The following is a 115,343-nucleotide window of genomic DNA, read 5'->3' as shown; positions in this document are numbered from 1 at the left end:
TTACATCTGAAAGGTTGGCAGAAACACTTAGATTAAGTTCCCCAAAAGTCTTTCTGTATCCAGCACTTAAATCCCAACCATTATTTCTTACTTTACCAGCATTTTGATAAGGCTCAATTAGGCCTGCAATGCGAGGAACAGGTATTTGAAGAAGAATATCATCTGTATTCCTTACATAATAATCACCTGTAAAATCAAAGTTTCCTATACTTGCGTCAAAACCAAAATTAACCATTCTTGTAGTCTCCCAGGTGATATTTCTATTTCCTGAATAAAGCAAGGCTGCCCCTAAGGCTGGAACATTATCTCCAAAAACGTAATTTTGTCCCATTGTAACCGTTGATGCAAAAGGGTAAGTACCAATTTGTTGGTTACCCAAGGCCCCCCATGATCCTCTAATTTTCAATTCATTAATCCAAGTGGCAGTGGAAAGAAATTCCTCTTCTGATAATCTCCATCCAAAACTAAAAGACGGGAAATATCCATATTTATTATTCCCCAGAAACCGTGAAGATCCGTCAACCCTTAGGTTAGCTTCAAACAAATACCTATTATCAAAATTATAGTTTATTCTCCCAAAATAGGATTGTAAAGACCACTCCGAGGCAGAACCTGTTGCTTGTTGATTTGCTATCGAACCAGCATTTAGCACATCATAATTCTCTAGAGGGAATTGATCTCTAAAACCAGTAAGCCAATCATTTCTATAATCTATAGCCTCCGTCCCTGCAAGAATTTCTATAGAATGGTTTCCAAAATCTTTATTATAGTTGATTAAAGCCCGGTAATTATTACTTATAGACCTTGTAAACTGTTCATTTAAAGATGCTCTATATGGACTGGGATTTATGATGGTACCATCAGGAAAAAATAAGTCCACATGTTTACTGAAATTTTTAACATGGCGGTAATTTACATTGGGAGCTGCTTGCAGATTTATGTTAAGGTTTTTGAATGGTTGCCAATCCAATTTTAAATTTGCCATTAACTCATGGCGTTTGTCAGAATTATAACCTCCATCTTCCATCGAGGCCCAACCATTGCTTCCATCCCATCCTACTCCCCATGATCCATTTTCATTTAATCCTGGAATATTATGGGGATACCTTGCCAGCCAATGCCAATTTTGCGGAGGCTCATTTCTATCATCATTTCTAGCCAATAAATCTATTCCAACTTTTAAATTGTCTCGAACCTTAATATCCGTGTTTAACCGGATATTTAACCTTTCAAATTTTGAATCCATTAAACCATTTTGATTCTGGTAGGAAACAGACCCTAGAATGCTAATTTTCTCACCGCCTCCGTTAATTCCTAAATAGTGATTTTGCTGAAGGGCTTTGTCTCTTAGCATAACTTCATGCCAATTTGTTTCTGGATAGGCATCGGATGGTGCGTTTTCTCGGTAAGCATCTATGTATTCTTGCTGAAAAGCAGGATTTCTCCCCACATTTTCAAAAGCTTGATTGATCATCACCATATGATCATAGCCACTCACTTTTTCGATCAAAGCTGTTGGTTGTTGCCATCCTATGCTATTCCTATAGTTTATTGAAAACTCGCCCGCTTTTCCTCTCTTTGTGGTTACTAAGATGACTCCATTTGCAGCTCGCGAACCATATATTGCCGCAGATGCTGCATCCTTTAAAATTGAAATTGACTCAATTTCATTAACATCAATATCGTTTAAACTCATAGGTACACCATCAATTAATACAAGAGGATTAGAATTTCCTAAAGTACCTATTCCACGAATTCGGATAGTTCCACCATCAGCTCCGGGCTTCCCCGATCTTTGGGTTACTGTCACCCCTGGTGCCAAACCTTGCAAGGCGGTTGAAGCTTGGCCAACTGGTCTGGAAATAATATCATCAGAATCAATAGCATCCACCGCCCCTGTTAAGTTCACCTTCTTTTGGGTTCCATATCCAACAACCACCACTTCTTCTAATGAAGTGTCATCAAGCTCCATTTTAATCTCAAATTGAGATTGATTAGTAACCTTAATCCTCTTAGTACTATACCCAATGAATGAAATTACCAAAACAGCCCCTTCCTCCACTTCCATAGAAAAATTACCCTCTATATCTGAAACCGTACCAGAGGTGGTATTTTCCAAAGTAATAGTTGCTCCAGGTAATGGTTCCCCATTTTCATCGGTAACTTTTCCAGAAATATCGATTTCGGAAGGCCTTTCAATTTTAAGCCTATAGTAGGTTGAGTTTTCTAGACTACCTGCTTTTCGAACATGGATATTTTGATTCACCTGTTTGAAGTACAAGCCTGTTTGTCTACCTAGATCAGTCAATAAAGAATAGACACTTTTGGTGTTATCTCCAATACTGCTAACCCTTGGAATTTCTTTTAACTCAAAATCAGTGTGTACAAAGTTGAATCCGGTTTTATTCTCAATAGAGGAAAAGACCTTTTCAATTTTGCTGTTCTCAAAAGATAGGGTAATCATTACTTCTTCAATGTCCTTCACTTGAGCATTGCCATTCCAGGCAAATAGAAAACTCATAGAAAGGAGCTGTATCAGAAAAGCGTAAGTAAATAATTTAGTCATGCGTATGACATATAAGAGTACAAGATTTTTCATATCTTTACTTTGTTTGTTTTAAAACTATACAGAATGGTTTTTGATGAACATTCCGGAAAATTCCTGCAAAGAATATCCGGAGATTACTAGTCTAAGGATGTTGACGCATCCTTAGGCTTACTTTTATTCTAAAATTTTATCATAAATTGTTCTTTAACTTAAAATGTTATTGTTACATTTTCATTGTCAATTATATATTCAAACCTGGTAGAAAACCTTAACCCTTCCAATACGTTTTCTAGGGTTTCATCTTGAAATTTACCCGATAGTAATATTTGGTGTGTGGGTCTGTTTTTTATTTGTATTTGAACTCCATACCAGTTTTCAAGAACTCTAATGGCTTCAAATAATGGCGTTTTCTGAAAAATGATTCGTTTCATCGTCCAGCCAATAACCTCCTCCTTATCAAATCTGGACTTCACAAAATTGTCATTTTCTAAATCTATTTTTAAGGCTTCTCCGGGTAATAGCGTGATGGTTTTCGCTATCAAATTATCCTTATCAACGACTACCTTTCCAGTGATAAGAGAAACATCAACAGTTTCACCTTGATATGCACTTACATTAAAACTAGTTCCTAAAGCAGTGGTAGAGGTTTCTTGAGTACAGACAATAAAAGGTCTTAAAGAATCTTGGGTCACATTAAAAAATGCTTCTCCTGTCAAATACAACTCTCTCCTATTTTTTTCAAAGTTTTTAAGGTATCTCAATTTACTTCCGGAATTTAAAACAACCTGCGAACCATCGCTTAATGTAAGATGAGATTTAACTCCCGGGACAGTAGTATGCTCTTCATACATCGCTAAGGCCACATTATTTTCAGGTACCGGTAAATCGGTAAAGTACCAACTGAAAAAAGCACCAAAGGAAATAGCGAAAATCAATACGCAAGCAACACGTAAATTAAAATAATCAACAAATTTTGCTCTGGGTGATGGTTCTTCGATTGCTTTTTCTAAAGTGCTAATAGAGTGAATGGGGATTACTCTCTGATCTTTTGCTTCGGATTTAACTTCAGTTTTTCTTGACAAGCGCAAATCAAAATCCTTACGCATTTTCTCAAATTCAGAATCAGAAAGCCGAGGTTGGTTTTTGGCATTTAGTTGCAGGATGATTTCTCTAGCTCGCTTGGCATCCTTGTATTTCATAGGATTATTTTCCAATAGACTTTCCCAATGCAAGTTTGATTCTGCATTGGGTTGCATAACCCATTTTTTAAATGAAGGGTCTAAAACAAAATCCTCTATGGTGTAATTCGAAATCTGCATTATAAATTAAATTCACCTACATAAGTCTAGGCTTAAAAAATCTATCCATATTCAAGGGTGTTTTTTTGAAAAAATACAGAAAACAAAAAATATAATCTTACAAATTGTTAAATTAACAATAAATTGAACGAATAAATACTAAATACTCAAAAAATAGGGTAAGTAAATAAGTGAAACCCACGCTACTATGTTTAAACTTTTCTTTAGGTTAGCTATAGCTTTCCAGGCCAAGGTATAAACCGACTGAACATTGATGCCCATAATTATAGAGGTATCTTCATAGGAATGATTTTCATAATACAATAGATGAATTACTTCACGTTGCCGAGATGAAAGAACCTTTATGGACTTCATTAAGGCTAAATTCTTGCTTTCCTTAACATTATTAATATCCTTGTCAGCTTCAGTTTCACTGTATAATCGATCTTCTAATTCAAGGTTAAAAAACATACCGCTTTTTTTCTTTACCTACTTCTTTGTGAATTTTATTACTAAGACACTTAAAAAGATATAGCTTAACATTATCCGTTGTTTTGACAGTATTTCGGTATTCCCAGATTTTAAAAAACACCTCTTGAATACAATCTTTCACCAAACTTCGGTCACTTTTAATAGACATACCTAGTCGAAAAAGTTCTTGGGTATATTTAAGATACAAGGCTTCTAAACCTGCTCTTTCTCCCCTTTTAATTTGTTTCCAATATTCTATATCATCAACTTCCTGAACAGAAGTTCTATATAATTTTTCTTCGTACATTTTGGATATTATGGGTTTATTCATCCCAAATTAGGTATTATTCACCTAATTAAAAATAAAAGCATTGTCTTTTGACGATTTTCCTTCTCTAAATTCTACGAAAAGTCAATGCATCCCCTTAATATCTTTTAATTGAAGATCTATCAGAAAAATTTTACATGGTTAAATCCGATCTGTTCAGCTAGACTTTTGAAATCAAATTCACTTCATATTTAATACTACTCCATGTTGCATTTAATATAAAAAATTGTTTTGTTGAAAACATACACCTAATGCCCCTCCCCGTATAGGGCTTATTAGTTGCTTCAACCAAGGCTTCCAGCAATTCCGATTCACTATAATTCTCTAACATCATTTCCGGATTATGGATTAATTTCACAGGTTTGTATTTAACAAGCTGTGATGGGCCAGCATGTACTTGTAAGGCTATAAATCCTTCTAGTTCTCCATCGGGTTCCTGGTAAGCGACAGATAGGGTACCATTGATGGCAGTCCAGATATTATTACCAACGGCCAGAATTTCATAAGTATTCCAATCGTTCTTTTTAACAGCTTCTTCACCTTTTCCTTCCCAATGTAATTTTTGCCTACCACTTTCATGGTATAACCTTCCCCACACGCCTTCACCTATATCAGCCTGATAGCCTAAAGCTTCTTCTCCCATTTTTTGAGACCGAAATTGAATGCCGGCATTGGTGGTATTTGGCACCATTTTCACCTGAACTTTCAAATAAAAATCCTTTACTTTTTCTTTGTGCCAAATGAATTGATTGTGTACAATTGAATCTTTACCTTCTCCTCCAACTATAGCCCCATCTGATACTGACCAATAACTCATATCAGCTGAACTCCAATTGTTAAGGTCTTGTCCATTAAATAAGACAACTTCCTCCTGTGGGCTCTTTTTGCTACAAGCACTCAAGAAAACCGTACCTAAAACAAATACTACTAGTCCTATGTATTGAAGGGGGAATTTTATCATAATTATTAATTAGTTAAACGCATATTTTCCTGAATGAAAAGCCAGCCCATACTTCTATAAGTAGGCGATCATCGTAAAAGATGAGATTTTCAATCTGAAGATACATTAAAATCACCAAAATACTGTCAATTGCCTACCAAACGTAACCAAAGTCGATTTTAAATTCCGTGGACCAATAAAAATGACCATAAAAATCTAATTAAGGTTTAACCCGAAATATAGCTACTATCCATTTTTGGGAAGGGTAAAATAAAAAGTTGACCCTTTACCCTTCTCACTTTCTACTCCTATATTTCCAGCATGCTTTACCACAAATTCTTTACATAAAATCAATCCAAGCCCGGTCCCTCTTTCATTATTTGTGTCAGGAGTTGATACGCTTGAATCGATCCTAAATAATTTCTCAAGTCTGTCAGCGGCTATTCCAATGCCTTGATCTTTTATAGAGACATGAATGTTTTCTGGATTCTCCTTTACTGTTATGAGAATTTCCTTATTCTCCTTTGTAAACTTAATGGCATTAGACAATAGATTCCTAATGACAGTACTGATCATTTGCTTATCAGCAAAAACAGTTAATTTTTCAGGTAATGAAGTTTTAATGCTAATTAATTTTTGACTTGCGTTCCCGGCCAAAAGCATCTTGTTTTCCTCTATCAATTCTACAATTTCAAAGTTTTCTGGATTAAACTCCATCCGACCGGTTTGAGAACGTGCCCAATTCAACAGGTTTACCAATAAATTCATCGCTTTTTCTGTCGATTCACTTATATAGGTCCCATATTCTTCTATTCCTTCGTAATCTTTTTCTTTTATTTGATCAATAAGCAATTGGCTTAAGCCCATTATTGCATTAAAAGGGTTTTTAAGGTCATGCGCAATAATTGAAAAAAATTTGTCTTTCTGAGCATTAAGTTCACGTAGCTTCTCCTCGCTTTTACGTAATGCCTCTTCGGCATTGTATCGTTCTGTAATGTCCTGAGTAACGCCAAACCATCTTATATCTCCATTTTCATAGCCTATAGGAATAGATTCAATCCTAAACCAACGTTCATCATTTTTAATATTAAATCGACCTTCCCAAACAAAGGGTCTGCGATCACGAGCAGCTTCCATATTTGCTAATAGAAAATCTTCTATATCATCTTTGTGTATTTTATTATTAACAGTAGTTATATCGGTCATGTCCTCATCAGGCCTAACATCATGAATATCTCGCCATCGATCACTGACATACTCAAATTCCATATGGCCATTAGACCTTATCCAAAATATATAGACACCCACCGACACCATTGCCACCAGGGTATCAAAGCGTTCTAAACTACTTTTGAGGGCCTCCTCAGCGAGTTTACGTTCTGTAATATTTCGCGTCCGGCAATACATCTCTAATTGCCCTGTTACTCTATTCTTGACAAACCTACTTGTCAACTCCACCCAAACTTTAGAACCATCTTTGCGTAATAATTCAACCTCAACATGGTAATTATTGTCTTTATCAGAGCTGTTTATCTTGAAATTGTCTTTCGCTTTATCAACTTGTTTATGGATAATTTTTAAGGTTTTGCGAGTTGTTACAAGTTCAATAGATCCTGACAGTATTTCTTCGGATGTATAACCAAGAAGTTGAATTATCGAAGGACTCACATAATCAATTAACATTGATTCGGTATCAATGCTCCATACAACTTCTTTCATGTTTTCGGTAAGCGTATGGTACTTCCCCTTTTTTTCAAGAAGCTCAATTTCAGCTATTTTACGTTGAGTGATTTCCCGTGAAATTCCCATATAACCGATTTGATCACCTTGCTCATTGAAGTAGGCATTAATAACTATTTCCACCCATATTATATGCCCATTCTTATGGTTTTGTTTAACTTCAACAGTAACAGGTTGGTAACTCTTTTGCTTCACTTCATCCCTCAAGTCCGCTATTGCATCAAAAAATCTTCCTGAGAATCAAGGGATATTGTGTCTTGAATTTTTTCCTTCATTGCCTCTTCAGGCAGTAGTCCTCGTAGTTTGCTTATTGATGGACTGATATAAGTATAGCGATAGTTTTTATCTAAGGTCCAAATGACATCCGGGCTATTCTGCACCATCAAACGAAAGCTATTTTCCCTTAAACACTTTTCCTCAGGTATTTGGTTGTTCTTTTCTTTTTCCAAAGAAAGTCTTAAAACATCATTTGTCTTCTCTAATTTCTGAAGCTCCTTTATAAGTTCTTCTTTACTTTTTCCTTTATAATTCAAAGTGATGCTTTTTATTTATGACGTATTGCTTTCTCATTAATTTGGCTATTTTAAAATATATACCCTTCACGTCTTGCTATTTAATTGTCTTCTAGCTATTCTGACCTTGTTCAGTGGACTTTTTAATTATAAGAAATTCAAGCTACGTGGGAATATCAATAGGTAGTAGCCATAAGATTATTTGAGAAATAATTTGAAGCATAAACTTTTTTCAAAGGGGACCAGTCGTTAGCAGGCACCCCTGAAAACACAAAATTATACTATTTTTTGAAATTTATCTATGACGAGAATCAGTTATAACTAAAAATATTGGTTAAAATCTGTAAATGCAAATTCGAAGATTAGAATGGTAGAAAATACGCATTCAAATCACTTTTTACATCATCTGATTGGCCCAAACAAAAACAACTTTTATCGTTTTCAAAACGAATACAAATATTGGCTAAGTCATCTTAAAGCAACAATGGCAAGACCATCTCTTAGAAAAGCCATGAAAAACAATTCTTCTGTGGATATGAATTAATATTAATAAATAAACTTATAGACACTATTTTACACAATAATTTATTAGGCATTCCGAATAAAAACTAATCACAACTAAATTAGACGGTTTGGGTTGATTTATTTATCTTCGTATCCCATCCACCAAAAACCTTTCACTATGCGATTGTTATGTATTGGAATTGCCATTGCCTTTTTCTTCAGCTCTTGCAGCAAGAATACCAAAAAGGAAATTGAATTCCCAGAGCAGCTTAGCTTTTCCCTAGACACCGTTTATGTGGATCCCGGAGATGAAATTCTTTATTTACAAGACAAGCTGTTCCTTTCGGACCTTTCTGCAGACAAGAGTTACCTCATCAATTTTAACCGTAAAGATGTAATAGCAGAACGTATCAACCTAGATGAATTAAAGCTTGAAAAATTGATCCCCTTTGAGAAGGAAGGACCAAACGGCACCCCTGCTTATTTTTCAAGGTTCAGCCTAAACCATGAGGAACAGTTACTGATATGGTCGTATCAATTTTATTCTATTTTTGATCAAAATGCTAAAAAGTAAAAGACCTTGAACTTGAAAAAATAGCTGCAGATTATCTGGCAGGTTCAGATTTCTATCCAAGTATGTTGTTTGAGGATCCTAAGCAACCTGATAGGCTATTGGGCGTATTTATATCATGGAAAGACAGGACCTATTTTATTTTAGACTTTGATCTGAATGGCAAGAAATTTAAAAAAACTGACTTGCCGGAGATGGATAAACTTCAGGAATACAATACAGATATTGTAATGGATGGGCAGGCCATGGGAAGCTATGGAGTGGCCGTACATACCATAGCTAAAAATGGTAATATAATACTTACGAACAATTCTTTTAATGAGGCGGTAATTTATGATACAAACAAAGACAGTACCTATGTAAAAAGCTGGGATACTCCACTTTTAGGAAGTAGAAAAAATTATACCCCTCCGAAACAGGTTGAATATTCTTCGGGTCAAAGAGAAGAAGTAGTTAGAGAGTCAATGAAGGAATTTAATTACGGAAATTTGGTTTGGGATGAAGCCCAAAATCGATTTTACCGATTCTCCATTAAGCAACAATTCGGCGAAGATAAGGACGAATATGGCCAATACATTGCCACCGGAACGGATGTTTACCTGGATATTTTTGATGAAAACCTGAATATACTGGCCGAATCCTTGGTACCTCAACTGGATGCTCCACCAAAAAAGCACTTTGTCAAAGATGGAAAGATCTGGATATTTGAAAACATAGATGATGAAATGGCCTTTCTTCAGTTAACCCTAGAGTAGAAGCCTAACGCATGATACAGAAATTGACTGATCGGAGTCGAGTTCAACGGATTAAGTTGGTCATGGGGGATGGTATTGCAAATTAAAATAATCAGGACCTACGGCATTGCTCCTTGTCCAAAACTTCTTAAATTATAAGTTAATGACAGCATAAAAAACTGTTGAAGGACTTGAGTTCGCTCATTCTCAATATAGACATCTGTAACATTTCTATTAATGCTTGTATTTTGATTGAGTAGGTCAAATACCGTTACCTTCAATTCAAACTTTTGATTAGGTGGAAACCTATACCCTAAATCCGCATTCATCAACCAAACGGATTGGTCAAATTCCTCACCCAATCCGGTATACCATTGATTATTGACATTGGTACTTACAAAAAACCCCCAAGCAAAATTCCAATATAAATCCAGTCGTGTACTTAGGGTATAGTAATTATTGTTCTGGTTTTCTTGCAAACTACTTCTTACAATATTGTAATTCCCTCTTGTTGAAATATTGAAATCTATATCTTCCCCCAGATTGCTACTTATTCCAACCCCGGGACCTATCCCTAGGTTTTTATTGTAATTGGTTTGTCCATTAATTAAACCAGGTTGGTTGCTATAGTTTACCCTACCGCTCAGCTCGAGGTTACTTTTCATAAAATTGAGCGGAAATCCGAAGGAAAAATAACTCCTTAAGTCCCAGTATTTATCTAAATTTTCGGGTCTACTTAATTGGCCACCTTGCCTCAGCAAAACATCCCCTTGAATGAGTGTATCTTGTGATGCGATATAAGTTGCATTTCCCAAATAGTTTGAACGCACCGACCCGCCCATATACATAAAGAAGGATTTTGAAGTTTCAGGGTCAACATTTCTAATCCTGGTATACAATCTATGTTCATATTCTTGCTCCAAATCAGGATTTCCCATTGATATTTGAATAGGGTTACTGTTGTCGATTACATCTTGCAATTGGCTTACAGATGGTGCATCGGTGTCTCCCCTATAATACAGTCTTATATTCGTATTTTCATTCAAATCATACATAAAGACCATTCTAGGGACAAAATTCTTAAAGGTGCGATTGGTGTTTTGGAATCCCGGAAACAGGCGATCACTATCTAATATTGAAACTTGATAATCAAACGATGAATAGATTCTGATTTTATCCTTGTTGTAACTGTATCCTAAACCTACTTCATGTTGTAAATAGGAGTTTTCGAATTTATTGGTCAAGGTGGAATCTACCTCAAATAACTGGGACTCCATTTCTCTTTGGGATACCTCCCGATTGGTTGTACCAAGGTCATTTCCTAGTTCGTATTCCAACCTAAGTTGGGAATTCTCACCTATTGGTTCCGTGTATTCAATTTCAAACTCATAGTTAAATGAATTGGCATTATTTAAAGAGTTTTGTATAAGACTATCTGTATTTGAAGTTTGAAAATCACGATTTACAGAAACCAATCTAGCGTCACTTTGAGATTCACTTAACCGAGTATCAAATTGAGCCGATAAAGTTCTCCCTTTTTTATTGAATTTATAACGATAAATAAAATCACTTAAAAAACTAAAAGATTCATTTTTCGAATTGGTATTGTTTTGTGTCTCATTAATTGGAGTGTTTGAATTGAATAGGTTTTCAGCACTTAACCTACTTATAGATGTCCCTTTTTCATACCTTAACCTAGGCCGCCAAATGATGGCATGCTTTTCTGATATATCATAATCCAGCCTTAGGTCTAACCGGTGGTTTTGATTATAGTTTTCATCATTTCTTCCTTCATCGTATAATTGGAGACTATCACTGGATAAAATATATTCCCGAGAGGAATTTCGGTTTAAATAATTAGTGCTCTCATTAAAAAAGTAACTCCCTGTTAATTTCGCCTTCCCTTCATCAAATTTATCAGTAAAATTAATTCCTATCGCATTGGTATTGGTAACACCAGGTCTTTCACCTGTCGTTAAAGGATTACTTTCGCCTCTCCTACGCCCTCCACCTCTTTGTTCTCCACTTCCGAAAGCACCTGTAAGATCGTCCGCAGAAAAGTTTTGCTGATTGATATTATTGCTTAGTCCCAAAAGGGTAAGTCGCTGTGCCCCATTAAAGAAATTAACACTACCCCCAACCAAATAATTGTCATCCGTTCCATATCCGGCAAACATCCTTCCGAATTCGCCGCCTCGTTTTTCTTTCTTGGTGATAATATTGATGGTTTTGATTGTTTCCCCGTCGTCAAAGCCTGTTAATTGTGCCTGAACGCTAATTTGATCCAAAAACTCGATTCTATCTATTATTTCTACAGGTAGGTTTTGCATGGCCATGGCAGGGTCATCTCCGAAGAAAGGTTCACCATCCACCAATACTTGGCCTACCGTTTCTCCCTGCACCTCTATGGTGTTTCCTTGCATGACCACTCCCGGCATTTTACGAATCAATTCACCGGCACTTGCCTGTGACCTGGTCTTAAATGCACTAGCGTTAAAGGACAAGGTATCCCCTTTCATCTCACCAGTCATGGTAGCTGCTTCTACCTCATAAGTTTCCAATAAACTACCTTCTTCAACCATCTCAAATGTCCCTAAATCACTACCTGATGGAGTAGCTATTGCCTTTTCAAAAGCTTCAAATCCAATAAAGCTGATCGTCAATATAAAGGATGGTAACTTGGGTTTGGCAAATTGAAATTGGCCTTTTTCATCAGTGAAAGTATTGGCTAAAGTGTCCCCTGCTGAATTTTTCACGAAAACATAAGCACCAGGTAATGTTTCACTCGTCTCTTTATTCTCCACTATCCCCCTAAGGATACTTTGTGATTTTAAATTTCCGTATACGAAGAAAAGAATAAAAATAAATAATACAATTTTATTCATAATAACTTAGAATTAGTTGTAATAATCTAAATTTAAATCTAAAGGCTGGTATACAAATATACAAAAATCAACAAATTTTTTAGTTAATTTTATATAAATGGAATTGTAATTGATTAAACGGAAAATGATCCTTTTAAGGTTAAAATTTCCCTTAATATCAATAGTTAATTTTGAATTTTAAAGAACACACCATTCCAAACCATCGTTTAAATGAAGCGGAATTCTACCCTAGTTTCAGAATAATTATCGGTTATCAATCGGAAATAGAATTGCAAATTCCATTGGATAAAACGTGTAATTGCAAAACACACCTAAAAGGAGATTGGAAACATTAGCAGTAAAGTAACGATGCCTAATCGGAGATCGGAACCGATGAAAAAAAGAAACGGTGGCTGAGTGGAGTCGAAGCCTTAGTTTCCATATGCTGATTGATTAACTATAAATATAGAATTACAATTTATCTCAAGTTAAGGACTTTCGCTTTCAGAAAGGGAACCAAACTAGAGGAAAAGGATAATTTAACAACAAAAAAACACTGTATATACAATTTCCTCATAAATACCAGTACAAAAACAAACGTGTTATTTCAATTTCTTTGTATTTATGTAAAATTGTCATTTAATTCAATATTGATTTACACTGACACCAGCAAATATGCAAAGAAGGGATTTGATAAAAAAGCTAGCGCTTTTGCCATTAATGGGAAACCTGGGATTTAAGGAAACACAATTGCCTCCAAATCTGAATAAAGCTCAAAAAAATCGTTTAATCATCGATACCCACGTAGAAACCTGGAATTTTGATGAGCGATTCCCCTTTAAGCATCCTGAAAATCCTAACTTAAAAGTATCTATAGAGGCACCTATAGAAAATCAGATCAAACAAATGGCGGACTTCGGGCTTCGCTATGGTGTATTGATCAATCCACGTTACTATGGATGGGACAATTCCTATATGGCCAACTGCCTAAAAACCTATCCAAACCATTTTGTAGCGCATGGTTTACTTAATCCCGAAGATCCTAAAATTGTAGAAAATTTAAAATATTGGGTAAAGGAACATGGGTTTCAGGGAATGCGGTTTAGTCCCATTTATGACCCAAAATCAACATGGCTGAATTCACCTGAACATTATCCTTTATGGAAAGAAGCAGAAAAGTTGGGTGTGGTGTTCAATTATTACATTCTCCCCCATCAAATGCCAATGTTGGAAGACATGGCGGAAAGATTTCCTGGGGTAAAAATCGTAGTTGATCATGCTGGAAAACCAGACTTGAAAGCTGCGAACTGTTGGGAAGAGTTTAGGAAGATGTTCGCATTGAAACGATTCCCTCAGGTTTGGATAAGCAATTCTGAACCCTATGAAATGTCTGAAATCAAAAAGTACCCTTATAAGGATACCTTACCCTTTTACAAGGCCATCTATGAAGAATTCGGTCCAGAACAACTTATTTGGGGCACAGGTTATCCTTTTCCGAGGTGGGAATTGCCCATGGACAAGGAACTGGAATTTGTAGACAAATACTGCTCATTTTATACGGAACATGACAAAGACTTATTAATGGGAAAAAATGCACTTAAAATTTGGAATTTCCCCAACAGCGCTTGATACCAAGAATACAGGTTAGCAATCACTGATAATTATCCCAAAATAAGCGAAGCCAATGGCAAGGACTAAACAAATCCGAACCTTTTTCTGAACCTAACTAATATCTCGGCTTCATAATGCTAAGCAATTTCACTTTAATAATGGTAAATTATACATTGTCACCATTCATTAGGAATTTTTAAGTACCCCCTATTAATTTTCTCTCCAAGCATCCCTAATACTTATTGAGAGAGAAAATTTATTAAAGAATCTAAATTTAAAATTAAACGAGATGGAGTCTGATTTTATCTTAAAAAGCAACTATCATTTCTTTATCGGAATAAATCACACCTAATAGTTACCTTTTCCCTATTTTTCAGCCAATTTGTATTTTATTTAAATAAGTTTATTCAAGGTGGTCTAACTTTGGATTTTGAAAAAGAATCATTAGTTTTAACTAAAAATTATTACACATACCTAAATTTTATTTCATGATCAATTTTAACAAAATTTTTTATTTTCCCATTTTAATTCTTTTGTCTATAGTCTTCTTGGCTGGATGCGGAGAAGATGAGGAACCTTCAGGATGTAATAGCTTAAACTGGACTGCTGATCTTAATGATGAATTGACTGCCTTATCAACGGCAATTTCCAATTTTGGTCAAGAACCAAACGAAGCAAATTGTAACAGTTACCGACAAGCGCTTCTAGCATATGTAAATGCCTTACGCCCTTATGGCAACTGTCAAGGTTTGACTGGTCAGAACAGGGTAGAATGGCAAAAATTAATTGATGAGTACGAGGAAGATTTAAATGAAATGGATTGTTCAGATTTGTAACCTCGTAGATTAAATAGATTGAAAGTTTTCTGATGCTGGAATTGCTTTCAATCTGGCTTAGAAGTTATCATTTTCAATTGGATTGAAAATGATAACTTCTTTTGATCTTTTCATTATATAATTATTTCAAATCTTGTAAAAGACAAGCTCTCCAAGCCAATTGTTTGATAACATTTTTTTATTTGGTTCGAGTAGGATTACCAAACACATCTAGTAATGCATACTTCCAAATTTTGATATAAAACTAAACCGCGTCCTATTACCAAGGATGTTTGTATGTCTTCAAACCATATTATACAATATTATTGAAGAAGGTGTGTAAGTATGAATTGCCTATCCAAAACCCTCTGTCCCTTCACACACAAAAACTTCACCACAAAGAGTCCAATCCTCTTCATGGTGAAGTTTCATACCATTAAAAAGCGACTAATTCAGCAAATATTAAAGACTGAAAAGCAACACCTATTTCAAATCGTTAAACAAATCCAACAATTGAGCAATGATCTTGTCTGAGGCTACTTCCTCTACCCTATTGGTGGACAACCAAGTTTCGTAACCTCCCAGTTTATGTTGTTCTGGGGTGGGTAAGTAACCATAGAGGCCATTGGCCAAACCAATGGTAAAATGATCATCTAAGGGACTTCTTTCTTTTAGTTCGAGTCCTATTTCAACAAAGGTTTCGAAGGGTATGGCGCCAATGCCTAAGTCTCCAATTTTAAATGCTTGAATAATTACATCAATATCATCCGGGAAAGTTTCCATCTGCTTAATCCGCTTGGCATAGGTTTTTTCAAGTCTATGCCTGCCTTCTACAGTTTCGGGCCTGGCATTCACTTCCTCTACAAACTTGGCCAATTCTGGACTTGGCCTTCGAACTTTTAGGTTCAATTGCGCTTGTTTGGCATCCAAAGGCACCCAATCCAAATAGTTTATATCATGGTATCCTTTCATCACTGCCTTGGCCACATCATCTGCCACCAACTTCATTTTTTCATAAGGAGGGCGGCTTACCCTAGGGCCGCGGAAATTGATATTGTTTATATCTCCGGAAGTACCATTGGACATCATGGCAACAAACCCCGGATTCTGTCGGTCTGCGCCAAGTAATTCCTGAATCTTGTCAGCAAACATACCAAAATAATCTGCTGACACATGGCCTGTAGGAACACCTCCTACATAATGCAAGGAGTAATTGGCAAAGAGCGCCAAAGGCCGACCGTCTGTTGCTTGTATAGAAAGGTAAGAAACCTCAGGGTCCGTAGGACCAGCCGGTTCCAATAGGTTTGGGTTACCCACTCCAGGGTTCATCACGGCAATGTCATTCCCTCCCAATGGATTTGGGGTTGGTGTACCCGGCTTCATCTTCCAACGTCTGTTGAATACATGTTGTGGTACATCCACAGATCCCCAGCCTATCCTTGCCGGCTCAAGGTTACCCAGGGCAATTTGTACACCATCCGAGATTCTGGAAGCCATAAAGGATTGGTAATCATCTAATGGTTCATCAGGGTGCCATTCTCTGCCTTTTTCCCCCACACCTCTAGCACTTGTAGCAGAATGGGTATGGGTAGATGCTATCAGAATATGTGAAGCCGGAATACCTGTGGCTTCCTCAATCCGCTGCTTAGCTACATCAAACACTTTTTGGTCAACGCCAACATTGTCTACAGTAACCATTACCAATTTATTCTCTCCATCATCCATAACTATACTTCGGGCAAATAACTCATCATGGATGTAATCAGCAGGGGAGAATTCCATCCCCCAATGATTGGCCCACCTAATTTTGGGGTTATGTTACTTTTGTATGCTCCTGCCATAAAGGACTTATCTCCTTGAGCGTGGACAGGATTGAAAATCAAATAGCTTAGGAATACCAAACAAATGGCAAATCCATAGAGACCTATGTCCTTACTTCGTAACATACACTCTTTTGATAAAATCTTCTTCATAACTTTAAAATATTTAAGATGGGTCAATTTGTTTATAGGCTTCCAAAACAGCCAAATCGCCAGCTTTTCCTGGCATGCTAGAACTATGTTCAAGGCCTAAAAGCCCCGGTAACCTTTGTCCCAGATATGTTGCAATAAATTTTTGTAATTGATTTCACCTGACATGGGTTCAAAACGACCAGGTGTGTCACCTATCTGAAAATAGGCAATTTGATCCCAGGCATAATCAATGCTAGGTATTAAATTCCCTTCCTGGATCTGCACATGGTACACGTCACAAAGTAATTTTACACTAGGACTATCCACAGCCTTGGCCATGGCATAAGCCTGAGGAAGTGAATGCAAAAACATGCCGGGGTGGTTGATTTTGTGGTTCATTGTTTCCATTACCATCACCAATCCATGGGGTTCGTAGATTTCGGCAACCCGCTTCAAAAGCTCCCTGGCATTGGCCAATTGAAAGTCCCAGGGTAATCTTGGATCAGCCATTCCAAGTACATTGTGAATAAATTTGGTGTTCATCCGCTTGGCAACTTCCACAGAAGCCCTCACTTCCTTAAGCACATTGTCTCTGATGTTTTCATCTCGTCCAGCAAAGGTTACCTGCTTGAAATCCATGGTCCCTACAAACTGCCCGAAATCCATCCCCAATTTTTGGAGCATGTTACTGATCTTGTTTTGTTCTTCCAATGGACGTCTTTGCAAAAAGGTGCATTCCCATGCGTGAAACCCATTGTCATGGCCCCACCTTATCTGGTCTTCCGGCAACTTTCCGGCCACATCGGCAAACAGCCCAAAATCGGGTGAAAATTTCATATTAAAAGGGCTGGCCTTTGCTTCAGCTTCTCTACCTAATGGCAAACTAAGCCCCGCAAAAGTAGCAGCACCTGCAACAAGGCTATTCTTAAAAAAAGTTCTCCGTTTCATAGTATTGGTTTATTTTGGGTTTAAATCAAGGAGTCAGGTTGCCAAAATACTTGACAGCATGGGTGACATCTCCAAGATTATCCTCCATTTTATGTTCACATTCAGCATAGACTTCCCCATCAAATCGCTGCCTTTGAAGCTCTTGAACCACGCCTTCAAAGTCAATCACTCCTTTACCTACCATCACATCCTTAGCGGATTGTTTGGAAGCATCAAGGTCCTTAAGGTGAATGCTGATCAAATGGCCTTCCAGCTTTTTAAGGCTTTCTACAGCATCAAGACCACTTCTAGTCCAATGTCCCAAATCCCCACAGGCCCCGAAATTCGGATGGTTCTTGATGGCGGATAGGACTGAATCCGGATGCCAGTAAATACTTCCGGCCTCCCTTGAATGCTGGTGCAAGGCTATTTTGATCTTATACTCTCCGGCAAGTTTATCTACCATGTCCCAATGCTCTCTTTTAGGTTCAGCTACCAGGTATTCAATTTTCAAGGATTTAGCCAACTCAAAAGCTTTTTCCCAACCTTCTTTGTCTTGTGCTTTGCCCACATACATGGATTTCATTTTCAACCCATTCTGCTTCAAAAGTTTTCTAACTTTTTTCGCATCTGAAGGTACCAGTTCATTCATGAATTTATCACCAAAATCTGAACCTAACTTGTGAAAATCAAAGCCTTCCACAAATTTTACTCCCGCAGTTTTTGCCTTTTCCAATGTGGTTGGAAAAGGAAACCTATTGAAGGAATACAAGGCCACGCCGATGTTCCAGTCACTTTTTCTAACTGACCATTCCTGTGCAGGATTTTTCACCATGCTTGCCAAACCAAGCAACAGTACTGGCAAAGCCATAAACACCCAATATTTTTTTAACATAGTCTTCTATTTTACTAATGATGTATAAATTTTCTCTTTATTCTGAATTTCTAATAAAGGCCATCAGGTCAGCGATTTTTTGCTGGTCGAGCTGTTCAGCCAAGCCTGGCATCAACGACAGTTGCATTCCTTTTATGTATTTTATGTCCTGCCTGTTTATGGTTTTTTCTACACCTGGGGAAATCCTTAGACTTATAGCCGCTGAAGTTTCATTCATAATCATTCCCTGTATGGTTTCTCCATCTTTAAGCATCACTTCCCATAAATCAAAGCCTGGAGCGATAGATAAATTGGGATCCAGAATATTGGCCATAAGGTCTTTTGGATGCCAGTTGTGCAATGTTCCAAGATCAGGTCCAAAAGCCACTCCACTTTTTCCTCTAAATTGGTGGCAAAGGGCACAATTTTCTATGTACACTGATTTTCCGGCAATAGGATCTCCATTTATTTCCAAAGCCTTCTGGTACCGCTTATTGATTTCCTCTCCTTCATCCTTAGTCAATAGTTCTCTTGCAAAATTACGCGTGGCTTCATCACCATTGTTCATAAGCCTTACCCTCATTTTCCAGCCAATCGCTGCTGTGGGAATTTCACCATCTTTTAGCGCCTCAAGCAATAATTTGACCCGCTCGGATTCGCTCATAAAGGTTCCCAATGCAACATCCCTTATTTCAGGAGTCAGGGAATTCCATTTGGCAAGAACATATTCAGGCACTTCTGTTCCTTTAATATTCCCCAAGGCTTGCATGGCTGCGATTTGCAATACAATCGGTTCAGTAGTAGCAATCATTCCTTTTAACTGTCCGGCATAAGGGCTTACATTTCCCTCTGGTAAGAACCTTAAGACTTCTGCTCTTCGGCTCTCAGGAATAGACTGATCAGTAGCTATAGCCATGGCTTTGTCCATGCTGGCTTGAAGCAAGTTCTCGTCCTTGAAATCCAAGGTTTTGATCAAGTTCAAAGCAGATTTTCTAAGCTTAGCATCCGGGTGCTCAAAAAAGGCCAGTACAATTTTATCCAGATAATTTGTCAAAATCTCCTCATTCTCTTCATTTCGTTTGACACCATCGGCTATACCATCCAGCACTGCGGCTTCCCATCCATTATTTCCTGATAAGTTCAGGGCTTTTTGCAGCAATTTTTCTGCTTCTCCATCATTTTCATTTGCAGTAATCATGGCGGTTAATCGCCTAATCAGACTACCATAAGCAGGTTGATCCTTGTCAAAACGGCTGAGCACTGTGCGAAGCAAAGGCATGTTTTGAGAGGAAGATGCCGACAGGGCTGCTATCTGAACCCATTCATCTGACAAGTCCTGAAACAGCAATTCTTCAGCAACTTTCGTCGCTTCAGGGGTATCTATAAATCCTAAGGTACAGAGTAGTTGAAACCTTACTCTGGCATTGGGGTCTGTTTTTAATTTTAATAATTCGGTAATTAAATCATTGGATTCACTGAGGTGCATTTCAGCAAGCTTGATGGCATTTTCCCTAACACCTTCTTCAGGATCATTTAGGGCATCGATGATAAGCTCAGTACTTAGGCCTTTCAAACCCTCTAAAGTCCACAAAGCATGCAATCGTCCTTCGGCCGAATCTTGATTTTTGGCCATCTTTTCCAAATCAGGAATTACCTCCTGACTTTGGGCGGTAACCAAGAGTCTTTGCGCATTGTTTCTCCACCAATTGTTTTTACTGGCAAGATGTTGAACCCATTCCTGAGGACTTTCATTGCCGAATGTTAAACCTGAAGTCCAATCTGCTTTTCCAGTCCCCTCGGGGGTAATTCTAAAAATTCTCCCCATCCCTACTCCATCAGAAAGCCCACCAGCAGCAACAGCTTCATCAGACATCCACTCGGGATGCTCAATAATTCTACGGTAATAATCTAACACATACAATGCACCATCAGGGCCTACATACATGTTTACTGGTCTGGACCAAGAATCTTTTGAGGCCAAAAATTCTTTGTTATCTCTCAACCTTTCGGCAACGAAAGTAGCCCCTTTCTCCTTCAAAATATCCACATGCACCAAGTTACTCACGGATTCAGCCACAAAAACTGCCTTGTCAAATGGGGCTGGAAACGCACCGCCAAGATAGGCCGTAATACCACTGGAAGATGTCGTCAGCCCTACTGGGGTAAAAAGCTGACGATCTGGGTTAGTGGTTATTTGAAAGACTTCTGTTTCCTTTCCATGATCCGAGATGGATTCACTTGCGTTGGAAACGAGTAAGCCTGGGTTTCGGGAAAGGTAAGGTGCGGCAATGACTTCGTGGTAAATATGGTTTTGATTGTGTGTCAATAAATACCTCCCCCAACGGTCAAAGGTATGGCCGAACTGGGAACGTGTGGAAGCCAACTCTGCCACCTGAATATCAGGTTTAAATCTAACAGAATGACCATTGGCATTTTTAGGTAGTTCTGTACCTTCAGGCATGTTGGGAAAAACAATGGCAGAACCTTTGTCACCAAACTCAGCCTCGTACTTTCTTGTACCAATATGCCCCAAGTGAGATAAATGGATCCAATTGTCTATTCCATAAACAGGATTGTTGACATTTACATGTGGATTGGACAAGGAGAATCCGGTCATTATGGTTTCCCGAACATCAGCCACCCCGTCCCCATCGGTATCTTCCAAGTACAAAACATCTGGAGCATCTGTTACCAAAACTCCCTTTTTCCATCTCAAAATACCATTTGGCAATACCAAGTTGTCCGCGAAGATTGTTCGCTGGTCCATTACCCCATCTTCATCTGTATCGGACAACAATGCGATCCTTCCGGTACCACTTTTATCAATGGGGTATCCTGGCATTTCCACCACGTACATTCTCCCAAATTCATCAATTTCCATGTCCACGGGATCCATTACCATGGGTTCATTGGCTATTATCTCCATTTGAAAACCAGGTGCAAGCTCAAAGGAAGCAATAGCATCCTCAGGAGCAATGAATCCATCTGAAGCCGAATTGACCCCATTCTCTCCACAACCAGGCAGGCAGCAGACAGCGGAAAGGCATAAAAAAGTAAGAGTATTACTAAATATTGTTTTTTTCATTATTTATTAGGATAAAAGCTCCATTGGCTAGGGTTTGTAGATGGATAGACTTATAATTTTTTCTTTAGGCGAACTTCCTCTTTTTCCTCCCAAAAACTATCTATAATTTCGATGGTACGATCAACTAAAAGTTGCCCGCCCTCAGCACCAACTACATTACTTTGACAAACTGCACTATAGCCTCCACCTGCAATGGCCTTTTCGGTAGGTAAATAGGTGCCCGGGCCAGCCAGCTGTATGACAAAGGTTTGAATGGCTTTGCTTCTGGCTTGAATGCGGATACCATAATCGGTAAACAATTCAAATTGATTGGTAGCGATGGCGGCATCTCCAATTCTTAGAACATGAATCTCTGATGCATAGGTCGCTTCAGGATTTTTCTGCTGTGCTTTGTACCTTTTTAAGACATCTCCAAACCATGTCATCTTTGCATAAAGCAATGGCTTTTTACTAGGATCTGCTGCAATTTGATCCTGACAATCTTTGACTACTTTCTCCGATTCAATGTATTCTTCTTTGGTGATGATTCGCATAGGAAGTTCCAGGTTTTCAGTTTTATGAAAAAAGGCAACATTACTATGACGGTCGTTTTTAACGATTTCATAGGTATTTTCCACTGCCCTGATAATGCGTTCAGCGATGTCATCCATACGGGTCTTTTGAGAAAGCATCTCCATTCTTGCCAAACCGGCTTTTCGGTACATACTATGTGGCGATTGGTCTCCTGCAGCGCCTATCCAACCCAATACACTTACCTCATTTCCAAAGCGGGCTTTTAGTTTTTCTCTTACTGGATGCCAATAATCTGCATTGACAGTAGTTTTATGCTCAAACTCCTGTGCAGGACAGGCTACATCTACACTCATTGCCAACAACTCATCCGCATCGTTCCAGAAGAACAAAGCATTCATGTCATGGTCTTCATAACCTTCAAGGTTTTGAAATTCCTCTTTGTTGGTATTCCCATACATTACACTGGTACCGTCTTTGTAAACCGTTCGTCGATTGTAACCTACCGCTGTACGTTCCATTCCCCAGGTTACGCTTCCTTTGCTACGATTTTCCCAAGCTTCAACAATGCCATCTGCTACATTTCTTACAAATAAAGCCCTATAATCCTTCACATTGGTCACTCCTTGTTCCGGTATGGGATAGATAAAGGAAGATTCTTCCAAATCGTCTTCCAAAACCGGTGCAGTATGGGTATGAGTTGCGCTTACGATGATTTTATTAACATTAAAACCAGGAATTCGTTTGGCTACCTCATCCCTAAGCTCCTGGCGCAAACGGGCAGAAATATACACCAGGTCACAGGAAACAAAAACTGCGGTATCCAATCCAGCCTGACCATCTCTTGATTCAATGGCCACTATACCTGCATACAAAGGGGTGTCCGCCGTTTCTGCAATTCTCATATGAAACTGTCCCATAAGTGCCACGGGTAACTCAGGGCTAATGTCTGCTGTAGCTGCTCCCAGATACAGATCATTGGCTTGTAATGGCCCATTCAACCAAAAGGCCATGACCAGTAACACACATAATCTCACCATAATATTATTGTTTAACTATTTAACTTATTTGTTCCACAATTTATCAATCACCTCCACGGTCCTGTCTACCAATACCTGTCCTCCTTCGGGGCCTACTATATTGCTATGATTGATTGCACTATAAGCCCCACCGTTTACGGCACGCTGTGTGGGTAAGTAAGAACCCCAATCTGAGCTTCCGGCAAGCTGTATCACGAAAGTTTGCAAAGCTTTGCTTCTGGCAATCATTCGAATGCCAAAATCCGAAAACAGCTCGAATTCATTGGTACAGATGGCGATGTCTCCCAACCTGATTACATGAAGGTCCATTGGGTACAATTGTTTTGGATTTTCCAATTGCTTCTCGTAGCGTTTCACCGTTCTTTCCTGCCAGTTCATCATGCGGTAAAGAGCATCCGCTGCCTTGGGATCCTCGGCTATTTGTTCGTTTGCATTTTTGACAAAAGCTTTGGCTTCCAAATAGTTTTTTCAGTGACCCAACGCTCAGGCAATGGCAATTCCTCTACATGATGTTCAAACAAGGGTGCTGAATGTCTTTCTTCTTCTACTGCGTCAAAAGATTCATCTACTGCCAGAATTATTCTTCGAGCCAATTCTTCTGTTCTACTTAGGTTTCTAAGGTTTCGCATCCTGTCATCGGCATCTTTTCTGTACCTCATATGGGGCGTAATGTCACCTGCAGCAGCGGCCCATCCCAATACATTCAAATCCTTTCCGTATTTTTCCTTAAGGCCTTCTCGTACCGGATGCCAGTAATCTGCATTGACAGCATAGCGGCCTTCCACTTCCTGAGAAGGACTTGCTACCCCTACAACCATGGATACTAGCTTACCCTTTTCATCCCAAAAAATAATGTATTGACATTGTGGTCCTCTGAACCTTCAAAACTTCTAAATTCAGGTAAATTGGTTTTACTACTCATGCCGGAAGTACCATCGGAATAAACAATTCGTCTATTATAACCTGCCACAGCATAGCCCATTCCCCAAGCCACAGATCCTGGAGCCCTACCGTTCCAAGCTTCAACAATAGCAGTACTTACTTTATCCACAAAGAATTTGCGATAATCCTTGACCTGGGTAACCCCTGTTTTAGGAATCAAATATTCCCCCTCTAGTGCTAAAACAGGTGCTGTGTGCGTATGGGTAGCATTGAGGAAAATTTTGTTTTCGTCTATTTCCGGCAATTGCTTTTTCACCCTTTGCCTCACAAGTAAAACCAAATCAGTAGGGATATACAGGGCATCACATGAAACGATGATGGCAAGATCTCCTGAGCTTCCTCTGGTCTCCATTACCAATACTGTTGCTGCCAAAGGGGTTTCCGCTACTTCAGCAATCCTAAGATGGAATTGACCTGTAACGGCAACAGGCAATTCTGGTGTAATGTCTACCGTTCTAGCCCCTATATATAGTTGTGAGGCCACAACAGGAGCAACTAGAAAAAGGTTAAGCAAGTGACTGTTGTAATTTTATTAAAAATTTTCTTTACCATTTTACTGCAATTCAAATTTGAAGCTTATAAATACCAATCATTTTCCAGATTAATCCGGCCAAAGCTTATTGATCATTGCTACAGACCAGTTCACCAAAATCTGTCCTCCTTCAGGACCTACTTCGTTGCTCTCCACAATTGCAGAATAATGACCACCACGAACGGCTTCTTTGGTCGGTAGGTAATTACCTGGCCCCACCAATTGAAGCACAAAGGTCTGCATGGCATTGCTTCTTGCTTTCATTTGAATACCATATTCAGTAAATAGTTCAAATGGATTGGTACATACCACAACATCACCAATTCGCAAAGCATGAAGCTCTACCGGATACATAGGTTGTGGATTTGATTTCTGAATTTCATAACGGTCTACTACTTTACTGTACCAGACAATTCTACGGCTGAATATTTGAGCGCTCTCAGGATCTTTCATGTCCTCGGCCCTCATTTTTAGCGCATGTTTGTATTCTGTTTCGGTCACCAAGCGCATTGGAAGCTCAATATTGTTCACCTCATGCTTCATAACAGGAGCATCATGCTTGTCAATCTTTACCGTTTCATAAGTTTCACCTACTGCACGTATAATTCTTCCTGCGATCTCATTTAGGTGGTATTCATTTCTGAAATTTACATCACCAGAATGTTCAGCAAAATCAGGACTCTTTTTTCATTGCGCAAAGCGATCATCCTCCACTCTGCAAATTCATCATATCTAGGTCTAGGCGTTTGGTCACCTGCGGCACCTATCCATCCTGCCACTACCAATTGCTGGCCATATTTTTCCTTAAGGCCTTTTCGAACAGGATGCCAGTAGTCGGCATTTACTGTAGACCTATTTTCCACTATTTGCGCCGGACTTGGTACATTGATACAAGTCGCTACAAATTCACCTTTTTGGTTCCAAAAAACAAAGATTGAATGGCCTGATCTTCAAAGCCTTCGACTTTAATGAAATTTGCTTCATATGTACGCCCATACATTTTAGCTGTACCATCTTCATATACGGCTCTTCTATTGTAGGCTACTTTTGCATGACTAATGCCCCAAGAAACACTACCTCTTTCACGCTTATTGTAAGCAGTAACAATGGTTTTAGCCACCTTATCTGATACAAATTTCAAATAATCCTTTACCTGTGTAACTCCTTCAGGAATATTGTATCGATTGTCTCTCACAACGCCTCCAGTGTGGGTATGGGTGGCGTTTATTATAATTTTTTGGTATCTAAACCAGGCAGGCTTTTTTTCACCTGATTTTGGATCATTTCTTTTAATTCTGTGGGTATGGTTACCATATCACAGGATACCAATACTGTCGTGGTCCCCCCTTTGATTCCAAAACAATAACATTTGCTGTCAATGGTGTTTCAGCAACTTTTGCAATACGGACTGTCATCTGACCATCTACAGCTACAGGTAGCTTCGGGGTAATGTCAACAGTGGCTGCACCGACGTACAAATCCTGACCAAAAACGCTATTTGGTAGTAACTGGAAAGCAGTAAAAACTGTGAAGAATGAGATGGCTAAAAATAGGTTTTTCTTAAATTTTGAAACTCGAAAATCGTTATGCGTTTGTTTTTCCATAATGATAAATTAATGATTTATTTTATTTATCAGGTCCGTTTTTATATGAAGCCGTAGTTTATATCCATGGCTGAAACTTTTCTGATTAAAGTGGTAAGGATAAGCTTACCACATGGTATTAATAATCGACAGCGTTTCAGCTACCAATTCATCCCCTCCTTTAGGGCCTATAAGTGTGCTCGCCGGAACAGCACCATAAGCACCTCCTTCGATGGAACGCTTGGTGGGTAAATAAGAACCTGATCCTGTTAGTTGTACAATAAAAGTTTGAATGGCTGGGCTCTGAGCCTTCATTTGCATCCCATAATCAAGGTATAACTCAAATGGATTTGTAGCAAAAACAGCATCACCAATCCTTACTACATGAACTTCTATGGGCATTTTAGGCTGGACTTTTTCCAATTCATACCTTTCAGACACCACCAAACCTCTTCTGAGTTTGCTGTAACTAATGGTAATGTCTTTGTACCATCTTGGGGTTTTTATTATGGATGGATTGTCCCGCAGCTCAGCTTTTAATTTTTCATATTCTGCCTGCCAGGTTTTAGCCTCCTTAGTGGCCTCCGCTACATCCTCTTTGCTAAGGAGACGTCTGGAAAGTGGCACCAATTTCATTTCATGTTTGAACTCAGGGGACCATTCTATATTGGCCTTCATGACTGGAAATAGATCGATGACTTCATCAGCTATTCGCTTGGCAATTTGCTTGCGTTGACCAAGACTTCCTCTGCCTGTCCCCTCTTCATCATAGCCTAGGAGATGTTGCATCCGTTCTTCGGCCTTGGAGCCGACCATTACATGAGGAGATTGGTCACCTGCTGCACTGGCTTGTGCCAAAACATATACTGATTTACCTAAACTTTTTCTTAAAGCCACTTTGGTGTCATGCCAAAAGTCTGCTGACAATTTGTAAGAATGTTCACTTACTTGTGAAGGTGAGGCTATATTGATAATAACACCGGTCAATTGCTTATTCATATCCCAGAAATACATCAGGTTTAAGCTATGGTCTTCATGTCCTTCTATATGACTAAATTCAGGTGAATTGGTATTGCCATACATCCTAGATTTGCCATGTTTGAGGGCCTGAAGTCTATTTAATCCCACAACAGCATGTCCAAGTCCAAGGCTCATTCCTCCGGGTTTCCTATTTTCCCAAGCACTAATTACTCCATCAGCTATTTTGTCTGCTGCAAAGGGTATATAATTTGCAGGGGACATTGCTGGCTTGCCATCTGTCATGTGTTCCAAGCTTACCCCATAAATGTCTTCTACAGCAGCTGTAGATGCTACGTAGGGTGCCGCATGGGTATGGGTAGCATTAACAATTATTTGTTCAGGCCTAATAGCAGGAATTGCTTTGATAACCCTGTTTCTTATTTCATCCCGTAAATTGGCTGTAGTCCTCATTCCATCACTTATCCCTACCAAGTCACAACTTATCCAAATGGTTTTCTCAGCATTCGCGCCTTCCCCTGACTCAATCGCCAGGATGGTAGCTGTAACAGGATCCATTACCCCTTCGGAAAGTCTGGCATAAAATTGCCCTGCTACTAGTACAGGCATATCAGGTGTTATATCCGCAGAGGCCCAGCCTATCTTAAGGGCATTACTTTTTCCTGACTGGGAAAACCCATTAAAGGGAATAATTAGTGATAAGAGGAGGATGAGAAATGGTTGTTTTAACCTAATCATATTTTGCTAAATTGAATTTAAATAACAATGAAGCATTAACTTAAAAACCATTGCCTCACTGATTTACTAATTTAATTTAAATTAACCCCTACTAAGTCCCAACCTAGATTTTGATTGAGCAGTGGGTTTAGAGAAAGCTTCTATAAAAATAGCCTAGAAAAACCCATGCCATTGTTGCAGGTAAACCTTCCTCTATAAATGTAATAATTTCATTTATACCCACTTTGCTTTCTAGGATTTTAAGCCAAGAAATTCAAGTTTTTGCACTTATTATTACCAGTAAAACAATTATACAAGTCTAATAAAAATAAATTGGCTATTTTGTACGATTAACATTCAATAGATATGGGATAACCCTATAATAAACCTAATCTATTGAGTTATTAGTATCAATTAACAAACAATAATTTTTGCCCATCAAACGAATGAACACCATCACAAAATCATCAGCCCTAGGACTACTATTTACCGCACTATTGTTTTCACAACTTATCAGTTGCACGCAAAATAAAGAACAAACCTCAATCGAAGATTATCCGGATCCGGCAATTAATCCCGACTGCAATTTAATGTTAACCGGCGATTGGTTTGGGCATCCGCATGACATTGATTTTGATAATCTTCCAAAATCCCCTCCCAACATGCTGTAGTAAGTGATGTAACTTACGGAAATGAGCATAATAGTTTTGATGAGGCGAAAGGCAGTGGAGGGGTTAATCAGCATTCTTATCTTACATTTTACGATAACAAATACTGGCTAATGTGGAGTGATGGACCGGGGGTTGAGGACCGAGTTGGTCAGGTAGTAAAATACGCTACCAGTCCTGATGGGCTTAACTGGACCGAACCAGATTTCCTTACGCATTACCCTGAAGGTTCCGGTCCCGAATCAACCCATTACAATACCCGGACCGAAAAAGGAATGCGTTGGATATCACGTGGCTTCTGGATAAGGGACGGAGAACTTCTCGCATTAGCTTCCCTAGACGAAGCGGCTGGTTTTTTTGGTCCAAGTTTGGAATTAAGGGCTTTTAATTGGAACAAAACTTCCAATTCTTGGGAAGAAAAGGGACTTGTTTATAAAAATGCAATTAATAATTTTCCGCCAAAACTGCTCCCATCCGGAGATTGGCTGATGTCTAGAAGAGCATATGATTATAAGGAAAGTGGCATTGAATTTCTGCTCGGCGGGACAAAAAACTTTGACCAATGGGAATCTTATCCGGTAATGGGCTCCACCGCAGATATGGACCCTGAAGAACCTTATTGGTGGGTTTTGCCTGACGGAAAAAACCTGATGGCACTTTTAGAGACAATAGAAAAAGCGGCTACCTCTACAGGGCATTTTCTATAGACAATGGAAGGACTTGGAGCAATCCAGTTCGAACTAACTTCCCTGATGCCCGATCAAAATTTAATGGTTTAAGGTTAAGTGATGGCAGGTATGTATTGGTATCCAACCCACACCCCAAAAGAAGAGATCCACTTGCCTTGTCCATTAGTGAGGATGGAATGGTATTTACAAAAATGGGTTACCTCACCGGTGGGCGTCATATTGATTACCCCCATGTAATTGAGCATAAAGGACACTTGCTTGTTGCATTTGCGGGATCGGCTAAGCAAAAAATCGAAGTATTAAAGATCAAAATATCAGATTTGGACAAACTGGAAATGCCTACTTTAAAATAGCAAATTAAAAATTGGCACCCCCCTATTAATTTAAAAATAGGTTATCCAAAACTCCTAAATAATGAAAAGAAGAAACTTTATAAGAATAAGTGCATTAGGTACCCTAATTACAGGAAGTGGGTTGTCTGCTTCTTGTATGGGTAAGATAGCAGACTCTAATCTAGAGGATATAACTGATATTGCAGTGGTGGGTGGTACTCCTGCAGGAATAATGGCTGCAATTGCTGCGGCAAGAATGGGCTCTAAAGTAATCCTTACCGAATACCATTCCCACTTAGGTGGCATGACCACAAGTGGATTAGGCAAAAGTGATATAGAAAATAAAGAAGCCATAGCTGGACTTTTTAAGGAATTTACAGAAAAAGTTCTGCAATACTATATTGATAAATATGGAGAAAATTCCAATAACATCAAGCTTTGCAAGGAAGGCTATTATTATGAACCGTCAGTTGCCGAACTTGTATTCAACCAAATGATAGCTGCGGAGAAGAATATAAAGCTCTTGTTCAATTATCAATTGGAAGAGGCTGAATTAGAATCCGGGAAAATCACCAAGCTTGGATTTAAAGATAGAAAAACCGGTGAGAACAAATTCCTTAAAGCTGAAGCATTTGTAGATGCCACTTACGAAGGGGATGTTTTTGCACTTGCAGGGGCAGCTTATCGCTTGGGAAGGGAAGGAAAAGAGGAATTTAATGAAGCACATGCCGGCCATATATTCTTTGATTTCAATGAAAAAGCATTTTTAGAAGGAGGTAGTGGTAAAGAAGATAGCAGGTTGCCTGCCTATACTTATCGGCTTTGCATGACAGATGACCCGGAAAACAGCTATGTACTTACTGATCCTCCTCATGGCTATGACAGAAGCAATTATGTAGCTTATTTCAAGGATTTAGAGGAAGGGAGACTAAGTGCTCCCAAGGTATTCAAAGAAGGACATGGATATTATGCAGACCACTTTGATACAATGGTCCGGGTCTTTTCTTTCACCGAAATACCAAATCGAAAGTATGATGTCAACATCAATCCAAGACCATTGGGATTCCCATTTGTGGGAGAAAATTACGTTTATCCTGAATCCGACTGGGCTGCTCGAGAAAGAATATTCCAGAGGCATAGAGAACTGACCCTAGGCTTGATTTACTTTGTTCAGAATGATCCGGAAATTCCGGAAGAACAAAGAAATCTTGCCAAAAAATACCACCTACCCAAGGATGAATTTACGGACAATGAACACTTCCCTTGGCAATTGTATATCCGTGAGGCCAGGCGACTAAAAGGAAAATATACCCTCACAGAAAATGATGTCACCCTAAATGGGGATGCTCAAAGAACAACAGTTTTTGAAGACACCATTATTACAGGTGAATTTCCAATAGATAGCTTTCCTGTTTCCAAGGTTCCATCAAAGGACAATAAAGTATTGGAAGGCTATATTGGGATGTATGAAATATCTCCTTACCAGATTCCCTACAGGATTCTGGTTCCTGAAAAAGTCCTGGGATTGATTGTTCCGGTGGCGGCATCCACTACCCATGTAGCATATTCTACCGTAAGAATGGAACCTTTATGGATGGGAATTGGTCAGGTAGCAGGTATCGCTGCCCACCTATCCAGAAAATTGCAGGTAGAAATTAAGGATGTACCTGTGCTACAACTCCAGGACATTTTAATTAAGAACCATCAAATCCTAACTTACTTTAAGGACATAGACAGGGCTGATAAAGCTTTTGACGCGGTACAGTTTTGGGGTACCAAAGGATTTTTAATTCCTATTTGGCCAGAACAAAGGAAAAACTATCCTACCAAGACTATAACCTATGGCTAAGTATTCTACGAAACATGCCCAATATGCCAAAAGATCTTTCTGCCGGCAAACCGAGCAAGTCTGTTGAAACCGTATCAATTTCTACCATTAAGAAACTTACTCAATCACTCAATAAATCAGGGGACTTAAATCTAAACGCAGACTCTTGGTTGTATAACAAAAGGGAAAAGGAATCCGAAGTACTTCGAGGGAAGCCTGCCTGGCCATGTATCAATTGTATCAGAATACTAGTTTGACTTAGAAAGTCACCTACTAATTAACTCCATCAAGTAATTCAATTTTCCTTATTTTATTAAGTACTGCCTCAATAGAAGTCAGCGTTCATTTATAGGTTTACTTGATGAACGCTTAATTTCCTAAGCCCTGAAATTCGTTCTAATATTCAAGTCGGGCTTTTTTATTTTTCACCGAAGCTCCGATAACGTTTCCGTTACTATTTTTAGAATATTCTTTCATTATTTCTCTTGTATTGACTATATAGTAAAGAGATTACTGCATATACAGAAATTTCATTGAAAGAAGGAATCCTCTTTACCATTCCAATTTTTACAACTTATTTTGACCACAAAAGATCTTGAAAAATGAAAAATAACCGCAGAGAATTTATCAAAGTTGCCGGTATGGCTGGTGCTGGCATTGTTGTAGGCGCCAGCAGGTCTCAAGCTGAAACCCAAAAGAAGCAGTTACACAAGCAGTCTTTTAACATGCATGGTTATGCTGCACCAAAATTGGACAGGGTACGGATGGGTTTTATTGGAGTTGGAAGCCGGGGTTCAGGAACATTAAACCGTTTTGCAAGTATAGCAAACGTGGATATAATCGCTTTATGTGATATTCTACCTGGAAACATTGATAAAGCACTTAAAACGATAGAAGGTTTTGGGCATCATCCTGAAACCTATACAGATGGAGAAGAAGCTTACAAAGCCCTTTGTGACCGTAATGACATAGACTTGATTTACATTGCAACTCCATGGAAGTTTCATGCTCCCATAGCAGTCTATGCCATGGAAAGAGACAAGCATGTTTATACTGAATTGCCTGTAGGTATTTCGCTTGAGGAATGCTGGCAGGTGGTAGAAACTTCAGAAAGGACAAAAAAGCATTGCTTTATGGGATGTGGCTCATGTCACGACGGCATGGCAGCTACCGTTTTAAACATGGCAAGAGATGGCTTTTTTGGCGAATTGATTCATGGAGAGGGTAATTATGTTCATGACAGGGTAAATGGCCCAGACAGGTGGGAAAGAGATGAAGACAATTGGTTCGGCTACCGACCTTGGCGCTTAAAAGAAAATGTAGGCAGGAATGGCAATCTTTACCCGCAACATGGTCTGGGACCAGCTGCTCAGATGATGGATCTCAATTACGGAGATCAAATGGAATATTTGGTTTCCATTTCCAGTGGTGATTTTACCATGGCTCCTAAAATGAAAAAGCTGGCTGAAAAAGACCCTTATTTCGAACCTTATGATGGGCTTAAATTCCGTGGGAACATGAATACTACCCTGATACGTACTTTTAAAGGGAGAACCATCATGTTGCAACACGACATAAGCTCGCCTAGACCTGGTTCCAGATTCCAACTGATCAGTGGCTCCAAAGGCATCTATGAAGCCCGCCCACCTAGAATTGCGATTAGTGAGGATTATATGGAAGAAAGTGAATTTAAAGCACTTGTAGAGAAATACACACCAAAGATGACGAAAACCTTCCAGGAGAAAGTTTCACAAGCTGGAGGAATCAAGGGAAGCAGATCTTACGAAAGAGTAACGGCCAGTGATTGGCGATTGATTGATTGTCTTAGAAATGGATTGCCTTTGGAAATGGATGTGTATGATGCAGCATTGTGGACAGCAGTAACTCCTTTGAGTGAACAATCAGTGGCCCAACAAGGAAAGACGATGAAGGTTCCTGACTTTACCTCAGGTGCTTGGAAAACAAATAAAAGAGGAATGGACATTGATTTAAAAGAAGGTGGTACAACCAATTTAATCTAAGGGCCGGAAGGAAATGTTTCATGTATATTAAAGGTAATTTCCCTGAACGGCAAATGGGATTTATGAAGCCTAGGTGCCAAGAAATAAAATCCTCGAAGAGGTTATTAACAGAACGTCTGTTAAGAAAATTCATAAGTTCCCTATGAAACCTGGCATTTTTTATGAATAGTGACAAAAAAATAAAGATTTCATTTTGGATTAAGCAACAGAAGTATTGGGTCCAACCCTATATAAAAAGGAATTAACACACTAATTATTAACTAATTCCAGCCAATCTTCATCTAAAATTACCACAGGCCAATCACCAATGGGTATATTTTGTAAGGATAATACTTTACCATTTCTAATGTAATTGTCTTCATCGAGGGAATAAACGGTTCCATCCATAAGGTTGAGGAAAACCGGTTTTATTATTTTGGTATGTGTTATGGTAAAGCTCACAAATTGTGTATCCATACTATCTTCAGGTTTCACTCCCCCTATCCATAAGGTGATGGCTGCCCCCTTTACACCTTTCTTAGTGTAAGAAAAAACCATCAAATCCTTAATTTCTTTTTCAACTTCAGCTTCTTCGATTTTACTAATTTTTCCTGAAAAAACACTCACCGTATTTTGGAAGGCTTTATAGGATAATTTGGGTCTTTCTATACTTCCATCCGGGGCCACTTTCAGGAGGCCTTTAGAATTGAGTCCTGCAAAATGGTCTCCCTTGGCATACTGCATGTCTGAAATCTGAAATATACTGGTAACATCTACACCGTGGCCCATGTCACCAAGCATCCTTCTCAGGACCCATTTGGCTTGAGAAGTTTCAGACCAGTCATATTTGGTCATCGCCCCAACAGATTGGCCTTTGGGAGTACTTGGCGCACCGTTTTCCCCTTGCCAAAGTTCAATTTCTGGATTAAAGGAGTTGACAATTTTTCTTAATTTAGCCACTGCCGAATAGGATCTCTCCGGCACCGAATTGTAACCATGAAAAGAAAGCACATCAAATTGATCCAATTTGTTTTTGGACTTTAAAATATCCAGAATTGACTTTACATATTCGGTCCTACTCAACCCTGCAAGGCCTAGGGCAATAATTTTGGCATCTGGTTGGATGCTTTTTATGATATCTCCAGTACGAACATGAAAAGCTGCAAACTCCTCAGCGGTCATCTTTTTACTTATATCCGGCTCATTCCAAATTTCCCATTCCTTGACCTTCTCTTTATACCGATTTACCATGGCTTCTACCCACTGATCCCAAGCTTCCAATGCCTCTTCTGAGGTAGGAATGCCCCCAGCTAAAGCCGCCTCTCCACCACCTGGATAAATGGGATTACCATAGGAAACCTGCAGCCAGGGTTGAACATCTTGTGACAATGCATCATCAATTATCTTATCCAACCATTCAAAATCATAAACCCCTTTCACCTGTTCAGATTTTGCCCATCCGCCTTGCAGACGGATACGCTTAGCTCCCGAAGGACCAAGGTATTCTTTATACGCATGGTAATCTGCATAATCCCGATCCAGGGTTTCACCTCCTATAGACCACCTGGAAGATTCTATTTCACTGGCAGAATAGGTTTTTAACTTTCCCAGAATTTCAAAAGAATAACTATCTTGAGTCAATCCTTCTTCGCAACTTAACCAGGAAAAAATAAGGCTAATAACAAATATTTTAAGGTATCTCATGGTCATTGTTTATTGATGTATCACTTTATATTTATGGTCTTTATTTATTATTTCAAAATTAAATTAGAATAAGACATTAATAATTCAATAGATAATTCCGATTTTTCCTGAACTTCTAAACTAGCTAGAACATATATTATTCTTGTTTCATATTTCTATTGATAAGTTCATGAATAAATGCCAGTTTTTTGCTAACTGGGGTTGAAATGACAAAAGGATAGGTATCCGGAAGTCCCATACTTCTATTAAGGCTATTCAAAGCCAAAGTCAAAGAAGTCCATTGATTGAGGAGTTGTGAAAAATCAACATAACCATAGGCATCCACGGTAAATTGGGTGGAAACAATATCAGGAATCCCTGTTAATTTGGGGTTAATAGCCAATCCAAATGCATAAGCCGTCTCTAAAGTATCCACTATATGCAGGTAATGCGCCCATGATTCTGCCCAATCTTCCCATGGGTGTGCACTGGCATAAGAAGAAATAAAATTCTCCTGCCAATTTTCAGGAGGGCCATTGCGGTAGTGAGATTCCAAGGCCTCCGGATAAGATCTCCTTTCGTCCCCAAAAGAGAACGGAATCTTTCCAACCAATCCGATTCCGCGATCAATACCTCCCAATAATAATGACCGATTTCATGTCTGAAATGTCCCAAAACGGTCCTGTAGACTTCGTCCATTTGTTTTCTAGCCATGGCGCGCTCTACATCATCAGCCTCTGCTATGTTCATGGTAATAATACCGGAAGCATGACCTGTCAACACATTTTCTTGCTGTTGGCTGGCTTTAAACTCAAAGCCCAATCCTTTCCCTGAAGATTCTTCCCACGGAAAAAGGGAGATTCCAACGCAATAAAGCATATACCAGCCTGTGTTTGGCTTGTTCGATTTTTATCCACCTTTTCTTATAAGCAGGATTAACCAAATCCGGTATAACCCTATTTAGCGAACAAGCCCTGCAAAAACGATCTTTTGAGGCATACGGAACCAACCAGTTGCAAGCGTCTAGCTTATTGTTTTCGCAAAAGCGAAAGGCAACTTTGTCTTCATCTTTTGTTATAAAATGGCCATTGGATTCTTGGAGAGCCAGCAGGTCCATACCAATAGGGTCAAAACCCAATGAGGACTGACAATGGCTACAATGGGTATTTTCAAAAAAGTCAGCTGCCGGCAATGGCCACATTTGAAAAGTTTCATGGTTATCTTTTTAGGCAATGTAACGAAATTCGGCGATATAAAAACAACACAAGAATTTCGAATTCAATTATAAAAATTTAGAGATACATACCATTAATTATTGTCAAAAAACCATCAAAATGGATGATGGCTTAAGACTAAAAAAAGATCATAAATCTTCAATTTAAACTTTATCTGGGACCACATAAGGTTCCCTATATATCCTAGAAAGCATGGTATCAGCTTCCGAGTCATTGGCAAATCGCTCATAATCTCCCATAAACTTTAGTTCACGTTTTACCCGGTAAGAAATATTGGCCAACAATGGCAAGGCTGTAGAGTAAAATCCTTCATGCATGTCACATTGTAGCATTTTATGGTCACCGGAACGAATGGTCTCAATAAAATTGGAATAAAGTGTGGCAGTTTGTTCTCCATTCGCTTTAGAACTAGCAAATGGTTGTGTTTCCCGATGATGGAAGGCCCTCCAGGAGTTACCGCTGATTTCTAACCACCCATCCTCACCATAAAACAAGTTGCCGACTTCTTGGCCACCACTTCCTTCATGGTTGGTATATCTACCACGAGCTTCATATTCTAACATGGTTCCGTCAGCATATTTAAATAGCCCAGTTTGAATATTGGGCGTTTCTTGAGCTGATTTATCATGCCCATAAGTGTTTACATCCCCATAAACTCTGGTACCCGGAGTACAATTTTCAGGTAGACAATCATCTAAGTTAAAACCATAGATACCTCCCATGGAATAAATGGTTTCAGGATGTTCGTTTTTCTGAAGTCCCCATCGGGCAATATCTAATTGATGTGTTCCAGTATTTCCTGAGTCACCATTTCCCGTATCCCAGTACCAATGCCAATTGTAATGACTTCTTTTATCATTGTATGGGCGGTAAAGTGCAGGACCCAGCCACTGGTCATAATGAAAACCTTCAGGCGGCCTGCTATTTTCAGCAGTACCGTATGAATTTCGTAATTTAAAAGTAAGTGCCCTGGCCATATAAACTTTACCAATTCCACCCTCATGCAAAAACTGTATGGCTTCCCTTACGTTATTGTAAGACCGGTTTGTTAGTCCTACCTGCACTGTTAAGCCGGTTTTCTGAGCGGCCTGAATCATCTTCCTTCCCTCCCAGATATTATGAGAAGCCGGTTTTTCTACATACACATGCTTGCCTGCCTGCATCGCCCAGATGGAAGCCAAAGCATGCCAGTGATTAGGTGTAGCAATAGAAACAGCATCTATTTCCTCATTATCTAACACTTTACGCAGATCCCATTCCAATTTGGGCTTCACCCCTGTCTTTTCACTCACAATTTTGCTTTGGCATCAAATAAGTTTTCATCGGTATCACAAAGTACATTTAGCGTTACATTATGGCTATCTTTAATATTGCAGTAATTGTCTATATGAACAGTCCCTTGATTTCTTATACCGATTTGGGCTAAGTGAATCCGATCATTTGAACCTATAATGGATCCATAACTTTTTGCGCTAAAGGCCATTGCTCCTATAGTAACCCCGGCTGAACCTAAGGCTGTTTTCTTTATAAACTCTCTTCGTTTTGTCATATTGAATTAAAATGAGGTTTGGGTGAACAGAATAATAGCCATAAATAATAATTAATTGAAACAAAATGCGATTTTTTTGCATCCTTTTCATACTAATTAAGAGAGAAACCAGAAGTACCACCTGCTAAAATTGTCCAGAAAAAATGCATATTACCTGAATTTAGTTTACCGAGGGTTTGGCCTAATTTTTTTTCCTAAAGGTTATAATTGAAAATAAAACATTAATTATTTTTTTCTCAATAAAACAATGCTTTCTATTGAATTATTTTTTATACTTTTAGCCTCTTCTGCAAATTGACATTTAATCAATAGATTACGCTCAAGTACAAGCCAATAACCTTTAATATCAATTAACATGCATATAACCTTAATTAATCTAACTCCCAAAATTTTTAGTAAAAGGTCTTTGGGTGGAATTTTCATTTGCCTTTCTCTCCTGAATACAAGTTGTAAAGAAGAAGTCCAAGAAGAACCTTTTTCACTCAATGAAAAATATTACTCAGAAGACACTCAACTTTATTTACCGGATGATTTGGAGGCAAGTTTATGGGCTGAATCACCCCTATTTTTCAACCCAACCAATATGGATGTTGACGCCAAAGGAAGAATTTGGGTTACGGAAGCACTTAATTATCGTTTGTTTCGCAATGATCCCAATAAATTCAAGCACCAGGAAGAAGGAGACAGGGTGATGATTCTTGAGGATAAAGACGGAGATGGAAAAGCTGAAAGCTCAAAAGTTTTTGTACAGGACAAAGATTTAACTGCTCCTTTGGGCATATCCGTAATAGGCAACAAAGTCATTGTTTCTAGTGGGCCTTCCGTAATCATCTATACTGACGAAGACGGTGATGATAAACCGGACAATAAAGAGATATTCTTAACAGGTTTTGGAGGGTATGATCATGACCATGGCTTACACGCCATGATGGCAGGTCCCGATGGGAAATATTATTTTAATGCAGGAAATGCAGGACCCCATATAGTCACTGATAAAAGCGGATGGACACTCCGTTCAGGAAGTTTATACAATGGTGGATCTCCTCATATGATTGACAATGAGCCGGGAATGGTCAGTGACGATGGTAAAGTCTGGGTTGGGGGTATTGCCATGAGCATCAACCCTGATGGTACAGGCTTGAAAGTATTGGGTCATAATTTCAGAAATTCTTATGAATTGGCCCTTGATAGCTATGGCAATATGTGGCAAAATGACAATGATGATGATGGCAACAAAGGTGTGCGTGTATCCTGGTTAATGGAGGGCGGCAATATGGGCTATTTCAATACAGATGGCTCGAGAAAGTGGCAGGCTGACAGACGACCGGGCCAATCCATACCCATGGCACATTGGCATCAAGATGACCCCGGTGTAATTCCATTTGGAGACAATACCGGCTCAGGTTCACCTACAGGAATCACCTTTTATGAGAGTGATTTGATGGGAGAGAAATACCGAGGCACCTTACTGGCAAGTGAAGCTGGAAGAAACGTAATTTTGGCTTACAAACCTGAAGCTAAAGGAGCTGGTTTTGAATTAAATAGGCACAACTTAATTACTAGCTTGCCCGAAGAAGAAGTAGAAGATGCAAAAAGCCGAGCGACCGATGAAGACAAAACCAAATGGTTTAGGCCTAGTGATGTAGTCGTAGGAACTGATGGTGCCATCTATGTGGCCGATTGGTACGATGGCATGGTAGGTGGACATCGGATGATCGATAGTACCGGTTATGGTAGAATTTATCGAATTACTCCCAAAGGTAAAAAATTAAGCCGTCCGGAGATTGACTTATCTACTACTCAAGGACAGATAGCGGCTTTAAAGAATCCCGCCATCAATATTCGGAATGCGGGTTTTGGTTTACTTGCTGCTCAAGGTGCTCAGGCTGTACCTGCAGTAAAAGAAGTGCTTAAGGATAAAAACCCTTACCACCAAGCAAGGGCCATTTGGCTACTTTCTAAAATGGGCGAGGAAGGGGTTCAAATTGTTGAGGAGCAGTTAGAGGCTAGTAACCCTAATATAAGATTAACGGCTTTCAGGGCTTTGAGACAGGTTAATTCTGATATTCTACCTTTTGCAAATAAATTAAGTAAAGATCCCTCAGCAGCCGTGCGAAGGGAAGTGGCAGTGGCCATGAGGGATATGCCTTTAAACCAAGTCCAAGATATATTAATTGAACTGGCCTCCCGTCATGATGGTGATGACAGGTTTTATGTCGAGGCACTAGGTTTAGCTATGGATAGTAAAGAAGAAGAGATCTATCCTACGCTTCAGGAAGAAATAGGCGCAGAAGCACTTGACTGGAACCCAGGATTTGAAGACCTCACATGGCGGCTGCACCCCAGGCAGGCAGTCAATGGCCTGAAAGAAAGAGCTATATCCGAACAATTAACTGAAGCTCAACGAAAAAAGCGGTTACAGCCCTTGGCTTTATCAATGACCAAAGTGCTGTAAACGCCATGCAAGAAATTGCAGCTTCAGATATAGCGGACGTGAAAGATCAGGCATTATGGTGGTTAAGGTATAGAAGAAACAATGAATGGAATGGATTTGAGATGGAGATTCCTGAATTAAAAGCCAACCTAAGCCCGGATATCCAAAAGGAGATGTTGGCGAATAAATCCATCCTAACAAAAAATAATAGCGCTGAATCTGACAAAATAAAAGCAGCCCAAGCCATGGCGAAAGATAAAACCGGTGGCATGATGTTGATTGGTTTGGCAGAAAAAGAAGCGCTTTCAGAAGAATTGAAAACCGAAATTAGTAAGGTTATTTTCCAAAACCCTGAACAAGCCATACGCGTATTGGCGGGAGATTATTTCAGTAAGCCAGGCACATCAAATGCTATAACGCTAGAGGATATCAGTGCCATTGAAGGAGATGTAACCAAAGGAAAGCAAGTTTTCCTAGGCAAATGTGCAACCTGTCATCAGGTGGGTGAAGAAGGCCGTAACATTGGCCCGAATTTAAGCATGATTGGAGCGAAGCTTGATCAGAATGGCTTGTTTGATGCCATAAGCAATCCTAGTGCAGGGGTTGCCTTTGGTTATGAAATGTGGCTGATCAGCCTAAAAGATGGGACAGTTGCTTATGGATTCCTCCAAGCAGATGGGCCAATTGTTGTTTTGGAAGGACTACAAAATGAAGTATACAATATTCCAGCAGAGGATATTGCTGCGAGAAAGAGATTTGCAACCAGTATTATGCCCAAGCCTACTGATTTGGCCTTGAATGAAACCGATATTTCAAACCTTACCGCCTATTTGCAAGGATTAAAATAGCATGGTTAGCACAGTATAAAAATAGTAATCGCCAATCATTATCCTTTATATTGAAACAAGGAAATGATTGGCGATTTTATTTTAACTCGAAATATTGTTTTAGAAGGGCTGTTTCCCTTAAAATTTGAAATAAATCTATAATTAAAACCCATATTTTTCTAAGCATTCTTTACTCCATTGAGTCATCATAGAAAGCTCTTAAAAAGGCTTAATTATCATTTCAGTTTCACCTTTTTACTTTTCATTGTTTGCGGTAACATGGATACATTTCCATCTCGATCACTGATATATAAACGAGACTCAGAGGATTGTCTACCGTGCCCATCTGCCCAAATGGCATAAAAATCAGGATGAGCGTTGACCGGTCTCCTTGCATAAGTATGATTATAAGGGCTAACATTGGTCATTTGCTTTACCATCTCCCACGATTTACCTTGATCATTGCTTTGCCAAAGTGCAATTTCTCCTCCCGGGTTATAGGGCTGTGGCCCTACTTCGGTAGGTGCGATTAAACGCCAGCTACCTTTTTCGTCAATATAAAGCGAACCCATATCATAATTATTATCAGAAGTTGTAATGTCATTGATTTCCCAATCCGTTCCATTCCATCGGGCAGTTCTCCATGTTCTAGGACCATTTTGAGGACCGGCTTCAAAACCTTTGGAAGTAATGAAAAGAATTACAGGCCTATTTTCATTGTCATAGGTAATATCCTTCATATAGACATTTAGGTCTTCATCGTAATAATCGTAGACCAATCCTGCATTTTCAATGGAAGTCAAAGGTAAAGACAAGCTAGTCCCATCGGCTGCTCTCCAGGTTTCACCAAAATCAGGGGATTCAACATAATAAAGGTTGGTTCGCCAGTTTAATCCATTCTTTTCTTTGGTATCCGGATGAAAATTAAAAGCTGAGCCTACGACATTATTTCCGACAGCACTGATTTGATAATGTCCTTTTTTAATCGCTGCAATGCGTTTCCATTCAGACCAGTTCTTTCCATCTGGACTTGTCATAAAGCAAATCGTTCTATCTGCTGGATAATTGTACCTAGTAAAAAAGCTTACAAAACCCTTATCCGGCACATTCCAAGTCTGCATATAGGAAAAGTTATCCAAAGGTACTTTTTTGCCATTGTCCAATTTATTAGCCTCTACCACTTCAAATGATTTTATATCATACGGTTTCCGGCTTCTGTGAACATAGGAAGGCCTAGACGTACCATGAGAGGTAGAGAACAAATAAATATATCCATCCTTATCTATAGAAATTATGGGATTATCATGCGCATCTATGGTATTCTTATCCAAGACTAACGTTGGTTTGGGTATTTCCCCGGTTTCATGATCATAGTAAGAAACCATATGGTGCAAAGTAGAATTCTCAGCATCTGTTCCTCCATAACAAAAGAAAGTTTTATTTACTTCTTTTCTATAAATCGCAATAGGGTTGTGTTTGGCGGTATAAGTAGCCAATCCGCCACTATATTTAAATTTATATTCGTTATCTAGGGGCTGATTCATGTACCAAATCCCATTGTAGCCGTTCACCTTTTTATTAACCAATACACCTTCATGCCTTTGTAGGTCAGGATGTAATTTGGCATTTTCTTCTTTGGACTTTTTATCTTTTGACTGGTCTTGCCTTTGCACCGAACATCGGACAAATAATATGGAGATAAAAATCAAGAGGACAATTTTAGTTTTTTTCATGTATTCTTTTCTATTAGATAATAATATTTTATAAAAGTTTAGCTTGATTAGTAGGTCATTGTTTGGCCCACCAAACAGGAATTTCATAGATAGTTTGATCATTTATTTCAGATGGCGTATTGGGGTTTCTATTGACCTCAGAAGGTGGATAAGGCAACCTAAGTGGTGTACCTTGAGGGTCATTCATTTGAGGAATCCCGGTTCTCCTGAAATCATTGTACGCTTCTATGGATTGAAACATCCAAAAAGAAATATTTTTCTGGCCAATTATATGGTTTAGGCTCAAATTATTTGCACCGGGAAAAACAGAGCCTTGGCTTAAATATTCTTCAATTTCATCTTCAGAAATTCCGGACCTTCTACAAGCTGATTCAACAGCTTCTTGGTAAGCGACATAAGCTTCTTCATTCAATCCTAACCTCAACTTTGCCTCCGCCTCCAAAAATTTCATCTCATCATAAGTAATTAGGGGCTGTGGAGACTCGTCATATAATACTGTTTCTGTTGATGGTGCTGAATAAACGGAGTGAGTTTGATCCGACTGGGCTTGGCCTGTTGGTGCGCCAACAAATTCTCCATTAATTCGTGTGAACCATCTGTTTGCTCTAGGGTCTGTATATCCCGAATCATTAAAACCATTGACTAAATCAAGAAAGGTTTGGCTGATCGCGTAGGTTTGTTCTGATTTCTGCCATCCGGCCCATGGATTATCATTGGTATTTCCAGAAAGGTAGCCATCAAAAATCATCCCTTCATCTTCTGATTCAAAAGTACCTGCCAGCGCATCTAAAACATTTTGAGCTGAAGCTTCCGGCTGAATATTGCTCAATCTATTGTAAAAACGTGCTTTTAGCCCATAGGCAGCTTTTTTCCACATTTCTGTATCCCCTTCATAAATTAGGTCAAACCTAGAAATGTCTCCTATGGATTCCTTATCCAAGTCAACTATGGCTTCATCCAGTAAGTTTTGCAAAAAAGCATATATGGTCTCCTGATTATCAAATGTAGGTGAACGATTTTCGCTTCCTTTATTTGCTTCAGAATGGGGCATTTCCCCAAAAAAATCTGTTCCAACACTCAAAGTATAAGCGTACAGAACTTTGGCGATACCTACAGCATGAAACTGACCTTCTTCATTCCCTCCTACTGAGCCTTTCTCTATAATGGTATTAAGGTCTTTTAAGGTATAATAAGTACTGCCCCAAACATTATCATTAACATTAAAAGGCATTCTTGGATTGAGGTGTACATTGGTCGTATGCTCCACAAAAAACAGGCATACTCTCCCCCACCATCTCCTGCCACACCGTGAACGGTGCTGACTGTTACCTGGGGCAATAAAAGGCTTATGGGAACATCTGTTGAGGCATTGGGATTCTTATTGATCTCATCCAAGATGTCTTCACTGCAGGAAATCAACAGTCCTGATAATAATGCAATGAATAATAGATTAATATATTTCATAATTATTTCTTATTTTGGGTTTAAAAATCTACTCTTATACCACCGCCAAAACTCTTGGTTTGTGGATAGGAATTGTAAGATTCAGCCTCATTGGTATTGAACATTTCTGGGTCGAAATGAGGCATGGCTGCGCTCAACAGTAAATTCCTACCAACGAAGAAAACTGAGGCCTTACGAATAAATGTATTTTGCAACCAACCAGTGGGAAATCTATAATCCAATCGTAATTCTCTGAGTCGCACAAAAGTGGCATCATAGACATTGGCTTCACTTATCGGATCATCATTCACCCTGTAAAAATCAAATCCTTTCTGAATGGTAATGTTATTATCCCCTTCTACTACAAGATTACCTTGGTCATAGTACCCCATTTTTCCGGGAAAGATTTGATCTGCTTCCCTATTTTCAGTTTCACTAAGGATTCCATAAAGTTTTCCTAACCTATTGTAACCGGAGGAAACTTTGCCCCCTTTTCTCCAATCAATTTGAGCCGAAATAGAGAAGTTTTTAAAATTAAAGCTATTAAGGAAACTCATGTCAAAATCAGGTTGGGCACTGCCTAAAATCACCTGACTGGTGGTCCTTAAAGGCATTCCATAGCGTGTGTTGATATTTCCGTTGGAAAGTGTTGGTCTACTGTCAACAACAATCTCTCCACTGGCAGGATCTCTTGCATAGCCAAAGCCTCTGAGGGAGGGATATTCTTCTCCTTCTACAGCCACAGATTGCACCCTGAATCCACCTAATTCTAGTTGGTCAATCCCTTCTGCCAAACTTACCACCCTGTTGGTATAAGTCGTAAAATTAGTAGTAAGGTTCCAAGAGAAATTTTGTGTGGAAATAGGCGTCAAATTAAGCATGATTTCGTGACCTTTTACACTCATTTCACCGGCATTCCTCAACTCACTGGTATAGCCTGTAGATATAGCAATTGGTACCCTATAAATTTGGCCGTCAGACTTGGAATCATAATAGGTATAATCCAATCCTACCCTATCATTAAAAAACCGTAAATCAACTCCTATTTCAAAAGTTCTTGTGTTTTCAGGTTTTAAATCTGAGCTATTTAAAGCATTACTTAATGTAAATGCATTCATACCTTGGTAAGGAAAAGTAAAACCACCTACGGCTGCTCCCGGTACAAATAGTGTGGAAGTTGAAAATATTGGACCTGCTTGACCAACTTCTGCTACACTAGCCCTAAATTTTCCGAATGTCAGGATATTTTCAGGTAATGATAAAAACTCCGTAAATACTACCCCTGTACCTATAGAAGGATAGAAAAATGAGCGGTTTCCTCTAGGCATATTTGAAACAATATCATTTCTACCGGTAGCATTTAGAAATATTGAATTTAGCCATGAAACTGAAAGATTTCCATAAAAACCAACCACCCTACTTCTAGACAAGTACTCATTGGTTGTTTGAACAGCTGTATTAGAAATATGGTGAAAACCACCAATTACCAAATCTGATCCATTACTTGAAATCGAATTTCCTCTAATATCATAAACCTCATTCCCAAGCATAAAGTCCATATTAAAATCGCTCCCAAAACTCTTGCTGATATTGAGGTTCAAATTGGAATTGATTTGTCTCTGATTCACCATACTGTTACTAATACTTCCCCCACTTGGTGGATCAGTTCTCCCACTACCAGAGCCTTTCTCTATTACGTTTTTATTTTGAGTAGTATACTCATCCAATCCTATCCTGTAGTTAACTGACAACCAATCGAATGGCGTATAATCAAAACTAAGATTACCAAAAGTCCTTGAGGTTCTATTCTCAGAATAATTATTTTCCATGGCCCAATAAAAATTATCATGTTGCCCCCTAAAATTTATCTGTTGGAATGGATCTCCCGGTACATGAGTAGGCTTTCCTTTTAAGTTGTAGGAAGAGGGTATGGCAAAAGTGCCCCACCAAGGTAATTCCGTACCTTCAATCAGGTTATTAGAATAATTAATGGAAGTATTAACTTTTAATTTATCAGTCAAATTATAACCACCTGCGACTTTAATATTCATTCTTTGCATGCCTGTATTTTTCAAAATACCATCTTGGTTGGCCATGCCTACATTGATTGCATAATTCCCTTTATCCAGCGCATTGGAAATGGATAGGTTTGTGTTAGAGGTCCCTCCTGTCCTAAAAGATCTCCTACATTGTCATACACAGCAGCTTCTTCCAATTCTCCCAATTGATTGGTATAAACACCCATTTCATCAATTCTTGGTCCCCAAGAGAATGCGGAATAGGGAAGAAATACACCCCTTTCCCCCTGTCCGTAAGTGGTCTGAATGTCTGGTACTCTTGATAATTGGTCAAAATTGTAATTACTTTCCAAAGTAACTGTAGGCTTGCCCCCGAGCACCCCTTCTCCTTTCTTCGTCTCTATAACTACAACTCCATTTGAAGCCCTTAACCCATACAAGGCAGCTGCTGTTGGACCCTTCAGCACATTCATGGACTTGATATCATTCGGGTTAAGATCTATGGTACGACCACCACTTGAAATAGGCATTCCGTCTACTACATATAACGGCTCATTGTTTCCTACAAAAGATCGACTTCCTCTAATATTAATTTTTGAAGTACTACCAGGTGCACCGGAACTTTGTTTCACTATTACCCCTGCAATCTTACCTTGAATACTATTGACCAAATTGGTATTTCCTACCGCTGACAGTTTGTCCCCTTCTAGTTCTTGAACAGCATAACTTAGTGATTTCTTTTCTTTCTTTATACCAAATGCAGTCACCACAACCTCTTCCAGCGAACTGGCATCCTGGATCATTTGTACATCAATTACACTGGAATTTCCGATTGTTTTACGCTGACTTTCAAAGCCAACAAATGAATAAACCAGTACATTTCCTTCTTCTGCATCCAAAGTATAATTACCATCAAAATCAGTAACAGTACCCACACTAGTTCCTTCAATAATAATGGTCACACCCGGCAAAGGCAATCCTTGATCGTCTGTCACTCTACCTGTTATTTCTATAAACAAATTAGAGACAACTACTTTCTGTTGATTACTACTTCTTTTTGACTTTTGGACATGAATATTTTGATTAACCTGCTTAAAGTCTAAACCTGTTTGATTGGAAATCTTTACCAGCAAGTTATAAATGCTTTGGTTTGACTGGGCAATAAACAGTTCCGGAAGATTTTTTATTTCTTTGTTAAGGTAGACAAAGTTAAATTCTGAAACCTCCTCTATTTTAGAAAATGCCTCCTTTACAGAAACCCCTTCCAGGGGTATTTGCACTTTGACTTCTTCAATACTTTTCACTTGCCTCTTTACCTCTCTTGCCAGCAGTAGCCCTGAAGACATACATAGGATAAGAAAGATAAAGGCAAATACTTTAATCATGCGAACATCATGCCTTTGTAAATAATTTTTCATACAATTTTGGGTTTTTGTTAATTTATTAATTGAATAATTCAGGTGATAAAAACATTAGCAAATTTGATAATGAGTTTTTTCTTTGCCTTGGAGAGAAACCCCTTTTACCAAATCACTTTTATTATCTCACCTATTATTGTCATTGACTTTTGAATTCAATTGTTACCGTCTCTCCAATTATACTGTAATCGATTTGAAGGGTATGCTTCAAGCCTTCCATTACATTTTTAAGGGTTTCATCTTGAAATTTCCCGGAAATATTCAGGTTTTCTTGGGGCATATTATAAAGCTCAAATGATACACCATACCAGTTTTCTAAAACTCTAATCGCTTCAGAAAAAGCTGTATTATCAAAAACAATTAACTTTCTAGTCCATCCTAATACTTCATCTTCATCAAAAGCTATTTTGCTAACTCTACCATTTTCATGAGGAATGTTTAAAACTTCCCTTTCCTTTAACATTATGCTGTCTACTCCTATTCCGGGAATTCCAATAGCTACCTTACCTGTGACCAAGGCCACTTTTACATCTTCATTTTCAAAAGCTTTAATATTAAAAGAAGTCCCAATGGCAGTGGTACTAACCTCAGCAGCAGTAACTGTTAAAGGTTTTTCAGGATTGGGGTACACATCAAAAAATGCCTCTCCTTCTAAATAAATTTCTCTTCTTTTTTGATCTACATTATCATTATAAGTCAATATGCTACCTGAATTAAGAATGACTTTTGTTCCATCTTGTAGAGTGATCCTTGACTTTATGCCGGGAGGGGCTTGATAGGTTTTGACAGACGCCGTTGTAGACCCCTCAGTATCCATATTGGGCTGTAGATCATTTAATAAGAGATACCCTACACCTAGCAATAACAACAAAATCACGGCAACTCTAAGATAGCTTGTGAAAACATGTGAAATTGGTGTTGATTTACTATTTTGCTCTTGAACTGATTGAGGTAAAGGTTTATTTGGGCTTATTCTTTTTTCCTTAAAACCCAAAGTTGTTTCAAAAGTATGGCTATCAATGAATTTCCACATCTCATCAAATTCTGCAGACTGAAGCGGATCCTGATCTAATAACAGATCGCGGATAATATTTTTTGCCTCTTCCACATCCTTTGCTAAAATTTGGTCTTTAGAGAGTGAATTTCTCCAAATTCTATCAGACGCTAAATTGGAAGCCAAGACCCATTTTCTGAACTCTTCATTCAAAATTAAGTCTATTACATTTTCATTTAAATTATTCATCATGGTGCATTTTCATAGACATGTGTCAGAAATTGCCCAATTCTATCCTTCCGGAGGAAAAATTTTATTTTTTTCTACTTGATTTGAAAATTTAAAAAATGAAGTTCAGGGAGGATAAGGCAATAGGATTGCCTGAGTTTTCCTAGGGAGTTGTGCAGTCAAAAGTAAATCATGCTGTTGGATGTTTTACTACATCATCCCTGTGATGAAATCGAAAACTGCAATTAAGTTACTGATTATGAATTGATTTTAGCAGGAAACTGATTGTACATTTCTGGATAAATGAAGATTTATTTAGCCAACAAAAAAAACAATAAAAAGACCATTAATTTGCGAAGGTTATTTATTGCTTTCCAGGTTAAGGTGTATACCGACTGAACATTAATTCCCATAATTTTAGCAATTTGCTTATGAGGAATATTTTCTAGAAACACATAAATAACTACTTGTCTTTGCCTTAAGGGCAGTAATTTTAAAGCTGATTGTAACTTGGAATTGGATTTTTCTTCAGTGAATTCAATATTGCTTTCTGGACCAGGCATCTGAGATTCTAATCCATCTGGATGCATCAGCTGCTCAACCTCCCTTCTTTTCACTCTGGCTTTAATTTCTTTTCTGATCTTATTTGAAAGCACCTTAAAAATATAATTTTTGACATGGTCAACCTTTCTGCTATTTTCTCGATATTTCCATAAGTCAATAAATAGGTCCTGAATACAATCCTTTACAAGTTCTCTGTCTGCATTTATCTTTAATCCATAAGCCATTAATTCATAAGCATAAAGACTGAACATACCCTCCAATCCTGACTTATCACCTTCCATAATCAGCTCCCAATATCGATCCTCTTTGGATCGATCCAAAGTCTCTATATACTTTTTAGATTCGATCATTTTGAAGGTTATTTCACTAAATATTCATAATCACCTAATTTAATCTATTTCCATCAAAATAAAATTACAAATACCTTATAATTACACCCTTATTTGGCCCATACTTTATTTAGTAAAATTGCTGCTGTATCTACAATTTTATATCCGGCTTCGGGTTCCAAACGAGTCCAGCTTATGGGGGAGCCGGAATACCCCCACCAAGTAAACCATAGATGGTAGGACAATAACCGTTGTATCCATCTGTCATGCCCACCACAATTGTACTCTTACCCGGGCTCCTTCTTTTAATGTCAAGACCAAATTGACTAAACAACTCACAAGGTTGAGTTACCATGGCAAGCCCTCCAATCCTTAGGGCATGAACAGGCAAAATATCAAAGGGATTTTCCCCAAAAGTTTCTTGAAGATGTACCGATCCAAAAGCCATGATCATTTCCATTCCTCGAATAGGTTCACCTTCGTCAATCCGCTTTAGAATTGCCTGGGACTTTACAAGTGTGCCGGTGTCAGGCAACCTAACTTTTACTTTTAAATCATGATACTCATGTGCCAGTTTAGGGTTTGTTTCATAAGTTATGCTTTCATATAGTCGCATGGTCTCCTTTACCAACAGCTTAGTAATTCTAGCCATTTTCTCTTCATCAGATTCAGCCTTTTTATCCAGCATATTTTCCATACTTATATCCCCTTGCGCACCATTAAGAAACAGCACGGGAAGGTCATCACTGAATTGTTCTCTGAAGGTCTTTCTCACTTCCCCGGGGAAATCCGAAGAAAATACCCCATCGGCATAAAAAATGGTGGGATGGGTGGTATTATGGTAAAGGATTGACAAAAGATTTCCCTTAAGGTCTGCAGCAAACATGGCCAAATGCTGAGGATCATCAGGCCCTTCCAAACCTGCAAAATCTGTTCTGCTTGCATCCCCGTGCATGGAATGAGTACCATCTGCCCAAGTTAGGCGACGATTGTAACCTATCTGCGCCTCACCTTCAGCCCAACCGATTTTTCCAGGTACTGCGTTTTTAACAGCTTCTTTGGCCAATGATACCATCCTTGGTACCAAGCTTTCCATATAAGCTGTATCCAAGGGCATCAAATAGTTAGTTTTCACCAGAGAGGGACCTCCATGGGTATGGGTAGATGAAATTAATATATCTCTGGGCATAATCCCCGTAGCCACGCCCATGGCTTCCCGTAACCTTACATTCAACCCCGCTTCCATACCAACCAAATCACAACTGACCAATAGCATTTGAAACCTTCCTTTGGAAATGTAAAGTCCATTGGCTTCTAAGTCATCTCTAACCTTAGTGGCTTTTTTGGGTACTCCGGCTCCCTGGACCCAGCTGTTTAATTCAGGGGTAATTACTGTCGATGCTGCCCCAATTTTTAAAATTTCCGATTGGCCAAGGCCGGAAAGCGGATATATTAAAATTATGGCCCAAAGGACTTGAATTAATGGCTTCAATTTAAACATTTTAATATTTTCTTAGGTTACTTCTCATTTCTTCTAAAATCTCTTGATAGGATGGTTGATTGATGATATTATTCAACTCATAAGGGTCTTTTTTCAAATCATACAATTCATCCATATTTTGAAGATCGGTATATTGGATGTATTTATACTGAGTGGACCGAATGCCTTTATATCCCATATTGACCATCCTTGGCCAAACCTTATCCGAATAATATTCCATATAAAATGATATCCTCCAGTTATCCGGTTCTTCTCCATTAATTAAAGGTTTCAAAGACCTTCCATCCATCAAACTATCCTTTTCAACCCCTGCAAAATCAAGTAATGTGGGAGCCAAATCGATATTCAAAGCCATTTGATCTACTTCGAATCCTTTTTCTGTGAGTGGAGGATACCTGAAGATTAACGGAATTCGTAAGGATTCTTCATATGCCAATCGCCTTTCTTCATTTAAACCATGCTCTCCATAAAAATAGCCATGATCTCCGGTGAATACCACAATGGTATTATTGTCCAGTTTTTGTCTTTTGAGCAAATCAAGGATTTCACCCAGGCCTTCATCAATGGCCATTAACATTTCTGCTCGGCTTCTTATCACTTCCTCCTTGGTCGCTGTGGCTTTGCCTAATTTCGGCAAACCATCTATTTCCCGCATCAATGCAGGCTTATCTTGAGGAGTAATGAAGGCATTTGGTCGTCGATTAAAAATAGCATCTTTGTATTTACCCTTATGCCGCTTGGCAGGGACAAAACCACCTTCTCCAATATTGGTGACCTTGCCTGAGGCATCTTGATGAAGATTAGGATGTAAGCCCTTATGGGAAAGGTATAATAAAAAAGGTTTATTGCGCTTTTCATTTATAAATTCAAGTGCATAGGCTGTTAAAATATCAGTAACATATCCTTCTCGATGTGTTTCTGATCCGTTCACATTAAAATCCGGGTCAATTGCTTTTCCTTGTCCTTTTAGTGCCACCCATTGATCAAATCCGGGTCTGGGAGTATTGTCATTGCCCATATGCCATTTTCCTATAAAGGCGGTTTCATAACCCTTCTGCTGTAATTTGGCCGGAAATGTCTTCAATTGATGGCTTAAGGTGCTTCTATCCGTATTGTCAATGATTCCGTGGGAAAAGGCATATTTTCCTGTTAAAAAACTTGCCCTACTTGGCGAGCATAAAGGTGTGGTGGCGAAGGCATTCTTAAATAAAACAGCATTTGTGGCCAACCTGTCAATGTTTGGCGTTTGGATATAATTATGACCTCCAAGGCCAAATTCATCCCAACGTAGGTCATCAACCAATACAAACACAATATTGGGAGCAGACTTGCTAAGAACAGATACATTATTCTTTTCGCCTTTACATCCTAATAATACCACTATTAGAGTTATGAATACTGCCATTCTATTACATTGCACAATAATATTTAATAGGTACATTTTTTTATCGTTTAAGGTAGGGCAATATTGTCTCTGGTGGCTTTATGATGTTTTAACATTCTGCTCATTTCAGAAATGATTTCTTGTTTTTCTTGATCCGCTACAATATTTTGGTTTTCGTTTGGGTCGATCGTTAAATCAAATAACATATTGGCTTTGACTTGCCCTGCTTTATTATAAAATTCCGTATAGGAATGGGTTTTAGTAATCACTGTTTCTCCTCCCAAATTGGACCTGCTATACAAAGCCACTTTTCCTACAAAGTTTCCACCGTTAAGCAGACTTGCGAAGCTTTTGCCTTGCACATGAAAAGGTGCTTTAATACTTGCCAATTCACATAAAGTAGGGAAAATATCCACCGTTTCTACCAGAGATTCATGTTTCACACCAACAGATTCACCGGGAATTTTAAATATTAAGGGTATTTGTAAAGAGGTGCTAAAATTGGAATGCTTGCACCACAGCCCATGTTCCCCCAACTGCCAGCCATGGTCTCCCCACAACACCACTATAGTCTCCTCTTCCAAGCCAAGATTTTCCATTGCATCCAACACCCTGCCAATTTGAGCATCTACATAGCTTATACTAGCATAGTAGCCATGAATCAGCTTTTTTGAAAGGTTTACCGATAATGGTCCATTTACAGGAATATTGGAATAGGCCCGAAGTTCACTGTATTCATGAAGCGATTCTTTTGGCGCCTCTTGAGGTGGGTAAAAATTATCAGGCAATTGAATCTCGGCTGTATCATATAGTTCCCAATATCTTTGGGGAGCATTAAATGGTAAGTGAGGTTTTTAAATCCAACTGCTAAAAAGAATGCATCTCCGTTGGCTTTAAATTGTTGTAATTTTTCCACTGCTTTAGTAGCAATTTTTCCATCTTGATAGATCTCATCTGAAATCCTAGGGTTTTCAAATGCAGGGCCTCTTTTGGGTAGATTTTGATTATTTCTTGGTTCTGAATTGAACTGCCTATTTTCATTGCGCTTTTTGAAAATTTCAATGCTTTCTTCCGATTGGTAATCCCATTCAGTTGTTGTCAGTGCAGGTCTCCAGATTTCATCCCAACTTCCTTTACCATCATCAAAATTATTAAAAACCTTTCCTAGAGAGACTGTAGTGTAATGGTTATTTTTAAAATGCATGGGCAGGCTTACAATTCCAGGGACATCCTTATCTAGCGAACAATTCCATCCATTAAACCGATTAGGACTACCATACAAACCGGATAATAATATGGCCCTACTGGGACCACACACAGGATAGTTAACATATGCTCTCTTAAATACTTGCCCCATTCTTGCCAACCTATCAATATTGGGAGATTTAATATGAGATTGCCCATAGCACGCCAACTCTGGCCGTAGATCATCCACCATAATGAACAGAATATTAGGCTTCTTTAAAGTATTTTTTGTCAGCTGACCATAGCTATGGAATGTTTGGCTAACAATCATAAAAAACACAATAAATTTTCTCAACATAAAGTCAAATGTTAATTCAATTCAACAGCTCAACAGCTAGGTAAACTCTATTACAAATAATTATTCCGCTATGTAGTAAGACAGTCAATTTTGTAAAAAAACCATTAAACTTACTTTTTCCACCTTATAAATTATCATAATCACCCAATAAATCCAAATGAAATTTTATGAACCGAAAATAGGATAGTTGAATGACATTGATTTTTTAAAAAAATGCTTATCCAGTCATTTTTTAATTAAATACCACTTATCTAAAAATGCCTCGATTAGGTAAGAACAGTTGCTACCCTATGTGCTTTCTTGGCATAATTAAGTAGGAGAGGTTAAACCGAAATTCTCAAAAGACAATCTATTATGTACTGAAATCGATTCGAAATCAGCTACTTCGTTGCTGTTTACAATTTCACTATAGAGGGATTTTGCTAAAATCTCCAATCAGGCATATTTCTTTTGCGATAGTAACACTTACCTTAACCACAGAACAGGCTTCACCCCTGACTATTGTCAGAGTGGAGAAAAACTATTGTATCATCCGGATTAAAAAAACGAATGAATTAAAAAATAATGGCCAATATTAATTTCAAAGAAATCAATATTGGCCAGTCTTAAAAGGTGTTATCTATAAACTATTATACCACCCTGCTGACAGATTCCCACAGGTCAGCATTGTTACCCAACTCTTCTTTAAGAGGAAGAGTAATGTCATTCAAATGACTAATCATATCAGGCGTCAGTTTTACCTCCATTGTCTTTAAGTTTTTCTTTACCTGGTCAGCATTTCTACCGCCCACAATGGGAGCAGCCACACCCTTTTGAGCCAAAAGCCATGCAAGGCTAAGGTTTCCCATTGAGACATCATTTTCATCGGCAAATTTTTTAATTTCCTTCAATGTTTGAAAGGTCAATGCTTCACATCCTTCATCTTGATGCCTTGCTTGCGGTCTATCTTTTGTAAAGTGTCTTGTTCTTGCCCTATCATCGGGAACTTCAGCGGCAGAGGCAAATTTTCCGGTAAGTAAGCCTTGCATAATGGGTGAGTAACATAAGATCGGTACATTATCACTGACGCATTGAGGTAGGATGCTAAACTCAATGGCCCTGAAAATTAAATTATAGGCCATTTGATTGCTACTGATCGTAAAGCCGGAGTCTTTGCAAGTATCCAAACTTTGATTTCCGAAATTTGACACACCATATGCCCTAATTTTCCCATCATCTTTTAGCTTTTGAAGGGCGCCAAGAGTGTCTACCAGAGGTATTTCAGGATTTGGCCAATGCAATTGGTAAAGGTCAATATAATCTGTTTTAAGATTCTTCAACCCTTTTTCACAGGCTTTAATAACGTTTTCTGGAAGAAAGTCCTGAGGACCTACCTTAGAAGCAATAATGATATCTTGTCTTTTATCACCCAGTGCTTCAGCCAAAAGATTTTCAGATGCTCCATTTCCATAAGCTTCCGCTGTATCAAATGTAGAAATTCCATTGTCAAATGCTTCACGCATCGCATCCAAAGAGTCTTTCTTGTCTTGATGCCCCCAGTTAAAACCTCCTACTACTGCCCAACATCCAAAAATCAATCTTGAAATTTCAAAATCTGCATGAGGCAACTTATAATTTTCCATAATTATTATTAATTTTTATATTAATAGTTTGTTGATTATTCAGTTTTGACATTCGTCAAAGTTATATTTTCCTATAAACCTTCTGATAAGACAAAATCTCTATCATAGACCAACTTTAAAAGAAGAATCAATGATCTGAATTTTGGAATCAGCCAACCGATAGTTGTATCAAATTCTTAATTGTCTACAAGAGATAGGTTACTCAAAAACCCAGCAATAAAAGCTCCTTGCTTGGCTCTGGTCTCCTCTCCAAAATGAACATGATCTTTAAAAAGGTTATCCCCAAGATTTAAAGTAAATTGATGTAGGTCTATAATCGGAACATTCCAAGATTTAAATATTTCATCGGCAACCTCATTGTACTTTGCCACATCGGCAGCATACCTATAGAACGTTTGCTGTTTGGAATTGTGCATAGTATCGTCTACCGGAGTGGTTCTCACCCAAACCATTTTTATTCCTTTTTTAGCCACCAAATCATAAATTTGTTCAAGGTTTTGTTTGTAAGCTTCTAAACCTACCTGCTTTTTTCCGGATTGCGCATCAGTCTTAATGTCATGAAGACCGCAGTTGATTAACAATACATCAGGCCGAAAATCCGGAGCTTTAAGTTTGTTTTGCAGATAGGCCAAAACCCTATCAGAATCACCCCCATTGGCGTATTTAGGTTTTTCAGTACTTTCAGGATTTGAAGGCTCTTCTCTTTTTCTATCATAAGCATAAACTCCCTCCAAGTATTGTTCCAAATATGGACCATATTGCATAGAAATGCTATCTCCAACTACAAATAACTTAGGTTCAGAAAAATTGGCCCAAAAAGTTGAAAAAAACCAATTGCCAATATTAATAAAGTTTTATTCACCAGTATCATGCGCTTTAAGGTTTGGTTTATTTTCAAAACCCACAGATATGCATTTGCAAACAGGGTTTTGCTCTCTGGCAAAATTCATCCCCTGACGCCACCATTTCTTCATTTGGTAAGGGTCAAAAATAAGAGAATTCTCTGTCAGTTGAGCCGGAGGGTAATAAAAGTTTAATTTTACTTCACGGTTTCCACTTAATAATTGGCCTATTTTTATATCATCGCTACTGATCTGATCTAGCATAAAATCAAAGGCCCTAGTGGTAAGCTCCAAGGCATTTCGCACAGGCCTTTTCAAGGCTCTCCCTGCTTTTGCTTTCAAAACGATTACATCGACTTCGGTGGCTCCCCTATAAATGGCTTCCGAAATTGGCACCAAGTCTGCAAACCCTCCATCGGCATATTCACTACCATCCTTTTCCAAAAGACTCATAAAGGGAACAATATTGGAAGAAGCCCAAATCCATTGACAGAAATCAATATATGAGCAATCTTTCAACCTTTTATACTCAACAGTATTTGTACTCAGGTTAGAGACTGTGACATATACTTCAGCTGTATTGTTCTTCATCCTTTCAAAGTCTGAAGGAGTAATTATCTTTTTAATCAACTTAAAAAGATTTTTGCTTTCACCAAATGTCTTCTTGCCCCTCAAAAACATTTTTATTATCCCAAAGTGATTGATGCGGGTTTTGTAAACACCTCTATCTTTGTAAACTATAAACGGATTCGAACTAAATATTGAATCTTGAGTAACTGTGGTATAAATCGCCCTGATTTTTTCGATCTCATCAATGGAGAGCAATGGTACCAGCAAACTTCCGGTGGAAGTGCCGACAAATATATCATAGTTGAAATTACATTCTCTTATCAGGTATTCTGCAATTCCTCCTCCAAAGGCACCTTTGCTTCCTCCTCCTGAAATAACCAATGCTCTTTTATTTTGCATTCCTTAAAGCTTGAAATGAATCAATTGACAAATTTAACCTGAATATCTTCCAATAGAATTTCAGACAATAGCTTAAGTTCTCCATTTTTAAACAATTCAGATAAGTCTTCCACGGATAGAGACTCGTCTTCGGGTTTATAGTTCTCATAATCTTGTAAAATCAAACCTGAAATTTCATGGGTATTAATTGCTTTTCTAAACCTGAGACCTCCCCCATCAGTGTGGTAAGAATAGGCCAAATAATCCACCAAATGAGTTTCTTTATTGATCCAATACAAAAATTCATCTTCAAAATCTTCTCCACCACCCTCTTTTTCAAAGGTAACTTTTATTACATTATATTCCTTACCCTCTATGGTTTCAGCCCCCATTGATTTTTTGATGACAGCTGCATCATTTAGGCCATAGGGCAGAAATGCAAAATAAGCTACAGAGTTTACAGAATTGGTGTAGGCAATCTTTTCCTCTTCAGGCAAAGCAACCTTTTGGCCGTTCACTTCTCTACTAAAACCTTCCTTATTTAAAACATCTACAGTTTTCTTACCCTCATCGTTAAAAGAACGCGAATAACTATAAGAATTAGGTGACTTAAAGATCTTGTATTGCCTTTCTCTAAAGGTAAAGCTAATTTCTGCACTTTGGTACAAGTCCCCTCCATGGGCCTTTATTGATTGATTGATAATCGTTTCAGCCTCATTCGGTGCTTTGCATGCTGCTACAATAACTATTAAAAACAATAGATACCATTCCTTTTTTATCGGATTTGAACTCATTCTTATCATCCTCCCAAATAAACCTAATATTAATCTTTTACCTGCAAATTTCATAACTATTCTCCGTTTTAGCCCCAAAGTATTCGCTGTCAATGCTAAAAATTACCCCCTTTAACTTGCCATAAACTACTCTAATGGAAAGTTCTAGAAAGGCCAAAAAGCAATGATTAAAAATAAATTACTTTAAAACAACTCTCTAAAAACCACCCAATAACAAGTAAACAAAGGCTAAGCGGCTCCACCTTTGCCAATCTTTAATGTTTTGACCTACTTAGACCAATAAAAAGAAACGTAGAGCCGAATGTAAGGTTGTTCAAAATACCATTGAATTATTATCATTGCTTGTTCATTGAGTAGAGATAGCATTCATGCAATAATCATGCACCGGCACACTTTTTTAAGCCTACGGATTTATTGTAGAATATTGAAAGCGGATATCGATCCCTTAATTGTTCCTCCTTTAGGAACTGGTAATTTTAAGCATGATAGAATCATTTTTAAGCTTAGTTACTTAGAAACAAAAAAATACGTAAATATTTTACGTATTTTTACTTATTTTTAAAAACATGTATTACCTTAGCATTCAATTAGCACTGGAAATGTTGAGTAAATCATTGCAAGTAGAGTTGCATAAATTAAAACAGACAAAACAAAAAAACCTATTCAAATCACTATTATTCAAACACTTAAAATAAAATAATTTCAATTAGTAGAGCTATTCTTGAGAATCAATTAACACAACCGTACAATTACGTAATTATTCCATGGATTAATTTTCAAAGACCACAAATTGAAATTGTGTATCCGGAACCTTAACAATAAAAGAAAGTCATTAACGAACAGCTATTCTAAACTCAATTAGGATTCCAAAATTCTCATTATTAGAGATTGAAGTTTTCACTCGTATCCGAGCACTGGGAAAAAGCCTAACAAATTTATTTTCTTCTAAATACAAAAGCTATGAAACCACTTATCAACAAAGCGACCTCTATCAACCTATTTGATTTCAAGTCTCCACAGATGCGTGCCTTCCATCTTTCTTGGTTTGCATTCTTTCTATGTTTTTTCGGTTGGTTTGGAATTGCTCCATTAATGGCCATCGTGAGAGACGAATTGAATTTATCTAAATCTCAAATAGGCAACATCATTATTGCTTCAGTCTCTATCACAGTATTAGGAAGGTTATTTATCGGTTGGTTAGTAGATCGAATAGGACCTAGGATTACCTATACCTACCTTTTGCTCATTGGATCCATACCGGTAATACTTATTGGATTGAGTAACAGCTATGAAAGCTTTCTATTGTTTCGATTGGCAATAGGTGTGATTGGAGCTTCTTTTGTAATCACTCAATACCATACCTCAGTAATGTTTGCACCGAATGTAGTAGGCACAGCCAATGCTACCTCTGCAGGATGGGGAAATATGGGTGGTGGAGTCACACAAATGGTCATGCCATTAATCTTTGGTTTTTTTGTATCCTTAGGCTTTTTGGAAAGCAGCGCTTGGAGATATGCCATGATGGTACCTGGGTTTGCAATGATACTTACAGCATTTGCCTATTACAAATGGACAACGGATTTTCCTGAAGGAAACATTAAAGACCTTAAAAAGAGTAATCCGGATTTTAAAATTAAGAATAAAAGTAGCCAGAAAGGGGCATTGAAAGAAGCGCTGTCAGACAAAAGAGTATGGGCCTTGTTTTTAATTTATGGGGCCTGCTTCGGTATTGAACTTACCATAAACAATATTGCTGCAATTTACTACCATGATTTCTTTGATTTAAACCTGAAAACTGCAGGATTAATTGCTGGTTTGTTTGGTTTGATGAATTTATTTGCAAGGTCTTTGGGAGGCTTTTTTGGAGATAAGGCAGGCATAAAATGGGGATTAAGAGGACGTGTAGCATTCTTGGGAATCGTTCTATTAATAGAGGGAATAGCCTTAGTAGTTTTTTCTCAAATGACAATTTTGCCGTTGGCTATAGGATCCATGGTAGTATTCAGCCTTTTTGTGCAAATGGCAGAAGGAGCAACCTTTTCTGTGGTACCTTTCATTAACAAAAAGGCAATAGGAATGGTCTCAGGAATTGTAGGAGCAGGAGGAAATGTAGGTGCAGTGATGGCTGGATTTTTATTTAAAATGGAAGGCTTAAGTTATAGTCAGGCATTGTCTATTATGGGGATTGCTGTAACAGCCGTAAGTGCTTGTTCACTAATAATCAGATTTTCTAATGTTGATGAAAGCGTCGCAAAAGAGGAATTGGATAAGTCCTTGGAACACAAAGCAGCACTTCAGGCAGAAATGGTACGAAGTTGAGTTTTGACAGAATAGAAATGTCCTTACTTCAAAAATCTTCATTAATTAAATGCTTAATGTCAACCACTTGTTTTGGTCCTTTCTAAAGTATTTTAAAATTAAAGGACCAGCCCTAGAATAAAAAGCAAAATTCAATCGCCATCTATGTCAACTCAGGAAGAATTAAGTTATAAAAGTACCTGCTCCTATTGTGGTGTAGGTTGTGGGCTCATTGTAAAAAAAGATAAGAAAGGTCAAATCAGCCTTAAAGGAGACCCGGATAATCCTGTAAACAAGGGCATGCTTTGTTCAAAGGGAATGAATTTAAACTATGTTGTAGCAGATGATTCTGACCGTTTATTACAGCCTCAGATGCGTTGGGGAAAATCCCACCCTTTGGAAAAAGTTGAATGGGACACAGCATTGGAACGGGCAAGTGCCGTTTTTAAATCCATCATTGCCAAGCATGGCCCGGACGCTGTCGCCTTCTACGTTTCCGGTCAATGTTTAACTGAAGAATATTACCTTGTCAATAAGCTTACCAAGGGTTTTTGAAAACCAACAATATTGACACCAACTCTCGCCTTTGCATGAGTTCTGCAGTTATGGGTTACATTAAAACACTTGGAGAAGATAGCGTACCCATCTCCTATGAGGACATTGAATTGGCAGACTGTTTTTTGTGGCAGGTGCTAACCCTGCTTGGTGCCATCCCATTCTATGGAGAAGAATTGAGCAACATAAAGAAGAAAACCCTGAGGTAAAAATTATTGTCGCAGATCCACGTGCCACCCAAAGTTGCTCTATCGCTGACCTCCACCTTCAACTCAACCCGGGAACGGATGAAATACTTTTCTTGGCCATTGGTAGGTGCATTATTGAACAAGGTGACATAGACCTATCGTTTATTAAAAACCACACGGATGGATTTGATGCCTATAGGGATCAGGTAATGACAACTACTTTAAAAGAGGCTTCAGAAATTTGTGGGGTGTCTATAGAAGAAATAAAACTGGCTGCCTCTTATATTGGAAATGCCAAGGCATTCCTTTCCCTTTGGACCATGGGCCTTAATCAAAGTGCCGATGGAGTGAATAAAAACCTCGCATTGATCGACCTGAATTTAATCACAGGCAATATTGGAAAACCTGGAGCGGGCCCATTTAGTTTGACAGGGCAACCCAATGCAATGGGTGGACGGGAAGTAGGTGGCATGGCTACTTTGTTGGCTTGTCATCGCAATTTAAACAATCCTGAACACCGAAAGGAGGTGGCTGACTTTTGGGGTGTGGATAAAATTTCACCCAATCCTGGAAAAACTGCTACACAAATATTTGAAGGCCTAGAAGATGGTTCGATAAAAGCAATATGGGTTATTTGTACCAACCCGTTGGTAAGTATGCCTGAAGCTAGAAAAGTAGAAAATGCCCTTAAAAAAGCTAGATTTGTGGTTGTTCAGGATATTTCTAACAAGAATGAAACCATACCATATGCTGACCTTGTACTTCCTGCTGCAGGCTGGGGAGAGAAGGAAGGTACCATGACCAATTCGGAAAGACGAATAAGTCACCTCAGCCAATTTAAATCCCCTCCTGGAGAAGCACTTCCCGATGCCGAAATCTTGATTCAGTTTGCCAAAAAAATGAAGTTTTCAGGTTTCGAGTTCAACAATATGGCAGAAGTTTATGCCGAATATTGCCAGTTGACCAAAAACACTAATATTGATATTTCCGGTTTAGATTATGACTATCTAAAACACCAAGGCACCGTGCAATGGCCATTTTTAAATAAGACCCAGGGAGGCACTAAGCGCTTATTTACAGACCGTAAATTTTATACACCAAATAACCGCGCGCAAATTTTAACGTCCGGACTCAAAAACAGTTATGAAAAAACCACTCCTGAATTCCCATTAATTTTAACCACAGGAAGGATTCGAGACCAATGGCACACCATGACAAGAACCGGGAAAGTCAACAAATTAAACAGCCATATCCCCAGTCCTTTTCTAGAAATTCACCCCGATGATGCAAAAGTACGGGGGTAAAGGAAGGGGACACCGTATTGGTATCCGGTCTTAGAGGTGAAGTTAGGGTGCATGCACAAATAACCGACAAGATTAAAAAAGGTATGGTCTTTATCCCCATGCATTGGGGTAAAATATTAGGAAATGATTTTGCCAGAGCCAATAATTTAACCGGGAACTCATTGGATCCGGTTTCCAAGCAACCCGATTTTAAATATTCGGTAGTACAGGTGGCCTTGTATAAAACTGTGAAACAAAAAATAGTGATAATAGGGGCCGGGGCAGCTGCCTATCGCTTCATTAATACTTATAGGGAATTCAATCAGAAGGACGAAATCCATGTATTCTCTAAAGAAAAGCATCCATTTTACAACAGGGTCCTACTCCCTGATTATGTAAATGCTCATAAAAATTGGAATGATTTGTTAAAATTCAAATCCCCTGCCGCCATGGACAAGCTTAACATTAAACTGTATGTGGAAAATGGCATAGAATCCATTGACAGATCCAACAAAACAGTCACAGATGAAAAAGGTAAAGTTCATCATTACGGAACCCTAATATTGGCTACCGGTAGCAGGGCTTTCGTACCACCGGACGCCCCTATGCACCTGCCAGGGGTATTTACCATGCGAAATAGAAAAGATGCAGACGACCTTAAAAAATACTTAAACTATAAAGGCCATGTACTTATTGCAGGAGGAGGTTTGTTGGGTTTGGAACTGGCCGCGGCACTTAGAGAAATTGACATGCAAGTGACCATTGTCCAATTGGGTTCACGCTTAATGGAAAGGCAATTGGATCCTATGGCAAGTTCACTATTAAGAGAAAGACTGGAAGAAATGGGCGTTCAGTTGTTTATGAACAATCAATTATCTTTGCTAGAGTCACATGGTGACAATAAAAATATTACTGCAAACCTCAAAAGTGGGCAGAGTATCGCTTGCAATGCGATAGTATATGCCATCGGAACTCGGCCAAATATAGAGCTGGGTAAATCGGCAGGACTAATTTGTGGTAGAGGAATTAAAGTAAACGACTACCTACAGACCAGTGACCCTGATATTTTTGCCATGGGAGAAATTGCTGAACACAAAGGGAAGCTCAATGGGATAACAGCCGCTGCGGAATCTCAAGCAGATACCGCTTCCAGATTCATTAACGGCGATTTACTCAGTACCTATAAAGGAAGTGTTCCAATGAACATTTTGAAATTTGCAGACCTTGACCTCTGCTCCATAGGCATACCTGAGAAACCTGCCAATGCAGAGGGTTACGAGGAAATTCTTTTAATAGATACGGCTCAAACTTTTTATAAAAAATGCATTGTTTTCAAAGATCGACTGGTGGGGGCAATCTTAATGGGAGATAAATCTGAATTTGCTGAATTCAAAAAATTAATTGAAGAAAAAACTGAATTGTCCAGTAAAAGGCAGGAACTTCTAAGAGGAAGTTCCACCAAAGAAGAAGTCATCGGGGAAGTGGTTTGCTCATGTGGTCAAGTTGGTAAGGGAAATATTACAAAAGCCATCCAATCGGGATGCAAAGAATTTAGGGCACTTTGCCAGCAAACCGGTGCTGGCTTGGGATGTGGAAGCTGCAAACCTGAGGTCAAAGAAATCTTAGATGAAGCACGAATGGCTACCATTCAAGTATAAACGATTATGGCCCTACAATTCGGTATATAGGTAGAAAAAAATTACCTTCATCATTGATTGAAAGCCGAAAACTTACAGATAAGTTAAACTATAAAGAGAAAACAGTTATCAGCTTCACATCTCTGGTCCTATACTACCGGGATCAAATGAATATCACACCATATTAAATTGTTCAGGGACCAAAATGAACACTTCTATGGTCAAAAAACTTAAACCAAAATGCAAAAAGCAGACTTAGTCAGAGTATTTGTCAAAGGAGGAATCATCTCTCCGGGTGATTTTTTAAAAATGATCCAAACAGTCCAGGCTCTCGGTACCAGCTATATTCACTTAGGTTCCCGTCAGGATGTATTATTCCCTTTGGAAAACAAAAACCTTAAATCCCTTAACCAAACGTTTAACTCGATCGACACTCCTTATGACACTGACGGAGAAGAGTATCACAATATTGTCTCCTCCTATCCGGCAGTGGATGTAATGCCTACTACCCATTGGCTTGCCTCACATACCTACCACTATGTATTAGACACTTTTGATTACAAACCCAAGCTAAAAATAAACATTACGGATCCTGTTCAAAGTCTTGTGCCACTTTTTACCGGCAATATAAACTTTGTGGCCTCACCTATTGAAAATTATTGGTATTTGTATTTAAATTTCTCCAAGGTCGATACCAAACCATGGTGTGCTCCCGAGTTAATTTATGGCTATGACCTAGCAAAAGTGGCCAAAGAAATAGAAGCTTTAGCTCCTTTTGAAGGGAACTTGAAATATGAGGAAATCTATCAGAAGGTCATGAGTAATGCTCAACCGGACCTACAAAAGATGGAGCAGGAATTGGATTATCCTGAAGGGACCACTCCCTATTATGAAGGCATGAATAGGATTGTTGGTGGCAAGTATTGGCTGGGCCTTTACTGGAGAAACAATAAATTTTCAATAGCCTTTTTAATCGCCCTTTGTCAACTATGCATCAAAACCAATATTGGAAAAATATGTTTAACACCTTGGAAATCTCTGATTGTAAAAGGAATAGCTGAAAAAGACAGGCTCAGTTGGGAAAAATTACTAGGTAAATATGGTATAAACATAAGACACAGCTCCATTGAGTTAAACTGGCACGTACCGGTACTTGATGAGGAAGCCCTTGAACAAAAAATTACCTCGTCCGTGCCTTAGACAAGCAGGACATAAGTACTTATGGGCTCAGCTTTTCCATTAAGACAAAGCCCATGTCCTTGTTTACAACCGTGGCCATAGAAAAAGCTATAAAAGAAAAAGAAAATGACCCGGACACATTTAATATCCTTTATTCAAAAAAGTTCAATCCAAATCTTTCTGAATACCTTTACTTTGTAAAACAGGTTCCTCTAGAAACCCTTCCTCCTTTATTAATTGAACTTAGTTATAAATATTATGACCAACTAGAACTGCAAAAAACGCAAGAATATACGGACCCTAAAGCTTCAGAAGTAAAGAAAATAAATAAAAAATACCAATGTAAAAACTGCCTTTCTGTCTTCGATGAAAAATACGGGGACCCGGAATCAGATATCGAGCCCTATACCTCTTTTATTAAATTACCGGATAATTATACTTGTCCAATATGTGACAGCCCCAAATCTGCATTCAAGTTTATTAACAGCTAAAATTACTATTAGCCGATTTATCCTTACTTTCCGTAAGGCAGGAATTAGGAACAAAGGACTAAATCCATCCCATGTTATAATATAGTTCTATTATTTTATTGTGGCCCCCAACATTAGGTAATCCCATTTGTCATAAGGGCTGGAATCGCAGAAAAATCTGGCTATTTGGAGATTTTAGCCTAGCATAGCTCTGGTCAGATCCATAGTAGCAATGAATTAACTGATTTTAAAGTCAGTTCGGTCCACAATAGTAGGGCTAACCATTGATCAGGTAAAACATTGCATATCAGTCCAACCGTTGAAAATCTAAACCATAGTCCATCAACTGTGATGCACCATTTTATTTCATTCAACCAGCCTCATTTCTTGAACAAGCTTTTCCTTGAGTTTCCTTTCTTCCACCACTTTTCCTATTACAATTACTGCGGGAGCCTTTAAACGGGCCGTTTCTTGTAAGGGAAGTATGCTTTTTAAATCTCCGGATAAAAACCGCTCTTCTGCTTTACTTCCATTTTGGATCAAACAAATGGGTTCATCACTGCCTCGGTATTCAGCAAAAAGTTTTACAATCTCAGTAAGTTTCTTCATTCCCATTAATATAATTACTGTGGCAGAAGATTGAGCAGCAAGGTATAGATCATTTGCCGTACCATGGTCTTTTAACGTCCCTGTTACAACCCAAAAACTTTCATTGACTCTTCTTTTTGTAAGGGGACTCCAGCAAGGCCTGGGACGGCCATGGCACTGCTGATCCCGGGAATATAAGTTGTTTCAATCCCGTGTTTCTCAGCATATTCAAGTTCTTCATGTCCACGCCCAAATACATAAGGATCTCCTCCTTTGAGTCTTACCACATGACTTCCGGTTTTTGCCCAGTTGACGATCATGCTATTTATTTCTTCTTGCTTGTAAGAATGTTTGCCGGCTCTTTTTCCTACAAAGATCTTTAAGCTGCTTTCCGGAGCATGATCCAATAAAGCCTCATTGGCCAAGGCGTCATACAAAACCACATCTGCACTTTCTAATGCCTTTATGGCTTTTAAGGTGATCAATTCAGGATCTCCCGGTCCTGCTCCCACTATGGATAATCTGGCTAAGCTCATATTCATTCAGTTATATTACTTATTTACTAAAACAAATTTAAGTAATTTTTTACGTATTTATACGTATTTTAAAAATTTACTTTTAACTTAGCACTTGATTTAAATGAAATACGAATAAGAAACTACTTAGAAAGGCAATCTTCCACCGTTAAAAAAACCAGTATGACAAAGATAGTAGTAATCGGAAATGGCATGGTAGGATATAAGTTTTGTGAAAAACTTATTCAAGCTGATCCTGAAAAGGCTTTTAAAATCACTGTTTTTGGGGAAGAGCATTGGCCTGCCTATGACAGGGTTCATTTAAGTGATTATTTCACTGGATCCACTGCTGAAGATCTATTGTTGGCCCCTTCATCCTGGTATGAAGAAAATCACATCCTTTTACGAAGAAATGAACTAATAGTAGAGATCAATAGGCAAGAAAAGAAAGTAATCAGTCATTTAGGGACAGAGGTCTCTTATGACAAATTAATTCTTGCCACGGGATCAGGGGCAATGGTCCCTCCTATTAAAGGGGTGGAGAAAAAAGGAGTTTTTGTATACCGAACCTTAGAAGACCTTGAGGCCATCATAGATTATGGCAAAAATGTCAAAAAAGCAGCAGTTATTGGGGGAGGACTTTTGGGACTTGAAGCAGCCAAGGCCGTAAGGGACATGGGTTTAGAAACGCATGTAGTAGAATTTGCTCCCCGTTTAATGCCGAGGCAACTGGATGAAGCAGGTGCTTCCCTACTCAAGTCAAAGCTTGAAGATTTAGGTATTAGTATTCATCTTAACAAAAATACCCGACAGATCAAGGGAAACGGGAAATTATCAGGATTAGATTTTACAGATGGTTCGGAACTGCCTATAGAGATGTTGGTTATTTCTGCAGGAATTAAACCACGTGACGAATTGGCAAAAACCTGTGGCCTCTCTTATGCGGAACGCGGAGGAGTGATAGTGAATGAATACCTCCAAACAGTTGAAGACAAGGATATTTTTGCTATAGGTGAGGTGGCTTCGATACAAAACATGATCTATGGGCTTGTTGCTCCAGGTTACGAGATGGCTACTCAAGTTGTCAATCAGCTTACCGAAAAAAGGTCAAGCCTTTTCTGGGCTATGATATGTCTACCAAACTTAAACTCATAGGCATTGATGTAGCCAGTTTTGGTGATCCTTTTGGGACAAATGAACCTTCCACTCCAATTGTATACCAAAATAAAATTTCAGGTGAATATAAAAGAATCAATATTTCTTTGGATGGCAAACGCTTGCTAGGCGGAATATTGGTAGGTGAGGCGTCTGGCTACGGCATGCTCTTACAGATGACCCAAAATAGTATGCCATTACCCCCTAATCCTGAAGACCTCATTCTCGGTTCACGAGGAGGAAAAGAATCATCGGGTGCCGGTGTAAGCGACCTTCCATCTGAAGCCCAAATTTGTTCATGTGAAAATGTCACCAAAGGATCACTATGTAAAATTATTGAAGAAGAAGGCCTTACAAAATTAGATGAAATAAAAGCGTGCACCAAAGCCGGAACAGGCTGCGGGGGCTGTATTCCAATGGTAAATGATCTTTTGAAGAGCCAATTAAAAGCCATGGGGAAACAGGTGAAAAACACGCTTTGTGAGCATTTTGAATATTCCCGACAGGAACTTTTGGACCTAGTAAAAATTAAGGAAATCAAATCTTATGAAGAGCTTTTGGATCAATTAGGAACAGGTGATGGCTGTGAAACCTGTAAACCTGCTGTGGCCTCTATCCTTGCAAGTACTTGGAATGAACTCATTACAAAGCAGGACACCATACAGGACACCAATGACCGGTTTTTGGCCAATATTCAAAAAGGAGGAACCTATTCTGTGGTGCCAAGGGTTCCCGGTGGAGAAATTACTCCTGATAAATTAATGGTTATCGCTCAGGTGGCTAAAAAATATGGGCTTTATACAAAAATCACCGGTGGTCAACGCATTGACATGTTTGGTGCGAGGGTAGATCAACTTCCGGATATTTGGGAAGAGTTAATTGATGCTGGATTTGAAAGTGGTCATGCCTATGGTAAATCACTGAGAACAGTAAAAAGTTGCGTAGGCTCTACTTGGTGTCGATATGGCGTTCAAGATGCTGTCTCCTTTGCTATTGAGGTGGAAGAAAGGTACCGAGGCCTGCGCTCTCCCCATAAATTAAAAGGAGCCGTTTCAGGTTGCATCAGGGAATGTGCTGAAGCCCAAAGCAAGGATTTTGGTATTATAGCTACAGAAAAAGGATGGAACCTTTATGTAGGAGGCAATGGGGGTTCCAAGCCTCAGCATGCAAAACTCTTAATCAATGATGTGGATAGCGCTACTTGTTTAAAATACATAGACCGTTACCTGATGTTTTATATCCGAACAGCAGATCCTCTGACCAGAACATCAACTTGGTTAAACAAACTAGAAGGCGGTATAGATTACCTAAGGGAAGTTGTTGTAAACGACTCACTCAATATAGGAGAGGAACTTGAGAGAGAAATGGCTTTTAAAATTGAAACCTATGCTTGTGAGTGGAAAGAAGTGGTTAACAATCCAATACTTAGGGCAAAATTCCAACATTTTGTAAACGACGACCAAGGGGATCCCCAAGTAGCTTTCAATGAAGTTCGAGGACAAAAAGCACCTACAAACTGGTGATTAATCACAAATTGAAACCTAATTTCTTCCAAAATCTAATTTCTTAAAAATGACAACGACAACATTACTGGAAAAGTATAAAACTACAGATCATACCCAAATCACCACTTGGTTTAAGGCAGCACCTGTTTCTGCCTTTCCTGAAAATGGTGGTGCTTGTGTGAAATACAAAGACCTTCAAATTGCCATATACAAGTTTAGTAGGCGCGACGAATGGTATGCCTGTCAAAACCTTTGTCCTCACAAAATGCAAATGGCATTGTCTAGAGGAATGATAGGATCGGAAGGCAATGAACCGAAAGTCGCTTGCCCCTTCCACAAAAAAACATTTTCTCTTCAAACCGGAAAAAACTTAAATGGAGACTATTGTGATATTGCAACCTATCCCGTAAAAGTTGAAAATGGATATGTTTATATCGGGTTTACCGAATAATAAATTATTTGGACCACCATCACTTTAAGCCTACAACTTCGTTTGAACCAAACCAAGTAAAAATACGGAATAGATTTAACGAACAGCATTGGTCTATCATAAATCATTTTCGGTGTACTTGGTTGATTCTGTCATCCAGATAACCTTTTATTTCTTTCTTATATTGGATGGGAATTTTAAGTGGTTTTACTTACTTTTAAGCAGCCAAACCACTTATGGAAAGTCAGGATGCATCCAAAAAACCAAAATTTAAGAAGCTAGGTAAGTATTACCTTGTGGCATTGAGTGCAATTGCCCTTAGTATCATTCTGAGCCAAATATTGGTTCAGAAGTTTATCAGTGAGCAGGAAAATGATTCACGGATCGTTAACCTTTCAGGTAGGCAGAGGATGCTTAGCCAAAAAATCAGTAAGTGTGCGCTCTTATTGACCGACCCCTCGTCCTTTTCAAATGACCTAAAAACAGTTAAGGAATTAGAAGAGGCTTTGAAGGAATGGAAAGCTGTTCACTTCACCCTCCAATCAGGTATAGATTCACTAGGTGTAAAGACGCAAAACAGTCCTGAAGTCAAAGAATTATTTAACCGAATCAACCCTGATTTTAACACCATTGTAGTTGCCACAAAAGAGATCCTTCAATTATTAAAAAAGAATATTGGCAGTCCAAAAGGGCAAATATTAAAGAATACAGAGGTAATTATTTCACATGAAGCCTCATTCCTTAGAGGGATGGATGAAATTGTATTTCAGTATGACAAAGAGGCAAGTGTAAGGGTTTTGAACCTGAAAAACATTGAAGGACTTTTGTTAATCCTGTCTTTGGCTGTCATTTTTTTGAGATATTCTTTGTTTTTATACCTTCCGCCAAAACCATTCGAAAAACTTTCGAGCAACAAGACAAATCTCAAAGAAAATCAAAAAAGCTTACCCTAGAACTTAGTACATTATATACTTCATTGGAACAAGCCTATCAGGATCTTTTAGAAGTGGAAGTGGCTGTAGAAGATTTTACCTTATATGCAAAATGTGAAGTTAATGGAGAATTTATAGACTTTTCGGAAAAATTTATTTCCATCATGGAGTTTGAAGAAGAACGCCCTACAAATATCTTTAGTTGGATGCAGGACCAAGGATATGGTGAAGATTATTTGAAAAACATACAAAAAATGATCTTAAACAATAAGCCTTGGACGGGTGAAATAAGGGTGGTCAATGCTGTTGGTGACTTTGTTTGGCTCAAAATAAATTTAATCCCTACTCAGAATGAACATGGTATTCCAAATCAAGTACTGATGATTAGTACTGACAAAACTGAGAAAAAAGAAGCTGAGACCATTTCCAGAGAAATAAATAAAGAAAAAATTGAAAAAAAGGTAAAGGAGCAACAGTTTCGTTCAGCCCTTATCTTGGAAGGCCAAGAGGAAGAACGCAAGAGAATCTCCAGAGATATGCATGATGGTATTGGACAAATGCTTTCAGCCATGAAGTTTAATTTGGAAGCCATTCACTCTGTCAAAATAAATGCGGAAAAGGAAAAATTAAAAACCGTAAAAGATTTACTCAAAGATGTTATCAGAGAAGTAAGAAGGATTTCATTTAACCTGACTCCCAGCGTCTTGTCTGATTATGGTATCGTACCTGTTCTTAGCAAGTTTGCTCGTGAGATCACCAAAATATCTGACCTTAAAGTGGTTTTCGAAAATAAAACCGGGTTTCTGACTCGATTGGAAGGAAAAATAGAAAACAACATTTACCGCATTTGTCAAGAGGCTGTAAATAATGCCATCAAGTATTCGGAGGCCAGCGAGGTGAAAATTACCCTTACCCATAATTCACAATATTTGAACTTAGAAATTGCAGACAATGGAAAAGGTTTTGATATTGATAAATTGGAAGAAAAAGGACACTTTTCAACTTCGGGTCATGGAATTTTTAATATCAGAGAGCGGGCCAATTTCATCAATGGTGACTGTGAAATTCAGTCAAATGAAGGTATAGGAACTACCATCAGCATAAATATCCCTTTAGAATAAACAATATAAACCTAAAAATGGAAAAAATAAAAGTTGTTTTAGCAGATGACCATGTGGTGGTCAGGAGCGGAATCAAAAACCTTCTGGAAAATGAAGGAGAAATTACAGTTGTAGGTGAAGCTTCAAATGGAAAAGAAGCCATAGTGGCTGTTGAGAAATTAAATCCCGACATGCTAATCATAGATATTCGAATGCCTGAAATGAATGGTTTGGAGGCAACAAGAGAACTTAATAAAAACCCTGATGCCATCAAAATTCTAATTTTATCTATGCATGACGACGAAGACTATATTCTTCAAGCCATAGAATGTGGTGCCTCAGGATACCTATTAAAAGACACTAGTAAGGAAGAATTCTTGAAAGCCATAAAAACCATCAATCAAGGTGGAAAGTATTTTAGTGGAGACATTAGCCAAGTATTGGTGAATAATTACTTAAATATAAATACTAAAAAAACCAATCCGGAGAAACCCATAGCCAACGATTATGACATCACCAAAAGGGAAAAACAAATCCTTAAAATGATTGCCAATGGCATTGGTAATAAAGAAATTGCAGCTCAACTTGGAAAGAGTATTCGAACCATAGAAACCCATCGTTTCAATATCATGAAAAAATTGAAAGTAAATAATGTAGTGGAGTTGCTTAAAAAAATTGATGATGAACCCGGATTAAAAGCCCATATTGAAGATTAAAACCCGAAATATGCTTTCCGATTGTAACACTGCCCTTAAACAAGGTATAGGCTATCAAAAATCCTTCTTAATCCGGGTAAAGCATCCGGATTCATTGTATGAATTCCTTTATAATATAACCATTCATTAATGTTATTGATTAAGAAACGGCAATTCCCTTCTCTTTAAAAATATATGATAAATTAAATAGGACAATAAAAGCAAATACTCCAAAGCCAAGATCAGGTAGTTTTCATGGTAACTCGCATCTGCATAGGCATGATAAGACAAAAATACTAATCCACTCCATGCTACAAAGATATAATTTGAAGTAAAAAGACTTAGTCCTAAAGCAGGGATAAGGTACCAGGGATGCACGGTCGTTTGGAGCAACAGAAAAACCAAATACATCCAAACCATTTTATTCGCCAAACCACCCGCGTTGATTTCCTTATTGGTGACACCAATGACCAATAAGCTGAGTGTTGCTAGAATGTTAAGACTTGGACCTAATGTCCCAATAGGATTATAATCAATAAAAAACCAAGAAAACCATCTCAGCAAATAATACAATGAAGCATTGAATTCGAAACTACTTTGGTAAAGCCGAAAACTGGTATAAAAATTTTCAATATGACCACTTGTGAGCAATGGAGCAAAAAACAAGAGTAATAAAATGATCGTCATTAGGGAAAATTTCACAAAGCTCCTTTTCTTCCAAGCATTAATCCAAATGGGGGCTGTAAGTAATGGGCTCAATTTGATTCCTACAGCCATACTCCAACCTAAAGCCGTATTTTTCTCATCCTTTTGGCAATAAAAGTACAAAGTCATTAGTAAACCTGTCAAAACCATGCCTTCAAAGTGAAGGTTTCCTGTGAGTTCTATTATAACCAATGGATTGAAAGCATACCAAGCCAATTTGTAAGCAGGTAATTTCAAGCGGAATAAAATTTCTTTTATAAACCATAAATTGATCAACTCAAATAAAAGTAATATACTTCTTAAAGAAATAATATTCAGAAAAATGTCCTCTCCAGCCCATGTGGCCATCCAAAAAATAACTGATGCAAAGGGGGTATACCGAGTAATAATTGGGGAATTCATTTTATCCAACAATATTTCCCAGTAGACATTCTTCTCTAACATTCCATTTGTAAACCAATCTCCGGGCAATGCAGCATAAGGATTGAGTCCTTTTCCTACTAGTTGGCCATCAAAAAATACCTATAAAAATCATCAGATAGCACAGGCTCTGCCCCAATTAAGAGTAAACGCAAACCCATTGCCAAGGCAACAAGCGAAAAAAAGGAATAATTTATTTTTTTACTTGATAAACCAATAAAAGGTAGGATAAAAAGCCAAGAGCAAATAAAAAAGCTGCGGTACAAAAGCAGAACGAGGAAAATAATACCCCATTCCTAAAATCACCAAGGCATAAATAATAATTACGAAATAGTTTTTCAACACGCTTGTGAGATGTTAATTTAGTTTTAATTCATCTCGTAGAAATTCATCTTCGATTGCTTTTCTATTCCAGTAATCAATCACCTTGGTTCCTTTTCGCTCAGCCTTAGTCAGCTCTTTATCACCATTATTATTGGTATGTTCTTCTTCCCAACCCAATATTTGATAGGGAAATTGTTTTTCATAATTGATCTTCAACACACGATTCCCCGAACTATAGGTCACCTCAAGTTGGCTTCTGTTTTCACTAATGTCTAGTGCACGGATAAATACTTCTTCAGCAATAAAATCGCTGTGGGTAAAGCGCTGATAGATGAGAGAAGGCATCATCATCACACTACCTTTCGGTACTTGGTTTGGATTTATCCTTATCAAGTTCCATAAATCATCCTCAGCAATTCCTTCTATCGAAAAAGACTTTTCACCTTCTTCCTCAAAGTAACTAAACAGCTCCCCCTTATAGTCATTGCCACTTTTTAAATTAAGCTGAGTAAAAGACTGCCCACACCACTCTTGAGAGCTGGCGGTAAACTTCAATCCTTGAGAGGCTTCCTTGGTGGGGGTAAAAGCAGACAACATCATATGGTAAGGATAAATCCCGGTGACAAACTCCCTAGTTTGATTCATTTTAAGCACTGAAATCTTGTCTCTTCCTGCTTCATTGGGATGATCCAATTTTAAATGTTTCTTTCTGGAGAAATCTTCGGTTACAAAAATTAATACGGCCTCCCCTTCTCTAGCTTCACCATACCGGTATTGAGTAAGTTTATAACTGTTGATTTCAGCTTTTCCCTGAAACCAATAATCACCCCACTCCTTAAAATCTACATTTTCTCTTTGTGGTCTATTGCAAGCAAAACCTAGAAAAATCAAGAATACAGCTATACTAGTTTTCATAAGACTACCTTTTATGTTTAATTTAATAAAAATAAACGAATTGACCTCTATTAATCCTTCCAAACGAAATTTAAACTCAATAAGATTATCCACATGGGTTTAATCTTAAATCGGCAAGACCCTCCGCTAGCAAGATGAATCAATTTCCTTGCTAGTCAATTCTGGATTTTACCTGTACTTCCAAATGGTCCAAAGAATTTTATAACCCGCCCCAAATACTCCTTTAATTGTCCCACTAACCTTCGAAACACCAATTCTTTTCCTATAATTCACAGGTACCTCCGTGTAAGATAAACCATTTTTCACAGCCTTGATTTGCATCTCTATGGTCCATCCATAGTCTTCATCCTGCATATTGAGGGCTTTTAGCTTGTTCCACCGGATGGCCCTAAAAGGTCCTAAATCTGAGAAATCAGCTTTGAATAACTTAAACATCAATTTTGTGGCCAACCAATTTCCAAAAACCTGCGGTAAGGTCATTGCCCCATATTCCCTACTACCCTTGGCCCTGGAACCAATGACCATGTCCGCATTATCCTGAAAAATAGGCTCCAAAATATTTACCATTTCCTCAGGGTAATCACTATAATCGGCATCTAAAAATACCACTACATCAGGTGATTGCTTTAATCCCTCCAGATAAGCAATACCTTTTAGGCAGGCTTTGCCATAACCTTTTTGGGGTTCATCCAAAACTATCGCTCCGGCATTTAAACTTACTTTGCGGGTATCGTCATTGGAGTTGTTATTTACCACAATAATATTTCGGACAAAAGCCGGAATCTCAGCAATTACCTTTCCTACGGCATTTGCTTCATTAAAAGCCGGAATAATAACATCAATTAACATAAAATGTATTAAATAAAGGGGACCATATAAATGGAGGTCTTGGGTTCAAATCAAAAAGTTAACGATGGATCATATAACTTTTAAAAGAGGCAATGCTTACCAAGCTAAAGCCTAATGCAAGCATGCTGTGAAATACCAACATCTCATAGGTACCTGTATAAATTGAAACCACTACCATGACGCTGAATACTATAGCCAAGATAGCTTCTAAATAAGCTGTAGGAGGAATTTTCAATTGGTTGTAGGTATTGCTTACCCAATTACTCCCCTTTACTGCCAAATTGTATTTTGGAGTTCGTACAAATGGTGATTTTTTACCGGTTAAGCCTTCCCATACCGCTTGGGCATTGTGAACAGATAGTCCCATGGAAACAGCCAAGAAAACCGGCAACTCCCACAAAAACCTCAGGAAGCTTTTGAAAGTGAAATGGCTAAGATTTAGATTGGCAAAAAAGTAAACAGAGGCAATGATCACAAAACCAAAAAGGAAGAAAGCCGCTAGTTTAAAATATTCCAAAGGAATAAGACCTTTATAGAAGCCCCACCAAACAGGAATGCTTGATAAGCTAACCAATAAAATGGCGATAAACAGTGTAGAGTTTAGCAAATGAGCAGCTGCATGAATTTTCACTTTTAAGGGAAAAGTACCCTTTAACACATGCCATAAATGTTTTCTCGCACACTCTGCCCCGCCTTTGGTCCAGCGAAACTGCTGTGATTTGATGGCAGACATCACCGGAGGTAATTCTGCAGGAGATACCACATCCGGTCGGTAAATAAATTCCCAGCCTTTCTGTTGCGCCCTATAACTCAGATCAAGGTCTTCTGTAAGTGTATCCGCATGCCAATCTCCGGCATCCAAAATACAAGATTTTCTCCAAATGCCTCCGGTTCCATTAAAGTTAATAAAAGCCTTTTGAGCGTTTCTTCCCATCTGTTCCACCATAAAATGGGCATCTAAAGCAAAAGCCTGTAAACGTGTAAAAAGCGAATAGTCTTCATTCAAATGGCCCCACCTGGACTGAACCATACCAACTTTATCATCCTTAAAATGACCAACTGTTTTCAATAAAAAATTAGGGTCGGGTACAAAGTCAGCATCAAATATGGCTATCAACTCTCCTTCCGCAACTTCCAATCCTTCTTTCAAAGCTCCGGCTTTAAACCCCTGTCTATTCTCCCTGTGTAAGTATTTAAAGTTTACTTCAGGAAATGCTTTTAAACAGTTTTTAATGATGTCAGCAGTTTCATCAGTGCTGTCATCCAAAACTTGAATTTCCAGTTTTTCTTTGGGGTAGTGCATGGATGAAATGGCTTCAATCAGTCTTTCGACCACATACTTTTCATTGAAAATGGGCAGCTGTACAGTAACTTTAGGAAGTCCCTTGTCATTTATGGTTGCCATTGGCATTTTGAGGTCTTTAAACTTGAAAAAATGCCATAACAAATTGGCCTGTGCAAAACTATAAAACAATACAAAACACATGGCCAAACCATATATTACCAAAAACAAATTAATTAACATTTCTATACTTTTGCTTTAACTGAGTCATTACCAATGATAATGGGCATATCATTGATCCTACCTTCTTCTTTTCCATTTTCCAACTTCAATACTCCTCTAGGACAAACCGCAGAACATACTCCACAGCCCACACAGGAAGATCGAACAATGTTTTGTCCCCTTTGCGCATACCATCTAACGTCAATACCCATTTCACAATAGGTAGAGCAATTTCCACATGAGATACATTGCCCTCCATTGGTAGTAATTCTAAATCTGGACTTGAATCTTTGAACCATTCCCAAATAGGCGGCTAAGGGACAACCAAACCTACACCATACTCGGTTCCCCATAAAAGGATAAAATCCGGTACCAACCACTCCGGCAAAGATAGAACCTATGGCAAAACCATAAATAGAATGAATCTGCTCAGTGGCTTGCCCCAAAAGTTCAAAGCTCATAAAGTAGTTAATAATCGTTAAAGCTGTCATGACAACAGCAAAAACCAACACCCCGTGAATAAGGTACCTTTCAATTTGCCAGGATTTTAGCGATTTATCAGAAAGTTGACGGTAAGGATCTCCTAAAGTTTCTGCGAGCCCACCACAACCACATACCCAACTACAGTACCAGCGTTTTCCATACAGGTAGGTAAACAATGGGACCCCAACCACAATCAATAATATGCCAAAGATAAGCATAAACATTCCTAATGCACCTGAATTCAACATTCCTTCAATTCTATACTCATAGAAAAATGAATAATCCAGCGGCCAAATATTTTTGAAGTCATGCCAAGGCTTGTTTAACAATACCAAAATTTCAGGAAGTAAGAAGGCAAATGACAATTGAAAAAACATCACAGAAGATGTCCGGATCATTTGGTATTTATTCCCTTTGTATTTCCTAAACATACGAAGTCCCATCACTACTATAGCCAATGAGTATATAAAACCATATAGAAACCATTGGCTAGCTGCTCCGCCGGATAATGCTTGGCTCAATGGATCTACCATCAAAACCAAATTGGTGAGGTATTCCGGAAACCAGTACAGGATAATATAAAATAAAATTAAATACGAGCCTGTAAGCATACCTAACCAACCTCTAGCCATCATAGATGAGAAAAATATGCCATCATTTTTAATTCCTGAAGGCTTTCCCCGATAAAGAGGTAAAATATAAAACAATCCTCCAATTACAGTTAGCCCTATGGAAACCATCAAGTAAAGTAAAGGATAATCATTGACCGGTCCCAATGATGCGGCCTTGGTTAAGGTGAATGTGTAATCATCCCAAATAACTTTATCCCACTCTTGATTGGCCTTTAATTCCTCATTATAGGAATTGAAGAGCTCTTTAAAGGAACTTATAAATTCAATATTAGAGGTATACAACTTACCAAACATGGGTTGAAGCACCTCTACCATGGCCTCGGTATGGATTTCTTTCGTGTTTTCTATGGTTGTTTCCTCATCCAATTTGTAATCACCTAAAAATGGGATGATCGTAAAAAACAGCAACCCAATCAAGGTAAGGATTACTCCAATCTTCTGTAGAATATTCATAAATTTTAACCAAATATTTTTTGAAACATTGACTTTTTGGGCAGACTTACTGCTTTACCCGTTTCCTTATTGTACGATTTCAGCACATCTCTATGGTAACTGTCATAAAACTCAGGATTAAAACTTGCCTCCCCCAGCTTCTCAAGAACCTTATCAGCATGCCAGGCTTCTTTTATCGCCTTATCGAAGAAAGCGTGCCGCATCCTCCAATCAAAAGCATTGACGGCCAGGATGCGTTCTTTATCATCAAATAACAATCTAAGTGCTATTTTACCTTCTTTATTTTCCCAATAAAAAGACCATTTATCTTTGCTCCAGGTACTAGGTAGAAAACCATAGGTTTGGTATTCTATATCAAAAAACTTAGCAGAATTGAACCAAATCCCGGGTTTATATTCCACTTGTTTATCATGTGTAAGATTATAAGCAAGTGTTTCACCGTGCATTCTCCCGGTATACCAAACCTGCTCAATTACCTTTCTATCAGGACCGGGAGCCTCGGAAAATTCAACACAGTCACCAATGGCGTAAACCTCCGGAATATTTGTTTCAAATTTTCTATTCACCACAATCCCCCTATTGGTGTCAAGTTCAGAACCCTTTAAAAAATCAATGTTTGGTCGGACTCCGGCAGTTAATCCCACAAATTCACAGGGAATGAGTTCACCTGAAGAGGTTTTAACTGCCTTAACTTCTCCGTTTCCATCATCTAGAATTTCAGATAATTCGGTTGAAAATCTCAAGTCAATATGATGTTCTTTGATATGTCGCCCTACTAACTTTGACTCTTCCGGAGGAAGTACATTGGACCAAAAATTTTTTTCTCTAACTAAAAATGTCACGGGAATCTCTCTGGTAGAAAACATTTCAGCCATTTCTACACCAATCAGGCCACCGCCTACAATAACAGCATGTGAGATTTTTTTGGATCGATTTTCCATCTGTTCAAGATCCTGATAGCTATAAAGACCTTGCACACCTTTTAAATCTTGACCCGGCCAACCGAAATAGTTTGGTTTAGAACCTGTAGCAAGAATCAACTTGTCATAGTCAAGTTTTTCTCCATTATCAAAGCACAAATGGCGATTTGAAAAATCCACTCTCTTAACCCATGCAAATTTAAGTGCGATCCGGTTTTTTTCCCAGAAATCATCAGCATAAGGTTTGGTATGTTCATACTTCATATGCCCCATATAAATATACATAAGGGCTGTTCTAGAAAAAAATGTTCTGTTTCACCGGAGACAATAACGATTTTTGCCATATCGTCATTTTTTCTAATATGTCGAGCGCAGGTAACACCCGAAATACCATTTCCTACAATTACTATTTGACTTGCCATTTTTGATAACGATAAGTATTAAAATCCATATTTAAGCCTATTACGGGGATGCTAGGCTAATTGCTTAACGGGAAAGAAAGGAAAATGAATCGATTTTACCCAATTAATTTAAAAATAATAGTCTAGTGAAAAGGTTTTATTATCAAAAAGTAATGGCGAAAAGTGCACTTATTCTAAATTTTTGAAAGTAAGAATGAACTCCGACCCATTGTCTGACTTGCTGCGAAGTTCTATTGTACCTCCCAATGTAGTCACCTGTTTATGAACCAGATACAAACCTATACCCTGACTTTCTTCACTATCACTGAATTTCTGATCAAACCCAAAGATTTTTTTCCAACCTTACCCATATCAAAACCTATCCCATTATCTTTTACGGAAAGCTTCGTAACCCCGGATTTTTGACAACTCTTTATTTTGATTACCGGGCTGACGTCAGGTCTTGTATATTTAATGGCGTTGGAAATAAGGTTTAGAAAAATACTTTCCAAATAATTTCTGTTAAAATGAATTTCAGGAGCCTCAGAAAAATCCGTTATTATCTTGGCATTGGAATTTTTTATCAAAGATTTGATTCCATTGATAGATTGATCCAATACATCCTGAAAGTAAATTTTTGATACCTTTACAACTAATAATTCCTCTTTTTTTAGGGATGAAAGAAATTCATCTAGCCGTGATTTTATTCCTAAAGTTGATTTATAAAGTAAATCCACCAATTCAAGAGTTTCCTCATCTTGGATTTTTTCATTGTCTAAAAAATTAAATACTGCCAATAAATTATTCACCGGAGACCTCAAATCATGAGATATGGTTATCGTCAGTTGTTTAAGCTTTTCATTGGTTATCGTAAGCTCTTTAATTAGTTCGTTTCTTTTGGCCTCTAGTTCTTTTTTGGGATTAACGAGTGTTGCTACACCAAAAATCAATTCCTTTTCGGGTATCAATTTTGAAGTCCATGAAAGCCATAAAGTTTCTCCAGTCTTAGAGACATACCTGTTTTCAAAATTATTTAAAGATTTTCCTTTTTTAAGTTCTCACGAATTTGGTAAGTGGTATCTCTATCTTTTTGATGGACAAAATAGTCAATAGGTTTCTCTTTTAACTCCTCTTCGGTATAACCCAAAACTTTTTGAAAAGAAGGGTTAACTTTTTTAAAATAACCATCATACCCCACTATACACAGTAATTGGGGACATAAATCAAAAAACACATTAAAATCTAAATCTGGATTATCCACTCATTATATATAAATACCAGCTATCTATTTTAAAATTACGAAGATTAATAACAAAATCGCAACTTTCAAATATAACTATTTATATAAATAAAAAAACAGTAATTTATTTTTTCTAAAATTAAAGCAATTAATCCTGACACATTACATATAAATTAAACAACTTCCAATTTAAATTGAAATAAGGCAATTTAAAATACTGATCCCATATAATTATAGAATCACAAAGCTATTTATATGCATTAAATTCTGCTATAGGTACAATTTGAAATGTCATATGGGCTTGACTACTTTCATATAAAACCCCTATTTCCTCTTCATTTATCTTAGTCAAACAACTGTATCCCCACCCCTTTTGTCCATCCAATAAGATTTGTTGATTATCCGGCCAGGTTAAGCCATCATCGTTACTGGCTTTAATGGTAATATGGAATCGTCCTTCAGTGGTTGCCGGATTAGAAAAGAATAATCGATCTTCACCAAATTTTATTAAGCTCGCCATACAGATAGGTTCAATTAAAGCGCTTCTATTGGTAGGATGTTCTTGCCAGCTATTCCCCATATCCGCTGTGGTGTAGATTGCCCTTGAACCTCCTCTATCATCTCTCATATTCAACATCAATCTACCATCTTCCAACTCCACCACCTGTGCTTCTGTGGTTTTGGGCCTGGCACCCGATCCTACTTGCCAAGTCTCTCCATGGTCTTTACTAAAGATGATAGTACTGTGAGGAATTTGTTCTTTATCTTTATACTGTGCAGCGAAAACCAACGTCCCATTTTTCATACTTATCCCTTTACCGGGACCATTGAAAAACAATTGCCAGGAGGCTTCTTTCATTGGTTGAGTAATATTTCTCGGTGAAGACCATGTCCTGCCATCATCTTCTGACTTTACCAGCATTAATTGTCCGGTTTTTTCAGGGGATAATCCCGGCTCTGAACTTCTCCAAGCTGCTGTACCGGGTTTTCCATGGATCCAAAGCGCCACAACATAAATGGCTCCTGTCTCATTGTCTACCAATATAGCCGGGTCTCCGATTCCATTCTGATTTTGTGGCAATCCACCCCATTCTCCCATATCCATAATAATCTGCATCGGTTCCCACGTTATCCCTCCATCATGGCTTCTACTCAGGCCGACATCTATATCACCTTGCAAGTCAGAAGAATTCTCATGCCTCACATCATAAACTGCCAATAAAACCCCGCTATTACTGGTTGCTAGTCCTGGAATTCTAAAAGCTGCAACCCCATCATCATTGGCTGTCCTAAGTGCTGTGGCAGGCCGCCAAGGCTTGATGTTTCCTAGTCCATCCGGAAGGCATTTCTCCTTCCCTATTTCAATTAAAGGAATGTTTAACGAAAACTTGCTTTTCAGGTCTGCATCCTCCGGAATAGTAACTTTTATAGCCAATTGCTGTTCCCCCTTCTCCAAGACTATTTCTTCTTTCAAACGCCATAAATGGCTTTTAGAATCGTATACCCCATTGATAAATTTTTCTTGCTCCTCCTCGCCTACTAAAGTTACCGACACATTTTCAATAGTCGTTCCTGAAGCCATTTCCACTTCAAGCTGCCTTAGATATTCCTCCTTTTCCAGATTAAAATTAAGGTAAGCAATTGTAGCTGTTTCTCCCTGAATCACCGGAATATACACCTGTTCAAATTCAATATTTTCAGCTACAGGTAAACTATGCTTTTCACTACATGAAATAAACAAACACAGCGATGCAAATACAAGAATAACGAAGGGATTAATTTTCATTTTAACGATCATATATTAATTGTTTCTTATGAAATTACTGATTGAAACATAGAATTTTCATGTATTTCTAATCATACAACATTAACGCTGGGATATATGCATACCAATAGAAAATACAAGTCCAAAAGTCAAAAATTACAATTCTACATTGGGTGAACAATGCCTATTCTTAATGGAATCAATCATTATAGGTGAATTTTTACTTTTAAAGATAAGTCAATTTTTTCAATAATTTACTTCTAAGATCATTGTGTCCATCAATCGTTTAATAGCGTCATAGGCAATAGGTATGATTTAATAGTCCTACCCAAAAATGTGGTAGTTAAAGGGACCTGTTTTCAGAGTAGGCAAGCACAAAAAAAGGCTATCCCCAAATTAAGGGAATAGCCTTCTCTATATAAATAATGGGCTTATCTATATATTGTTAAGTTCGTTTTTTAAATTTTCAATGCTTTTTTCAGCTTTTTTCTCAAGAGATTCAAATTCTGATTGAATTTGCGCTTTTCGCTTTTCTGAAGCATTTTCAAACTCTTTCACCTTGATTTCCAAATTTTTCAAGCTATTGTCTGCCTCTGATAAGTATTGATCAATTTTTTCGTTGGCAGGTTCTATTTGATTCTCTTTTATGTTATTCTTGATTTCTTGAAGTTCATCCTCAAGTGCTTCTTTTTCGTCGGTGATTTCATTTTTGAAAGAAGTAAAATCTTCTTTTATTTCCTCACTTGTTTCAACACTTCTTTCTTCCACTTCATTTGTAGTGGACGATATTGGATTTTCTGTGGATTTGTTTTCTCCACAAGACGAAAGCAAAAGCAATGTCGAAGCTCCAATACTTAAATACAATGCACTCAATTTCATAATTAATGTTGGTTAAGTTTTATAATTAATTTGCTCCTTGGCCAGTTTAAATTATTATGACCAAGGTCATATCTATAATTGGACAAAAACGATGCCATTAGCTGTTTTTGAAGCACTACTTTCCCTTTAAATCTGAGCTAGATTTAATAAAGCTTTTTATAGGTAATTGACGTTGTTTTTACTTTTTTTAGTTCCTTTTTGGTAAAGGTTGTTAGATGCCAATACCTGAAATTCACTTTGTGTTCATTCCCTATTTTCAATGAGAAAATTATAACTGTTAAAACCTTATGGCCTTAAAAAACCGTATATAGGATTCTAAAAAAGGTAAAGCAAAGCCATTTCAACTTGGTTGAACTTAAATCATAACTGAACAATTTTAGAAACTTTACCGTTTTAAAATTGGATTAAAACACATATTTATGAAATATCCCATTAAACCAATGTTATTAGCATTGGCATTGATTTGTATAGCAGTGACATCATGCAATGGATCAAATAAAGCCTCAGGGGAGGTGGAACCTGAAAACATTGAATCTTATGCCGGAAATACCGAAAAAGCAACATTTGCTGGAGGATGTTTTTGGTGCATAGAATCTCCATTTGAAGGCATTGATGGCATTTTATCTGTCGTTTCAGGCTATGCCGGAGGAAAGGAGAAAAACCCCACCTATTCTCAAGTTTCTTCAGGTAAAACAAGCCATAAAGAGGCCGTACAAGTAACTTTTGATCCGGATGTGATCAGTTATTCAGAGGTAATTGATATTTTCTTTCAACAATACGATCCCACAGATGAAGGAGGAAGCTTTTATGATAGAGGCAGTCAATACGAATCCGCAATTTTTTACCATGACAACAAACAGAAAAAAGTGGCCGAATCTATTAAACAAGATATTGATGGTGCAGGAATTTTTGACAAGCCCATAGTTACCCCCATAGTGAAATTCACAAACTTCTACCCAGCAGAAGCGTATCATCAGGATTATTATAAAAAGGAACCTCAAGCCTATAAAAGCTACAGGACGGGATCCGGGAGAGACCGGTTTATCAGCAATTATTGGGAGGTGCCTAAGGCAAGCAATTATCCTAAACCTTCAAAAAAAGAGTTGAAAGAAAAATTAACTCCCCTTCAATATCAAGTTACAATGGAAGATGCCACAGAAAGGTCTTTTAACAATGAGTACAATGGCAATAAAGCAGAAGGAATCTATGTATGTATTGTTTCTGGCGCTCCATTGTTCAGTTCTAGTGACAAATATGAATCAGGCTCTGGTTGGCCAAGTTTTACCAAGCCCATTGATGCGAGGTATTTAGAAAAACCAATAGATAGAGGGCATGGAATGGTGAGAGTTGAAGTTAGAAGCAAATTCGGTGATTCCCATTTGGGTCACGTTTTTAATGATGGTCCTGAACCTACCGGTTTAAGATACTGCATGAATTCGGCAGCAATGAAATTCATTCCAAAAAGTGAAATGGAAGCCCAAGGCTATGGACAATACCTTTGGAAAGTAAAATAGAAAACTAGCTTTTTAATTACCATACTTAAAGCTTCCGGTATATTTAATAAAGCCTACCGGAAGCTTTTTTTATTTTCTTCACATAATCAAATAAGCCAAGCGGATTATTTTTAGCTTTATTACCTTTCTCCGAGTCGAGCTTCAAAAATGCTTGATCTAGTTTTAAATAAACTCCTTTAATTGATCCATTTGCTAATAAACTGTAAAAATTTTTCTTTATATCCATCACTAATTCCGATGCTCATTATTCCCATATTCACGGTACTTTTGCTGATACTTTTGATCTGTTCCAGTGATATGATATAAGAACGATGCACGCGCATGAATTGATTTTCAGGAAGTAATTCTTCCATATTTTTGAGCGTTGTCAAAGAAAGCAGAGGCGATTCTTTGCCGTCCAGATGAACTTTAACATAATCTTTATAGCCTTCTACCAAAATAATGTCTTTTAGCATCACTTTTACCAATTGGTATTCCACTTTTAAAAATAAATAATCTTCCGCAATAGAATTTCTATTTTCAACGCGTTGCTCAAAATATTTTAAAGCTTTTTGACTGGCGCTTAGAAATTCTTCGTAGCCAAAAGGCTTTAATAAATAATCAAGAGCGTCAACTTTATATCCTTCTATTGCAAATTGATTATAAGCAGTAGTGAAGATTATTTTAGGTGAATGATTTCCTTTGCGCCCTTCTAGGACACGGGCCAACTCCATACCGGTTAAATCAGACATCTGTATATCTAAAAAATCAAATCGACCGAATTAGCATTGATAAAAGACAAGGCGTCTAGGGCGCTATCAAATTTGGCTTTCAGCTCCAAAAAGCCTGTCTTGTTCACAAAGTTACAAACCAACTCCAATGCCAAAGGCTCATCATCTACTACCACACATTTGATTTTCATCCCAAATTTAAATTTAATTGAACCCGATATTCATTCTCAGGATTTTCCTCATCAATCAGTAATTTACATTTTTCTCCATAAATTAGGTCCAACCGCCTTCTGGTGTTGGTAAGTCCAATACCACTCCCCATGTTCTCTTTGCTCTTCGGGTTGGGAGGGAATTTTAAATTTACAGTTTTAAGCTCGAGGACCTTACCTTTTTGGCCAATATAAATTTCAATTTTGCTTTCAGTTTTTGAACTTACTCCGTGTTTGAAACAATTTTCGATAAATGGAAGCAATAGCATAGGTGCAATGGTAATGTCTTCTCCTGTCTCCTGAATATTCAAGATCAGCTTTACCTTATCTGTCAACCTTAACTGCATCAAATCTACATAATCTTTGATAAAGTCAAGCTCCTTACTCAAATAGGTAGTATCCTTATCTGTTTCGTACAAGACATAACGCATCATTCTGGAGAGTTTTAAAATGGCTTTTTGTGCCCTTTCAACATCTATATTGGTTAATGAATATATATTATTCAGGGTGTTGAAGAAAAAATGAGGATTAATTTGAGCTTTTAAATAGGACAATTCAGAAGAGACTTTTTCTTTTTCCATTTGCCTTCTCAGACCAGCATCCGTCTGCCATTTTTCAACTACCACCACACTGGTACTGATCCCCAGACCAAACAAAAGCAATAATATGGTAAAAAGATCATAACTGAAATTTCTGGGTTTGGGTAAGTAAGGTTTGTCGGGCCTAAATGCATTGTGCATTAACTCAGGTAGATTCACAAGATTCTCAAACTGAATGATCAAAAATAAAAATAAAAGTATTAGTAAAATACCTAAACCTATAAATGCCCAAATTCTATCCTTGAAGAGTAATTTAGGTACCAAAACGTACATATTAAGGTAAAACCCTAGGATAAGAAATAAAAGTGTCAGGCCTTGTTTGAACCAATACTCTATCGGTAGGTCTACTTTCCACGAAAGGGGCTTACTACAAAAATCACTATGGCTATAAATATCCAAATCAGAATATGGATAAGAAAAGTGATTTTTCTAGGCTTAATTGAATTTGTCATAAAGAATAGATTTGGAGTTTATTGGCTCCGAAATGTAATAATCCTATGTAAACATAAAAGAAAGTTATTAAATGAAAAGTTTAAATCTACCAAATAGGACAGAACATCGTTAGATAGCGGGAATTCATCTATAAAACTTGGTTCCAATTGTGTTCATCATTATTGGTCTGCTCAAATCCGCTTTTGGTCGATTGATCTACCCTTCTTATCTATTGCACTTTTATAATTGGAGAGAAAATTTTTCTTTTGTATAGGTATTAAATAACATTAACAATATTGGAAAACATAGACAAATGAGAAAAATAGCCAAACTATTATTTATTTCCATAATAATGCTGACCCAAGCATCTCAAATTGCCATGGGTCAACAAACTTCGGAAAAGAAGGAATATAAAATATCAGGAAAAGTAGTTAATCAAGCTACAGGTGAGCCCATCCCCTATGCTACGGCATTTCTAAAGGAATCAGCTTCTGAGACATCCATTGCAGGAGGAGTTGCAGATGACAATGGAGAGTTCTTTTTTAATGTAAAAGATGCCGGGAAATACAAAGTGGAATTGAGTTTTGTAGGCTATGACACATTTGTCAGAGATGATATCCAAGTGGGACCCAATACCCCATCATTATTTTTAGGAAACATTGGCTTGAGCGAGTCAGAGGTTTCTTTAGAAGAAGTAACTGTTCAGGGACAAAGAAGTCTTATTACAGAGAAGGTTGACAGAACCATATACAATGCTGAGAATGACAAAACCACCGTTGGTGGAGATGCTTCAGATGTATTGAGAAGAGTTCCAATGTTGACAGTAGACTTGGATGGAAATGTTTCCATGAGAGGAAGTAGCAATATCCTTGTATTAATAGACAATAAACAGTCTGCGATCGTAGCCAATAATATTGCAGATGCCTTAAAGCAAATACCTGCGGAAGAAATCAAGTCCGTAGAAGTAATTACTTCACCATCCGCTAAATATGATGCTGAAGGTACAGGTGGCGTAATCAATATTGTCACAAAAAAGAACAAACTTCAAGGAGCTTCCTTAAATATCAATACCAGTGCAGGTTTGAGAGGTTCAAATCTTGGTTTAAATGCGGCCTTGAAAAAGGTAAAATGGGCTTTTCTTTAGGCGGTTTTGGAAGAGCCGGATACAATGTCCTGGGTAGCTTTGAAAATGAGCAAACATTGCTTGCTGATGATGGTTCATCTACCAGAATATTACAGGGTGCTGACACCAGAAACAATATGATGTTTGGTAGGTATAATTTCGGTTGGGATTATGAAATCAACAAATATAATTTCATGACAACCTCAGTGAGTTTTGGGCTTAGAAACATGAAGAATAAGCAAGATGACCTATATACAGAAACTTATATAGAAGACATGCTGGTCAGTGAGTTACTTAGGGATGTGAGTACTGACAATCTTTCTAACAATTTGGATGTTAGTTACAATTACACCAAGTCTTATGAAAAGAAAGGTAAAGAAATTAGTTTTTCAGGCCTCTATTCAAGAAGTAATCAAACCAATGACTTTGTCAATAGCTTATACAATGAGACCTTCGATCAAATAATCAGTAGGATTAGAAATGACAATGATAACCTCAATGAGGAATTCACTGTTCAGGTAGATTACGTCACCCCTCTTGGCGCTAAGGATGAACAGATTATCGAATATGGAGCTAAAAACATTTTAAGAAGGGCCACTAGTGACTTCGCTTATTATAGCGCAGCGGGTGCAGATGGTGAATATGTGGAAAATGAAGATGTTGACTTGTCTAACCAGTTTAATTACAACCAAAATGTAACTGCCGGATATTTGTCTTATACCTTAGGGTTCTTAGAACATTACACCCTCAAAACCGGCATTCGGTATGAATACACCAATATTGATGCAGATTTCCTTTCTTCAGACGTTCCGGTTGAAATCCCATCTTATGGCACCGTAGTTCCCAATATGAACTTTGGCAGGAAATTGGCCAATGGAAATATGCTAAAAGCCGCCTATAATAGAAGAATTCAAAGACCATCTTTGAATTACTTGAATCCAAATATTCAAGCCTCTAACCCGCAGCAGATCACTCAAGGTAATCCTTTATTGGATCCGGAAATGACTGATAATTATGAATTGTCCTACAGTACCTTTATCAAGGGAACTTCACTCAACTTCACCTCCTACTTGAGAAATACTACAGGTTCAATTCAACCGGTTAGGACAATTCAAGATGATGATGTAATCTTTACCACTTACGAAAACATTGGAAATGAAAGAGCTTATGGTCTGGGCATCTTTTCCAATATAAATATATCAGGTAAGTTTTCTTTGAATGGGTCTATTGATGGATATTATGCCCAATTGGACAATGGACAAGACAACCCACAATACAAAGCCCAGAATGAAGGTTTTGTGATCAGTGGAAGATTATTTGGGAATTATACACTACCGAAAAACTGGCAAATCCAGGCCTTTAGCTTTTACCGAGGCAGAAGGGTACAATTGCAGGGTTCTTCTGGAGGTTTCGGTATCTATAGCTTAAGCCTAAACAAGCAATTTGCAGAAAAAAGAGGCAGTATTGGTTTTGGTGCTGAAAACTTTTTCACTCCTGAATTTAAAATCAGAAATGAATTATCTACCCCTACCATTACACAACAAAGTGTAACAGGTATGCGCTTCATGAATTTCAAAATCAACTTCTCTTATAGAATTGGGAAGCTAAGTGTAGATGGTGGAAGAAGGAAAAAAGAGGGGTTAACAACGAAGATCTGAAAGAAAGCGAAGGAGGAGCTTCTCCGGGAATGATGAATTAGCCCTAGCAATTATAAATCAAAAGTTGCTTCATAAGCACCACAAAAAATGGGGGAATCCATATTAGAATCCCTCATTTTTTGTTTTTATACACGGATTATTGGAATATTTACAACATATTAGTCTTCTGCAATCAACTTTATTTCTACTCTCCTGTTCTTTTTCCTACCGGCCTCATTTGAGTTGGTCGCAATAGGCTTTTTGCCACCCCGGCCTTTGGTTTGTAAATTGCTAGCTGCAACCCCTCTATTCACAAGGAGTTCTTTGATTTTATCAGCACGGGCCAAAGATAATCGCATGTTTACATTGGCATTCCCGTAGCTGTCTGTATGGCCCTCTATTAGCATCTTTTTGTGGGGGTACTTTACCATAAATGTAGCCAATTCATCCAACACAAGTATGGAGGATGCTGAATCCAATAAATCTACAGTAGCCTTTCTAAACAAAACATTTTCTAATATTAGCTGTTCGCCAATCGCTAATGCATCTAATTTTTCAGATATACCAACCACTTCCTTGCTTTCTCTTTGAGGGTTTGAAAGCAAAAGGGTATCCGAATTGGAAATGGAATTTACAATAGTTGAAGAGCTATTTGGGCGATCATTTGAAACACTTGTAGGTCTTTGGTCAGTACGATTCTTTGCAAGGGGTGGAGCAGGAATCATCTCAGGAGCTTTGTTTTCCAAAATATAGATATTTCCAAATCCCTCGCTTTTCTGAGTGTTAGTAAAAAGGCTCTTTTATTTTTAAGGTCTTGAAAATAATACATTTCAATACCCTGCAATTGAGACAGTTTTAGCAATACGGGGGACTCCAATTTGTCCATGTATTGTCAAGCCTTTTACTGCCATATATTTCTATACCTTTTTGTGTATCATAGGCATTGCTAGCAAAATAAAGGCTATCCCCGGCATAAGAAAGGCTGGGACTTAATTCTTGTTTGTTAGTATTAATTTCCCCTCCAATGTTTAAAGGCCTTGACCAAGATTTACCATTGTATTTGGACACATAAATATCTTCATTCCCATAGGTCCCATAGGAATCCATAGATATCGTCATTATTTTCCCCGTAGCATCAAGAGAGGCGCTAAAGTAATCTCCATTAATTTTTAGACCTGGAAGTTGGATGACCTCCCCTTTTTTCCAACCCTCGACATCCTTGATATAGGATTGAATTACCTGTTGGTTGTTTAAGTTGGCATGATAAACTAGCACTTCACTTTGCTGATAAAACCCAATTAGCAAGTCGTAATGTTTAGTGGAAAGCTCCGGAACAGGTACCGGGGAGCTAAAACCCTGGTCATCTTCTGTAGCAAACCAAACATCACCACTGTCTTTCTGTCCACCTTTATTTTGGGGGTGATAAGCCAAAGTAAAATACAAATCACCTTCAGGACTTATTATAGGCTGTTGTTCATCATAAGCCAAAGAAAATACAGGTGATTGTCCATAAGATGGATAAAAGTGAAAAGAGCAAGCACAATAAATGTACTTGCTCTAAATAAAATTGCTATTGCATTGTTCATTTTGTTCAATTCATTGCCCCAAAACAATCGCAAACACTAAAGGTGCTACAATTGTGGCATCTGATTCTATAATATATTTAGGTGTGTCTATTCCCAGTTTTCCCCAAGTTATCTTTTCATTTGGCACAGCTCCTGAATAAGAGCCGTAGGAGGTGGTACTGTCTGAGATCTGACAGAAATAACCCCACAGAGGAACTCCATCTCGCTGCAAATCCTGATGGAGCATCGGCACTACACAAATAGGAAAATCACCGGCTATTCCGCCACCTATCTGGAAAAACCCAACGGTGCTATCTTCTTTGGCATTTTCTGTATACCACTCTGCCAAAAACATCATGTACTGAATACCTCCTTTTACGGTATGGACATTTTTTATGTCTCCGGAAATAACATGTCCGGCAAACATATTTCCTAAAGTAGAATCCTCCCATCCGGGAACAATAATTGGAATGTTTTTCTTTGCAGCTTCCAATAGCCAGCTGTCTTTGGGATCTATCTGGTATTCACTTTCAAGTTTCCCTGATAATAAAATTTTATAGAAAAACTCATGAGGGAAAAATTGTTCTCCAGATTGATCTGCTTTTTGCCATTCTTCTAGGATTACATTTTCAATTCTCCGCATGGCTTCCATTTCAGGAATACAGGTATCTGTCACCCTATTCATGTGCCTGTCAACCAAGTCTTGCTCTTGCTGCGGTGTCAAATCTCTATATTCCGGTATCCGCTCATAATAATCATGTGCAACTAGGTTGAATACATCTTCTTCCAGATTGGCTCCTGTGCAGGTAATGATATGAACCTTATCCTGACGGATCATCTCTGCCAAAGAAATCCCCAGTTCGGCAGTTGACATCGCCCCGGCAAGGGTTACCATCATTTTTCCATTGTTGTCTAAATGGGATTTATATCCCTCGGCAGCATCAATGAGTGCTGCTGCATTAAAATGTCTGAAATGATTTTTTAGAAAATTGGTGATTTCCATCTCTATCGTTTATAATTAACCGAACTAATAATTCCTCTTAAAGCCATTGTTGGCTATTCCACCAAAAGGCATTTTTCATGCCAATCGAGTAAAAATTAAAAAAAAGCCCGGAAAACCGGGCATTTATAAATCTTATACTGATATGTGCCCTTATTATTCACTGGCAGGAGTTTCTTCCTTTTCTCCTGTACCTGAATTGTCATTATTTTTATAATCATCATTTAAACCTGAAATCACCTCGTCGGTAATATCAAAGCTTTCCTTAGCATACCATACGCCACCACCTCTAGTGTAAGAAAGGATCATCTCAAGACCATTTTCAGTCGCATACTCATTTAGGTAAACCTGGATTTTATCGTATACCTCATTGTAAAGATTCGTTTCATCAGCTTGCAGTTCAGTCATGATGTTCTGTCTGTAAGTCATCAGGTTTTCCTCTTTTTTCATCAACTCTTCTTGCTTCGCCTGCGCTTGGTTTCTGGTCATATTACCTCCCGTACTTTGGAAACTGGCAACTTCTTGTTCAAATCCCTTGGCCCTATTGGTCAATTCATTCTGGTATTTATTACCTTTCTCAGCAATTTCAGCAGACTTTTCTTTAAAATAATCAAAATTATTGATCACGCTATCTGTAACGATATAAGCAATTTTTATATCTGAAACATCTTTCTTTTCTTCTCCGCCTGACACAGATTCGTTAGGAGTCGAAGTATTACAAGCCCCAATAAGGAGTCCTAAGAACGCGATCGCACTGAATAATGTTAAATTTCTTCTCACTTTATATTGGTTTTAAAATTGATTGAGGCAAATATAAGGATTCTTAATCTTTTACAAATTCTATGGACATTAATAAATCCAAAATACCTGTTTTTCTATTATTCAGACATAAAACTAACATATAATATTGTCTGTATCAAAAGGCTAATAATCATTAACATAATAATACTTAGAAGAAAAGCTCCTGTGCCAAACGGAAAGTATTGGCATGGGCCTCAATAATATCACTTATTTTCAGTGAATATCCTCCTCCCATACAACACATGATCGGAATCTTGTTTGTTTTTGCATGAGTCAATACTAGCTTGTCTCTTTCTTTACAACCTTGAATGGTCAATCCCAATCTTCCCAATTTATCAGTAGCCAAAACATCTACTCCGGATTGATAGATGATAAAATCAGGTGCAACCCTGGTTATTAACTTTGGCAGATGACTTTCCAGCAGTGACAGATAGGTTTGGTCATCCGTTTGGTCTTCCAAGGGAACATCAAGGTCTGATTGTTCTTTGTGCATGGGGTAATTGTGCTTGCCATGCATGCTAAATGTAAAAACCTCCGGGTCATTTTCGAAAATGGAGGCCGTGCCATTGCCTTGATGCACATCTAAGTCTACCACCAAAACCTTATCAATCTCATTTTTTGTAAGGAGAAATTTAGCTGCAATGGCTATGTCATTTAATAGACAAAAACCTTCCCCTCTGTCCTTGAAAGCATGGTGGGTACCTCCGGCAATATTCATTCCTATCCCATCCTTCAAAGCAAATAAAGAGGCCATTACCGAACCATTCATGATTTGAATTTCTCTTTCGACCAATTCTTTGCTCAATGGGAAACCTGTTCTCCTTATCTCTGACTTGTTGAGTGATAATCCTTTTAATTTTTCCAAATACAGACTTTCATGAATAGCGGTGATTACTTCTTCCTGACAGGGCTCAGGCTCAAAAAAATTATCTTCATAAAGGGTTCCTTCATAAAGTAATTGTTCGGGAAGCAAATCATACTTCTCCATGGGAAATCTATGTCCCTCCGGCAACGGATGAGCGTATTTCGTAGACCAAGCTACTTTAAGCATAAGTAAGTAATTTTTTTATCTCCTACCACAAAGTAAAGGTAATTGGTAATAAAATTAAACCAGTAAATCATTAAATCTAGATCATGCAATAGGATTTCTCCGTTCTGACAATGGTCAGGGTTAATGCCGCCTGTCCTGAGCTTTCCCAGGAATTGTAGTTTTCGAAAAATGATCAGGCTGTTGGGATATTTTAGAACAGTATTGCTAAGGTGTAATAAAAAGCAGAAAGGAAATATTTGATTTTGAATTGATTTCTGCCCGTAACGAAATAAAAGGGATTTTGATATTTAGGGCAAAATATTGGGGCAAATTAAAAGATTTTTATGATATGGAGTCAAATTTTTAATCTTCTTCCTCTTCTTCAGATTCAAACGTATAAAAAGTATCGTCAAGTTTAAGGCTGTCTTCGTTAAATGCCTCAACAAAATCTTCAATGGCTTTTTCATCCAGAGACTCCAAATTAAGGGCAGCATCCAAACCGATACCATAATCGTGGTGAGTATCCAAGTCTAAAAATTCCTGGACTTTTACGGCACCTTCTTCCTCCATGTCCATAATCATTTCTGTGATAAACCACCCAATTTCCTCTTCTTCCGCTTTCAAAGGAATAAGATTACCGTTCTCATCTTCATTGTACTTGATCCCCTGATAATTAGGGAATTTTTTGGCTGCCTCATGCTCTGCCAATTCATACAACTCACTTTGATAATGAAGCTTTAGGGTATACAATACAGCATCATATATCACTTCTTTTCCTTCATATTTACCTATAAAATAAAAATTGACATATTCATCCGTATTATCCTCGCTGGGAATAATTTTAAAGCTCTTATTATTTGATTTGAGTTCCTGCTTTAACTCTTCTATATTTTTTGGCAAAAAACCGTCGTTTGGATATTTCATCTTTTTGGAGGGTGGGTTAATTAATTCTATTTCGCTGCATTAAAGTCACAATTAAAAGAAAATTGGAGCATACTTCATAATATCTATTCGATATTTCCTTAACTATTAGCTATAAAAAAATCCTTTCAGAAAGCTCAAACCTATGGCACTAATTATCAGACCATCAAACCAAAAATCATATTAAATAAACGCCTTTTTTAATTCTTATATAAAATGATGATTTTTTTACAGATATACAAACTTAACAGGCCTTTTGTCAAAATGTTTAGATGCCTACTTAAAATATTGCCTTTTTTTAGCTGCCTAAACCTCGACCAAGCGAAATACCAAGAATGGAATTTACCAACGAAAGAACCAAACTAAACAATAGTGCCCACCAAAAATTCCCTACAGCAAAGCCATTAACTATATCAGCTGCCAACATCACCATCAAAGCATTAATGACCAATAAAAACAAACCCAAAGTAAGTATAGTGATCGGAATCGTGAAAAATATTAAAATTGGTTTAATAGTGACGTTTAGTAAGGCCAAAAGCGCTGCGATAAGAATACCTGTGATCAGGTCATCTACTACAATTCCGGGTAGTAAATAAGCTGTAAAAATAATGACTAAGCCAGCCACTACTAATTGTAAGAGAATAGAAAGAATTTGTTTAGACTTCATATTGTTATACTCATTAAATACTTTTAACCTTCCATGGTATTATTAGCCATCCTAAGGTGGTAAAATTGAACCAACAACTCAGCAAAAAATATGCCGAGTTGTTGGATGATTTGATTAACTCCAGGTTCTGTCCCAAGACCTAATTTCATTCCAATCATCAGTGGGAGCGAAAAATTTCTCCCCCTCTCTCAATCTTTTCTTAACTTCATCCTCATTTAATTCAAGGCCTATGCCGGGAGATTCAGGCACCGTAACATAACCATCCTTTACAAAAGGTTTATCAATCCCTGTAACCAGATCTTCCCACCAAGGATTGTCTACTGAATGGTGCTCCAAACCTATGAAGTTATAGGTGGCCGCTGCTGCGTGTACTGTGCCCATAAAGGTAATGGGTGAAGCCGCATGGTGAAGTGCCATACCTATGCCATATTCTTCAGCATAATCCCCAACCTTTTTGGTTTGAAGATAACCTCCAACACTTCCAGGATCCGGGTGAACCAAATCCACTGCCCTGTTTTCTATAAGGTCTTTAAAATTCTTCTTATGGTAGGCATCTTCACCGGTAAGGGTAGGAGTTGAAATTGATTCAGTGACACGTTTCCATTGTTCGGTATTTTGCCAAGGAATCAAGTCTTCCAACCAAGCTATATTGTATGGTTCAAAGGCATTGGCCAATTTGATCATTTCATTGTAACCCATATGTCCAAAGTGGTCAATCGCCAAAGGAATTTCAAAGCCTACCTTTTCCCTTGCTTTGGCAGCATATTCCACCATTTTCTCCAAACCTTTGGGCGTAATTTGAACATGGGTAAATTGATGAGGTGTTTGTGTATAACTCATCACATCTGTATCTGACCATCCCCTCATTGGCCCCCATGGAGACTTATTGGTTAAGGTGTCTTTTTGATCTTTAATCAGACCTATTCCTATGTCCATCTTTAACATGGTATATCCCATGTCTACACGACTTTTCATTTTATTTGCAAATTCATCAGGATCTTGAACGGTAGGCGTATCCACATAAATTCTTACTTTATCCCTGAATTTTCCCCCTAGAAGCTGGTAGAGTGGCACACCATATGCTTTTCCGGCAAGGTCCCAAAGGGCCATTTCAACGCCTGAAACTCCCCCACCTTGCCTGCCATGCCAGCCAAATTGTTCTATTCTTTTAAATATTTTCTCAATATTACATGGGTTTTCACCCAAAATTCTACTCTTCAACATCAAGGCATAACGCTTATCCCCACCATCTCTCACATCCCCTAAACCATGAATTCCCTGATTGGTATAAATCTTTAATAAAGGCACATTCCCATATTGGGCAATGCGCATATCGGTAATTTTTAGGTCTGAAGGATTAGAAAGACGGTTTACTTTAGAAGTGGTGTGAGCCAAAGTTTCTTCCATAGGCAGGGACATCATTCCCCCCAAGCTTATTCCTCCAAGAACTGCTTTCTTAAAAAAGAACGCCTTTCATTTTTAGGCTCTTCAAATAATGGTTGTGTTTTTTCTGTGTTAATTAATTTAGCGTTTTTCTCATCCTGAAAACGCTGCTGTAAATATTCAGTATTTTTTTCATACTTAATAGGTTTGTTTGGGTATGGATAATATTAAATAAAATATTGAAAACACAATATGCTTAAAAATGATAGCAATTGAAAATATTTATAAAACAAAAACAGCCACTGTTTTCCAGTGGCTGTTTTTGTTCATGAGTAGCTTTAACTAGCTATTTAAAATAATTCACTTATTTGAACGAAATCTTTAAAAGAAAAGGTTAATGATAATCTTTTCTTCTAATTTTTATAATTAAATCAGGTGGACAGAATACCGGCAATACGAAGGTCTTCATCATCAACCTCTTTATCATCTATTATAGCTCTTTTTATGGGGGTGTAAACAATTTTATTATTGATAATTCCAACCATCACATCGAATTTACCTTTTAGCAACCCTTCCACTGCAGAAACACCTAACTTACTAGACAAAATCCTATCAAAAGAGGATGGAGCCCCACCTCTTTGAAGGTGCCCAAGGATCGTCACCTTAATGTCATAAGTAGGCAAAATCTTTTTTACCTTTTCAGAAATTTCTTGCGCTCCACCACTTTTACCGCCTTCAGCCACTATGACTATATTACTTTCTTTTTTGGCTTTCTCCCTAAATTTTAGCCGATCAATCAATTTCTCCACAGGAAATTTCTTTTCCGGAATAAGAATCGCCGCAGCGGCACTTCCTATGCCCGCATTGATGGCGATAAAACCGGCATCTCTACCCATCACTTCTACAAAAAACAAACGGTCATGTGAAGTGGCTGTGTCCCTAATTTTATCAATTGCTTCTATGGCTGTATTACATGCTGTATCAAATCCAATGGTCAAATCGGTTCCAAACAAATCATTGTCAATGGTTCCTGGCAGCCCAACAGCTGGGATACCAAATTCTTTATAAAACAAGTGAGCACCGGTAAGGGAACCATCTCCACCGATCACCACCAAGGCATCAATACCATGACTTTTTAAGTTATCGTAAGCTTTTTTCCTTCCTTCAGGGGTTCGGAATTCTAGACTTCTTGCTGATTTTAAAAATGTTCCCCCTCTCTCTAAGACATGTGCAATGGATCTACTGTCAAGTTTTCTGATGTCATTATTGATCATCCCTTCATAACCACGGTATATTCCATATACCTCCAAATTATAATAAAATCCGGCACGCACCACTGCCCTAATGGCAGCATTCATTCCCGGAGCATCTCCTCCTGAGGTAAGAACTCCAATTTTTTTTATGTTAATAGGTTGGTCTTGCATGTTATTCTACTCTAGGATCCTTCAATTACTTATTGAAATATTTTATCATCAGCTCTGCTGCTGCCAAATTGGTTGCCAAAGGGACATTGTGAACATCACAAATTCTCATCAACATTTGAACATCCGGCTCATGCGGGTGCTTTCCTAGGGGGTCTCTAAAGAAAATCACCATATCTAACTCTTTTTGTGCCACCATGGCACCTATTTGAGCATCCCCTCCCAAAGGCCCGGAAAGTAATTTTTCAACTTCAAATCCAGCTTTTTCTATATGTGATCCTGTAGTTCCTGTTGCAACAAGGGTTATCCCCTCCAATGCCGGTTTGCATCCACCAATAAAATGGACCATATCTGCTTTTTTCCCATCATGGGCTATTAATGCTATCTTCATTATTTCATTCTAAATTGAATTCCAATATTAATCGTTAACACAGAAAAGGCAAACAATAGTTTACTTATTTAAAAAATAAAATTTATTATTTTTTTATTTGATCTAAAAAATATAAAACCATTTGCTCCCATTCCTGCTCAAGACCTATGGAAGGTTTAGTTTTACCTGCTCTTCTATACCAGTAGGAAGCATTTCCTATATCTCCTTCTTTTCTGTGTAAATAAGCATGCAAAAAAGCAGCATCTTCATCTTCCATTTGGTCAATTAACCCATGGGCTTTCGTCCAATCTCCATTGCCATCCAACCATAAAGACTTCAAATAAACAGTCAATCCTTCCGGCATTTTCCCTTCTTGAATGCTGTCTTTAAATTTTGATAAATTCATAGTGATTAGTTTTTAAGCAAGGCCAAAATAAATACTAATTACTCAAGGGGACAAATATTAAAGCCAAAATCGGATATAATTCCAATATAAATTCGACTTAGATTTTTTAACCACCTAGAAGGCAAAGGAAAAGGTTTTCTAGAAAAAAGAAAGGTATAAAAAGTAGGGCGATATTGTTTTATAAGACAAACAAAAAATCAAATGAATCGCCATTAAAAACAGAATTACTGAACCGGTACTAGCGCTTGAGATAGACTATCCATGCTTTTGGATTGCATATTGTATTTTTCTCTACAATATGCAAAATGTTTAAGGATTTGTTCCACCTCTCTTAGGCTTTCTTCCGGGAAATTACCGTGGTTATGTGGATGCCACCAAATGTGGTAAACTTCATTGTTTATAGCTGCCGTGTTGATTTCTTCAATGATTCTATTGACTTTCATTTGGTTAAGTCGTCCAAGCTTGGCCTGAAAGGGTCTTAAAAATCGAGAAGCAGGGATTATTATGGGCTCATGAATCTTCTTTTCTCCCAGCTGATAGGATGTTTTTTTACCCAAGGAAAATATAGCATCAGAGGTTCTCCATATTTTTTTTAGCAACTCTCCTTTTTCCGGTGTTTTCCAAAACCAATCCACAGGATTTGTTCTTACGGAAGTAAAGCCCAATTCGCTCGCTACCTGGATGGCTTCAGCATTGAATTGATTGCGAGGAAAAACCAAAGAACTAAGCTTTTTGCCGAATTTTTCGTAAGCTATCTTTTGGGCTGCCATCAGATCTGCTGGAAAAGCCAAATTTTCTTGTCCATTTTCCATTGTATAATAATGGGAAAATGTATGACTTGCCAGCTCTTGTCCCGGAGTTTCCAGGATTGCCTTCACCAATTCAGGAGCAAAAAGGGCATCCTTGGTTGCTTTGGTTGCTTTAAACCAATTGTATGCTGAAAGATTTGAATTCTTATAATTTGGCTTTATTTCCGGACTATATTTTAACCATTCTTCCGGACCATCTGCCATTAACATACCAACTGTGGCCCAAGTAACTTCAACCTTATATTTTTCAAACATGGCCAGTAAATGGGGAACAATCCGCCTAGTGGTTTGGTAATAGGCTTCACAGGCTTGGAGAGGCGCTTTATCAAACCTCCCCCAGTGAAGCTCAAAATCCAAGGATATGACTAAAGTTGGACGATTCATTCTTTGGCCTTTTTATTGGCTACTTCAAAATAAAGATAAAAACCTAAAATAATAAAAAATGGGAGGTATATACTTTTCATTCGCATGATAATGCCCAAATTATTTAAGGTAATGCTGTATAAAACAGATAAAAGCATCCCATATATCAGTGCTATCCATAGGTACATAGGAATATTAATTCGACCTTTCAAATAAAACAGACCATACACTGCAATACAAAATATTACTAGTAAAAAAGTATTTTCAATGCCGGCAGCTAAGGTCCAAAAATCCTTTAATTCCCAAATAAATGGCCTAAAAACCACTGTAATTAACTTTTCAATCCAGTTGTATCCCTGCATATCAACTGAGCTTCCTCCTCCAAATGATGCCAAAAATTGATTTTGCCAATCCAATAGCTTACCTATCCACTCCAGGTTAAAACCATAGATCAAACTTCCTTTGATGTATCGATAGGCTATAATTAAAAAAATCGAAAAAATAGCCAAAGGAAAAACTTTGTTACGGTATGGTTTTAAGGATTTATGAAAGGGTAAAACCAATAAAACCGCAATGGTTAAGACCAAACCTTGAATAGGTCTAACCATTAATGAGAGTAGTAAGCCTATAATAATCAATATTGACCTGCTTGAAAAGTAATGAATACCGAACAAAACCATTGCCAAACCCAACCATAATAATGCCTCCTTACCAATACCGGCTGTCCAGAAATGTACATTCGGAAAAAATAAAACCACTACAATTACTTGAGAAAATATTCGCTTACTAAAAGTATTAAAACTATTGCTTATTAGTTGAAATACCAGCAGAAAACCAACAAAAGATAGGCTTGAATAAAGGATGGTGCCGGCAAAATACCCCAATCCCCCAATTGAGAAAAAGGGTAATTGAACCAATACATAAAATAGGTGCCGGTGCCAAAAAACCCATCCAGCTAGAGATTTCCGTGTTTTCCGGATCAATGGTCCAATATCTATAACTGTCTCCACCATTCGAAAGAATATATTGGTAAAAGACAAGGCCAATTAACAGGTGATAAGCCCATAAGCCAAATAACCAAGCAGTTTGTACAGATGAATAACCTTGCGTTTGAGCCCAAATGTTAGTACCATAAGAGAAGCCCACTATCAAAAAAATTATAAAAAAGATATCTCCGAACATCTTCTACAAATTTGAAGACTTCAGCGCTTGTTTGTATTCATTTATGCTATTTTCTAAAGCAAAGCTTTGGATAGATTGTGCCCTAATGTTCTCCCTTGAAATTTCTTTTATTCCCAAAAGCCAGTGATTTAATTCCTCATTATTACCAGAGGGGTACATAAAACAATAAGATTCCTCACCTATCATTTCATCCAAATCACCGATTCCCCTGGAAGATATAATTGGTAAGCCGGCCAATAAGTACTCGCTTACTTTGATTGGAGCGATGCCTACAAGGCTAGGCGCAGGTTTCCTTAAATTGACCCCAATATCTGCTGCAGCATAATAAGCAGGCAAAAACTCATAACTGACTGACTTTAAAATTATGGCATGTTTTAACCGACTGGGGATGGCTTCAGCTAGAAAAGTAGGGTTTCTAATTAGAAAAAGAAACTTGCTTTCAGGATGATGAATATGGTAAGAATCAAACAATTGCAACATCTCACTTAAAAGATACTGTGGACCGATACTTCCGGAATACAACCACAGCATTGCGTGAGGTAATACGTTTAGCTCCTTTCTTATTTGTTCCCTTAAAGCCGGATCAGGTTTAAACCTACTTTTAATCCTCCCGTTGCTTACTTTAAAAAACTTGTCTTTATGGGCCTGACCAATATTTTGAAGGTGAACATCTTTGGCCAATACTGAACGTACCAATACCAAATCAGCTTGCTTTAGCAATTTCGTTTCTGCTTTTTTTAGCCAATGGTATTGTAAACTGTTTTCTTTTAATCCGGCATAATCAACCCTTTCCTGGATTGGTAGTCCATCAGCATCAAATACAATTTTCAAATTCCTCTTTTTTGCCCATTTAAAAATAGAATTGACCATCATTGCCGGCATAGTAGATCGGGGCATTAGATGGGTTATACCATGTTTTGCCACCATTCTTTTTATAACGTTTTGGCCTAGTTGTTTAGCCAACAAGGAACCTAAAACTGGGTGGGGCTTTCGCCTTACCGGTTGTTGCTGAAAAGTAATTTGAAATTCTTGAGCAAGGGCATTAATTCGGTTCACCTCTCTCGTTTCGGCCCAAGAAAATTGAAGCACAAAAAATTGACAGTCCAATTCCTTTTGTAAACCACTAAAAATTGGAAAAACAAATTTTCCATGTAATTTGTTTGATCAGAATCCCAGGAAATAAATAGAATTTTCATATTTGTGAAATTTATTAAAAAAGATTATTTGACAATACTGTCATCCGAGTAATTTTCTAAATGTATTAAAATATTGGTTTTACAGGCTAATTAGGATACTTTATCTTTTCTTTGAAAACATCCTTATGTTCAATAATGAAAATATCTAATTGTATTATTTCTAGATCTCGTTGTTCTGCATTGAGGTAGCGGGATTTTAGCATAGTTTGAAAGCAAATATAGGAGATTAGGTTACCTTTTGCCATGGCGACCAAGGTGGTGAATTGTTCTGCTTCTTTTATCCTTTTGTGAATGACATTGAAGATCAGGTTGCCTATTAACACGATCAAATCTTGCGTTTTGATACCCTAACGGCTGTCCGAGAAAAAATATCCCAACTTGATTTTTTTAATGAAAGGTAGCCCCCAGCGGTTCCTATATAACAATAGGATCGTGTAAGGTTTAAAGTCAAACAAGTTGCTCAGAAACCTGAAAATTTTGCCTGTCAAGGGGGGTAGGTTATTAAACTTACCTTTAGTGATGCTCCCGCAGCTCTTAAGGTGACAGACTGATTTAAAGTAGGACCTGCAGAAAGGAAGTAGTGAATGTCTTCCCTTTGTGTACTAATCACTTCGTAGTTCTTATTCTCATTGAGCCGTGTGACGAAAAATGAGCCGTCTTCTATCCATTTTTTGTAGACCGAGTAATTAAATAGCCCTTATCGAAAACATAAATACTACCCTTCTGAGGTTTAAGCTGTCTGAGAGAATCGTTGTCATTAGTACTGGCTGTTGTCAGCCAGACCAATTCAGAATACAGATTGTCCAGCGGAAGCACTTCATGAGCATTTATACCTCCATTTTTCTTGCGGTCATGGGGTTTCTTCCTACTCATTTAAATACATCGGTAAATAGAATCAAAGTAGCAGAATCAACTAGCTTGACTTTATCAAGCGGCAATTCTCCCTTGATGGCAAACTCAGATAACCTTCTGAGAACTCAGGCTTTTTATGGGCTAACAGCAAGTAATAAATATAATCAAATACTTCATTTGAACGCTTCCGGTTGGCGTCAGAAAGCGTACTGCGGGCAGGAAGTTTATAAACACCTAAATAGCTAAGCTTAATCTCCAAACAAAGCAGGCACTTGCATAGACTATTCAGCGAATTAGTTTTTGATATAACTCCATAAAGCATAAAAACGAGCTGTTTCCAAGTACTCATGTTCTTATGATAGTGATCTGGTTTAAAAGTTTCCGTTGCTTGATCCACTAATTTCCGAGGGATGAAAAAAAGCAGTTGGCAGATAATCGGCTGTCCGGATAATTTTGTATGTTGCATTGGGAAATTGTTGTATTGTAACTACAACTTACTAAAAAAGGCGAAATTACCAAATCGGTGTTCCGCCTCTCTATTTGTACTATTTCGAGATTCATGAAATACCTAAATCGAAATTTTACTCGCATGTTACTGATTTGACATTAAAAAAGAAGTTAATAATCCAATTCAAGGTTAACTATTATTACTTTTTGAATTTCATTATAAGCTAAATTACTTCTAAAACCAATATTATTCTAACCGCGATAAAATCCGGCCCAAATTAACGGTTCTGAATTAAATCATCCAAAATTCTAATCTTTCCTTGAATTAAATTCTTTATTAAATTTGATCAAAAATAATTATTTGTCAAATTTAAAAATGTCCTAAAATAGGGAAGGCTAGAATAAAATCATATTATTCACTCGCAATATCCTGTAAAATTCACTTTGAAATACCAAAAGGAAAATGACTGGTTAGGCTAAAAAAACATATTAGAATTTTAATTCCTTCAAAACTTTAATTTTATTTGAAATAGATAAATCATTTACCTAAAATCACCAATATTAAGCCTATTTAAAACAACAAAAATGACCTTTGTCCAATCAACTTCGAATTTTAAAAATATAAAACAGGCTATAATAATATTTCTAACTCTATTTATTCCATTTACAATCAAGTCTTTACAACCTGGATTAGAAATTTATCCAGCCATTATTTTTCCAACTGGCGCTTCAACGTTAAATGTTCAAAATGACATTAGGACCTTTGAAAGGTACGAGCTTTATGCAATGAAAGACTCTTTAGTTAAACTCAATTCACAAACATTACTTAAAAATATACCACCTCAATATTTTCACTCAATAATAAAAGGTAATTTTGGTTTGGAACCATATAAACATTTCTACCTCATTCCTTTTACAAAAAAGAAAATATTCGAAGGAAATAACTTGACACCAAATAAAATTAAAGCTACTAAACTGTGGTTACGTACGAATTTAAATGAAGCAGGCTATTCTGATTCAATATTTGTAATAAGAAAAATACAAATGAAATACAACCTAAATCAAAAGCAAATAGAATCTGAAACCATTATTTATGAAAAAACTTATAGCCTTAACTGAAGCATTTTTAGGAGAATTTTTTAATCGGATAACTAAAATTACAGATATTAATGAAAAGCATTTAAGTTTTTATAGAGTATTTTTTGGTATAGTCTTTCTTATATATTTTAGAACAAAATTCTCATGGATATCTTCTATTCCTGACAGCTTATTTTTACCAAAACCTTTCAGTGTTGCTAATTTATTTGGAGGTTTTCCTCCACCTATTTATTTTGAATTAACAGATTATCTCATTCTTATTTTTTTATTAGCCACGATAATTGGTTTCTTTTCTAGAGTTGCATTTATAGGTCTATTTTTTTGACAATTGTAAATAACGGATTTGGATATAGCCTTGGAAAGATTGACCATAAAATATTTGAGTCCATAATATTCCTAGTTTTTGCTTTTACTAATTCATCCACATATTTTTCAATTAGGCCCGATAAGAAAATAACGGTTCATTCCAGGACATTAATGTTATTTAGCATTGCTATAATATTTGGATATTTCACAGCAGGCTTACAAAAGGCATACCACTGGATTGACTTCGACCTAACTACAAACGGTTTTTTAAGATGGGTATATGACCTATATTTTCCTGCCACACAAAAACCTTTACTAGCGGAGTTCTTTTTAAATGCAAATCCTATTTTATTAGAAATAATTGATTATTCAGGAGTATTATTTGAGATATCAGGTATTATATTTTTGCTTTATTCAAAGCTATCATGGAGAATTTATCTCATTCTCGCCTCATTTTTTCATTTAGCAAATGCTCTTATCCTCAATATTTCTTTCACCATTCATTTCCTAATTTTTGGAATTTGGTTATTAAGTCCAGTTTTATTTAGATATAAAAAAGCAACATTTCTATTCGGATTAGCCTACTTTTTTAAAGGAATATATTTGGATGTTTATTTATGGATTTTGTCTATTTCAATAACTTTTGAAGGATTGTTTAAAAAGGAAAATTATTAAATTCCTAAAATGAAGATGGAAAAAGATATTTAAGATAAATGGTTAGGCCAGCATCACAGGGTTTAAAGAGAATTTACTGATGGGATATTCGTATAAAATGAATACAGACTCTTCAATAGTAGAAATTATTTGGGAAATTCTTGGTCTACCATTTTATTAAATCTCATAAAATTTCCCTGCAAGGTATATTCCCTAAACACCTTTTCCCGACCTTTTTTCCCAAACTCCATTCTCAATTGAGGGTCGAGGATTAGTTTTTCCAAGGAACATTTCCATTCTTCAGATGTACCGGCTAAAAATCCATTCTCACCGTGATTGACCACCTCTTTGTTCATTCCTATTGGGGAGGCAACCACCGATAAGCCACAAGCCATGTACTGAATTAATTTATAGGCACATTTCCCATTTTCCCAAGGATTATCAGGCAAAGGCATGATGCCAATGTCCATTTTATGGATGGCATCCACCTCCCCTTCTTCTGTCCAAATAATTGACTCAATTTCGCCCTCAAACTTTATTTTACTCTTACCGTCAACCAATAAAAACTTTATAGAATAATGTTGATGAAGCCAATTTAAAACCGGTAGCATAGGTTCTAAGTATTTTAGGGTGCTTGGTGAGCCAATCCATCCAATGGTTACAGTTGTATTTATTGAATTAGAAACTTTTTTATTGTACCTGAGGGTATTTATAACCGTGGGAAAAACCACAATATTTGTTGCTCCGGCCAAAGTGGCTCTTCTTTTTAAGTAATCATTGCCGACAATCACCCTATTTGCAAATTGCATCACTTGGTCTATCTTGTTGGACATAAGCAAACTTACCAACCGATTGGTACCTTGGTCATAATTATGAAAAACAGCATCATCATAATCCACCCAATACCCTTTAATTTTAGATAAAATCCATTCAGCAATTGCCGGCAAATAAGGGAAAATCTCTTTTTCAATAATTATCAAATCGTACTTATAAACCGTGAAGAGTAGTGAAAATCTACGGAAATAACATTTCAAAACATGCCAAATCCCAGGAGATTGATGGCTGTAAATTTTTTCCAGGTAGTGTTCAGTAAAAAATGAACTTACAGAAACTGTGTACCCCATGCTTTCCCACAAAGGCAAAAACTGGTAAGTCCTTAATCTGCTACTCGCTCCTTTTCTTGGGTATTTGGGCAGAAATAATAAATTTCTTTTTTCAAAGCCTATTAAAAATAAAGTAATCAAATAGCATTTTTCTTTTTGGCGTCAATAATGGCTTGCCTACGCTGAAAGAATTTTTTCCGATCCAAACTCCTCAGGTAAAGGGTGTATTTTTTATGTGTGATCAAGTAAAAACAAAAAAGCAAGAAATAAATCATCAGCATATTTTTCATGCGCATAGTTATTCCCAAATTACTTAAAGCACTCATAAAGGCAAAGGTCACCGGTATAAAAGTAACCATGGCTACCTTTAAAAATAACGGCATATCCCTTAATGCTTCTACCGACCAATTCTTATAGATAAAAAAACTTAACCATAAATAAAGCAGGTTTTCGAAGGAACTTATAAAGGTTACAATATTATGGGCATCAAAAAACAAGGGTCTAAATAAATAAGTAAATAGCTTCATGGGTAAAGAATAATTAGATATATCCACTCTAGATCCTACATTTCTAGTATTTAAATTACCTGACTTGCTTGCAGAAAAAGCTTCTAAAGTCTCTAAATCAAAACTTTCCAATTTCAATGCATCCAAAGTATAAGTACTCATGTAAATGGAACCTATCAATGCCAAAGATGCCAAACCAAATTTATAGGTGTTTTTAATATCTGTTCCCATGAGAATAGCGACTGTAGCTCCTCCAATAATCGCTTGCCCCATATGAGGCCTACACATATAAATAAAAAAGAAAGCAATGGAAGCCTGCCACCATTTTTCTTTGTATTGCTGAATGGAAAATAGAAACCAAGCAATGGCCCAAAAGCTAAAGCATCCTTCCCTACACCCGAAGTCCAAAAATGTAAATTTGCAAGATAAAAAACAGTTGGAAATAAAGACACACCTAAAATTTGATGGTTAGTAGGAAAGTATTTATAAACCAATAAAAATATATACCGAAGTCCTATAAAACCTAAAAACCCAAATAGAAGGTTCCCGGTATGGTAAGATAGCCCCAAAAATTTACTGGGAATATATGTTAACCAGAGTATAAATGTTGTACCTTCTCCAAAATATTTCATCCAGCTAGGGTCAGCAATTTTTACCTGCTCCATGGTAAATAACCAGTAACCACGAGAATCTCCTCCAAAATTAATTATATACCAACCATAAAATAAACTAAAAAAACATGATATATCAATAAATAATGTAAGTGATATAAATATTTATTGGGTAATTTATATTTTAAACTAAAAGTGATATTAGATTTATATATCAGGGTTAAAAGCAATAATATGATAAAAACGTCTAACAAATTTAAAACAGTTTATTTTTTTGAGGCAGTAAGGGAAAGATAAAGATTTTCTAAAGAATTGGTATAAGTTTTTATTCCATATAGCCTTGAAGCTCTCAAAAACCTTCTTTACCCATTTCAATTCGTTTCTCAGAACAATTCATCAAATAGTTTATACCATTTGCAATACTTTGTGGGTCTGATGGAGGTACCAAAATTCCTGTTTTTTCATGTTGAACTACATCTTTTAAACCTCCTACAGCTGTTGCTATAACCGGAAGTTTATAAAACATGGCTTCAACTGCTACTAAACCAAAACCCTCTTGCGAACTAGGAATACAAAAACAATCCATTAATTGATAATAAGTTGAGGTATCTTCCTTAAACCCCAATGAAATAAATTGGTTTTCAACATTTAGCTCACGAGCAAGTTGCTTTAATTTAATTAAGTCAGGTCCATCACCAATTAGTAAAAATTTAACTGCTGGATTGTTAATTAATTTAATTGCACGTAGGATATCTGAAAATCTTTTGACTTTGTCATGTACTCGACCAACCGATCCCAATACATAATCTGAAGGTTCAAGAAAAATATCATCTCTAATACAATTCTGTGTGGAAGAAAGGAGATGAGTATTGTCAACCCCATTGTTAAGTAAAAACACCTTTTTTGAAGGTATTTTAGCTTTTTGTATGAGATAATGTGTTACAGAAGGTGAAATTCCAATTACCTTATCTGCCAATCTTGCCAACTGCCTTTGAAGCCAAACGGCCTTTGCGGACCGTTTCTGAGGGTCTGAAGTCTCTTCCATTATTATGATCGGTACATTTCCAAGCAAACCACAAATACTTGCCATGCACATACCTTCATATACAGCCCCATGAATAATGTGGGGGGAGAATTGTTTGATAACCCTTAAAACTTTTTTATACTTTGAAAATTCAAATGGAGATTTAAACGAACCGATTTGAATAATTTGTATGCCTTCTTCCTCTAAGGCTTTTTTTATCGGCCCTTTTGCGGTAGTACAAACTATTCGAAGGTCAAAATGCTCTTTATTATAATGTCTGGCAAAGCCTAATCTTAAAACCTCTACTCCACCAGAAGAGATAGTTTCTATACAGTGTAAAACCTTTATTTTTTCCAAACCTTATCAATTAACATTTTAAATATAAATCTCGATACAAGTTTATCAAATTATTCCCGTAATTTTCAACTGAAAATTCAGCCCCTCTTTCTACTGCTTTTATTTGAATCTTATACAATTCCTCTTTCGAAAGATTGGACACATGATTCATTAGTTTTAATAATTGAATTCGGTCCTTTGGGTTAAATAAAAAACCATTTACACCATGATTAATAATTTCAGAAGGCCCACCAATATTTGTGGAAATAACAGGTAAACCACAAAGCATGGCTTCAACTAAAGAAATAGAAAAACCCTCTGAAAAAGAAGGTAGGATAAAACAGTCCGTTTCTTTAAGCAATGGAATAACATTACTAATAAATCCAAAAAAAACGACTTTATCAGTAATATTATAAAGATGAGTTAACTCAACCAATTCATCTCTTTCCGGTCCATCTCCAATAATCCAAAGTGAAAACTCTTCATTTGAATTAACAAAATTATGAAAAACATTAATTAAAAATTTTAGATTTTTAATTGGGACTAACCGGCAGGTAGTAACAAAAACATATGGTTTATTTGATTTTTTAAGTAAATCCGCTCTTATTTTACCAATATCGAAATCATTTTGTGGTGTAATGATGGACACAGGATTATAAATAACAGAAATTTTATCCCAATCAATTTCATTCAATTTTACTACACAATTACCAACTGCTTTTGAAATAGCAATCAAACAGTGCGAAAAAGAATATACCAATTTAAAAAGAACCCTGAATATAACTCCATGATTTGGAAAACCAATTTCTTCACAAATTCTAACTGGAACACGTGCCAAGAAACCGCCAATTAATCCATGAAAATTGGCTTCAGCTCCTGAAGTATGAATGACTTCAGGTTTATGGAAGCGTAAAAATTTATAAGTTTTAAATATCAATTTCCCATTGGGAATCTTAACATTTTCATTGAACACTTTAACCAAAAATCCCTTATCATTAATTTCTTTACATATCTTGCCACCGTCTCCTAATACGAGAATAATTAATTCGTCTTCTGGGTGATCTTGAAAAAGTTTGAAGTAAGTTTTAACCTTTGCTCAACTCCACCAAAATCTAATTGGCTTACAATTCTACAAATTTTCAAAGGTTAATTATTTTTTTATTCTATTCAATGATTTATTTTTGGAATAATAATTTGCAATAACCTTTCGATTACATTTAACTTCATGTTCACTTAAGGGAAATGTTAAAAGCTGTGAGTTGGTAGCTAGATCTTCTATTGAGTAAAAACAAACTCCTAATTGTTTTAAAAATTGATAAACAGGATTTTTTTAAAAAGGAATAATTTAGTTCCGGAATACAGCAAAGAATAAATATTCCCCATTCCTTGTTGTCTTAAATGAGGCATAATAGCAAAACCACATTTATCTAAGATTTGATTATATTCATTTAATGGAAGAAATTTATTTAACAAATTTATATTTAGTTCATTAAAATCTCTTGGAATTATTTCATTTAGAAATTCTTGGTATTTGGTGTTCCCATAACTAAGTGGAATATTAATAGAATTAGATATTTTCAACTTCATAAGCAAATCTAATATATCAATATGATTACAAGCAAATGTTGCACTATTTCCAAGAAGGATGTCATTTCCATTAATTGTTTTATCAGTAGTACCTAGAAAATCTATGTCCCCAAAGGTAAAATCAATATAGTCAAATTTAAAAGAATGAAATTTCCTTTTAACAAGAGAAAATTCATTTGGGAGAATTGGAGCAAAATAGGTTAGAGTTTTAATCGCAGGCAAAACTTTTATATGAAAAAATAATATTTGGTATATTGTTAAAGCTGTACGCTTAATAAAATGATGACCTTTAAAAGTATTGAAACATTTTTTTGTTTTTTTTAGATATAGGGAATGAAAGACTCTAGAATTCAATAAATAATAATAATAATCAGCTCCATATCCTATCCATATTTTTTTACATTTCAAATTTTTTCTTTTGTTTAAAAAAGAAATTGTATGTAAATGTAAAAAATAAAACACTAAAATATCATCCCCATTTGGTATAAAATTATATAAAAAATATTCTTTCGAAACAAATTTTACACATGAATCAGAAAAGTGTTTAGAAACTCCTTTATTTGAAACCAAAATAAATTGTTGATTATTAAAATTTTTAAAGGAATTGATAACCCAATCAGTAAATTTTTCATCATTCAATATATGGTATATCATATTAAATAAGATTTTAACAATAAAATATTAAATTGAATAAAACAAAAAATTAAAAAGTATAATATAAGAATTATCTTGAAGTTGGATTACCCATAACAATACTAAAAAATTCTCTAAAAACATTTACATTAATGGAATGGCATACTTTAAAAATTTTTAAAGATTCTATTAAATTTATTGTTACCATTTTTTTAAATGCAAATCGATATCTTCTCAGGATAAATCTAATAAGGTAGAAAGAAAATTGAAAAATTTTACTTTCATATTTTCTAGTATAGGTACCTCCCAATAGTCTTCTATATTTAGAAGTTAAATCATCAACCCGATACCTAGCAGGATGTGATACAACAATATCATCTTGATAAATAATATGATATTTTAAAGAAATTTGACCAGAAAGTTTAGAATCACCATTAGATTTAAGTGATGAGTCGAATCCTCCGAATTCTTGAACAACAAAAGCATAAGAAAACCAGTTTGCTGTTACAGCTTTTCCTTCTGATGCATAAGCTTTAGTTGTAAAACCTGTATACTTTTCATAAGTCTCTGCAGCGGATAAACTAGAAGAATCTTTAAAAAATAACGGGATAGGACCGGTTAATACACCAATCGTTTTATCTTTATCTCTTTTGAAATAAGAAAAGGCATGTACTAACCAATCATTCCTAGGTATACAATCTGAGTCAGTAAATGCTAATATGTCTCCTTTCGATTCTTTTATCCCCTTATTTCTTGCTGCATAAGAACCAGGTATTGGTTCTTCAAAAACTTTTAATTTATAGGAAACACAAAATCCATCAGGAAATACCAAAGGTGAATTGATGTCATTATTTACAACTAATACTTCCCATTTGTTTTTATTTAAAAGTTGACATTCTAGGTTTTTCAAAAGAATTAATAGGCGTTCTTTGTCCTTATAATGAGGGATAATAATAGAAATAAACATTATAAATTTTAAGTATTAAAATATAATTTTAAAGTAGAAAATAAGTTAAAGCTTAGATTTAATATAATTGATTAAAATATAGGAGTAGATTTTAATATATATTTGAAATTTAAATAGATTGTAGTAAAAATAATTTAAATAATATGGATGAGGAACCTTATTTTCATCACAAAATACACCAATAGACCCATAAAAATAATATTTATATATTAATGTAAGTTTATTTTTTTCTTTAGATGATTGATTATTTTTACTCTTAAATTTAGCCAATTATGTATTCTTTTATATTTATTATGAGAATTTGTACTAATAGAGTTTTTTCTTTATGAATTAATGTAAGATATTTATTATCAATTATAACATTTGGATTACACAAAATTAGTCTAAACATTAAATCATATTCCTGACTACTACTTAAGAGTTCATTCCAACCATTTACCTTTAAAAGATATTTTTTATTCCAAAGAATGGAACTTGTTCTACCCAATTTACTTCTAATCAACCCCTTCCAAATTTGGGAATCGACTTTCATAAAATGCTTTTTACCATTTGGTAATACGTGAATACAATTTCCTACTATAAATGCGATATCAGGCCTGACTTTTTGAACTTGACTTTGAAGCTTACCTTGCAAAAGTTCGTCATCTCCATCCAAAAACTGAATCCAATCAAACTTTGCGTATGAAAGTCCAAGATTTCTTGAAGCAGAAGCTCCTTTGTTTTCCTTATTGTGATGATGTATTACTTTAACTATGGACTTATTTTTACAAAGATTTTCTAAAACTTTTAATGAATTATCAGTAGAACCATCATCAATAATCAAAACCTCAGAAACAACTGGCTCGCTAATAACTGATAACACAGCACGTTTAATGGTATTTTGATTGTTAAAAACAGGAATTATTACACTTATCAATTTTTAAGAAATTAAGTTTTGAATTATTTGAAGTGTACGTTTTTTAAGTGCACCTTCATTAAATAGTAATTCTAGATTTTTCCTATTCTTATTAATATCAAAATCAAAATTCGTCATTGACTGAGCATCCTCAACAGAAAACACTCTAATTTCCTTTGATAAAAAAAAATTGTAAAGAGGATTACTCTTATTTAAGATAACAACAGACCCAAGATAAATTGAAAATAGCAAATTACCCAAACCAATCTGTCTTTTAGAATTGA

Annotated in this window: 99 protein-coding genes and 7 pseudogenes (2 of these 106 only partly in view); 25 read left to right on the top strand and 81 right to left on the bottom strand. The window is 37.3% G+C overall.

The window, feature by feature from the left end; all coding sequences use genetic code 11:
- From WG932_RS01880 to WG932_RS01850, 7 genes are all read right to left on the bottom strand, one after another.
- Positions 1 to 2,599, bottom strand: partial view of a SusC/RagA family TonB-linked outer membrane protein gene (locus WG932_RS01880; protein WP_483086740.1) — the 5' portion only. The gene continues 716 nt to the left of window position 1, outside the view; only the first 2,599 of its 3,315 coding nucleotides appear in the window; the start codon lies at positions 2,597 to 2,599; the stop codon falls past the left edge of the window.
- A 158-nt stretch (positions 2,600 to 2,757) separates the two neighbouring features.
- Entirely contained in the window at positions 2,758 to 3,867 is a 1,110-nt protein-coding gene (locus tag WG932_RS01875; RefSeq protein ID WP_483086739.1) for a FecR family protein, read from the bottom strand.
- Positions 3,868 to 4,005: 138 nt separating this feature from the next.
- Complete coding sequence (locus WG932_RS01870) at positions 4,006 to 4,317, bottom strand: RNA polymerase sigma factor (RefSeq protein WP_483086738.1); 312 nt, start codon at positions 4,315 to 4,317, stop codon at positions 4,006 to 4,008.
- Entirely contained in the window at positions 4,307 to 4,648 is a 342-nt protein-coding gene (locus WG932_RS01865; RefSeq protein WP_483086737.1) for an RNA polymerase sigma factor, read from the bottom strand. Before WG932_RS01865 ends, WG932_RS01870 begins: the two co-directional genes overlap by 11 nt.
- 157 nt (positions 4,649 to 4,805) lie before the next feature.
- A complete protein-coding gene (locus WG932_RS01860) occupies positions 4,806 to 5,606 on the bottom strand; it encodes a 3-keto-disaccharide hydrolase (RefSeq protein WP_483086736.1) in 801 nt (266 codons plus the stop codon).
- Between the two features lie 225 nt (positions 5,607 to 5,831).
- Positions 5,832 to 7,520 (bottom strand): PAS domain S-box protein, encoded by a 1,689-nt coding sequence (locus WG932_RS01855; protein ID WP_483086735.1) that lies wholly within the window; start codon positions 7,518 to 7,520, stop codon positions 5,832 to 5,834.
- A gap of 17 nt (positions 7,521 to 7,537) precedes the next feature.
- Positions 7,538 to 7,858: a PAS domain S-box protein gene (locus WG932_RS01850; protein ID WP_483086734.1), complete on the bottom strand. Its 321-nt coding sequence runs from the start codon at positions 7,856 to 7,858 to the stop codon at positions 7,538 to 7,540.
- A gap of 661 nt (positions 7,859 to 8,519) precedes the next feature.
- On the opposite strand from WG932_RS01850, the gene WG932_RS01845 reads away from it, so the two are divergent.
- Together WG932_RS01845 and WG932_RS01840 are read left to right on the top strand one after the other, a co-directional pair.
- The gene (locus WG932_RS01845) at positions 8,520 to 8,915 is read left to right on the top strand and encodes a DUF4221 family protein (protein WP_483086733.1); all 396 of its coding nucleotides are present in this window, start codon (positions 8,520 to 8,522) and stop codon (positions 8,913 to 8,915) included.
- A 62-nt stretch (positions 8,916 to 8,977) separates the two neighbouring features.
- Positions 8,978 to 9,667 (top strand): DUF4221 family protein, encoded by a 690-nt coding sequence (locus tag WG932_RS01840; RefSeq protein ID WP_483086732.1) that lies wholly within the window; start codon positions 8,978 to 8,980, stop codon positions 9,665 to 9,667.
- Positions 9,668 to 9,765: 98 nt separating this feature from the next.
- Here the strand turns inward: WG932_RS01840 and WG932_RS01835 are convergent, their stop codons facing one another.
- The gene (locus WG932_RS01835) at positions 9,766 to 12,531 is read right to left on the bottom strand and encodes an outer membrane beta-barrel protein (protein WP_483086731.1); all 2,766 of its coding nucleotides are present in this window, start codon (positions 12,529 to 12,531) and stop codon (positions 9,766 to 9,768) included.
- 654 nt (positions 12,532 to 13,185) lie between these two features.
- On the opposite strand from WG932_RS01835, the gene WG932_RS01830 reads away from it, so the two are divergent.
- Together WG932_RS01830 and WG932_RS01825 are read left to right on the top strand one after the other, a co-directional pair.
- Positions 13,186 to 14,139, top strand: coding sequence for an amidohydrolase family protein (locus WG932_RS01830; RefSeq protein WP_483086730.1), 954 nt, complete (start codon positions 13,186 to 13,188; stop codon positions 14,137 to 14,139).
- A 470-nt stretch (positions 14,140 to 14,609) separates the two neighbouring features.
- Positions 14,610 to 14,957, top strand: a complete 348-nt coding sequence (locus WG932_RS01825) for a hypothetical protein (protein ID WP_149392429.1) — start codon at positions 14,610 to 14,612, stop codon at positions 14,955 to 14,957.
- A gap of 462 nt (positions 14,958 to 15,419) precedes the next feature.
- Here WG932_RS01825 and WG932_RS01820 read toward each other — a convergent pair whose 3' ends face one another.
- From WG932_RS01820 to WG932_RS01755, 14 genes are all read right to left on the bottom strand, one after another.
- Complete coding sequence (locus WG932_RS01820) at positions 15,420 to 16,718, bottom strand: hypothetical protein (protein WP_483086729.1); 1,299 nt, start codon at positions 16,716 to 16,718, stop codon at positions 15,420 to 15,422.
- Positions 16,664 to 16,909 carry a hypothetical protein gene (locus WG932_RS01815; protein ID WP_483086728.1) on the bottom strand — a complete coding sequence of 82 codons (246 nt, stop codon included), beginning with the start codon at positions 16,907 to 16,909 and terminating at the stop codon, positions 16,664 to 16,666. The genes WG932_RS01820 and WG932_RS01815 overlap by 55 nt, the downstream gene beginning before the upstream one ends.
- A 96-nt stretch (positions 16,910 to 17,005) precedes the next feature.
- Positions 17,006 to 17,836, bottom strand: coding sequence for a TIM barrel protein (locus WG932_RS01810; protein WP_483086727.1), 831 nt, complete (start codon positions 17,834 to 17,836; stop codon positions 17,006 to 17,008).
- A gap of 25 nt (positions 17,837 to 17,861) precedes the next feature.
- Entirely contained in the window at positions 17,862 to 18,710 is an 849-nt protein-coding gene (locus WG932_RS01805; protein ID WP_483086726.1) for a sugar phosphate isomerase/epimerase family protein, read from the bottom strand.
- A gap of 37 nt (positions 18,711 to 18,747) precedes the next feature.
- Entirely contained in the window at positions 18,748 to 21,774 is a 3,027-nt protein-coding gene (locus tag WG932_RS01800) for a PVC-type heme-binding CxxCH protein (RefSeq protein ID WP_483086725.1), read from the bottom strand.
- Between the two features lie 50 nt (positions 21,775 to 21,824).
- Entirely contained in the window at positions 21,825 to 23,324 is a 1,500-nt protein-coding gene (locus WG932_RS01795; protein ID WP_483086724.1) for a hypothetical protein, read from the bottom strand.
- A gap of 24 nt (positions 23,325 to 23,348) precedes the next feature.
- The gene (locus WG932_RS01790) at positions 23,349 to 23,783 is read right to left on the bottom strand and encodes a hypothetical protein (protein ID WP_483086723.1); all 435 of its coding nucleotides are present in this window, start codon (positions 23,781 to 23,783) and stop codon (positions 23,349 to 23,351) included.
- Positions 23,741 to 24,142 carry a hypothetical protein gene (locus WG932_RS01785; RefSeq protein ID WP_483086722.1) on the bottom strand — a complete coding sequence of 134 codons (402 nt, stop codon included), beginning with the start codon at positions 24,140 to 24,142 and terminating at the stop codon, positions 23,741 to 23,743. The genes WG932_RS01790 and WG932_RS01785 overlap by 43 nt, the downstream gene beginning before the upstream one ends.
- 5 nt (positions 24,143 to 24,147) lie before the next feature.
- On the bottom strand, positions 24,148 to 24,750 hold the full coding sequence (locus WG932_RS01780) for a hypothetical protein (RefSeq protein WP_483086721.1): 603 nt from the start codon (positions 24,748 to 24,750) through the stop codon (positions 24,148 to 24,150).
- Positions 24,751 to 24,867: 117 nt separating this feature from the next.
- Positions 24,868 to 25,341 carry a hypothetical protein gene (locus WG932_RS01775; protein WP_483086720.1) on the bottom strand — a complete coding sequence of 158 codons (474 nt, stop codon included), beginning with the start codon at positions 25,339 to 25,341 and terminating at the stop codon, positions 24,868 to 24,870.
- Between the two features lie 104 nt (positions 25,342 to 25,445).
- Complete coding sequence (locus WG932_RS01770; RefSeq protein ID WP_483086719.1) at positions 25,446 to 25,661, bottom strand: hypothetical protein; 216 nt, start codon at positions 25,659 to 25,661, stop codon at positions 25,446 to 25,448.
- A gap of 35 nt (positions 25,662 to 25,696) precedes the next feature.
- Positions 25,697 to 25,993, bottom strand: coding sequence for a hypothetical protein (locus WG932_RS01765; protein WP_483086718.1), 297 nt, complete (start codon positions 25,991 to 25,993; stop codon positions 25,697 to 25,699).
- A 112-nt stretch (positions 25,994 to 26,105) separates the two neighbouring features.
- On the bottom strand, positions 26,106 to 26,402 hold the full coding sequence (locus tag WG932_RS01760) for a hypothetical protein (protein WP_483086717.1): 297 nt from the start codon (positions 26,400 to 26,402) through the stop codon (positions 26,106 to 26,108).
- Positions 26,403 to 26,507: 105 nt separating this feature from the next.
- Positions 26,508 to 28,097: a hypothetical protein gene (locus WG932_RS01755; RefSeq protein ID WP_483086716.1), complete on the bottom strand. Its 1,590-nt coding sequence runs from the start codon at positions 28,095 to 28,097 to the stop codon at positions 26,508 to 26,510.
- A gap of 425 nt (positions 28,098 to 28,522) precedes the next feature.
- Here WG932_RS01755 and WG932_RS01750 point away from each other — a divergent pair, with 425 nt between their 5' ends.
- The 5 genes from WG932_RS01750 to WG932_RS01730 all read left to right on the top strand — a co-directional run bounded on the left by WG932_RS01750 (position 28,523) and on the right by WG932_RS01730 (position 33,614).
- Positions 28,523 to 28,747, top strand: a complete 225-nt coding sequence (locus tag WG932_RS01750) for a hypothetical protein (RefSeq protein WP_483086715.1) — start codon at positions 28,523 to 28,525, stop codon at positions 28,745 to 28,747.
- Between the two features lie 110 nt (positions 28,748 to 28,857).
- Positions 28,858 to 29,451, top strand: a complete 594-nt coding sequence (locus tag WG932_RS01745) for a hypothetical protein (RefSeq protein WP_483086714.1) — start codon at positions 28,858 to 28,860, stop codon at positions 29,449 to 29,451.
- Positions 29,448 to 29,786 (top strand): exo-alpha-sialidase, encoded by a 339-nt coding sequence (locus tag WG932_RS01740; protein ID WP_483088549.1) that lies wholly within the window; start codon positions 29,448 to 29,450, stop codon positions 29,784 to 29,786. The genes WG932_RS01745 and WG932_RS01740 overlap by 4 nt, the downstream gene beginning before the upstream one ends.
- A 61-nt stretch (positions 29,787 to 29,847) precedes the next feature.
- Positions 29,848 to 31,614: an FAD-dependent oxidoreductase gene (locus WG932_RS01735; protein ID WP_483086713.1), complete on the top strand. Its 1,767-nt coding sequence runs from the start codon at positions 29,848 to 29,850 to the stop codon at positions 31,612 to 31,614.
- A 581-nt stretch (positions 31,615 to 32,195) separates the two neighbouring features.
- On the top strand, positions 32,196 to 33,614 hold the full coding sequence (locus tag WG932_RS01730; protein ID WP_483086712.1) for a Gfo/Idh/MocA family protein: 1,419 nt from the start codon (positions 32,196 to 32,198) through the stop codon (positions 33,612 to 33,614).
- Positions 33,615 to 33,863: 249 nt separating this feature from the next.
- Here the strand turns inward: WG932_RS01730 and WG932_RS01725 are convergent, their stop codons facing one another.
- The 5 genes and pseudogenes from WG932_RS01725 to WG932_RS01705 form a co-directional block, all read right to left on the bottom strand.
- Entirely contained in the window at positions 33,864 to 35,297 is a 1,434-nt protein-coding gene (locus tag WG932_RS01725; protein WP_483086711.1) for a GH39 family glycosyl hydrolase, read from the bottom strand.
- 136 nt (positions 35,298 to 35,433) lie between these two features.
- A pseudogene (locus WG932_RS01720) lies at positions 35,434 to 36,155 on the bottom strand (zinc-binding metallopeptidase family protein).
- A complete protein-coding gene (locus tag WG932_RS01715) occupies positions 36,088 to 36,477 on the bottom strand; it encodes a zinc-ribbon domain-containing protein (RefSeq protein ID WP_483086710.1) in 390 nt (129 codons plus the stop codon). Before WG932_RS01715 ends, WG932_RS01720 begins: the two are co-directional and overlap by 68 nt.
- 177 nt (positions 36,478 to 36,654) lie before the next feature.
- A complete protein-coding gene (locus WG932_RS01710; protein WP_483086709.1) occupies positions 36,655 to 37,803 on the bottom strand; it encodes a Gfo/Idh/MocA family protein in 1,149 nt (382 codons plus the stop codon).
- The gene (locus tag WG932_RS01705; RefSeq protein WP_483086708.1) at positions 37,800 to 38,060 is read right to left on the bottom strand and encodes a hypothetical protein; all 261 of its coding nucleotides are present in this window, start codon (positions 38,058 to 38,060) and stop codon (positions 37,800 to 37,802) included. Before WG932_RS01705 ends, WG932_RS01710 begins: the two co-directional genes overlap by 4 nt.
- A 355-nt stretch (positions 38,061 to 38,415) precedes the next feature.
- Here WG932_RS01705 and WG932_RS01700 point away from each other — a divergent pair, with 355 nt between their 5' ends.
- Positions 38,416 to 40,515, top strand: coding sequence for a PVC-type heme-binding CxxCH protein (locus tag WG932_RS01700; RefSeq protein WP_483086707.1), 2,100 nt, complete (start codon positions 38,416 to 38,418; stop codon positions 40,513 to 40,515).
- Between the two features lie 5 nt (positions 40,516 to 40,520).
- The gene (locus WG932_RS01695) at positions 40,521 to 41,342 is read left to right on the top strand and encodes a c-type cytochrome (RefSeq protein ID WP_483086706.1); all 822 of its coding nucleotides are present in this window, start codon (positions 40,521 to 40,523) and stop codon (positions 41,340 to 41,342) included.
- A 215-nt stretch (positions 41,343 to 41,557) separates the two neighbouring features.
- On the opposite strand, the gene WG932_RS01690 is transcribed toward WG932_RS01695, so the two are convergent.
- The 15 genes from WG932_RS01690 to WG932_RS01620 all read right to left on the bottom strand — a co-directional run bounded on the left by WG932_RS01690 (position 41,558) and on the right by WG932_RS01620 (position 58,667).
- The gene (locus WG932_RS01690; protein ID WP_483086705.1) at positions 41,558 to 43,054 is read right to left on the bottom strand and encodes a BNR-4 repeat-containing protein; all 1,497 of its coding nucleotides are present in this window, start codon (positions 43,052 to 43,054) and stop codon (positions 41,558 to 41,560) included.
- Positions 43,055 to 43,109: 55 nt separating this feature from the next.
- Positions 43,110 to 44,285, bottom strand: coding sequence for a SusD/RagB family nutrient-binding outer membrane lipoprotein (locus tag WG932_RS01685; RefSeq protein ID WP_483086704.1), 1,176 nt, complete (start codon positions 44,283 to 44,285; stop codon positions 43,110 to 43,112).
- Complete coding sequence (locus WG932_RS01680) at positions 44,234 to 44,518, bottom strand: hypothetical protein (RefSeq protein ID WP_483086703.1); 285 nt, start codon at positions 44,516 to 44,518, stop codon at positions 44,234 to 44,236. Before WG932_RS01680 ends, WG932_RS01685 begins: the two co-directional genes overlap by 52 nt.
- Before the next feature lie 20 nt (positions 44,519 to 44,538).
- On the bottom strand, positions 44,539 to 46,593 hold the full coding sequence (locus WG932_RS01675; RefSeq protein ID WP_483086702.1) for a SusC/RagA family TonB-linked outer membrane protein: 2,055 nt from the start codon (positions 46,591 to 46,593) through the stop codon (positions 44,539 to 44,541).
- A gap of 2 nt (positions 46,594 to 46,595) precedes the next feature.
- A complete protein-coding gene (locus WG932_RS01670) occupies positions 46,596 to 47,933 on the bottom strand; it encodes a carboxypeptidase-like regulatory domain-containing protein (RefSeq protein WP_483086701.1) in 1,338 nt (445 codons plus the stop codon).
- A gap of 139 nt (positions 47,934 to 48,072) precedes the next feature.
- Positions 48,073 to 49,179 (bottom strand): FecR family protein, encoded by a 1,107-nt coding sequence (locus tag WG932_RS01665; RefSeq protein ID WP_483086700.1) that lies wholly within the window; start codon positions 49,177 to 49,179, stop codon positions 48,073 to 48,075.
- 287 nt (positions 49,180 to 49,466) lie between these two features.
- Complete coding sequence (locus WG932_RS01660) at positions 49,467 to 50,069, bottom strand: RNA polymerase sigma factor (protein WP_149392448.1); 603 nt, start codon at positions 50,067 to 50,069, stop codon at positions 49,467 to 49,469.
- A gap of 172 nt (positions 50,070 to 50,241) precedes the next feature.
- Positions 50,242 to 51,540 carry a hypothetical protein gene (locus WG932_RS01655; RefSeq protein ID WP_483086699.1) on the bottom strand — a complete coding sequence of 433 codons (1,299 nt, stop codon included), beginning with the start codon at positions 51,538 to 51,540 and terminating at the stop codon, positions 50,242 to 50,244.
- Positions 51,541 to 51,550: 10 nt separating this feature from the next.
- Positions 51,551 to 52,954 (bottom strand): sulfatase family protein, encoded by a 1,404-nt coding sequence (locus WG932_RS01650; protein ID WP_483086698.1) that lies wholly within the window; start codon positions 52,952 to 52,954, stop codon positions 51,551 to 51,553.
- A 47-nt stretch (positions 52,955 to 53,001) separates the two neighbouring features.
- On the bottom strand, positions 53,002 to 53,727 hold the full coding sequence (locus WG932_RS01645; protein ID WP_483088548.1) for a sulfatase/phosphatase domain-containing protein: 726 nt from the start codon (positions 53,725 to 53,727) through the stop codon (positions 53,002 to 53,004).
- On the bottom strand, positions 53,631 to 54,476 hold the full coding sequence (locus WG932_RS01640; protein WP_483086697.1) for a sulfatase-like hydrolase/transferase: 846 nt from the start codon (positions 54,474 to 54,476) through the stop codon (positions 53,631 to 53,633). The genes WG932_RS01645 and WG932_RS01640 overlap by 97 nt, the downstream gene beginning before the upstream one ends.
- A 629-nt stretch (positions 54,477 to 55,105) precedes the next feature.
- Positions 55,106 to 56,098, bottom strand: coding sequence for an aldo/keto reductase (locus WG932_RS01635; protein WP_014021751.1), 993 nt, complete (start codon positions 56,096 to 56,098; stop codon positions 55,106 to 55,108).
- Positions 56,099 to 56,274: 176 nt separating this feature from the next.
- Positions 56,275 to 56,940 (bottom strand): SGNH/GDSL hydrolase family protein, encoded by a 666-nt coding sequence (locus WG932_RS01630; RefSeq protein ID WP_483088547.1) that lies wholly within the window; start codon positions 56,938 to 56,940, stop codon positions 56,275 to 56,277.
- 12 nt (positions 56,941 to 56,952) lie between these two features.
- Positions 56,953 to 57,909 (bottom strand): patatin-like phospholipase family protein, encoded by a 957-nt coding sequence (locus tag WG932_RS01625; RefSeq protein WP_014021749.1) that lies wholly within the window; start codon positions 57,907 to 57,909, stop codon positions 56,953 to 56,955.
- A 20-nt stretch (positions 57,910 to 57,929) separates the two neighbouring features.
- A complete protein-coding gene (locus WG932_RS01620; protein WP_407918685.1) occupies positions 57,930 to 58,667 on the bottom strand; it encodes a DUF6503 family protein in 738 nt (245 codons plus the stop codon).
- 975 nt (positions 58,668 to 59,642) lie between these two features.
- On the opposite strand from WG932_RS01620, the gene WG932_RS01615 reads away from it, so the two are divergent.
- The 4 genes and pseudogenes from WG932_RS01615 (at position 59,643) to WG932_RS01600 (ending at position 66,313) form a co-directional block, all read left to right on the top strand.
- The gene (locus WG932_RS01615; protein WP_483086696.1) at positions 59,643 to 61,001 is read left to right on the top strand and encodes a NarK family nitrate/nitrite MFS transporter; all 1,359 of its coding nucleotides are present in this window, start codon (positions 59,643 to 59,645) and stop codon (positions 60,999 to 61,001) included.
- A 144-nt stretch (positions 61,002 to 61,145) separates the two neighbouring features.
- Positions 61,146 to 64,664 (top strand): annotated as a pseudogene (locus WG932_RS01610) (molybdopterin-dependent oxidoreductase).
- A 219-nt stretch (positions 64,665 to 64,883) separates the two neighbouring features.
- Entirely contained in the window at positions 64,884 to 65,843 is a 960-nt protein-coding gene (locus WG932_RS01605) for a hypothetical protein (RefSeq protein WP_483086695.1), read from the top strand.
- A 53-nt stretch (positions 65,844 to 65,896) separates the two neighbouring features.
- Positions 65,897 to 66,313: a rubredoxin gene (locus WG932_RS01600; protein WP_483086694.1), complete on the top strand. Its 417-nt coding sequence runs from the start codon at positions 65,897 to 65,899 to the stop codon at positions 66,311 to 66,313.
- A 345-nt stretch (positions 66,314 to 66,658) separates the two neighbouring features.
- On the opposite strand, the pseudogene cobA reads toward WG932_RS01600, so the two are convergent.
- A pseudogene (gene cobA / locus WG932_RS01595) lies at positions 66,659 to 67,416 on the bottom strand (uroporphyrinogen-III C-methyltransferase).
- Between the two features lie 162 nt (positions 67,417 to 67,578).
- Here cobA and nirB point away from each other — a divergent pair.
- The 5 genes and pseudogenes from nirB to WG932_RS01570 all read left to right on the top strand — a co-directional run bounded on the left by nirB (position 67,579) and on the right by WG932_RS01570 (position 73,233).
- Positions 67,579 to 70,073 (top strand): annotated as a pseudogene (nirB, locus tag WG932_RS01590) (nitrite reductase large subunit NirB).
- A 49-nt stretch (positions 70,074 to 70,122) separates the two neighbouring features.
- Entirely contained in the window at positions 70,123 to 70,506 is a 384-nt protein-coding gene (gene nirD / locus WG932_RS01585) for a nitrite reductase small subunit NirD (RefSeq protein ID WP_014021741.1), read from the top strand.
- Between the two features lie 215 nt (positions 70,507 to 70,721).
- On the top strand, positions 70,722 to 71,438 hold the full coding sequence (locus WG932_RS01580) for a type IV pili methyl-accepting chemotaxis transducer N-terminal domain-containing protein (protein ID WP_483086693.1): 717 nt from the start codon (positions 70,722 to 70,724) through the stop codon (positions 71,436 to 71,438).
- Between the two features lie 23 nt (positions 71,439 to 71,461).
- Positions 71,462 to 72,538 carry a PAS domain-containing sensor histidine kinase gene (locus WG932_RS01575; protein ID WP_483086692.1) on the top strand — a complete coding sequence of 359 codons (1,077 nt, stop codon included), beginning with the start codon at positions 71,462 to 71,464 and terminating at the stop codon, positions 72,536 to 72,538.
- A 17-nt stretch (positions 72,539 to 72,555) separates the two neighbouring features.
- A complete protein-coding gene (locus WG932_RS01570; protein ID WP_014021739.1) occupies positions 72,556 to 73,233 on the top strand; it encodes a response regulator in 678 nt (225 codons plus the stop codon).
- A gap of 132 nt (positions 73,234 to 73,365) precedes the next feature.
- Here WG932_RS01570 and WG932_RS01565 read toward each other — a convergent pair.
- The 11 genes and pseudogenes from WG932_RS01565 to WG932_RS01515 all read right to left on the bottom strand — a co-directional run.
- A pseudogene (locus tag WG932_RS01565) lies at positions 73,366 to 74,418 on the bottom strand (MptA/MptB family glycosyltransferase); the annotation flags it as partial.
- Between the two features lie 276 nt (positions 74,419 to 74,694).
- Entirely contained in the window at positions 74,695 to 75,576 is an 882-nt protein-coding gene (locus WG932_RS01560; RefSeq protein WP_339677612.1) for a hypothetical protein, read from the bottom strand.
- Positions 75,577 to 75,744: 168 nt separating this feature from the next.
- Positions 75,745 to 76,425: a glycosyltransferase family 2 protein gene (locus WG932_RS01555; protein WP_014021736.1), complete on the bottom strand. Its 681-nt coding sequence runs from the start codon at positions 76,423 to 76,425 to the stop codon at positions 75,745 to 75,747.
- Between the two features lie 58 nt (positions 76,426 to 76,483).
- Complete coding sequence (locus tag WG932_RS01550) at positions 76,484 to 77,950, bottom strand: cellulose synthase family protein (protein WP_483086691.1); 1,467 nt, start codon at positions 77,948 to 77,950, stop codon at positions 76,484 to 76,486.
- A gap of 2 nt (positions 77,951 to 77,952) precedes the next feature.
- Positions 77,953 to 79,497, bottom strand: coding sequence for a 4Fe-4S binding protein (locus WG932_RS01545; RefSeq protein WP_483086690.1), 1,545 nt, complete (start codon positions 79,495 to 79,497; stop codon positions 77,953 to 77,955).
- Between the two features lie 5 nt (positions 79,498 to 79,502).
- Entirely contained in the window at positions 79,503 to 80,702 is a 1,200-nt protein-coding gene (locus WG932_RS01540; RefSeq protein WP_483086689.1) for an NAD(P)/FAD-dependent oxidoreductase, read from the bottom strand.
- Positions 80,703 to 81,007: 305 nt separating this feature from the next.
- Positions 81,008 to 81,115, bottom strand: a complete 108-nt coding sequence (locus WG932_RS01535) for a hypothetical protein (RefSeq protein ID WP_483086688.1) — start codon at positions 81,113 to 81,115, stop codon at positions 81,008 to 81,010.
- Between the two features lie 2 nt (positions 81,116 to 81,117).
- Complete coding sequence (locus WG932_RS01530; RefSeq protein ID WP_483086687.1) at positions 81,118 to 81,786, bottom strand: sensor histidine kinase; 669 nt, start codon at positions 81,784 to 81,786, stop codon at positions 81,118 to 81,120.
- A 65-nt stretch (positions 81,787 to 81,851) separates the two neighbouring features.
- A complete protein-coding gene (locus tag WG932_RS01525; RefSeq protein WP_483086686.1) occupies positions 81,852 to 82,079 on the bottom strand; it encodes a PAS domain-containing protein in 228 nt (75 codons plus the stop codon).
- Positions 82,080 to 82,305: 226 nt separating this feature from the next.
- A complete protein-coding gene (locus WG932_RS01520; protein ID WP_483086685.1) occupies positions 82,306 to 83,856 on the bottom strand; it encodes a sialidase family protein in 1,551 nt (516 codons plus the stop codon).
- Positions 83,857 to 84,258: 402 nt separating this feature from the next.
- Positions 84,259 to 84,702 (bottom strand): hypothetical protein, encoded by a 444-nt coding sequence (locus WG932_RS01515; RefSeq protein WP_014021730.1) that lies wholly within the window; start codon positions 84,700 to 84,702, stop codon positions 84,259 to 84,261.
- A gap of 419 nt (positions 84,703 to 85,121) precedes the next feature.
- On the opposite strand from WG932_RS01515, the gene msrB reads away from it, so the two are divergent.
- Complete coding sequence (gene msrB, locus WG932_RS01510; protein ID WP_483086684.1) at positions 85,122 to 86,216, top strand: peptide-methionine (R)-S-oxide reductase MsrB; 1,095 nt, start codon at positions 85,122 to 85,124, stop codon at positions 86,214 to 86,216.
- Between the two features lie 176 nt (positions 86,217 to 86,392).
- Here the strand turns inward: msrB and WG932_RS01505 are convergent.
- Together WG932_RS01505 and WG932_RS01500 are read right to left on the bottom strand one after the other, a co-directional pair.
- Positions 86,393 to 87,117, bottom strand: a pseudogene (locus tag WG932_RS01505) (LytR/AlgR family response regulator transcription factor).
- Entirely contained in the window at positions 87,114 to 88,007 is an 894-nt protein-coding gene (locus tag WG932_RS01500; RefSeq protein ID WP_483086683.1) for a sensor histidine kinase, read from the bottom strand. The pseudogene WG932_RS01505 and the gene WG932_RS01500 overlap by 4 nt, the downstream one beginning before the upstream one ends.
- 472 nt (positions 88,008 to 88,479) lie before the next feature.
- On the opposite strand from WG932_RS01500, the pseudogene WG932_RS01495 reads away from it, so the two are divergent.
- Positions 88,480 to 90,988 (top strand): annotated as a pseudogene (locus WG932_RS01495) (TonB-dependent receptor).
- Positions 90,989 to 91,105: 117 nt separating this feature from the next.
- Here the strand turns inward: WG932_RS01495 and WG932_RS01490 are convergent.
- The 17 genes from WG932_RS01490 to WG932_RS01410 all read right to left on the bottom strand — a co-directional run bounded on the left by WG932_RS01490 (position 91,106) and on the right by WG932_RS01410 (position 105,358).
- Positions 91,106 to 91,672 (bottom strand): OmpA family protein, encoded by a 567-nt coding sequence (locus WG932_RS01490; protein ID WP_483086682.1) that lies wholly within the window; start codon positions 91,670 to 91,672, stop codon positions 91,106 to 91,108.
- A 109-nt stretch (positions 91,673 to 91,781) separates the two neighbouring features.
- Entirely contained in the window at positions 91,782 to 92,414 is a 633-nt protein-coding gene (locus WG932_RS01485; protein WP_483086681.1) for a hypothetical protein, read from the bottom strand.
- Between the two features lie 108 nt (positions 92,415 to 92,522).
- Positions 92,523 to 93,494, bottom strand: a complete 972-nt coding sequence (locus tag WG932_RS01480; RefSeq protein WP_014021724.1) for a deoxyhypusine synthase family protein — start codon at positions 93,492 to 93,494, stop codon at positions 92,523 to 92,525.
- A gap of 153 nt (positions 93,495 to 93,647) precedes the next feature.
- On the bottom strand, positions 93,648 to 94,271 hold the full coding sequence (locus WG932_RS01475) for an OmpH/Skp family outer membrane protein (RefSeq protein ID WP_014021723.1): 624 nt from the start codon (positions 94,269 to 94,271) through the stop codon (positions 93,648 to 93,650).
- A gap of 169 nt (positions 94,272 to 94,440) precedes the next feature.
- Entirely contained in the window at positions 94,441 to 95,343 is a 903-nt protein-coding gene (locus tag WG932_RS01470; protein ID WP_483086680.1) for a histone deacetylase family protein, read from the bottom strand.
- 342 nt (positions 95,344 to 95,685) lie between these two features.
- Positions 95,686 to 96,246 carry a hypothetical protein gene (locus WG932_RS01465; RefSeq protein WP_014021721.1) on the bottom strand — a complete coding sequence of 187 codons (561 nt, stop codon included), beginning with the start codon at positions 96,244 to 96,246 and terminating at the stop codon, positions 95,686 to 95,688.
- Between the two features lie 295 nt (positions 96,247 to 96,541).
- Positions 96,542 to 96,910 carry a phage holin family protein gene (locus WG932_RS01460; protein ID WP_014021720.1) on the bottom strand — a complete coding sequence of 123 codons (369 nt, stop codon included), beginning with the start codon at positions 96,908 to 96,910 and terminating at the stop codon, positions 96,542 to 96,544.
- A gap of 114 nt (positions 96,911 to 97,024) precedes the next feature.
- On the bottom strand, positions 97,025 to 98,332 hold the full coding sequence (locus WG932_RS01455) for a mandelate racemase/muconate lactonizing enzyme family protein (RefSeq protein ID WP_483086679.1): 1,308 nt from the start codon (positions 98,330 to 98,332) through the stop codon (positions 97,025 to 97,027).
- A gap of 392 nt (positions 98,333 to 98,724) precedes the next feature.
- Positions 98,725 to 99,717 carry a 6-phosphofructokinase gene (pfkA, locus tag WG932_RS01450; RefSeq protein WP_149392471.1) on the bottom strand — a complete coding sequence of 331 codons (993 nt, stop codon included), beginning with the start codon at positions 99,715 to 99,717 and terminating at the stop codon, positions 98,725 to 98,727.
- A 25-nt stretch (positions 99,718 to 99,742) separates the two neighbouring features.
- Complete coding sequence (locus WG932_RS01445) at positions 99,743 to 100,105, bottom strand: methylglyoxal synthase (RefSeq protein ID WP_014021717.1); 363 nt, start codon at positions 100,103 to 100,105, stop codon at positions 99,743 to 99,745.
- Between the two features lie 85 nt (positions 100,106 to 100,190).
- Positions 100,191 to 100,490 carry a hypothetical protein gene (locus WG932_RS01440; protein ID WP_014021716.1) on the bottom strand — a complete coding sequence of 100 codons (300 nt, stop codon included), beginning with the start codon at positions 100,488 to 100,490 and terminating at the stop codon, positions 100,191 to 100,193.
- A 224-nt stretch (positions 100,491 to 100,714) separates the two neighbouring features.
- Positions 100,715 to 101,683: a polysaccharide deacetylase family protein gene (locus WG932_RS01435; RefSeq protein WP_483086678.1), complete on the bottom strand. Its 969-nt coding sequence runs from the start codon at positions 101,681 to 101,683 to the stop codon at positions 100,715 to 100,717.
- On the bottom strand, positions 101,680 to 102,675 hold the full coding sequence (locus WG932_RS01430; RefSeq protein ID WP_483086677.1) for a hypothetical protein: 996 nt from the start codon (positions 102,673 to 102,675) through the stop codon (positions 101,680 to 101,682). The genes WG932_RS01435 and WG932_RS01430 overlap by 4 nt, the downstream gene beginning before the upstream one ends.
- A 172-nt stretch (positions 102,676 to 102,847) precedes the next feature.
- A complete protein-coding gene (locus tag WG932_RS01425) occupies positions 102,848 to 103,951 on the bottom strand; it encodes a glycosyltransferase family protein (protein ID WP_483086676.1) in 1,104 nt (367 codons plus the stop codon).
- A 175-nt stretch (positions 103,952 to 104,126) separates the two neighbouring features.
- Positions 104,127 to 104,369, bottom strand: coding sequence for a hypothetical protein (locus tag WG932_RS01420; protein WP_483086675.1), 243 nt, complete (start codon positions 104,367 to 104,369; stop codon positions 104,127 to 104,129).
- A 331-nt stretch (positions 104,370 to 104,700) separates the two neighbouring features.
- Entirely contained in the window at positions 104,701 to 104,913 is a 213-nt protein-coding gene (locus tag WG932_RS01415) for a hypothetical protein (protein ID WP_483086674.1), read from the bottom strand.
- A gap of 40 nt (positions 104,914 to 104,953) precedes the next feature.
- On the bottom strand, positions 104,954 to 105,358 hold the full coding sequence (locus WG932_RS01410; RefSeq protein ID WP_483086673.1) for a DUF4372 domain-containing protein: 405 nt from the start codon (positions 105,356 to 105,358) through the stop codon (positions 104,954 to 104,956).
- 566 nt (positions 105,359 to 105,924) lie between these two features.
- Here WG932_RS01410 and WG932_RS01405 point away from each other — a divergent pair.
- The 3 genes from WG932_RS01405 to WG932_RS01395 are packed head-to-tail and all read left to right on the top strand — an operon-like array spanning position 105,925 to position 107,418.
- Positions 105,925 to 106,458 (top strand): hypothetical protein, encoded by a 534-nt coding sequence (locus WG932_RS01405; protein ID WP_483086672.1) that lies wholly within the window; start codon positions 105,925 to 105,927, stop codon positions 106,456 to 106,458.
- Entirely contained in the window at positions 106,433 to 106,762 is a 330-nt protein-coding gene (locus tag WG932_RS01400; protein ID WP_483086671.1) for a hypothetical protein, read from the top strand. Before WG932_RS01405 ends, WG932_RS01400 begins: the two co-directional genes overlap by 26 nt.
- Positions 106,759 to 107,418, top strand: coding sequence for a hypothetical protein (locus WG932_RS01395; protein ID WP_483086670.1), 660 nt, complete (start codon positions 106,759 to 106,761; stop codon positions 107,416 to 107,418). The genes WG932_RS01400 and WG932_RS01395 overlap by 4 nt, the downstream gene beginning before the upstream one ends.
- A gap of 125 nt (positions 107,419 to 107,543) precedes the next feature.
- Here the strand turns inward: WG932_RS01395 and WG932_RS01390 are convergent, their stop codons facing one another.
- From WG932_RS01390 to WG932_RS01355, 8 genes are all read right to left on the bottom strand, one after another.
- Positions 107,544 to 108,641 (bottom strand): glycosyltransferase family 4 protein, encoded by a 1,098-nt coding sequence (locus tag WG932_RS01390; RefSeq protein WP_483086669.1) that lies wholly within the window; start codon positions 108,639 to 108,641, stop codon positions 107,544 to 107,546.
- Entirely contained in the window at positions 108,638 to 109,414 is a 777-nt protein-coding gene (locus tag WG932_RS01385; protein ID WP_483086668.1) for a hypothetical protein, read from the bottom strand. The genes WG932_RS01390 and WG932_RS01385 overlap by 4 nt, the downstream gene beginning before the upstream one ends.
- Positions 109,415 to 109,966: 552 nt before the next feature.
- Positions 109,967 to 110,998, bottom strand: coding sequence for a glycosyltransferase (locus WG932_RS01380; protein WP_483086667.1), 1,032 nt, complete (start codon positions 110,996 to 110,998; stop codon positions 109,967 to 109,969).
- Between the two features lie 10 nt (positions 110,999 to 111,008).
- Positions 111,009 to 112,016 (bottom strand): glycosyltransferase, encoded by a 1,008-nt coding sequence (locus WG932_RS01375; RefSeq protein WP_483088546.1) that lies wholly within the window; start codon positions 112,014 to 112,016, stop codon positions 111,009 to 111,011.
- A 266-nt stretch (positions 112,017 to 112,282) separates the two neighbouring features.
- A complete protein-coding gene (locus tag WG932_RS01370) occupies positions 112,283 to 113,203 on the bottom strand; it encodes a TDP-N-acetylfucosamine:lipid II N-acetylfucosaminyltransferase family protein (protein ID WP_483086666.1) in 921 nt (306 codons plus the stop codon).
- An 85-nt stretch (positions 113,204 to 113,288) separates the two neighbouring features.
- On the bottom strand, positions 113,289 to 114,164 hold the full coding sequence (locus tag WG932_RS01365; RefSeq protein WP_483086665.1) for a glycosyltransferase family 2 protein: 876 nt from the start codon (positions 114,162 to 114,164) through the stop codon (positions 113,289 to 113,291).
- Between the two features lie 262 nt (positions 114,165 to 114,426).
- The gene (locus tag WG932_RS01360) at positions 114,427 to 115,080 is read right to left on the bottom strand and encodes a glycosyltransferase family 2 protein (RefSeq protein WP_483086664.1); all 654 of its coding nucleotides are present in this window, start codon (positions 115,078 to 115,080) and stop codon (positions 114,427 to 114,429) included.
- Between the two features lie 3 nt (positions 115,081 to 115,083).
- Positions 115,084 to 115,343, bottom strand: partial view of a TDP-N-acetylfucosamine:lipid II N-acetylfucosaminyltransferase family protein gene (locus WG932_RS01355; RefSeq protein ID WP_483086663.1) — the 3' portion only. It continues 829 nt past the right edge of the window; the window shows 260 of its 1,089 coding nt (coding positions 830-1,089); its start codon lies off the right edge, out of view; its stop codon occupies positions 115,084 to 115,086.

It is taken from the genome of Cyclobacterium sp. SOCE241 (genome assembly GCF_056867545.1).
This window is presented reverse-complemented; position numbering and strand designations above follow the sequence as displayed.

Bases quoted from the DNA above. Each gene is read 5' to 3' on its own strand.
- pfkA (WP_149392471.1), bottom strand. From the start codon at position 99,717: ATGCAAGACCAACCTATTAACATAAAAAAAATTGGAGTTCTTACCTCA.
- WG932_RS01875 (WP_483086739.1), bottom strand. From the start codon at position 3,867: ATGCAGATTTCGAATTACACCATAGAGGATTTTGTTTTAGACCCTTCA.
- WG932_RS01500 (WP_483086683.1), bottom strand. From the start codon at position 88,007: ATGTACGTTTTGGTACCTAAATTACTCTTCAAGGATAGAATTTGGGCA.
- WG932_RS01470 (WP_483086680.1), bottom strand. From the start codon at position 95,343: ATGCTTAAAGTAGCTTGGTCTACGAAATACGCTCATCCGTTGCCGGAG.
- WG932_RS01480 (WP_014021724.1), bottom strand. From the start codon at position 93,494: ATGGAAATCACCAATTTTCTAAAAAATCATTTCAGACATTTTAATGCA.
- WG932_RS01430 (WP_483086677.1), bottom strand. From the start codon at position 102,675: ATGGTGGAGACAGTTATAGATATTGGACCATTGATCCGGAAAACACGG.
- WG932_RS01805 (WP_483086726.1), bottom strand. From the start codon at position 18,710: ATGTTAAAAAAATATTGGGTGTTTATGGCTTTGCCAGTACTGTTGCTT.
- WG932_RS01605 (WP_483086695.1), top strand. From the start codon at position 64,884: ATGCAAAAAGCAGACTTAGTCAGAGTATTTGTCAAAGGAGGAATCATC.
- WG932_RS01750 (WP_483086715.1), top strand. From the start codon at position 28,523: ATGAACACCATCACAAAATCATCAGCCCTAGGACTACTATTTACCGCA.
- WG932_RS01580 (WP_483086693.1), top strand. From the start codon at position 70,722: ATGGAAAGTCAGGATGCATCCAAAAAACCAAAATTTAAGAAGCTAGGT.
- WG932_RS01695 (WP_483086706.1), top strand. From the start codon at position 40,521: ATGCAAGAAATTGCAGCTTCAGATATAGCGGACGTGAAAGATCAGGCA.
- WG932_RS01705 (WP_483086708.1), bottom strand. From the start codon at position 38,060: ATGACAAAACGAAGAGAGTTTATAAAGAAAACAGCCTTAGGTTCAGCC.
- WG932_RS01810 (WP_483086727.1), bottom strand. From the start codon at position 17,836: ATGAAACGGAGAACTTTTTTTAAGAATAGCCTTGTTGCAGGTGCTGCT.
- WG932_RS01560 (WP_339677612.1), bottom strand. From the start codon at position 75,576: ATGAAAACTAGTATAGCTGTATTCTTGATTTTTCTAGGTTTTGCTTGC.
- WG932_RS01795 (WP_483086724.1), bottom strand. From the start codon at position 23,324: ATGGTGAGATTATGTGTGTTACTGGTCATGGCCTTTTGGTTGAATGGG.
- WG932_RS01555 (WP_014021736.1), bottom strand. From the start codon at position 76,425: ATGTTAATTGATGTTATTATTCCGGCTTTTAATGAAGCAAATGCCGTA.
- WG932_RS01650 (WP_483086698.1), bottom strand. From the start codon at position 52,954: ATGGCAGTATTCATAACTCTAATAGTGGTATTATTAGGATGTAAAGGC.
- WG932_RS01845 (WP_483086733.1), top strand. From the start codon at position 8,520: ATGCGATTGTTATGTATTGGAATTGCCATTGCCTTTTTCTTCAGCTCT.
- WG932_RS01465 (WP_014021721.1), bottom strand. From the start codon at position 96,246: ATGAAATATCCAAACGACGGTTTTTTGCCAAAAAATATAGAAGAGTTA.
- WG932_RS01640 (WP_483086697.1), bottom strand. From the start codon at position 54,476: ATGTTGAGAAAATTTATTGTGTTTTTTATGATTGTTAGCCAAACATTC.
- WG932_RS01825 (WP_149392429.1), top strand. From the start codon at position 14,610: ATGATCAATTTTAACAAAATTTTTTATTTTCCCATTTTAATTCTTTTG.
- WG932_RS01870 (WP_483086738.1), bottom strand. From the start codon at position 4,317: ATGTTTTTTAACCTTGAATTAGAAGATCGATTATACAGTGAAACTGAA.
- WG932_RS01550 (WP_483086691.1), bottom strand. From the start codon at position 77,950: ATGTTAATTAATTTGTTTTTGGTAATATATGGTTTGGCCATGTGTTTT.
- nirD (WP_014021741.1), top strand. From the start codon at position 70,123: ATGACAACGACAACATTACTGGAAAAGTATAAAACTACAGATCATACC.
- WG932_RS01460 (WP_014021720.1), bottom strand. From the start codon at position 96,910: ATGAAGTCTAAACAAATTCTTTCTATTCTCTTACAATTAGTAGTGGCT.
- WG932_RS01445 (WP_014021717.1), bottom strand. From the start codon at position 100,105: ATGAAGATAGCATTAATAGCCCATGATGGGAAAAAAGCAGATATGGTC.
- WG932_RS01455 (WP_483086679.1), bottom strand. From the start codon at position 98,332: ATGATGTCCCTGCCTATGGAAGAAACTTTGGCTCACACCACTTCTAAA.
- WG932_RS01715 (WP_483086710.1), bottom strand. From the start codon at position 36,477: ATGTGGCCATTGCCGGCAGCTGACTTTTTTGAAAATACCCATTGTAGC.
- WG932_RS01670 (WP_483086701.1), bottom strand. From the start codon at position 47,933: ATGAAAAATTATTTACAAAGGCATGATGTTCGCATGATTAAAGTATTT.
- WG932_RS01815 (WP_483086728.1), bottom strand. From the start codon at position 16,909: ATGAAGAAGATTTTATCAAAAGAGTGTATGTTACGAAGTAAGGACATA.
- WG932_RS01755 (WP_483086716.1), bottom strand. From the start codon at position 28,097: ATGATTAGGTTAAAACAACCATTTCTCATCCTCCTCTTATCACTAATT.
- WG932_RS01410 (WP_483086673.1), bottom strand. From the start codon at position 105,358: ATGCAACATACAAAATTATCCGGACAGCCGATTATCTGCCAACTGCTT.
- WG932_RS01665 (WP_483086700.1), bottom strand. From the start codon at position 49,179: ATGATGAATAATTTAAATGAAAATGTAATAGACTTAATTTTGAATGAA.
- WG932_RS01440 (WP_014021716.1), bottom strand. From the start codon at position 100,490: ATGAATTTATCAAAATTTAAAGACAGCATTCAAGAAGGGAAAATGCCG.
- WG932_RS01540 (WP_483086689.1), bottom strand. From the start codon at position 80,702: ATGTATATTTATATGGGGCATATGAAGTATGAACATACCAAACCTTAT.
- WG932_RS01725 (WP_483086711.1), bottom strand. From the start codon at position 35,297: ATGAGATACCTTAAAATATTTGTTATTAGCCTTATTTTTTCCTGGTTA.
- WG932_RS01690 (WP_483086705.1), bottom strand. From the start codon at position 43,054: ATGAAAAAAACTAAAATTGTCCTCTTGATTTTTATCTCCATATTATTT.
- WG932_RS01520 (WP_483086685.1), bottom strand. From the start codon at position 83,856: ATGATCGTTAAAATGAAAATTAATCCCTTCGTTATTCTTGTATTTGCA.
- WG932_RS01730 (WP_483086712.1), top strand. From the start codon at position 32,196: ATGAAAAATAACCGCAGAGAATTTATCAAAGTTGCCGGTATGGCTGGT.
- WG932_RS01760 (WP_483086717.1), bottom strand. From the start codon at position 26,402: ATGGAAAAACAAACGCATAACGATTTTCGAGTTTCAAAATTTAAGAAA.
- WG932_RS01625 (WP_014021749.1), bottom strand. From the start codon at position 57,909: ATGCAAAATAAAAGAGCATTGGTTATTTCAGGAGGAGGAAGCAAAGGT.
- WG932_RS01820 (WP_483086729.1), bottom strand. From the start codon at position 16,718: ATGGAATTCTCCCCTGCTGATTACATCCATGATGAGTTATTTGCCCGA.
- WG932_RS01515 (WP_014021730.1), bottom strand. From the start codon at position 84,702: ATGAAATTGAGTGCATTGTATTTAAGTATTGGAGCTTCGACATTGCTT.
- WG932_RS01365 (WP_483086665.1), bottom strand. From the start codon at position 114,164: ATGTTTATTTCTATTATTATCCCTCATTATAAGGACAAAGAACGCCTA.
- WG932_RS01700 (WP_483086707.1), top strand. From the start codon at position 38,416: ATGCATATAACCTTAATTAATCTAACTCCCAAAATTTTTAGTAAAAGG.
- WG932_RS01745 (WP_483086714.1), top strand. From the start codon at position 28,858: ATGTGGAGTGATGGACCGGGGGTTGAGGACCGAGTTGGTCAGGTAGTA.
- WG932_RS01600 (WP_483086694.1), top strand. From the start codon at position 65,897: ATGTCCTTGTTTACAACCGTGGCCATAGAAAAAGCTATAAAAGAAAAA.
- WG932_RS01545 (WP_483086690.1), bottom strand. From the start codon at position 79,497: ATGAATATTCTACAGAAGATTGGAGTAATCCTTACCTTGATTGGGTTG.
- WG932_RS01635 (WP_014021751.1), bottom strand. From the start codon at position 56,098: ATGGAAAATTATAAGTTGCCTCATGCAGATTTTGAAATTTCAAGATTG.
- WG932_RS01660 (WP_149392448.1), bottom strand. From the start codon at position 50,069: ATGATCGAATCTAAAAAGTATATAGAGACTTTGGATCGATCCAAAGAG.
- WG932_RS01685 (WP_483086704.1), bottom strand. From the start codon at position 44,285: ATGCCTTTTAATGTTAATGATAATGTTTGGGGCAGTACTTATTATACC.
- WG932_RS01785 (WP_483086722.1), bottom strand. From the start codon at position 24,142: ATGGTTGTAGGGGTAGCAAGTCCTTCTCAGGAAGTGGAAGGCCGCTAT.
- WG932_RS01775 (WP_483086720.1), bottom strand. From the start codon at position 25,341: ATGAAGCATGAGGTGAACAATATTGAGCTTCCAATGCGCTTGGTGACC.
- WG932_RS01835 (WP_483086731.1), bottom strand. From the start codon at position 12,531: ATGAATAAAATTGTATTATTTATTTTTATTCTTTTCTTCGTATACGGA.
- WG932_RS01415 (WP_483086674.1), bottom strand. From the start codon at position 104,913: ATGAGTAGGAAGAAACCCCATGACCGCAAGAAAAATGGAGGTATAAAT.
- WG932_RS01570 (WP_014021739.1), top strand. From the start codon at position 72,556: ATGGAAAAAATAAAAGTTGTTTTAGCAGATGACCATGTGGTGGTCAGG.
- WG932_RS01800 (WP_483086725.1), bottom strand. From the start codon at position 21,774: ATGAAAAAAACAATATTTAGTAATACTCTTACTTTTTTATGCCTTTCC.
- WG932_RS01435 (WP_483086678.1), bottom strand. From the start codon at position 101,683: ATGAATCGTCCAACTTTAGTCATATCCTTGGATTTTGAGCTTCACTGG.
- WG932_RS01735 (WP_483086713.1), top strand. From the start codon at position 29,848: ATGAAAAGAAGAAACTTTATAAGAATAAGTGCATTAGGTACCCTAATT.
- msrB (WP_483086684.1), top strand. From the start codon at position 85,122: ATGAAATATCCCATTAAACCAATGTTATTAGCATTGGCATTGATTTGT.
- WG932_RS01675 (WP_483086702.1), bottom strand. From the start codon at position 46,593: ATGGCCAACCAAGATGGTATTTTGAAAAATACAGGCATGCAAAGAATG.
- WG932_RS01830 (WP_483086730.1), top strand. From the start codon at position 13,186: ATGCAAAGAAGGGATTTGATAAAAAAGCTAGCGCTTTTGCCATTAATG.
- WG932_RS01865 (WP_483086737.1), bottom strand. From the start codon at position 4,648: ATGAATAAACCCATAATATCCAAAATGTACGAAGAAAAATTATATAGA.
- WG932_RS01615 (WP_483086696.1), top strand. From the start codon at position 59,643: ATGAAACCACTTATCAACAAAGCGACCTCTATCAACCTATTTGATTTC.
- WG932_RS01680 (WP_483086703.1), bottom strand. From the start codon at position 44,518: ATGAAATATATTAATCTATTATTCATTGCATTATTATCAGGACTGTTG.
- WG932_RS01840 (WP_483086732.1), top strand. From the start codon at position 8,978: ATGTTGTTTGAGGATCCTAAGCAACCTGATAGGCTATTGGGCGTATTT.
- WG932_RS01405 (WP_483086672.1), top strand. From the start codon at position 105,925: ATGACCTTTGTCCAATCAACTTCGAATTTTAAAAATATAAAACAGGCT.
- WG932_RS01860 (WP_483086736.1), bottom strand. From the start codon at position 5,606: ATGATAAAATTCCCCCTTCAATACATAGGACTAGTAGTATTTGTTTTA.
- WG932_RS01400 (WP_483086671.1), top strand. From the start codon at position 106,433: ATGAAAAAACTTATAGCCTTAACTGAAGCATTTTTAGGAGAATTTTTT.